This is a genomic window from Pseudomonas sp. COR18 (genome assembly GCF_048568395.1).
GTDB lineage: Bacteria > Pseudomonadota > Gammaproteobacteria > Pseudomonadales > Pseudomonadaceae > Aquipseudomonas > Aquipseudomonas fuscovaginae_B.
Window position 1 is genome coordinate 1,193,439 of record NZ_CP183808.1, and the last position, 115,343, is coordinate 1,308,781.

98 protein-coding genes and 4 pseudogenes (2 of these 102 cut by a window edge) are annotated in these 115,343 nt (G+C 63.6%); 40 read left to right on the plus strand and 62 right to left on the minus strand.

All coding sequences use genetic code 11. The features are described 5' to 3' along the window. The 20 genes from kdsA to rpsB all read right to left on the minus strand — a co-directional run. A protein-coding gene (gene kdsA, locus ACM62G_RS05625; protein WP_273819438.1) for a 3-deoxy-8-phosphooctulonate synthase crosses the window boundary here: on the minus strand, window positions 1-676 show its 5' portion. Its footprint begins 170 nt before the window's first position; 676 of the gene's 846 nt are visible here — the first part of the coding sequence; it begins with the start codon at window positions 674-676; its stop codon lies beyond the left edge, outside the window. Between the two features lie 5 nt (window positions 677-681). Then, window positions 682-2,313 carry a CTP synthase gene (locus tag ACM62G_RS05630; RefSeq protein WP_054058431.1) on the minus strand — a complete coding sequence of 544 codons (1,632 nt, stop codon included), beginning with the start codon at window positions 2,311-2,313 and terminating at the stop codon, window positions 682-684. A gap of 274 nt (window positions 2,314-2,587) precedes the next feature. Continuing rightward, window positions 2,588-3,916 carry a tRNA lysidine(34) synthetase TilS gene (tilS, locus tag ACM62G_RS05635; RefSeq protein ID WP_419736827.1) on the minus strand — a complete coding sequence of 443 codons (1,329 nt, stop codon included), beginning with the start codon at window positions 3,914-3,916 and terminating at the stop codon, window positions 2,588-2,590. Between the two features lie 164 nt (window positions 3,917-4,080). After that, a complete protein-coding gene (locus tag ACM62G_RS05640) occupies window positions 4,081-5,028 on the minus strand; it encodes an acetyl-CoA carboxylase carboxyltransferase subunit alpha (RefSeq protein ID WP_054058433.1) in 948 nt (315 codons plus the stop codon). Window positions 5,029-5,177: 149 nt separating this feature from the next. Continuing rightward, window positions 5,178-8,702, minus strand: coding sequence for a DNA polymerase III subunit alpha (gene dnaE, locus ACM62G_RS05645; protein WP_273819436.1), 3,525 nt, complete (start codon window positions 8,700-8,702; stop codon window positions 5,178-5,180). Window positions 8,703-8,774: 72 nt separating this feature from the next. Further along, the gene (gene rnhB, locus ACM62G_RS05650) at window positions 8,775-9,392 is read right to left on the minus strand and encodes a ribonuclease HII (RefSeq protein ID WP_054058481.1); all 618 of its coding nucleotides are present in this window, start codon (window positions 9,390-9,392) and stop codon (window positions 8,775-8,777) included. A gap of 11 nt (window positions 9,393-9,403) precedes the next feature. Then, window positions 9,404-10,534, minus strand: coding sequence for a lipid-A-disaccharide synthase (gene lpxB, locus ACM62G_RS05655; RefSeq protein ID WP_419736828.1), 1,131 nt, complete (start codon window positions 10,532-10,534; stop codon window positions 9,404-9,406). A 2-nt stretch (window positions 10,535-10,536) separates the two neighbouring features. Beyond that, complete coding sequence (lpxA, locus tag ACM62G_RS05660) at window positions 10,537-11,313, minus strand: acyl-ACP--UDP-N-acetylglucosamine O-acyltransferase (protein WP_273819434.1); 777 nt, start codon at window positions 11,311-11,313, stop codon at window positions 10,537-10,539. Then, a complete protein-coding gene (fabZ, locus tag ACM62G_RS05665) occupies window positions 11,310-11,750 on the minus strand; it encodes a 3-hydroxyacyl-ACP dehydratase FabZ (RefSeq protein WP_017906265.1) in 441 nt (146 codons plus the stop codon). The genes lpxA and fabZ overlap by 4 nt, the downstream gene beginning before the upstream one ends. Window positions 11,751-11,855: 105 nt before the next feature. Next, the gene (lpxD, locus tag ACM62G_RS05670) at window positions 11,856-12,911 is read right to left on the minus strand and encodes a UDP-3-O-(3-hydroxymyristoyl)glucosamine N-acyltransferase (protein WP_273819433.1); all 1,056 of its coding nucleotides are present in this window, start codon (window positions 12,909-12,911) and stop codon (window positions 11,856-11,858) included. A 3-nt stretch (window positions 12,912-12,914) separates the two neighbouring features. Beyond that, window positions 12,915-13,418, minus strand: a complete 504-nt coding sequence (locus ACM62G_RS05675) for an OmpH family outer membrane protein (RefSeq protein WP_017906267.1) — start codon at window positions 13,416-13,418, stop codon at window positions 12,915-12,917. Between the two features lie 45 nt (window positions 13,419-13,463). Beyond that, window positions 13,464-15,851: an outer membrane protein assembly factor BamA gene (gene bamA / locus ACM62G_RS05680; protein WP_054058438.1), complete on the minus strand. Its 2,388-nt coding sequence runs from the start codon at window positions 15,849-15,851 to the stop codon at window positions 13,464-13,466. Between the two features lie 75 nt (window positions 15,852-15,926). Beyond that, window positions 15,927-17,279, minus strand: coding sequence for a sigma E protease regulator RseP (rseP, locus tag ACM62G_RS05685; RefSeq protein WP_054058439.1), 1,353 nt, complete (start codon window positions 17,277-17,279; stop codon window positions 15,927-15,929). Window positions 17,280-17,333: 54 nt separating this feature from the next. Beyond that, a complete protein-coding gene (ispC, locus tag ACM62G_RS05690) occupies window positions 17,334-18,524 on the minus strand; it encodes a 1-deoxy-D-xylulose-5-phosphate reductoisomerase (protein WP_419736829.1) in 1,191 nt (396 codons plus the stop codon). After that, window positions 18,521-19,333, minus strand: a complete 813-nt coding sequence (locus ACM62G_RS05695) for a phosphatidate cytidylyltransferase (protein ID WP_054061833.1) — start codon at window positions 19,331-19,333, stop codon at window positions 18,521-18,523. The genes ispC and ACM62G_RS05695 overlap by 4 nt, the downstream gene beginning before the upstream one ends. Then, window positions 19,333-20,088: a polyprenyl diphosphate synthase gene (gene uppS, locus ACM62G_RS05700; protein ID WP_054058442.1), complete on the minus strand. Its 756-nt coding sequence runs from the start codon at window positions 20,086-20,088 to the stop codon at window positions 19,333-19,335. Before uppS ends, ACM62G_RS05695 begins: the two co-directional genes overlap by 1 nt. Before the next feature lie 17 nt (window positions 20,089-20,105). Continuing rightward, window positions 20,106-20,663, minus strand: coding sequence for a ribosome recycling factor (gene frr, locus ACM62G_RS05705; protein ID WP_054058443.1), 558 nt, complete (start codon window positions 20,661-20,663; stop codon window positions 20,106-20,108). Then, the gene (pyrH, locus tag ACM62G_RS05710) at window positions 20,660-21,403 is read right to left on the minus strand and encodes a UMP kinase (protein ID WP_017906274.1); all 744 of its coding nucleotides are present in this window, start codon (window positions 21,401-21,403) and stop codon (window positions 20,660-20,662) included. Before pyrH ends, frr begins: the two co-directional genes overlap by 4 nt. A gap of 202 nt (window positions 21,404-21,605) precedes the next feature. Continuing rightward, the gene (gene tsf, locus ACM62G_RS05715; protein ID WP_054058444.1) at window positions 21,606-22,469 is read right to left on the minus strand and encodes a translation elongation factor Ts; all 864 of its coding nucleotides are present in this window, start codon (window positions 22,467-22,469) and stop codon (window positions 21,606-21,608) included. Window positions 22,470-22,660: 191 nt separating this feature from the next. Next, window positions 22,661-23,395, minus strand: coding sequence for a 30S ribosomal protein S2 (gene rpsB, locus ACM62G_RS05720; RefSeq protein WP_017906276.1), 735 nt, complete (start codon window positions 23,393-23,395; stop codon window positions 22,661-22,663). A 396-nt stretch (window positions 23,396-23,791) separates the two neighbouring features. On the opposite strand from rpsB, the gene map reads away from it, so the two are divergent. The 3 genes from map to dapC are packed head-to-tail and all read left to right on the plus strand — an operon-like array spanning window position 23,792 to window position 28,549. Then, the gene (gene map, locus ACM62G_RS05725; protein WP_054058445.1) at window positions 23,792-24,574 is read left to right on the plus strand and encodes a type I methionyl aminopeptidase; all 783 of its coding nucleotides are present in this window, start codon (window positions 23,792-23,794) and stop codon (window positions 24,572-24,574) included. A 22-nt stretch (window positions 24,575-24,596) separates the two neighbouring features. Next, window positions 24,597-27,299: a [protein-PII] uridylyltransferase gene (locus ACM62G_RS05730; protein ID WP_054061834.1), complete on the plus strand. Its 2,703-nt coding sequence runs from the start codon at window positions 24,597-24,599 to the stop codon at window positions 27,297-27,299. A 41-nt stretch (window positions 27,300-27,340) separates the two neighbouring features. Continuing rightward, the gene (gene dapC / locus ACM62G_RS05735) at window positions 27,341-28,549 is read left to right on the plus strand and encodes a succinyldiaminopimelate transaminase (RefSeq protein WP_419736830.1); all 1,209 of its coding nucleotides are present in this window, start codon (window positions 27,341-27,343) and stop codon (window positions 28,547-28,549) included. Window positions 28,550-28,597: 48 nt separating this feature from the next. Here the strand turns inward: dapC and ACM62G_RS05740 are convergent, their stop codons facing one another. After that, window positions 28,598-29,548, minus strand: a complete 951-nt coding sequence (locus tag ACM62G_RS05740) for a PDR/VanB family oxidoreductase (protein ID WP_419736831.1) — start codon at window positions 29,546-29,548, stop codon at window positions 28,598-28,600. 143 nt (window positions 29,549-29,691) lie between these two features. On the opposite strand from ACM62G_RS05740, the gene ACM62G_RS05745 reads away from it, so the two are divergent. Then, window positions 29,692-30,372, plus strand: a complete 681-nt coding sequence (locus tag ACM62G_RS05745) for a helix-turn-helix transcriptional regulator (RefSeq protein ID WP_239687976.1) — start codon at window positions 29,692-29,694, stop codon at window positions 30,370-30,372. Here ACM62G_RS05745 and ACM62G_RS05750 read toward each other — a convergent pair. Continuing rightward, window positions 30,352-30,579: a hypothetical protein gene (locus tag ACM62G_RS05750; protein WP_239687977.1), complete on the minus strand. Its 228-nt coding sequence runs from the start codon at window positions 30,577-30,579 to the stop codon at window positions 30,352-30,354. The two genes, ACM62G_RS05745 and ACM62G_RS05750, sit on opposite strands and share 21 nt — an antisense overlap. A 145-nt stretch (window positions 30,580-30,724) precedes the next feature. On the opposite strand from ACM62G_RS05750, the gene ACM62G_RS05755 reads away from it, so the two are divergent. From ACM62G_RS05755 to ACM62G_RS05785, 7 genes are all read left to right on the plus strand, one after another. Continuing rightward, on the plus strand, window positions 30,725-31,324 hold the full coding sequence (locus ACM62G_RS05755) for an acyl-homoserine-lactone synthase (protein ID WP_054058451.1): 600 nt from the start codon (window positions 30,725-30,727) through the stop codon (window positions 31,322-31,324). Window positions 31,325-31,448: 124 nt separating this feature from the next. Further along, window positions 31,449-32,330: a sugar phosphate isomerase/epimerase family protein gene (locus ACM62G_RS05760; protein WP_419736832.1), complete on the plus strand. Its 882-nt coding sequence runs from the start codon at window positions 31,449-31,451 to the stop codon at window positions 32,328-32,330. Between the two features lie 52 nt (window positions 32,331-32,382). After that, window positions 32,383-33,117 carry an AzlC family ABC transporter permease gene (locus ACM62G_RS05765; protein WP_419736833.1) on the plus strand — a complete coding sequence of 245 codons (735 nt, stop codon included), beginning with the start codon at window positions 32,383-32,385 and terminating at the stop codon, window positions 33,115-33,117. Beyond that, a complete protein-coding gene (locus tag ACM62G_RS05770; RefSeq protein WP_054058454.1) occupies window positions 33,114-33,458 on the plus strand; it encodes an AzlD domain-containing protein in 345 nt (114 codons plus the stop codon). Before ACM62G_RS05765 ends, ACM62G_RS05770 begins: the two co-directional genes overlap by 4 nt. A gap of 4 nt (window positions 33,459-33,462) precedes the next feature. Next, a complete protein-coding gene (locus tag ACM62G_RS05775) occupies window positions 33,463-34,728 on the plus strand; it encodes an aminotransferase class I/II-fold pyridoxal phosphate-dependent enzyme (RefSeq protein WP_419736834.1) in 1,266 nt (421 codons plus the stop codon). 73 nt (window positions 34,729-34,801) lie between these two features. Further along, a complete protein-coding gene (locus ACM62G_RS05780) occupies window positions 34,802-35,791 on the plus strand; it encodes a threo-3-hydroxy-L-aspartate ammonia-lyase (RefSeq protein WP_419736835.1) in 990 nt (329 codons plus the stop codon). A gap of 27 nt (window positions 35,792-35,818) precedes the next feature. Further along, window positions 35,819-36,238: a hypothetical protein gene (locus tag ACM62G_RS05785; protein WP_273819423.1), complete on the plus strand. Its 420-nt coding sequence runs from the start codon at window positions 35,819-35,821 to the stop codon at window positions 36,236-36,238. 17 nt (window positions 36,239-36,255) lie between these two features. Here the strand turns inward: ACM62G_RS05785 and ACM62G_RS05790 are convergent, their stop codons facing one another. After that, a complete protein-coding gene (locus tag ACM62G_RS05790; protein WP_419736836.1) occupies window positions 36,256-37,902 on the minus strand; it encodes a Na+/H+ antiporter in 1,647 nt (548 codons plus the stop codon). Window positions 37,903-38,173: 271 nt separating this feature from the next. Between ACM62G_RS05790 and ACM62G_RS05795 the strand changes: the two genes are divergently transcribed. The 4 genes from ACM62G_RS05795 to ACM62G_RS05810 all read left to right on the plus strand — a co-directional run bounded on the left by ACM62G_RS05795 (window position 38,174) and on the right by ACM62G_RS05810 (window position 41,403). Further along, entirely contained in the window at window positions 38,174-38,482 is a 309-nt protein-coding gene (locus tag ACM62G_RS05795) for an arsenate reductase (protein WP_239687978.1), read from the plus strand. A 46-nt stretch (window positions 38,483-38,528) separates the two neighbouring features. Continuing rightward, entirely contained in the window at window positions 38,529-39,563 is a 1,035-nt protein-coding gene (gene dapD, locus ACM62G_RS05800) for a 2,3,4,5-tetrahydropyridine-2,6-dicarboxylate N-succinyltransferase (protein WP_054058460.1), read from the plus strand. Window positions 39,564-39,793: 230 nt separating this feature from the next. Next, window positions 39,794-40,999 (plus strand): aminotransferase class V-fold PLP-dependent enzyme, encoded by a 1,206-nt coding sequence (locus ACM62G_RS05805; protein WP_273819420.1) that lies wholly within the window; start codon window positions 39,794-39,796, stop codon window positions 40,997-40,999. Further along, the gene (locus ACM62G_RS05810; protein WP_273819419.1) at window positions 40,996-41,403 is read left to right on the plus strand and encodes a SufE family protein; all 408 of its coding nucleotides are present in this window, start codon (window positions 40,996-40,998) and stop codon (window positions 41,401-41,403) included. Before ACM62G_RS05805 ends, ACM62G_RS05810 begins: the two co-directional genes overlap by 4 nt. A gap of 34 nt (window positions 41,404-41,437) precedes the next feature. On the opposite strand, the gene tcdA is transcribed toward ACM62G_RS05810, so the two are convergent. Beyond that, the gene (gene tcdA, locus ACM62G_RS05815; RefSeq protein WP_419736837.1) at window positions 41,438-42,250 is read right to left on the minus strand and encodes a tRNA cyclic N6-threonylcarbamoyladenosine(37) synthase TcdA; all 813 of its coding nucleotides are present in this window, start codon (window positions 42,248-42,250) and stop codon (window positions 41,438-41,440) included. Window positions 42,251-42,494: 244 nt separating this feature from the next. On the opposite strand from tcdA, the gene ACM62G_RS05820 reads away from it, so the two are divergent. The 4 genes from ACM62G_RS05820 (at window position 42,495) to ACM62G_RS05835 (ending at window position 47,742) form a co-directional block, all read left to right on the plus strand. Beyond that, window positions 42,495-45,086 (plus strand): glycosyltransferase, encoded by a 2,592-nt coding sequence (locus ACM62G_RS05820; RefSeq protein WP_419736838.1) that lies wholly within the window; start codon window positions 42,495-42,497, stop codon window positions 45,084-45,086. 233 nt (window positions 45,087-45,319) lie between these two features. Further along, window positions 45,320-46,471 (plus strand): succinyl-diaminopimelate desuccinylase, encoded by a 1,152-nt coding sequence (gene dapE / locus ACM62G_RS05825; protein WP_054061844.1) that lies wholly within the window; start codon window positions 45,320-45,322, stop codon window positions 46,469-46,471. Next, the gene (locus tag ACM62G_RS05830) at window positions 46,471-47,280 is read left to right on the plus strand and encodes a putative RNA methyltransferase (RefSeq protein ID WP_054058466.1); all 810 of its coding nucleotides are present in this window, start codon (window positions 46,471-46,473) and stop codon (window positions 47,278-47,280) included. Before dapE ends, ACM62G_RS05830 begins: the two co-directional genes overlap by 1 nt. 84 nt (window positions 47,281-47,364) lie before the next feature. Next, a complete protein-coding gene (locus ACM62G_RS05835) occupies window positions 47,365-47,742 on the plus strand; it encodes a hypothetical protein (RefSeq protein ID WP_054058467.1) in 378 nt (125 codons plus the stop codon). A gap of 166 nt (window positions 47,743-47,908) precedes the next feature. On the opposite strand, the gene ACM62G_RS05840 is transcribed toward ACM62G_RS05835, so the two are convergent. Continuing rightward, entirely contained in the window at window positions 47,909-48,118 is a 210-nt protein-coding gene (locus tag ACM62G_RS05840; RefSeq protein WP_054058468.1) for a cold shock domain-containing protein, read from the minus strand. Window positions 48,119-48,362: 244 nt separating this feature from the next. Here ACM62G_RS05840 and plsB point away from each other — a divergent pair, with 244 nt between their 5' ends. Then, complete coding sequence (gene plsB, locus ACM62G_RS05845; protein ID WP_054058469.1) at window positions 48,363-50,864, plus strand: glycerol-3-phosphate 1-O-acyltransferase PlsB; 2,502 nt, start codon at window positions 48,363-48,365, stop codon at window positions 50,862-50,864. A 61-nt stretch (window positions 50,865-50,925) separates the two neighbouring features. Here the strand turns inward: plsB and ACM62G_RS05850 are convergent, their stop codons facing one another. The 3 genes and pseudogenes from ACM62G_RS05850 to ACM62G_RS05860 form a co-directional block, all read right to left on the minus strand. Continuing rightward, the gene (locus ACM62G_RS05850) at window positions 50,926-51,288 is read right to left on the minus strand and encodes a hypothetical protein (protein ID WP_419737595.1); all 363 of its coding nucleotides are present in this window, start codon (window positions 51,286-51,288) and stop codon (window positions 50,926-50,928) included. Window positions 51,289-51,369: 81 nt separating this feature from the next. Next, window positions 51,370-51,534, minus strand: a pseudogene (locus ACM62G_RS05855) (hypothetical protein); the annotation flags it as partial. 140 nt (window positions 51,535-51,674) lie between these two features. Further along, window positions 51,675-52,058: pseudogene (locus tag ACM62G_RS05860) on the minus strand (hypothetical protein); the annotation flags it as partial. A gap of 350 nt (window positions 52,059-52,408) precedes the next feature. Here ACM62G_RS05860 and ACM62G_RS05865 point away from each other — a divergent pair. After that, complete coding sequence (locus ACM62G_RS05865) at window positions 52,409-53,029, plus strand: hypothetical protein (protein WP_054058471.1); 621 nt, start codon at window positions 52,409-52,411, stop codon at window positions 53,027-53,029. 166 nt (window positions 53,030-53,195) lie between these two features. Further along, on the plus strand, window positions 53,196-53,885 hold the full coding sequence (locus ACM62G_RS05870; protein WP_054058472.1) for a DUF4197 domain-containing protein: 690 nt from the start codon (window positions 53,196-53,198) through the stop codon (window positions 53,883-53,885). A gap of 39 nt (window positions 53,886-53,924) precedes the next feature. On the opposite strand, the gene ACM62G_RS05875 is transcribed toward ACM62G_RS05870, so the two are convergent. Beyond that, a complete protein-coding gene (locus tag ACM62G_RS05875) occupies window positions 53,925-56,996 on the minus strand; it encodes an efflux RND transporter permease subunit (protein WP_419736839.1) in 3,072 nt (1,023 codons plus the stop codon). Between the two features lie 6 nt (window positions 56,997-57,002). Continuing rightward, the gene (locus ACM62G_RS05880) at window positions 57,003-58,103 is read right to left on the minus strand and encodes an efflux RND transporter periplasmic adaptor subunit (RefSeq protein ID WP_419736840.1); all 1,101 of its coding nucleotides are present in this window, start codon (window positions 58,101-58,103) and stop codon (window positions 57,003-57,005) included. 93 nt (window positions 58,104-58,196) lie between these two features. Here ACM62G_RS05880 and ACM62G_RS05885 point away from each other — a divergent pair, with 93 nt between their 5' ends. Further along, window positions 58,197-58,832, plus strand: a complete 636-nt coding sequence (locus tag ACM62G_RS05885; RefSeq protein ID WP_054058475.1) for a TetR/AcrR family transcriptional regulator — start codon at window positions 58,197-58,199, stop codon at window positions 58,830-58,832. Window positions 58,833-58,913: 81 nt separating this feature from the next. Here the strand turns inward: ACM62G_RS05885 and ACM62G_RS05890 are convergent, their stop codons facing one another. After that, window positions 58,914-59,696, minus strand: coding sequence for a class I SAM-dependent methyltransferase (locus tag ACM62G_RS05890; protein ID WP_054058476.1), 783 nt, complete (start codon window positions 59,694-59,696; stop codon window positions 58,914-58,916). A gap of 93 nt (window positions 59,697-59,789) precedes the next feature. Between ACM62G_RS05890 and ACM62G_RS05895 the strand changes: the two genes are divergently transcribed. Next, entirely contained in the window at window positions 59,790-60,404 is a 615-nt protein-coding gene (locus ACM62G_RS05895; protein ID WP_054058477.1) for a hypothetical protein, read from the plus strand. Between the two features lie 16 nt (window positions 60,405-60,420). Here the strand turns inward: ACM62G_RS05895 and ACM62G_RS05900 are convergent, their stop codons facing one another. The 6 genes from ACM62G_RS05900 to ppc form a co-directional block, all read right to left on the minus strand. Further along, on the minus strand, window positions 60,421-61,248 hold the full coding sequence (locus ACM62G_RS05900; protein WP_419736841.1) for an isocitrate lyase/PEP mutase family protein: 828 nt from the start codon (window positions 61,246-61,248) through the stop codon (window positions 60,421-60,423). Between the two features lie 33 nt (window positions 61,249-61,281). Continuing rightward, window positions 61,282-62,151 (minus strand): DUF72 domain-containing protein, encoded by an 870-nt coding sequence (locus ACM62G_RS05905; RefSeq protein WP_419736842.1) that lies wholly within the window; start codon window positions 62,149-62,151, stop codon window positions 61,282-61,284. Window positions 62,152-62,164: 13 nt separating this feature from the next. Next, the gene (locus ACM62G_RS05910; protein ID WP_054058480.1) at window positions 62,165-62,464 is read right to left on the minus strand and encodes a hypothetical protein; all 300 of its coding nucleotides are present in this window, start codon (window positions 62,462-62,464) and stop codon (window positions 62,165-62,167) included. 215 nt (window positions 62,465-62,679) lie between these two features. Beyond that, entirely contained in the window at window positions 62,680-63,354 is a 675-nt protein-coding gene (tsaB, locus tag ACM62G_RS05915) for a tRNA (adenosine(37)-N6)-threonylcarbamoyltransferase complex dimerization subunit type 1 TsaB (RefSeq protein ID WP_419736843.1), read from the minus strand. Window positions 63,355-63,445: 91 nt separating this feature from the next. After that, complete coding sequence (gene adk / locus ACM62G_RS05920; protein ID WP_017905009.1) at window positions 63,446-64,093, minus strand: adenylate kinase; 648 nt, start codon at window positions 64,091-64,093, stop codon at window positions 63,446-63,448. Between the two features lie 287 nt (window positions 64,094-64,380). Beyond that, window positions 64,381-67,011 (minus strand): phosphoenolpyruvate carboxylase, encoded by a 2,631-nt coding sequence (gene ppc / locus ACM62G_RS05925; protein WP_054061851.1) that lies wholly within the window; start codon window positions 67,009-67,011, stop codon window positions 64,381-64,383. 238 nt (window positions 67,012-67,249) lie between these two features. On the opposite strand from ppc, the gene ACM62G_RS05930 reads away from it, so the two are divergent. From ACM62G_RS05930 to ACM62G_RS05940, 3 genes are all read left to right on the plus strand, one after another. Then, entirely contained in the window at window positions 67,250-67,594 is a 345-nt protein-coding gene (locus tag ACM62G_RS05930; RefSeq protein WP_419736844.1) for a pilin assembly protein, read from the plus strand. Between the two features lie 299 nt (window positions 67,595-67,893). Continuing rightward, window positions 67,894-68,304: a DUF4398 domain-containing protein gene (locus ACM62G_RS05935; protein WP_192842721.1), complete on the plus strand. Its 411-nt coding sequence runs from the start codon at window positions 67,894-67,896 to the stop codon at window positions 68,302-68,304. 48 nt (window positions 68,305-68,352) lie between these two features. Next, a complete protein-coding gene (locus tag ACM62G_RS05940; protein ID WP_054058700.1) occupies window positions 68,353-69,144 on the plus strand; it encodes an OmpA family protein in 792 nt (263 codons plus the stop codon). A 73-nt stretch (window positions 69,145-69,217) separates the two neighbouring features. Here the strand turns inward: ACM62G_RS05940 and ACM62G_RS05945 are convergent, their stop codons facing one another. From ACM62G_RS05945 to ACM62G_RS06005, 13 genes and pseudogenes are all read right to left on the minus strand, one after another. Continuing rightward, window positions 69,218-69,544, minus strand: coding sequence for a hypothetical protein (locus ACM62G_RS05945; RefSeq protein ID WP_054058699.1), 327 nt, complete (start codon window positions 69,542-69,544; stop codon window positions 69,218-69,220). Then, a complete protein-coding gene (locus ACM62G_RS05950) occupies window positions 69,541-70,452 on the minus strand; it encodes an alpha/beta hydrolase (protein WP_419736845.1) in 912 nt (303 codons plus the stop codon). The genes ACM62G_RS05945 and ACM62G_RS05950 overlap by 4 nt, the downstream gene beginning before the upstream one ends. A 154-nt stretch (window positions 70,453-70,606) precedes the next feature. Beyond that, window positions 70,607-71,883 (minus strand): annotated as a pseudogene (locus ACM62G_RS05955) (flavohemoglobin expression-modulating QEGLA motif protein). Between the two features lie 46 nt (window positions 71,884-71,929). Then, window positions 71,930-72,646 (minus strand): TetR/AcrR family transcriptional regulator, encoded by a 717-nt coding sequence (locus ACM62G_RS05960; RefSeq protein WP_419736846.1) that lies wholly within the window; start codon window positions 72,644-72,646, stop codon window positions 71,930-71,932. A gap of 93 nt (window positions 72,647-72,739) precedes the next feature. Further along, the gene (gene lysS / locus ACM62G_RS05965) at window positions 72,740-74,242 is read right to left on the minus strand and encodes a lysine--tRNA ligase (RefSeq protein WP_273819407.1); all 1,503 of its coding nucleotides are present in this window, start codon (window positions 74,240-74,242) and stop codon (window positions 72,740-72,742) included. An 82-nt stretch (window positions 74,243-74,324) separates the two neighbouring features. Next, a protein-coding gene (gene prfB, locus ACM62G_RS05970) for a peptide chain release factor 2 (RefSeq protein ID WP_152972956.1) occupies window positions 74,325-75,420 on the minus strand; the annotation gives its coding sequence in 2 pieces (ribosomal slippage) (window positions 74,325-75,347 and window positions 75,349-75,420; 1,095 coding nt in all). Window positions 75,421-75,543: 123 nt separating this feature from the next. Continuing rightward, window positions 75,544-76,553: pseudogene (locus tag ACM62G_RS05975) on the minus strand (diguanylate cyclase). A gap of 55 nt (window positions 76,554-76,608) precedes the next feature. Then, entirely contained in the window at window positions 76,609-77,619 is a 1,011-nt protein-coding gene (locus ACM62G_RS05980; RefSeq protein ID WP_054058693.1) for a chemotaxis response regulator protein-glutamate methylesterase, read from the minus strand. Next, window positions 77,616-79,919, minus strand: a complete 2,304-nt coding sequence (locus ACM62G_RS05985; RefSeq protein ID WP_419736847.1) for a hybrid sensor histidine kinase/response regulator — start codon at window positions 79,917-79,919, stop codon at window positions 77,616-77,618. Before ACM62G_RS05985 ends, ACM62G_RS05980 begins: the two co-directional genes overlap by 4 nt. After that, window positions 79,916-80,599 (minus strand): chemotaxis protein CheW, encoded by a 684-nt coding sequence (locus ACM62G_RS05990; RefSeq protein ID WP_419736848.1) that lies wholly within the window; start codon window positions 80,597-80,599, stop codon window positions 79,916-79,918. Before ACM62G_RS05990 ends, ACM62G_RS05985 begins: the two co-directional genes overlap by 4 nt. Continuing rightward, on the minus strand, window positions 80,596-81,885 hold the full coding sequence (locus ACM62G_RS05995) for a CheR family methyltransferase (protein ID WP_419736849.1): 1,290 nt from the start codon (window positions 81,883-81,885) through the stop codon (window positions 80,596-80,598). Before ACM62G_RS05995 ends, ACM62G_RS05990 begins: the two co-directional genes overlap by 4 nt. Then, window positions 81,885-82,400 carry a chemotaxis protein CheW gene (locus ACM62G_RS06000; protein ID WP_419736850.1) on the minus strand — a complete coding sequence of 172 codons (516 nt, stop codon included), beginning with the start codon at window positions 82,398-82,400 and terminating at the stop codon, window positions 81,885-81,887. Before ACM62G_RS06000 ends, ACM62G_RS05995 begins: the two co-directional genes overlap by 1 nt. Continuing rightward, window positions 82,400-84,022 carry a methyl-accepting chemotaxis protein gene (locus ACM62G_RS06005; RefSeq protein ID WP_419736851.1) on the minus strand — a complete coding sequence of 541 codons (1,623 nt, stop codon included), beginning with the start codon at window positions 84,020-84,022 and terminating at the stop codon, window positions 82,400-82,402. The genes ACM62G_RS06000 and ACM62G_RS06005 overlap by 1 nt, the downstream gene beginning before the upstream one ends. Window positions 84,023-84,254: 232 nt before the next feature. Here ACM62G_RS06005 and ACM62G_RS06010 point away from each other — a divergent pair, with 232 nt between their 5' ends. Beyond that, window positions 84,255-85,916: a diguanylate cyclase domain-containing protein gene (locus ACM62G_RS06010; protein WP_419736852.1), complete on the plus strand. Its 1,662-nt coding sequence runs from the start codon at window positions 84,255-84,257 to the stop codon at window positions 85,914-85,916. Window positions 85,917-85,925: 9 nt separating this feature from the next. Here ACM62G_RS06010 and ACM62G_RS06015 read toward each other — a convergent pair whose 3' ends face one another. After that, window positions 85,926-86,657 carry a tellurite resistance TerB family protein gene (locus ACM62G_RS06015; RefSeq protein ID WP_054061090.1) on the minus strand — a complete coding sequence of 244 codons (732 nt, stop codon included), beginning with the start codon at window positions 86,655-86,657 and terminating at the stop codon, window positions 85,926-85,928. 198 nt (window positions 86,658-86,855) lie between these two features. On the opposite strand from ACM62G_RS06015, the gene ACM62G_RS06020 reads away from it, so the two are divergent. The 9 genes from ACM62G_RS06020 to ACM62G_RS06060 all read left to right on the plus strand — a co-directional run bounded on the left by ACM62G_RS06020 (window position 86,856) and on the right by ACM62G_RS06060 (window position 98,776). Next, window positions 86,856-87,770: a LysR family transcriptional regulator gene (locus tag ACM62G_RS06020; RefSeq protein ID WP_054061860.1), complete on the plus strand. Its 915-nt coding sequence runs from the start codon at window positions 86,856-86,858 to the stop codon at window positions 87,768-87,770. A gap of 106 nt (window positions 87,771-87,876) precedes the next feature. Beyond that, complete coding sequence (locus ACM62G_RS06025; RefSeq protein WP_273819399.1) at window positions 87,877-89,367, plus strand: gamma-aminobutyraldehyde dehydrogenase; 1,491 nt, start codon at window positions 87,877-87,879, stop codon at window positions 89,365-89,367. Window positions 89,368-89,452: 85 nt separating this feature from the next. Next, the gene (gene ydcS / locus ACM62G_RS06030; RefSeq protein WP_419736853.1) at window positions 89,453-90,604 is read left to right on the plus strand and encodes a putative ABC transporter substrate-binding protein YdcS; all 1,152 of its coding nucleotides are present in this window, start codon (window positions 89,453-89,455) and stop codon (window positions 90,602-90,604) included. A gap of 207 nt (window positions 90,605-90,811) precedes the next feature. Continuing rightward, window positions 90,812-91,837, plus strand: coding sequence for an ABC transporter ATP-binding protein (locus ACM62G_RS06035; protein ID WP_273819397.1), 1,026 nt, complete (start codon window positions 90,812-90,814; stop codon window positions 91,835-91,837). 1 nt (window position 91,838) lies between these two features. Further along, window positions 91,839-92,786 (plus strand): ABC transporter permease, encoded by a 948-nt coding sequence (locus ACM62G_RS06040; RefSeq protein ID WP_419736854.1) that lies wholly within the window; start codon window positions 91,839-91,841, stop codon window positions 92,784-92,786. After that, window positions 92,776-93,600 (plus strand): ABC transporter permease, encoded by an 825-nt coding sequence (locus ACM62G_RS06045; protein ID WP_054059762.1) that lies wholly within the window; start codon window positions 92,776-92,778, stop codon window positions 93,598-93,600. The genes ACM62G_RS06040 and ACM62G_RS06045 overlap by 11 nt, the downstream gene beginning before the upstream one ends. A gap of 164 nt (window positions 93,601-93,764) precedes the next feature. Beyond that, window positions 93,765-95,189, plus strand: coding sequence for a gamma-aminobutyraldehyde dehydrogenase (locus ACM62G_RS06050; RefSeq protein ID WP_419736855.1), 1,425 nt, complete (start codon window positions 93,765-93,767; stop codon window positions 95,187-95,189). A gap of 179 nt (window positions 95,190-95,368) precedes the next feature. Then, window positions 95,369-96,850: an APC family permease gene (locus ACM62G_RS06055; protein ID WP_419736856.1), complete on the plus strand. Its 1,482-nt coding sequence runs from the start codon at window positions 95,369-95,371 to the stop codon at window positions 96,848-96,850. A gap of 63 nt (window positions 96,851-96,913) precedes the next feature. Continuing rightward, entirely contained in the window at window positions 96,914-98,776 is a 1,863-nt protein-coding gene (locus tag ACM62G_RS06060; RefSeq protein ID WP_419736857.1) for an NAD(P)-binding protein, read from the plus strand. Between the two features lie 80 nt (window positions 98,777-98,856). On the opposite strand, the gene ACM62G_RS06065 is transcribed toward ACM62G_RS06060, so the two are convergent. The 5 genes from ACM62G_RS06065 to ACM62G_RS06085 form a co-directional block, all read right to left on the minus strand. After that, on the minus strand, window positions 98,857-99,048 hold the full coding sequence (locus ACM62G_RS06065) for a hypothetical protein (RefSeq protein WP_054061866.1): 192 nt from the start codon (window positions 99,046-99,048) through the stop codon (window positions 98,857-98,859). A 156-nt stretch (window positions 99,049-99,204) separates the two neighbouring features. Continuing rightward, window positions 99,205-99,738 carry a GNAT family N-acetyltransferase gene (locus tag ACM62G_RS06070; RefSeq protein ID WP_273819393.1) on the minus strand — a complete coding sequence of 178 codons (534 nt, stop codon included), beginning with the start codon at window positions 99,736-99,738 and terminating at the stop codon, window positions 99,205-99,207. A gap of 12 nt (window positions 99,739-99,750) precedes the next feature. Next, window positions 99,751-100,857, minus strand: coding sequence for an NADH:flavin oxidoreductase/NADH oxidase (locus tag ACM62G_RS06075; protein WP_054061868.1), 1,107 nt, complete (start codon window positions 100,855-100,857; stop codon window positions 99,751-99,753). A gap of 185 nt (window positions 100,858-101,042) precedes the next feature. Next, a complete protein-coding gene (gene recJ / locus ACM62G_RS06080; protein ID WP_054061869.1) occupies window positions 101,043-102,752 on the minus strand; it encodes a single-stranded-DNA-specific exonuclease RecJ in 1,710 nt (569 codons plus the stop codon). Between the two features lie 54 nt (window positions 102,753-102,806). Continuing rightward, a complete protein-coding gene (locus ACM62G_RS06085) occupies window positions 102,807-103,349 on the minus strand; it encodes a YaeQ family protein (protein ID WP_054059185.1) in 543 nt (180 codons plus the stop codon). A gap of 138 nt (window positions 103,350-103,487) precedes the next feature. Between ACM62G_RS06085 and ACM62G_RS06090 the strand changes: the two genes are divergently transcribed. Next, window positions 103,488-104,687, plus strand: coding sequence for a CaiB/BaiF CoA transferase family protein (locus ACM62G_RS06090; protein ID WP_419736858.1), 1,200 nt, complete (start codon window positions 103,488-103,490; stop codon window positions 104,685-104,687). A 51-nt stretch (window positions 104,688-104,738) separates the two neighbouring features. After that, window positions 104,739-105,623 carry a TIGR02285 family protein gene (locus ACM62G_RS06095; protein WP_419736859.1) on the plus strand — a complete coding sequence of 295 codons (885 nt, stop codon included), beginning with the start codon at window positions 104,739-104,741 and terminating at the stop codon, window positions 105,621-105,623. Between the two features lie 161 nt (window positions 105,624-105,784). Here ACM62G_RS06095 and ACM62G_RS06100 read toward each other — a convergent pair whose 3' ends face one another. After that, window positions 105,785-106,075, minus strand: coding sequence for a DUF3509 domain-containing protein (locus tag ACM62G_RS06100; protein ID WP_054059188.1), 291 nt, complete (start codon window positions 106,073-106,075; stop codon window positions 105,785-105,787). 327 nt (window positions 106,076-106,402) lie between these two features. Here ACM62G_RS06100 and ACM62G_RS06105 point away from each other — a divergent pair, with 327 nt between their 5' ends. Further along, entirely contained in the window at window positions 106,403-107,047 is a 645-nt protein-coding gene (locus ACM62G_RS06105; RefSeq protein WP_419737489.1) for a response regulator, read from the plus strand. A gap of 2 nt (window positions 107,048-107,049) precedes the next feature. Here ACM62G_RS06105 and ACM62G_RS06110 read toward each other — a convergent pair whose 3' ends face one another. The 5 genes from ACM62G_RS06110 to ACM62G_RS06130 form a co-directional block, all read right to left on the minus strand. Next, entirely contained in the window at window positions 107,050-108,288 is a 1,239-nt protein-coding gene (locus ACM62G_RS06110) for an EAL domain-containing protein (protein WP_419736860.1), read from the minus strand. 87 nt (window positions 108,289-108,375) lie between these two features. Beyond that, window positions 108,376-111,897 carry an ATP-binding protein gene (locus tag ACM62G_RS06115; protein ID WP_419737490.1) on the minus strand — a complete coding sequence of 1,174 codons (3,522 nt, stop codon included), beginning with the start codon at window positions 111,895-111,897 and terminating at the stop codon, window positions 108,376-108,378. A gap of 199 nt (window positions 111,898-112,096) precedes the next feature. Further along, entirely contained in the window at window positions 112,097-113,506 is a 1,410-nt protein-coding gene (gene thrC, locus ACM62G_RS06120; RefSeq protein ID WP_054059191.1) for a threonine synthase, read from the minus strand. Window positions 113,507-113,537: 31 nt separating this feature from the next. After that, window positions 113,538-114,842, minus strand: coding sequence for a homoserine dehydrogenase (locus ACM62G_RS06125; protein WP_054059192.1), 1,305 nt, complete (start codon window positions 114,840-114,842; stop codon window positions 113,538-113,540). Between the two features lie 140 nt (window positions 114,843-114,982). Next, window positions 114,983-115,343, minus strand: partial view of a DsbC family protein gene (locus ACM62G_RS06130; protein WP_419736861.1) — the final stretch only. Its footprint extends 371 nt past the window's final position; 361 of the gene's 732 nt are visible here — the last part of the coding sequence; its start codon lies off the right edge, out of view; it ends in the stop codon at window positions 114,983-114,985.

The following is a 115,343-nucleotide window of genomic DNA, read 5'->3' on the forward strand; positions in this document are numbered from 1 at the left end:
CAGCCTTGGCCAGGTCGGTAACCTGGGCGCGGCGACCACCGGCCGAATCCGCACGGCCGCCCGGCATCTGCAGGGCGTGGGTGACGTCGAAGAACACCGGGTACTCGAACTGCTTCATGATACCGAAGCCGAGCATGTCGACCACCAGGTTGTTGTAGCCGAAGCTCGAACCACGCTCGCAGAGGATCAACTGGTCGTTGCCGGCTTCCACGCACTTGTTCAGGATGTGCTTCATTTCCTGGGGGGCGAGGAACTGGGCTTTCTTGATGTTGATCACCGCACCGGTCCTGGCCATGGCGACCACCAGGTCGGTCTGGCGCGACAGGAAGGCCGGCAACTGGATGATGTCGCAGACCTCGGCGGCCACGGCGGCCTGGGCAGGCTCGTGGACGTCGGTGATGATCGGCACGCCGAAGGCCTGCTTGATGTCCTGGAAGATCCGCATGCCCTCTTCCAGGCCGGGGCCACGGAAGGAGGTCACGGAGGAACGGTTGGCCTTGTCGAAGCTGGCCTTGAACACGTAGGGGATACCGAGTTTCTCGGTGACCCGCACGTACTCTTCGCAGACCTGCATCGCCATGTCACGGCTTTCCAGCACGTTCATGCCACCGAACAGCACCATCGGCTTGTCGTTGGCGATCTCGATGTCGCCGACGCGAATGATCTTCTGGGCCATCAGTCTCACGCCTTCTTCTGGTGTTGGGCCAGTGCCGCCTTGACGAAACCGCTGAACAGCGGATGACCGTCACGCGGGGTCGAGGTGAACTCGGGGTGGAACTGGCAGGCGACGAACCATGGATGATCCGGAGCCTCGACCACTTCCACCAGCGCGCCATCACCGGAACGACCGGAAATCTTCAGACCGGCTTCCATGATCTGCGGCAGCAGCTTGTTGTTCACTTCGTAGCGGTGGCGATGACGCTCGACGATCACGTCCTTGCCGTAGCAACCATGGACCTGGGAACCGGCTTCGAGCAGGCATTCCTGGGCGCCCAGGCGCATGGTGCCACCCAGATCGGAGGCTTCGGTACGGGTCTCGACGGCACCGGAGGCGTCTTCCCATTCGGTGATCAGGCCGACCACGGGGTGGCCGCTGCTGCGGTCGAACTCGGTGGAGTTGGCGTCCTTCCAGCCCAGCACGTTACGGGCGAACTCGATGACCGCCACCTGCATACCCAGGCAGATACCGAGGTAGGGAACCTTGTTCTCGCGAGCGTACTGGACGGCAGTGATCTTGCCCTCCACGCCGCGCAGGCCGAAGCCGCCAGGAACCAGGATCGCATCGACGCCTTCGAGCAGGCCGGTACCCTGGTTCTCGATATCCTCGGAATCGATGTAGCGCAGGTTGACCTTGGTGCGGTTGGTGATGCCGGCGTGACTCATCGCCTCGATCAGCGACTTGTAGGCGTCCAGCAGTTCCATGTACTTGCCGACCATGGCGATGGTGACTTCGTGCTCGGGGTTGAGCTTGGCATCGACGACCTTTTCCCATTCGGACAGGTCGGCACCGTTGCACTGCAGGCCGAAACGCTCGACGACGAAATCGTCCAGGCCCTGGGCGTGCAGCACGGCCGGGATCTTGTAGATGGTGTCGACGTCTTCCAGGGAGATCACCGCACGCTCTTCAACGTTGGTGAACAGGGCGATCTTGCGACGCGAGGAGACATCCACCGGATGGTCGGAGCGGCAGATCAGCACGTCAGGCTGCAGCCCGATGGAGCGCAGCTCCTTCACCGAGTGTTGGGTCGGCTTGGTCTTGGTCTCGCCAGCGGTGGCGATGTACGGAACCAGGGTCAGGTGCATCAGCATCGCGCGCTTGGAGCCGACCTCGACCCGCAACTGGCGGATGGCTTCGAGGAACGGTTGCGACTCGATGTCGCCCACGGTACCGCCGATTTCCACCAGGGCCACGTCGGCATCGCCGGCACCCTTGATGATGCGACGCTTGATTTCGTCGGTGATGTGCGGGATCACCTGGATGGTCGCACCCAGGTAGTCACCACGGCGCTCCTTGCGCAGGACGTGCTCGTACACGCGGCCGGTGGTGAAGTTGTTGTTCTGGGTCATGGTGGTGCGGATGAACCGCTCGTAGTGACCCAGGTCCAGGTCGGTCTCGGCGCCATCATGGGTGACGAACACTTCACCGTGCTGGAACGGGCTCATGGTGCCCGGATCGACGTTGATGTACGGATCCAGCTTGAGCATGGTGACTTTCAGCCCCCGCGCCTCCAGGATGGCCGCCAATGAAGCCGAGGCAATGCCTTTCCCCAATGAAGAAACAACACCGCCCGTGACGAATATATAGCGCGTCATGAAAAACCCTAGAAGTCTGCGTTAAAGCGGTCCGAGCCGCCCGGGAAAGCGAAGGAAGGCCGAAGCCCCCGATCACCAGCATTAATCACAGTGCATCTTTCAAAAAAACCGCCGCGTTGGGACAGACCGGAAGTGACAACACCGGTACGTTGCTCGCTACACATTTTTTGGAATCGCCCAGCAAAGACTGCTTGGTAATCGGCAACTGCTGTCATTCAGGCGAATCAACAGAAGTTGTATCAAGAAGGGAGCGTAGTCTACCGGAAAGCGGCTTTCAGCTCAAACCTTGATCGCTCGAAGGTGGCTGCCACTGCAAATGCCAGTCGCCGAACGCCCGCCCGTCGAGCCCGGCCAGGTTGGCCACGGCCAGCAACTGGCCGTCCCGGTAGACCAGTGGCAAGCGGCCACGGACGAACCAGGGCACCCCGCTTTCATTGAGCAGCCGCTTGAGATCGCGATGCCCGCGATCCGGCAGGTGCAGCACCTCGCCTCCCTGGCGATAGCGCACCTGCAACGGACCGGAGGGTGCCTCGCCGACGATCAGCAACTCGCCATTGTCCGGCAATTCCAGGCCACGCCGCGGGTCGCGCCAGTCGATATCCGCCCGCGGCTGGCGCAACCAGGAACCACTCAGCCACCACAGGTGCTCGTCGGCCCGGTGCAACTCGCCCTCGGCCAGGCGCCACTTGGGCCGGGCATCATGCCCGGCATCGCGCAGGTCCTCCCAGCCGGCCCAATGGTCGCTGTCCGGCAATTGCGTCAGCGGTTCCAGCCAGTGGCGCAACAGGTTGCGCTGGCGTGCCTCGGACAAGTCGGCGAGCGCATCCAGGGCCAGTGACGGCATGCCCAGCCAGTCATAGCGGGAATGGGCCTGGGCGTTGTCCAGGTCGATTTCGGCCAGGTCATCCAGCAACTCCTGGGCCTCGCGCAGATGGGCCGCGCTGCGCACCATGCTGCCGACCGCCTGCGGCCAGCGCTCGGCCAGCCCAGGAAACACCCGGTGACGCAGGTAATTGCGGGAGAACTGCTGGTCGGCGTTGGACGGGTCCTCGATCCAGTTCAGACCATGCTCGCGGGCATATTGCGCGAGCTCTGCGCGGGAAACATCGAGCAATGGCCGAACCAGATAGCCGCCACCCACTTCCCGCTCGCTCGGCATCGCCGCCAGGCCACGGACCCCTGCCCCCCGCAACAGGCGAAACAGCAACGTTTCGGCCTGATCGTCACGGTGCTGGGCGGTGAGCAGGACATCATTCAACTGAGTCACCCCGGCGAACGCCAGGTAGCGGGCATCCCGCGCGGCGCGCTCGAGACTGGCGCCCAGCTGGACGCTCACCCGCACTACCTGCAACGGCACGCCCAGCGAATCGCAGATGGCCTGGCAATGCTCGGGCCAGCTGTCGGCAGCGATCTGCAGGCCATGGTGGATATGCAGGGCCCGAAGCTCGGGCAGGGATTCGGTCTTGCCCAGGCGGGCCAGCAGGTGCAGGAGGACGGTGGAGTCGAGGCCACCGGAGAAGGCCAGGCGCCAAGTGGAGGCATTGCGCCAGGGTGCCAGGGCTTGAAGCACCCTGGAGGGCAAATCGATATCTGACTGACGCATGAATTGAGACGCCCTAGATCCTGTAGGAGCAGAGCTTGCTCGCGAAGGCGACTTCACCCATGAGGCGAACCCACTGGATGGCCGCCTGCGGCGGTTCGCGAGCAAGCTCGGCTCCTACCGTCATGCGCAGGAGCGAAGCAAGCCCGCTACCAAGGTAGCTCTACTTAGAGACCATAGCTCATCAGACGCTCATAGCGACGAGCCAGCAGCGTTTCGTTGTCGAGCTTCTTCAGCATCGCCAGTTGCGAACTCAGTTCTGCACGGATCAGTGCCGAAGCGGCCGCCGGATCACGGTGCGCGCCGCCCAGTGGCTCGGCGATGACCTTGTCGACGATGCCCAGGCCTTTCAGGCGCTCGGCGGTGATGCCCATGGCCTCGGCGGCATCCGCAGCCTTCTCGGCGGTTTTCCAGAGAATCGAGGCGCAACCTTCCGGCGAGATCACCGCATAGGTCGAGTACTGCAGCATGTTCAACTGGTCGCATACGCCAATCGCCAGTGCGCCGCCGGAACCACCCTCACCGATCACGGTGGCGATGATCGGGGTCTTCAGGCGCGACATGACGCGCAGGTTCCAGGCGATCGCCTCGCTCTGGTTGCGCTCTTCGGCGTCGATCCCCGGGTAGGCACCCGGTGTATCGATAAAGGTCAGGATCGGCATCTTGAAGCGTTCGGCCATTTCCATCAGACGGCAGGCCTTGCGATAGCCTTCCGGACGCGGCATACCGAAGTTGCGACGCACCTTCTCACGCACTTCGCGGCCTTTCTGGTGGCCGATGACCATTACCGGCTGGTCGTCCAGGCGGGCGATACCACCGACGATCGCAGCGTCGTCGGCAAAGTGGCGATCGCCGTGCAACTCATCGAACTCGGTGAAGATGTGTTCGATGTAGTCCAGGGTGTAAGGGCGACGCGGGTGACGCGCCAGACGAGCAATCTGCCAGCTGGTCAGTTTGCCGAAAATATCTTCTGTCAGCGTGCTGCTCTTTTCCTGCAGTCGGGAGATCTCATCGCCGATGTTCAGCGAGTTGTCATTACCGACCAAGCGCAGTTCTTCGATCTTGGCTTGCAGGTCAGCGATCGGCTGTTCGAAATCAAGAAAATTCGGGTTCATAAGCGTCCGTCTTGGGTCGAGCACAGTAGTTTTTACACAGCCTGGCCGGCCGATTGATCTGTATCGCGCCCTACATTACGGGATATGGCGCGTTCAGGTCGAGATTAAAAGTAAGTTCAAGGTCGGGGCGCACCGATGGCGCCACCACCTCAACGGTATTGGAGAAAGACGTTGTCTCGCCCTAACTGGTCACGCAATGCCTGAATCAGGCCATCCGCCGGGTCGATCTTCCAGCTGTCGCCCAGTTGCAACAGGGCCTTGGCGTCGGGACCGGTGTACTCCATGGTGATCGGGCAGGCGCCCCGGTACTGCTTGAGCAGGTCGCCCAGCCAGCGTAGCTCATTGACCTTGAGCGCAGCGCCCTGGACCTTCAGGCGCAGGCTCTCGGCCAGGTTGGTGCGGGCATCCTCCATGCTCATCACCCGCTTGACCCGCAGGCGCAGGCCGCCGGAGAAGTCGTCGTTGCTGACTTCACCTTCGACCACCACCATCGCATCGGTCTGCAACAGCGACTGGGCCGACATGAAGGCATCGGCGAACAGCGAGGCCTCGATCCGCGCAGAGCGGTCGTCGAGGGTGATGAAGCCCATCTTGTCGCCCTTCTTGTTCTTCATCACCCGCAGGGCAATGATCATCCCGGCCACGGTCTGGGTATCACGTGCCGGCTTGAGATCGATGATGCGCTGACGGGCGAAACGGCGGATCTCGCCTTCGTACTCGTCGATCGGGTGACCGGTCAGGTACAGGCCCAGGGTGTCCTTCTCGCCACGCAGACGATCCTTCAGGGTCAGTTCACGGGCGTTGCGATGGCTGGCGTAGACATCGGCGTCCTCCTCGACGAACAGCCCGCCGAACAGATCGGCATGGCCACTGTCGGCGGTGCGGGCAGTCTGCTCGGCGGCCTTGATCGCTTCCTCCAGGGCCGACAACAGCACCGCACGGTTGCGGTCGATGTTGGCCTGGTAGGCCTTGAGTTCGTCATGGAAGTACGGCCCCAGGCGATCCAGCGCACCGCTGCGGATCAGCGCGTCCAGGGTGCGCTTGTTGATGCGTTTGAGGTCGACCCGTTCGCAGAAGTCGAACAGGTCCTTGAATGGCCCGCCTTCGGCGCGGGCCTCGACGATGGCCTCCACCGGCCCCTCGCCCACGCCCTTGATCGCCCCCAGGCCATAGACGATACGGCCATCGTCGTTGACCGTGAACTTGAAGTCGGAGTTGTTCACATCCGGCGAATCGAGGCGCAGCTTCATGCTGCGCACTTCCTCGATCAGGATCACCACCTTGTCGGTGTTGTGCATATCCGCCGAGAGCACCGCCGCCATGAACGGCGCCGGATAGTGGGTCTTGAGCCAGGCGGTCTGGTAGGAAACCAGGCCGTAGGCGGCCGAATGAGACTTGTTGAAGCCGTAGCCGGCGAATTTTTCCACCAGGTCGAAGATGTTGCCCGCCAGGTCGGCATCGATGCCGTTGTTGGCGCAACCTTCGATGAAGCCGCCGCGCTGCTTGGCCATCTCCTCGGGCTTTTTCTTACCCATCGCCCGGCGCAGCATGTCCGCACCACCGAGGGTGTAGCCGGCCATCACCTGGGCGATCTGCATCACCTGTTCCTGATACAGGATGATGCCGTAGGTCGGCGCCAATACCGGCTGCAGCCCCTCGTACTGATAGTCGGGGTGCGGATAGGCCAGCTCGGCACGGCCGTGCTTGCGGTTGATGAAGTCGTCCACCATGCCCGATTGCAAAGGGCCCGGACGGAACAGGGCCACCAGTGCGATAAGGTCTTCCAGGCAGTCGGGCTTGAGCTTCTTGATCAGCTCCTTCATGCCGCGGGATTCGAGCTGGAACACCGCCGTGGTTTCGGCTTTCTGCAGCAGCTCGTAGGTCTTCTTGTCATCCAGCGGGATGAAGTCGATATTGACGTCGGGCAGGTTGTGCTTGGCCTGCTCGCGATTGATCGTCTCCATCGCCCACTTGATGATGGTCAGGGTGCGCAGACCCAGGAAGTCGAACTTCACCAGGCCCGCGGCCTCGACGTCGTCCTTGTCGAACTGGGTCACCAGGCCGCCACCCTCTTCGTCACAGGCGATCGGCGAGAAGTCGGTGAGCTTGGTCGGCGCGATCACCACGCCACCGGCGTGCTTGCCGGTACCGCGGGTGACACCTTCGAGCTTGAGGGCCATCTCCCAGATTTCCCGGCCATCCTCGTCGGTCTTGAGGAAGTCACGCAGAATCTCTTCCTGCTCGTAGGCCTTTTCCAGGGTCATGCCGACTTCGAAGGGAATCATCTTCGACAGGCGGTCGGCCAAGCCGTAGGACTTGCCCTGGACCCGCGCCACGTCCCGTACCACCGCCTTCGCGGCCATGGTACCGAAGGTGATGATCTGGCTCACCGCGTTGCGGCCGTAGGCCTCGGCCACGTAGTCGATCACCCGGTCGCGGCCGTCCATGCAGAAGTCGACGTCGAAGTCGGGCATGGAAATACGCTCAGGGTTGAGGAAACGCTCGAACAGCAGGTCGTAGGCCAGCGGATCGAGGTCGGTAATCTTCAGCACGTAGGCGACCAGCGAACCGGCACCCGAGCCCCGGCCAGGGCCCACCGGCACGCCGTTGTTCTTGGCCCACTTGATGAAGTCCATCACGATCAGGAAGTAGCCGGGGAAACCCATCTGGATGATGATGTCCAGTTCGAATTTCAGGCGATCCAGATAGACCTGGCGCTTTTCCTCGTAGTTGGGCGTGGTCTCCCTGGGCCAGAGCACCGCCAGGCGCTCTTCCAGGCCTTCGTGGGACACGTGGCGCAGGTAGTCGTCGATGCCCATGCCGTTGGGTGTCGGGAAGTCGGGGAGGAAGTACTTGCCCAACTGCACTGTGATATTGCAGCGCTTGGCAATCTCCACGGTGTTTTCCAGCGCCTCGGGCAGGTCGCTGAACAGCTCGGCCATTTCCTCGGCGCTCTTGAGGTACTGCTGGTCGCTGTAGTTGCGCGAACGCCGAGGGTCATCCAGGGCGCGACCTTCGCCGATGCACACGCGGGTCTCGTGGGCATCGAAATCGTCCTGTTTGATGAAACGCACATCGTTGGTCGCCACCAGCGGCGCACCGATCCTGTCGGCCAGGGCCACGGCGGCATGCAGGTGTTCCTCGTCATTGACGCGGTTGGTGCGCTGCACTTCCAGATAGAAACGATCCGGGAAGATCGCCATCCATTCCAGCGCCAGGGCTTCGGCGATCTCCGGGTTGCCGGCGATCAGGGCCATGCCGATCTCGCCTTCCTTGGCCGCCGACAGCATGATCACGCCTTCGGCGGCCTGTGCCACCCACTCGCGCTCGATGATGATCAGGCCGTTGCGCTGGCCATCGGTGTAGCCACGGGAGATCAGCTCGGTGAGGTTACGGTAGCCCACGGCATTCATCGCCAGCAGGCTGAGGCGGCTCAGCGGCGCTTCGGGATCCTTGTTCGACAACCACAGGTCGACCCCGCAGATCGGCTTGATCCCGCCGCCCATGGCAGCCTTGTAGAACTTGACCAGGGAACACATGTTGCTCTGGTCGGTCACCGCCACCGCGGGCATGCCCATGCCGTTCAGGGCCTTGACCAGCGGCTTGATCCGGACCAGGCCGTCGACCAGGGAGAACTCGGTGTGCAGGCGCAGATGAACGAATGAAGCCGACATAGTGATCCTGTCCAAATCTTTGAAAACAACAAGGCCCGGATTGTACCGGGCCTTGGCTAAAACATCAGTAGGCTAGCGCCCTTCGCGGGCCTCCCAGGCCAGCCGCACGGGCGCGAACGAACGCCGGTGGATCGGCGTCGGGCCCAGGCGGATCAGGGCATCCAGGTGCACCGGCGTCGGGTAGCCCTTGTGCCCGCCGATACCGTAGCCGGGATAGATTTTTTCGAAAGCACTCATTTCACGGTCGCGGCTGACCTTGGCCAGGATCGACGCGGCAGCAATCGCCGGCACCTTGCTATCACCCTTGACCACCGCCTCCGCCGGCATCGCCAGCCTAGGGCAACGGTTGCCGTCGATCATTGCCAGGCGGGGCTGGATATGCAGCCCCTCGACCGCCCGCTGCATGGCGAGCATGGTCGCGTGGAGGATATTCAGTTCGTCGATTTCCTCGACCTCGGCCCGGGCGATGCACCAACTCAAGGCCTTTTCCTGAATCTCGTCGAAGAGTTTTTCACGCCGGGCCTCGGTCAGCTTCTTCGAGTCATTCAACCCAAGGATCGGGCGACCCGGATCAAGGATCACCGCAGCCGTCACCACCGCACCGCAAAGCGGACCACGACCGACCTCATCGACACCGGCTACCAGCTCTCCGGCATCGGCCACCAGGGAAAAATCCAGTCCCATCTGCATCTTGGCATTACTCATACGGGTTTCTCGATCAACGCCAGCACCGCCTCGGCGGCCTGGTTCGAAGCATCCAGACGCAAGGTCCGGTGAATCTCGTCGAAACTGCGGGTCTGCTCCTCGCCACCCTCGATCAGCGGCGACAGGGTTTTCGCCAACGCCTCGGGCGTGGCGTCATCCTGCAGCAACTCGGGCACCAACAGGCGCTGGGCCAGCAGGTTGGGCAAGGAAATATAGGGGCTTTTCACCAGACGCTTGAGAATCCAGAAGGTCAACGACGCCAGGCGATAGGCAACCACCATCGGCCGCTTGTACAGCAGCGCCTCCAGGGTCGCGGTACCGGACGCGATCAACACCGCGTTACAAGCCGCCAGGGCCTTGTGGGACTGGCCGTCGAGCAGGGTCAACGGCAAGTCGCGTCCGACCAGCAACGCCTCGACCTGGGCACGCCGTTGCGGGCTGGCACAGGGCATGACAAAGCGGATACCGGGATCAGTGGCGCGCAAACGCTCGGCCGCATCGAGGAACAAGGCGCCAAGCCGTCCGACCTCACCGCCACGGCTGCCGGGCATCAGCGCCACCAGCGGGCCATCCGGCAAACCGAGCTCGGCACGGGCAGCCGCGCGATCGGCCTCCAACGGAATCGTATCGGCCAGGGGGTGGCCGACGAATCGTACCGGCACACCCTTCTCTTCATAGAAGCGCGCTTCGAACGGCAGCAGCGTCAGCATCAGGTCGCAGCCTTCGCGGATCTTCAGCACCCGCTTCTGACGCCAGGCCCAGACGGATGGACTGACATAGTGCACGGTTCTGATCCCGGCACGGCGCAGCTTGAGTTCGATATTGAGGGTGAAGTCGGGGGCATCGATACCGATGAACACATCCGGCTGCTCGGCGATCAGCGTCCGGATCAGCAGCTTGCGCCGCTTCAGCAGCTCCGGCAGGCGTCCGAGCACTTCGACCAGCCCCATCACCGACAGACGTTCCATGGGGAAATAGGAAACCAGCCCTTCAGCCTCCATCAATGGCCCACCCACCCCGATGAATTCGGCATCGGGATGACGGGCCTTGAGTGCACGCATGAGGCCGGAGCCGAGAATGTCGCCGGACGCTTCGCCGGCGACCAGCGCAATACGCAGACCGGCCATGGTCAGCGGGTGATGCCGCGGGTCGAGGACTGGATCGATTCGAGAAACACCGCCACTTCAGGATACTGAGCGGCAGGCTCGACCAGCTCGGCAATCGCCTGCTCCACGGTCAGGCCCTGGCGATAGACCACCTTGTAGGCACGGCGCAGCGCATGGATCGCCTCCTCGCTGAAACCACGACGGCGCATGCCCTCGAAGTTCATGCTGCGGGCCTCGGCCGGGTTGCCGAACACTGTGACATAGGCGGGAACGTCCTTGCCGATGGCGGTGCCCATCCCGGAAAAGCTGTGGGCACCGATATGGCAGAACTGGTGCACGAGGGTGTAGCCGGAAAGGATCGCCCAGTCGTCGACGTGCACATGCCCGGCCAACGCGGTGTTGTTGACCAGGATGCAATGGTTGCCGATCACGCTGTCATGGCCGATATGGGCATAGGCCATGATCAGGTTGTGGTCGCCCAGGGTGGTTTCCGAACGGTCCTGGACGGTGCCCCGATGAATCGTCACGCCTTCGCGGATGACGTTGTGGTCACCAATGACCAGGCGAGTCGCCTCGCCCTTGTATTTCAGATCCGGGGTATCTTCGCCTACCGAGGAAAACTGGTAGATGCGGTTGTGCTTGCCGATCCGGGTCGGGCCCTTGACGATCACATGCGGCCCGATCACTGTCCCCTCGCCGATTTCCACACCTGCGCCGATGATCGACCAGGGGCCGACCTCGACACCTTCGGCCAGAACGGCCGTCGGATCGATGATTGCACGAGGGTCAATCAGACTCATACTGCCCGTTCCGCACAGGTAATCTCGGCCGAGCAGACTGGCTTGCCATCAACCAGCGCGCGGCATTCGAACTTCCAGATCGTGCTCTTGCGGCTGGAGAACTTGGCTTCGAGAACCAGTTTGTCTCCCGGCACCACAGGCTGGCGGAAGCGCAGCTTGTCGGAACCGACGAAGTAGTACAGGGTGCCGTCGGCAGGCTTCGCTCCCAGCATCTTGAAACCCAGGATACCGGCAGCCTGAGCCATGGCTTCGATGATCAGCACGCCCGGCATGATCGGATGCGCCGGGAAGTGACCATTGAAGAACGGCTCGTTGATGCTGACATTCTTGTAGGCACGAATGCTCTTGGCCTCGAAATCCAGTTCCTCCACCCGGTCCACCAGCAGGAACGGGTAACGGTGAGGCAGATATTCGCGAATCTCGTTGATGTCCATCATTTCGTGGGGAAGCCTGTAGTAAAGATGGGGAGCACACCCCGGCAGGGTGAGCTCCTCTAGCAAATCAAGGAGGCAGTCTAACGACTACTTGATATGGAAATGGTATCAGCCTTCAGATGAAGCATGCGCGTCCGGGGTCACGTTCCCGACACGTTTTTCCAACTGCCGCAGCCGCCGCGACATGTCGTCGAGCTGACGAATGCGGGCCGCACTCTTGCGCCATTCGGCCGCTGGCTGCATTGCCGTGCCGGAAGAATAGGCACCTGGCTCGGTAATCGAGTGGGTCACCATGGTCATCCCGGTCAGGAACACGTTGTCGCAAATCTCGATATGCCCCACCAGCCCGACACCGCCGGCGAGCATGCAGTGCTTGCCGATCTTGGTGCTGCCGGAAATGCCGCAGCAGGCGGCCATGGCGGTGTGATCCCCCACTTGAACGTTATGGGCGATCTGGATCTGGTTATCGAGCTTGACGCCGTTGCCCAGGATCGTATCGGCCAATGCGCCACGGTCGATGGCGGTATTCACGCCGATCTCCACATCGTCGCCGACCAGCACACCGCCGATCTGGGCGATCTTGTTCCAGACACCCTTTTCATTGGCGAAACCGAAACCTTCGCCACCGAGCACGGCGCCCGACTGAATGACCACGCGCTTGCCGATGCGCACATCGTGATACAGGGTCACCCGCGGAGCCAGCCAGCCACCCTCGCCGATCTCGCAACGCGCACCGATGAAGCAGTGGGCGCCGATGGTGACGCCCGCGCCGATGCGCGCACCGCTCTCGATCACCACGAAGGCGGCAACGCTCGCCGTCGGGTCGACCGTTGCATCCTCGGCCACCACGGCGCTCGGGTGAATACCGGCAGCCGCCTTGGGTTTCGGATCGAACAGGTGCGAAATTCGCGCATAGGCCAGGTAGGGATCAGCCACCACCAGAGCATCGCCGGCATAGCCTTCGGCATCAGCGGCCTTGAGCAGAACCGCGCCAGCCCGGCTGTCCAGGAGGTACTTGCGGTATTGGGGGTTTGCCAGGAAGCTCAATTGAGCTGGGCCGGCCTCCTGCAAGGTGGCCAGCCCAGTGATTTCCTTCTCCTCGGAACCACGCAGGGTGGCACCGAGGATCTCGGCCAGCTGGCCGAGCTTGATAGTCGCAGTCATGGGTTACTTCAGCTGGTTCATGCGCTCGATGACTTGGCGAGTGATGTCGTACTGAGGTTTGACATCGATCACCGCGCCACGCTCGAACACCAGGTCGTAGGCACCTTTCTTGATGACTTCTTCCACGGCGCTGTCCAGCTTCGGCTTCAGTTGCTTGAGCATGTCGCGATCGGCAACGGCCTTGGCTTCGTTCAGTTCCTTGGACTGGAACTGGAAGTCACGGGCCTTTTGCTTGAACTCGAGCTCCAGACGCTCACGCTCGCCTTGCTGCATCTTGTCGCCACCGCTGACCAGACGATCCTGGATACCCTTGGCGCTGCTTTCCAGAGCCTTGAGCTTGGTCAGTTGCGGGCCGAATTTCTTCTCGGCATCCACGGCGTACTTCTTGGCCGCATCGGATTCCAGCAGGGCCATCTGATAGTTCAGCACGGCGATTTTCATTTCGGCAAAGGCCGGGGTCGCTACCAGAACGCTTGCCAGCAGCACCAGTTGGGTCAACTTACGCACGATAAACTCCTACAAAATCCATTGTCATTAGCTGGGGGCAGAACCTTAGAAGGTCTGACCGAGGGAGAACTGGAACACCTGAGTTTCGGCGTTGTCCGGCTTCTTCACGGGCATCGCCAGGGCAAAACTCAACGGACCCAGCGCTGTGACCCAGGTCACCCCAACACCCACGGAGCTGGCCAGGTTGCTGAAACTGATGTCGTTGCACTGCGTCTGCGACAGCGTGCCGTTGGTGTTCTTGACCTGTTCGCACTTGGAGTCGAACACGTTACCCACGTCCCAGAACAGCGAGGTCCGCAGGGAACGCTGGTCCTTGACGAACGGCAGCGGGAACAGCAACTCGGCACCACCCTGGATCAGCACGTTGCCACCGAACGGCAGCGGGTCGTTGTCCGAGTCGGCGATGGTACCCACGTTGCCGGTCACGCCCACGCCACGGCTCGGCGTACCGCGCGGACCGAGGGTGCTGTCCTTGAAGCCACGGACCGAGTTGAAACCACCAGCATAGTAGTTCTCGTAGAACGGCAGGCCATGGGTGGAGCCATAACCGTCGCCATACCCCAGCTCGCTATGGAAGCGCATGGTGTAGGTGTCGGTCAGAGGCGTAAACACCTGGCCACGATAGTCGAGCTTGAAGAACGACAGGTCGCTACCCGGCGTGGTGGTTTCCAGGGTCAGGCTCTGGGAGTGACCACGGGTTGCCAGTACGCCCTTGTTCAAGGTCGACTCGGACCAACCGGCCGATGCCTTGAAGTTCAGGTAGTTGCTGCCGTTCTCGTTGACGAAGTTGAAGATCTCGTCGACGGTGTACAGACCGGTCTTGATCTTGTCCTGCTGTGCGGTCAGGCCGAAGGTCAGACGGGAAGTCTCGCTGATCGGGTAGCCCACGCTCACACCGGCACCCAGGCTGTCCACCGCATAGCTCGCTACGTCGACGTCGAGGTCCTTGTAGTCGGTGGTGCGGTAGAACACGTTGTAGCCCAGGCTGACGCCATCGGCGGTCCAGTAGGGGTCAACGTAGCCGAAGTTGTAGCGGCTCTGGTATTCGCTGCGGGTCAGGCCGATGCTGACCTTGTTACCGGTACCGAGGAAGTTGTTCTGGGTGATCGAACCACCGAGGATCAGACCGGCGCTCTGGGCGAAACCGACGCTGGCGGTGATCGAACCGGAGGCCTGCTCTTCCACGGCGTAGTTCACATCGACCTGGTCATCGACACCCGGCACGGCTGGCGTCTCGACGTTGACTTCCTTGAAGAAGCCCAGACGCTCCAGACGGGTCTTGGACTGGTCGATCAGGTAGGTCGAAGCCCAGCCGCCTTCCATCTGGCGCATTTCCCGGCGCAGCACTTCGTCCTCGGACTTGGTGTTGCCACGGAAGTTGATACGGTTCACGTAGGCACGCTTGCCCGGGTCGACCACGAAGGTGATGTCGACGGTGTGGTCATCGTCGTGCGGCGTCGGTACACCGTTGACGTTGGCGAAGGTATAGCCGTCGTTACCCAGGCGGCGGGTGATCAGTTCGGAGGTGGTGGTCATCAGCTTGCGCGAGAACACCTGGCCCGGCTCGACCAGCAGCAGGGACTTGACCTGGTCCTCAGGCACCTTCAGGTCACCGCTGAGCTTGACGTCGCGGACCTTGTACTTCTGGCCTTCGGTGATGTTGACGGTGATATAGACGCTCTTCTTGTCCGGCGTGATCGACACCTGGGTCGAGGCGATATCCATGTTGATATAGCCGCGGTCCAGGTAATAGGAACGCAGGCGCTCCAGGTCACCGGAAAGTTTTTCACGGGCGTACTTGTCGTCGTTCTTGAAGAACGACAGCCAGTTGGTGGTCTTGAGTTCAAACAGGTCGGTCAGGTCGTCGTCCGGGAATACCGTGTTACCCACCACGTTGATGTGCTGGATCGCGGCAACGGTACCTTCGTTGATCTTGATCTTCAGGCCGACGCGGTTACGGGGTTGTGGCACCACTTCGGTCTCGACCTCGGCCGAGTAGCGGCCCTGGGCGACGTACTGACGCTGCAGTTCGTTACGCACGCCTTCGAGGGTGGCGCGCTGGAAGATCTCGCCTTCGGCCAGGCCGGACTGCTTCAGCCCCTTCATCAGGTCGTCAGTCGAAATTGCCTTGTTGCCTTCGATATCGATGCTGGCCACGGAAGGTCGCTCGACCACCGTGATGACCAGGACGTTACCGTCGCGCCCCAGCTGGATATCCTGGAAGAAACCGGTTTTGAACAGCGCACGGGTGGACTCCACCAGGCGACGGTCATCCGCTTGATCCCCGACGTTCAACGGCAACGCACCGAACACGCTACCGGCGGATACCCGCTGGAGGCCGTTGACACGGATATCGGAGATAGTGAAGGACTCGGCGTGAACTTCGGCGATCATCAATACGGTGAGAACCGCAGTTAGCAGCAGACGTTTCATGAAGTCCTTTCTTATTCCAACTGGCAATAAACAAACTGCCGCAAGATGCGGCAGATTCGCAATTTTAGCGACGCGTTACAGTCGACCCAGATCGTTGACCAGGGCAAGCAGCATGACCCCGACCACCAAACTGATACCGATCTGTACCCCCCAACCTTGTACTCGCTCCGACAAGGGGCGACCACGTGCCCACTCGATCAGATAAAACAGCAAATGTCCCCCATCCAGTACCGGGATGGGCAACAGATTCAGAACCCCCAGGCTGATGCTCAGATAAGCAAGGAAATTCAGGAAATCAGCGACGCCCGACTGGGCTGAAGCGCCCGCCACTTTAGCAATGGTTATCGGTCCGCTCAAGTTTTTTACCGAGAGCTCGCCGAACAGCATTTTCTTCAGGGAATCCAGGGTCAGGACACTCATGGTCCAGGTACGCCTGGCACCCTCGCCTATCGCCGCAACGGGCCCGTAGCTGACTTCGCGAAGCATCTGCGGCGGCCAATCCGCGGCCTTGACGCCCGCCCCCAGGTAACCGGTGGCGGCCTTGCCTTCACCGCGGGACGCCAGGGTTACGGGGAGGTCGATTTGAGCACCATCGCGCTCGACATGCAGCACAATTTTGGTATCAGGGCGTATACGCACCCAGTCCACCACCTGCTGCCAGTCATTGACCGCCTCGCCATCCAGCGACAGCAGACGGTCACCGGTCTTCAGGCCGGCGGCCTGGGCCGGACCTTTCGGGTCGAGTTCTGCCAGCAGCGGCGGCAGGGCCGGACGCCACGGGCGGATCCCCAGGGACTTGATCGGATCCGGCTCATCGGCGCCCTGCAGCCAGCGATCCAGCGCCAGCTCACGCGTAGAGTCGACATCCGAGCCCGCCTCGCGGACCTGCAACCGCAACGTACCGCTCTCACCCAGGCGACGCACGAGTTGCAGGTTGACGGCAGACCAGCCGGCGGTTGGCTCACCGTCGATCGAGACGATTTCCTGGCCTGCGGCCAGACCGGCCTTCGCGGCGATACTGCCGGCCTCGACAGCGCCGATGACCGGACGGACCTGCTGGCTGCCGAGCATCGCCAGCACCCAGAAGAAGCTGATAGCCAGGAGGAAGTTGGCAATCGGACCGGCGGCAACGATAGCGATGCGCTGACGTACCGTCTTGCGATTGAACGCCTGGTCCAGCTCGTGCGGCGCGACAGGCGCCTCGCGCTCGTCGAGCATCTTCACGTAGCCGCCCAGCGGAATGGCCGCCACGACGAACTCGGTTCCCTGGCGATCATGCCAGCGCAACAGCGGCGTACCGAAGCCCACGGAAAAACGCAGCACCTTGACGCCGCAACGGCGTGCCACCCAGAAGTGACCGAATTCATGGAAAGTGACCAGCACCCCCAATGCCACCAGGGTGCCGACGATCATATAGAGTGCGCTCATCTACTTTCTCCGCAATCCTATCAAGTGCCGCATCGCTCGGACGCCCAGCCAGCCTCAGCGTCGGTTGCGACTCAGCCACTGCTCGGTCAATGCCCGTGCCTTGGCGTCCGCTGCGAATACCGCGTCGAGTTCATCGACCGCGACAACAGGTTCCAGATTCAACACTTCTTCGATGATACTCGCGATCTCGGGGTAGCGGATGCGCCGTTCGAGAAATGCCGCGACCGCCACCTCGTTGGCCGCATTGAGCATCGCCGGCGCACTGCCGCCCGCCTCGGCAGCCGCCCGTGCCAGACGCAGGCAGGGGAAGCGCTGTTCGTCCGGGGCCTGGAAGTCCAGGCGTGCCACGGCAAACAGATCCAGCAGCGCCACACCGGAATCAATACGCTCAGGCCAGGCCAGTGCATTGGCGATCGGCGTACGCATATCGGGATTGCCCAACTGGGCAAGCACCGAACCATCGATGTAATCGACCAGGGAATGAATCACACTCTGCGGATGAATCACCACCTCGACCTGATCCGGCCGCGCATCGAACAGCCAGCAGGCTTCGATCAACTCCAGGCCCTTGTTCATCATGCTGGCCGAGTCGACCGAAATCTTGCGCCCCATGGACCAGTTGGGGTGGGCACAGGCCTGATCGGGCGTGACATGCTCAAGATCGGCCAGAGGCGCCTGCCGAAACGGCCCGCCGGAGGCGGTCAGCAGAATCCGACGCACCCCTACCGCGCCAAGACCACGGGCGAAATCCCCTGGCAGGCACTGGAAGATCGCATTGTGCTCGCTGTCGATCGGCAACAGCACCGAACCGCTCTTGCGCACCGCCTGCATGAACAGCGCACCGGTCATCACCAGTGCTTCCTTGTTCGCCAGCAGGATCTTCTTGCCGACCTCGACCGCCGCCAGGGTCGGACGCAGGCCTGCGGCCCCCACGATCGCCGCCATCACGGTGTCGACCTCGGGATGCGAAGCGACCTCGCACAATCCCTGCTCGCCAACCAGAACCTCCGTCGACAGGCCGGCAGCGCGAAGCTCGTCCTGCAGGCGGCGGCCAGCGAGCGCATCAGGCACCACCGCAAAACGCGGACGATGGCGAACACACAGGGCCAGCAGCTCGGTGAGGCGAGTGAAACCGCTCAAGGCGAACGCCTGGTAACGCTCCGGATGCCGGGCAATCACATCCAGCGTGCTCAAGCCGATGGAGCCGGTGGCTCCCAGCACGGTAACCTGTTGTGGACGGCTCACGATGCAGCGATCCACAGCAGCACAGCGAACATCGGGATGGCGGCGGTCAGACTGTCGATACGGTCGAGCACACCACCGTGCCCTGGCAGCAGGTTGCTGCTGTCCTTGACTCCCGATTGACGCTTGAACATGCTTTCGGTCAGGTCACCGACCACCGATACGAAAACGATGATCGCCGCGCCCATCAGGCTCGCGATGATCTGACCCAGGCCCCAGCCGGAAACCAGGCCGAATACCGCGGTGATCGCCAGGCTCAGCGACAGGCCGCCATAGACGCCCTCCCAGCTCTTGCCGGGACTCACCGCCGGCGCCAACTTGCGCTTGCCGAAGGCCTTGCCGGAGAAATAGGCGCCGATATCGGCGCCCCAGACCAGAATCATCACCGCCATGATCAGCCAGTTGCCTCGGCCCGACGCATGCTGCTTGATCTCGATCAGCCCCTGCCAGGCCGGCAGCAGGATCAGGAAACCGATCACCAGCTTGCTCGCCGCGCTCGACCAGCGTGCACTGGACTGCGGGTAGGTCAGCACCAGATAGGTCGCCAGCCCCCACCACAACACTGAAGCACCCAGCACCCAGGGCGCCAGGTTCGGCAGGATGTACATGAAGAACAGCAGGACCGCGACCAGCGCGGCATACGCCACCCGGGCCGGCTGCGCGTCAAAACCTGCCAACCGCGCCCACTCCCAGGCCCCGAGCGTCACGACCACGCCGATGAACAGCGCGAAACCGGAGCCCGAAAGCAGGAAGAAACCGCACAGGGCGATAGGAAGCAGGACAAGTGCGGTGATGATGCGTTGCTTGAGCATTAAACCCGGGCTCCAGCTTCGACCTGCTCGCTCGTCTTACCGAAACGACGCTGGCGGGAAGCGAAATCAGCCAGCGCGTTGCGCATGGCATCGTGTTTGAAGTCCGGCCAGAACAGGTCGGAGAAATACAGCTCGGCATACGCCAACTGCCACAGCAGGAAGTTGCTGATCCGATGTTCGCCACCGGTGCGGATGCACAGGTCCGGCAACGGCAGGTCGCCGGTGGCCAGGCAGGTCTGCAGCAGATCCGGGGTGATATCGTCCGGGCGCAGATGCCCGGCCTGCACCTCACGGGCAAGACGCTGGGCAGCCTGGGCGATATCCCACTGCCCGCCGTAGTTGGCGGCAATCTGCAGAATGAAACGATTGCTGCCCGCCGTCGCAGCTTCCGCCTCGCGCATCGCCGCCTGGAGTTCAGGGTGGAAGCGCGAGCGGTCGCCGATGATCCGCAGGCTGATGTTGTTGTCATCAAGGCGCTTGGCTTCGCGCCGCAACGCCTTGAAGAACAGGTCCATCAAGGCGCTGACTTCGTCGGCGGGGCGCTGCCAGTTCTCACTGGAGAAGGCGAACAGGGTCAGCACCTCGACCTTGGCCTCGGCACACACCTCGATCACCGCCCGCACCGCATCGACACCGGCCTTGTGACCGGCGACGCCAGGCAAGAAACGTTTCTTGGCCCAGCGATTGTTGCCATCCATGATGATCGCCACGTGGCGCGGCACCGAGGACAGCACAGCCTGCTTGGTCTTTTCCATTGAAGGTGTCCTGACCCTTATACGGCCATCAGGTCCTTTTCTTTTTCTTCGGTGGCCTTGGCGATCTGGGCTTCGAATTCCTTGATCAGCTTGTCGATTTCAGCGCCGGCGCGGCGTTCTTCGTCTTCGCTGATTTCCTTGTCCTTGGCCAGCTTCTTCAGGTCACCCAGCACATCACGACGGATATTGCGCACCGCAACCCGTGCGTCTTCCGCGGCGGCACGCGCCTGCTTGGTGAAGCCCTTGCGGGTTTCCTCGGTCAGTGGCGCCATCTTGATCAGCAGCAACTCGCCCAGGTTGGTCGGGTTGAGGTTCAGGCCGGCACTGCCGATGGCCTTGTCGATGGCACCGAGCATGTTGCGCTCGAACGGCACGACCTGCAGGGTCTGGTTGTCTTTCACCGTTACGTTGGCAACACCGCTCAAAGGCGTGTCGGTACCGTAGTAGGGGACCATCACGCTACCCAGGATGCTTGGGTGGGCCTTGCCGGTACGGATTTGGCCAAATGCGTGGGCCAGAGACTCCAGGGACTTCTGCATGCGCACCTGAGCGTCTTTCTTGAGTTCGTTGATCATTGTACGCCTTCCTCGACCAGGGTTCCTTCAGCGCCGCCATGTACGATGTTCAGCAGGGCGCCGGGCTTGTTCATGTTAAATACGCGCAACGGCATCTTGTGATCGCGGCACAGGCAGATAGCGGTCAGATCCATGACACCCAGCTTGCGATCCAGCACCTCGTCATAGGTCAGATGATCGAACTTCTCGGCATGCGGGTCCTTGAACGGATCTGCGGTATAGACGCCATCGACCTTGGTTGCCTTGAGCACCACGTCGGCATCGATTTCGATCGCCCGCAGGCAGGCTGCCGAATCCGTAGTGAAGAACGGATTACCGGTACCGGCCGCGAAAATCACCACTTCCTTGGAGTTGAGGTGGCGCATGGCCTTGCGGCGATCGTAGTGATCGGTCACACCGACCATGGAAATGGCCGACATCACGATGGCTGAGATATTCGCACGTTCCAGCGCATCGCGCATCGCCAACGCGTTCATCACGGTCGCGAGCATGCCCATGTGGTCACCGGTGACGCGATCCATGCCGGCAGCGCTCAGTGCGGAACCGCGGAACAGGTTGCCACCGCCGATCACCAGACCGACCTGCACACCGATACCGACCAGTTGACCGACTTCCAGCGCCATGCGATCCAGGACCTTCGGATCGATCCCGAACTCTTCCGAGCCCATCAGGGCCTCGCCGCTAAGCTTGAGTAGAATGCGTTTATAGCGAGCTTGATAACCACTGCCCTGCTGAGCCATTGCGAATCTCTCCTGCGGCGTTATAAAAATTCTTGCGAGCTGTTTTGCAGCCTGCTAACTCTAGCTTGGCGCTGCTACAGCGCCATCAGAACACAGCTTTGTAAGCCGGTTCCGACGAGAGAAAGAGAAAACCTTCCTCCCATTTGAAAAGAGGCTGCGCGCGTAAGCGGGCAGCCTCTTTGGGGCGACAGACGGGTCTGTCTTACTGCTTGGCGGCAGCTACCTGGGCAGCAACTTCTTCAGCGAAGTTGTCAACCGGCTTCTCGATGCCTTCGCCGACCTTGAAGTAGGTGAAGGAAACGATTTCAGCACCGGCTTTCTTGGCCAGTTCGCCAACCTTGACTTCCGGGTTCATGACGAAAGCCTGCTCGACCAGCGAGGCCTCGGCCAGGAACTTCGAGATACGACCCTTGATCATGTTCTCGACGATGTTTTCCGGCTTGCCGGCGATCTTGTCGGCGTTCAGTTGCAGGAAGACACCCTTTTCGCGCTCGATGGCCTCGGCCGATACTTCCGACGGCAGCAGGAACTCAGGGTTCGAAGCGGCAACGTGCATGGCGATGTTCTTGGCCAGCTCGACGTCACCACCTTTCAGAACGACGGTTGCACCAATCTTGTTGCCGTGCAGGTAGGCACCGACAACGTCACCTTCAACGCGCGCCAGGCGACGGATGTTGACGTTCTCGCCACACTTGGCAACCAGGGCCTCACGAGCGGCTTCACGCGAAGCGATCAGCGGAGCGGCGTCGGTCAGCTTCTGGGCGAAGGCTTCTTCCAGGCTTTCGCTGACGAAAGTCTTGAAGTCGTCCTGCAGGGCCAGGAAGTCGGTCTGCGAGTTCACTTCCAGCAGGACGGCGGCCTTGCCGTCGGTCTTGACGGCGATAGCGCCTTCAGCAGCGACGTTGCCAGCCTTCTTGGCGGCCTTGATGGCGCCCGAGGCACGCATGTCGTCAATGGCTTTCTCGATGTCGCCGCCGGCCTTTTCCAGGGCCTTCTTGCAATCCATCATGCCTTCGCCGGTACGCTCGCGCAGTTCTTTGACCAGCGCCGCAGTAATTGCTGCCATTTCAAAATTCCTCTTGGATAGGTTATCAACCATTCCACCCGATCGAACGGGCGTTCAATTCTTCCCGAATCACCCTTGTTAGCAGCTGCACATTACAGACGCTGTAGCGGCGCGCAGACAAATGGTTTTCGAGGTGGCAAAAAGGGGGCCAAGCCCCCTTTTTGCTTACTGAGTCAACGCCAGGGCGTCAATTACTCAGCTGCAGCCTGAGTTTCTTCAACGAAGACTTCAGTGCCGCCAGCAACGTTGTTGCGGCCACGGATAACGGCGTCAGCCATCGAACCCATGTACAGCTGGATGGCGCGGATGGCGTCATCGTTGCCTGGGATGATGTAGTCAACGCCTTCCGGGCTGCTGTTGGTATCGACTACGCCGATGACCGGGATGCCCAGCTTGTTGGCTTCGGTGATCGCGATGCGCTCGTGATCAACGTCGATGACGAACAGTGCGTCAGGCAGACCGCCCATGTCCTTGATACCGCCCAGCGAACGATCCAGCTTTTCCAGATCGCGAGTGCGCATCAGCGCCTCTTTCTTGGTCAGCTTGGCGAAGGTACCGTCTTCGGCTTGCACTTCGAGGTCGCGCAGACGCTTGATGGAAGCACGGATGGTCTTGAAGTTGGTCAGCATGCCGCCCAACCAGCGGTGATCGACGTACGGCGAACCGCAACGTACTGCTTCTTCAGCGACGATCTTGCCAGCGGAACGCTTGGTGCCGACGAACAGAATCTTGTTTTTGCCCTGAGCCAGACGCTCTACGAACGCCAGAGCGTCGTTGAACATAGGCAGGGTTTTTTCAAGGTTGATGATGTGAATCTTGTTGCGCGCACCGAAAATGTACTTGCCCATTTTCGGGTTCCAGTAACGGGTTTGGTGACCGAAGTGCACACCGGCCTTCAGCATATCGCGCATGTTGACTTGGGACATGATAGTTCCTTGATAAGTCGGGTTTGGCCTCCACGTATCCCAATGACCAACCGATCGGCAGCAAGGCCGAAGGCACCCAGGTCATCGTGTCGACACGTGTGTGGATTTAGGCTTTTCGGGGCTATCCCCGGAAAGCGGCGCATTTTATATCACAAGGCCGCTGAAAACGGAACCCGGATTCGCATATCCCGCCTGCAGCTTTTGCGCCACCCTTGGATTCGCGCCAGAATGCCCCATCCTTGTGAAGAGAAGCGATGCCCGGACGTCATGATTTGCTCCGTCCGTCTGTTAGAATCGCATTTTTCAGGGTTCCGGAAGGCAATACTCCGTTAACGGATGTTGCCGCCGTCGACCTTTTTCCGTGTTTACCTGCGCCTGAGCGCATAGAGAGCCCGTATGACCGTCACCCTCAAGACTCCCGAGGACATCGCAAAAATGCGCATCGCCGGGAAACTGGCCGCCGATGTACTGGAAATGATCGGTGAGCACGTCAAGCCCGGCGTCACCACCGAGGAGCTGGACCGCATCTGCCACGACTATATCGTCAACGTGCAGCAGGCCATCCCCGCCCCCCTCAACTACAAGGGCTTCCCCAAGTCGATCTGCACCTCGATCAACCATGTGGTCTGCCACGGCATCCCCAGCGACAAGCCGCTCAAGGATGGCGACACCCTGAACATCGACGTCACGGTGATCAAGGACGGCTACCACGGCGACACCAGCAAGATGTTCCACGTCGGCACCGTGCCGGTCTGGGCCGAGCGCCTGTCCCAGGTGACCCAGGAGTGCATGTACAAGGCGATCGAGATCGTCAGGCCCGGCTGCCGCCTGGGCGATATCGGCGAGATCATCCAGAAGCATGCGGAAAAGAACGGTTTCTCGGTGGTTCGCGAGTTCTGCGGCCACGGCATCGGCAAGGTATTCCACGAAGAGCCCCAGATCCTGCACTACGGCCGTGCCGGCACCGGCATGGAACTGAAGGCCGGCATGACCTTCACCATCGAACCGATGATCAACCAGGGCAAGGCCGACACCAAGGTGCTGGGCGACGGCTGGACCGCGATCACCAAGGACCGCAAGCTCTCGGCACAATGGGAACACACCCTGCTGGTCACCGAAACCGGCTACGAGATCTTCACCCTGCGCAGCGACGATACCATCCCGCGCACCTCTGCCTGATCCATTAAAGGAAACCCGAACGATGCCGCAGGTGGACCCCGAACTCTTCGACCGTGGCCAGTTCCAGGCGGAACTGGCCCTCAAGGCCAGCCCCATAGCGGCATTCAAGAAAGTCATCCGTCGCGCCCATGAGGTTCTCGACGAACGCTTTCGCAGCGGGCGCGACATCCGTCGACTGATCGAGGATCGCGCCTGGTTCGTCGACCACATCCTGCAGCAGGCCTGGGAACAGTTCGACTGGAGCGAAGATGCCGATATCGCCCTGGTGGCGGTTGGCGGCTACGGTCGTGGCGAACTGCACCCCTACTCGGACATCGACCTGCTGATCCTGCTGGACAGCGCCGACCATGAGATCTTTCGGGATTCCATCGAGCGCTTTCTGACCCTACTGTGGGACATCGGCCTGGAAGTCGGCCAGAGCGTCCGCTCGGTGCAGGAATGCGCCGAAGAGGCCCGGGCCGACCTGACCGTCATCACCAACCTGATGGAAAGTCGCACCATCGCCGGCCCCGAGCGCCTGCGCGAGCGCATGCTCGAGGTCACCAGCACCGAGCACATGTGGCCGAGCAAGGACTTCTTCCTGGCCAAGCACGCCGAACAGAAGGCGCGCCACCACAAGTACAACGACACCGAATACAACCTGGAGCCCAACGTCAAGGGCTCTCCCGGCGGCCTGCGGGACATCCAGACGATTCTCTGGGTCGCCCGCCGCCAGTACGGCACCCTGAACCTGCGGGCGCTGGCCGGCGAAGGTTTCCTGGTGGAAAGCGAAAACATCCTGCTGGCCTCCTCCCAGGAATTTCTCTGGAGGGTCCGCTATGCATTGCACATGCTCGCCGGACGCGCCGAGGACCGCCTGCTTTTCGATCACCAGCGCAGCATCGCCGGACTGCTGGGGTTCCAGGGCGACGACGCCAAGCAGGCCGTCGAGAACTTCATGCAGCAGTACTACCGGGTGATCATGAGCATCGCCCAACTCAGCGAGCTGATCATCCAGCACTTTGCCGAAGTCATCCTCGCCCCGGAAGACGAAGCGCCGCCGCAACCGTTGAACTCGCGCTTCCAACTGCACGATGGCTACATCGAGGCGAGCAACCCGAACGTGTTCCGCCGCGCGCCATTCGCCATGCTGGAAATCTTCGTGCTGATGGCCCAGCAACCGGAAATCAAGGGGGTGCGCGCCGACACCATTCGCCTGCTGCGCGAACATCGCCACCTGATCGACGACGACTTCCGCAACGACATCCGCAACACCAGCCTGTTCATCGAGCTGTTCAAGTGCAGGATCGGCGTACACCGCAACCTGCGCCGGATGAACCGCTACGGCATTCTCGGCCGCTACCTGCCCGAGTTCGGCGATATCGTCGGGCAGATGCAGCACGACCTGTTCCACATCTATACCGTCGATGCGCACACGCTCAACCTGATCAAGCACCTGCGCAAACTGCAGTACACCCAGGTTTCTGAGAAATTCCCGCTGGCCGCCAAGCTCATGGCCAAACTGCCCAAGCCCGAGCTGATCTACATGGCAGGGCTCTACCACGACATCGGCAAGGGCCGGCATGGCGACCACTCGGAACTCGGCGCGATCGATGCCGAAGCCTTCTGCAAGCGCCACCAACTGCCCGCATGGGACAGTCGCCTGATCGTCTGGCTGGTACAGAACCACCTGGTGATGTCGACCACGGCCCAGCGCAAGGACCTGTCCGATCCGCAGGTGATCCACGACTTCGCGCAGATCGTCGGCGACCACGTCTACCTGGACTACCTCTACGTGCTGACCGTCGCCGATATCAACGCGACCAACCCGACGCTGTGGAACTCCTGGCGCGCCAGCCTGCTGCGCCAGCTCTACACCGAGACCAAGCGCGCCCTGCGTCGCGGCCTGGAAAACCCGGTGGACCGCGAGGAGCAGATCCGCCAGACCCAGAGTGCGGCCCTTGACATCCTGGTCCGCAACGGCACCGACCCGGACGACGTCGAACAGCTCTGGACACAACTGGGTGACGATTACTTCCTGCGTCACACCGCCGGCGATGTCGCCTGGCACAGTGACGCGATCCTCCAGCAGCCGGCCGATGGCGGGCCACTGGTGCTGATCAAGGAAACCACCCAGCGCGAATTCGAGGGCGGTACGCAGATCTTCATCTACGCCCCGGACCAGCACGACTTCTTCGCCGTGACCGTGGCAGCGATGGACCAGCTCAACCTGAACATCCACGACGCCCGGATCATCACCTCCAGCAGCCAGTTCACCCTCGATACCTACATCGTGCTGGACACCGATGGCGGCGCTATCGGCGACAACCCCAAGCGGGTCAAGCAGATCCGCGAAGGCCTGGCCGAAGCCCTGCGCAATCCCGACGACTATCCGACCATCATCCAGCGCCGGGTGCCGCGCCAGCTCAAGCACTTCGCCTTTGCCCCGCAGGTGACCATCCACAACGACGCCCAGCGCCCGGTGACCGTGCTCGAACTGAGCGCCCCGGATCGTCCCGGACTGTTGGCGCGGGTTGGAAAGATCTTCCTGGAGTTCGACCTGTCGCTGCAGAACGCGAAGATCGCCACCCTGGGCGAACGGGTGGAGGACGTGTTCTTCATCACCGACGCGCAGAACCAGCCGCTGTCCGACCCGCAACTGTGCAGCCGTTTGCAGGACGCCATCGTCGAGCAACTGAGCGTCACCTCCGAACCGACTGTCGAACTGACCCGCCTGAGTATCTGACGGCGGGCCATGAACCTGATTCCGATTGAGAGCCGTACCCGATGAACAACGCGTTGAACCAGTTGCAACCCTACCCGTTCGAGAAACTGCGCGCCCTGCTCGGCGGCGTCAAACCCGCCGAGGACAAGCGTCCGATCGCGCTGTCCATCGGCGAACCCAAGCACCGCTCGCCAAGCTTCGTCGCCGAGGCACTGGCGGCCAACCTGGAGCAGATGTCGGTGTACCCGACCACCCTGGGCATCCCGGCCCTGCGCGAGGCGATCGGCACCTGGTGCGAGCGTCGCTTCAACGTACCGAGCGGCTGGATCGACCCGGCGCGCAACGTGCTGCCGGTCAATGGTACCCGCGAAGCCCTGTTCGCCTTCACCCAGACCGTGGTCAATCGTGGCGAAGACGCGCTGGTGGTCAGCCCCAACCCCTTCTACCAGATCTATGAAGGTGCCGCCTTCCTGGCCGGGGCCAAGCCACACTATCTGCCATGCCTGACCGGGAACGGCTTCAACCCGGATTTCGACGCCGTGCCCGCGGACATCTGGCAGCGCTGCCAGATCCTCTTCCTCTGCTCGCCAGGCAACCCGACCGGCGCACTCATTCCCCAGGCGACCCTGGAAAAACTGATCGCCCTGGCCGACGAGCATGACTTCGTGATCGCGGCCGACGAGTGCTACAGCGAACTGTACTTCGACGAGCAGACGCCGCCACCCGGGCTGCTCAGCGCCTGCGTGGCCCTGGGCCGCAAGGACTTCAAGCGCTGCGTGGTGTTCCACAGCCTGTCCAAGCGCTCCAACCTGCCCGGCCTGCGCTCCGGTTTCGTCGCCGGTGACGCCGATATCCTCAAGGCCTTCCTGCTGTACCGTACCTACCACGGCTGCGCGATGCCGGTGCAGACCCAACTGGCCAGCGTCGCGGCCTGGAGCGATGAAGTCCACGTCCGCGCCAACCGTGCGCTGTACCGGGAGAAGTTCGACGCGGTGCTGGAGATTCTCGCGCCCGTACTGGATGTGCAACGGCCGGATGGCAGCTTCTACCTGTGGCCGAATGTGCAGGGCGACGATGCCGAATTCTGCCGTGACCTGTTCGCCGAGGAACACGTGACCGTGGTGCCGGGGTCCTACCTGTCCCGCGAGGTCGACGGCGTCAACCCGGGCGCCGGCCGGGTGCGCATGGCCCTGGTCGCGCCGCTGGCCGAGTGTGTCGAGGCGGCGCAGCGGATCCGCGCCTTTATCGAGCGTCGCCAGGGCCAGGCGTAACAGGCCAGGGTGCGGGCGGGCCTGCCCGCTCGTACCGCACCCGGCGAGCTAGATGTCCAGCACCAACCGGTCGGACTTGCAGCCCGACACGCAGAGCATCATGGTCCTGCCCGAGGCCCGCTCGGCAGGGCTGAGCACGAAATCGCGGTGATCAGGCGTCCCCTCCAGGACCACGGTTTCACAGGCCCCGCAAACGCCCTCCCGGCAACTGTAGGAAAGACTCTGCCCCGCAGCGATCAGCGTATCCAGCAGGCTGCCCTTTCCATCATGATAGAGCTGCTTCGCGGAACGCGAGAGCACCACTTCAAAGCCACCGGCCCCACCCGGCACCGGCAGTGCCGCGCCGCTGAAGCGCTCCGTATGGCCGTGCTCGATCCCCAGCACCGTGCAGGCACGCTCGAACGCCTCCAGCATCGGCCCGGGGCCACAGCAATAGAAATGCGTGTCGCGAGGGTAGCCGCTCATCAGGGCCTCAAGGTCCGGAGCCCCGCCCTGCTGGTCATCGAAGTGGTAGTTCACCGAGCCGGGCAGGCTCTCCAGCTCGCTCCGAAACGCCACGTCCGCCGCCGAGCGCACGCAATACAGCATGTCGACGGCAGCCCCCTTGCCGGCCAGGTGCCGGGCGATGCTCAGGAGCGGTGTGATACCGATGCCGCCAGCGATGAAAACGGCCCGGCTGGCACTGCCTGCCGGGAAATTGTTGCGCGGCGCCGAAGCCTTGAGCAGCCCACCCACCCGCAGGTGTTTATGAATGAACGCCGACCCTCCGCGGCTCTGACGATCATGGAGTACGCCGAGACGGTAGTGGCTCAGGTCCGTTGGGCAACTCACCAGCGAATAGCTGCGCACCAGCCCGTTGGGCAGATGCAGGTCGATATGGGCTCCGGCCTCGAATGCCGGCAGGTGCCCGGGGCCGACCGGCGCCAGGTCTATCGAGACGATGCTGGGGGTTTCCCGGGTGATGTTCCTGACGCGGACGGTCTGAAGGCTGGCGTTCATAACAACTTCCTTGTATATATCGAGGCATAGAGGCTATTGACCTCGTTTGGAGCAGGCCTCTATCTCTGACAAAAATAATGATTCACCGATACCGGATTTTTTCTATGCTACTTATGGATGAATGTATAGAGCTGTTAAGTGCAATGGATGCACGCACCTGGTTCCAGTCGCTTGTTCTATCCGTGCAGAAACTCGGATACAGTCAGGTCCTGTATGCCCTGAAACCCAACAAGGAGGCACAGAACAGTACGGCACAAATCATGAGCAACTTTCCAGAATCCTGGCGAAGCCTTTATGATAACGAGAATTACTCCAGTATCGATCCTGTCGTTTCCCATAGTTTCTCATCCTCGCTTCCCATTCTCTGGGAAGACAAACTCTACAAAACCAAAAGAGAAAGGGAGTTCGCCGAAGAAGCCCGGCGGGCCGGACTCAGCCAGGGTCTGACGCTGCCCATCCACGGGGCCCAGGGCCAGGTCGGCATGCTCAGCCTGAGCTGCGAATCGATGCCGCAAAACGAGTACTCACAAGTCCTGCAACACAGCATCCCCGCAGCCAGCATGCTGCGTGACTACGCGGTAACGAGCGGCAGCAACTTCTTTCTCCAGAACTCCAACTCGAATACACCTCACCTGACACCTCGGGAACTGGAAATCCTGCATTGGGCATGGGCCGAAAAAACCACCTGGGAAATTGGCAAGATTCTCAGCCTGGCGGAACCCACCGTCGAATTTCACTTCAAGAACATTCGCCGCAAACTCAATGTCAGCTCCAGACGGCTCGCCGTGGCCAGAGCCATACAACTAGACCTCATGACGCCCTAGGCCACCCTCACGGGCCGACACGGAGAGCAGATCGTTGTCATCGATCCGGCCAGCCACATACAGGCTGAGCAGCACCAGCAGGCTGGCCGAACCGTTGCCCCCACACTCCAGCCGGCTCGCGGCCGGCTGGCTCAAGCCGAACAGGCCCCAGAACGCCTCCTGGCTCTTGCCCAACTGCAACCGCAAGGCAACGGCCTGCCTGATCAAACTTCGCTCCACCCTCATTTCGGCGCCTTCGCAGGGAAACCCAGACGATATTCGACTCCCGTCCGGCCAGCCACCTATCAGATTGATAGGCTACTAATTATCCACACTGGATATATAAATACCTCGTCTTTTCGAGGTAACTTCCATGAATATAGCCATTGATAAAAGAAACAACTTCGACGATATATGCCTGGAAAAAATGCATATCCTGAGAGCCAAGATATTCCGCGACAAGAAAGATTGGGATGTCAGTGTCATCGGTGGCATGGAGATTGATGGCTACGATGCACTGAACCCCTATTACATGATCCTGCAGGATGCCGGCCTGGATGAAAGTGTCCGCGGCTGTTGGCGACTCTTGCCCACTACCGGCCCGAATATGCTGGCCGATACTTTCCCGGAACTTCTGGCGGGCGCCCCGGTTCCCTGCGCGGAGGACACCTGGGAACTCAGTCGCTTTGCCATCTGCCAGCAGGGCGGTCGCTCCTATGCATTTTCCGAGCAGTCGCTGATCGCTATACGGGCGGTCGTCCACTTTGGTGTCGAGCGCGGCCTGAAGCGATTCGTCACGGTGACCACGGTGGGCGTCGAGAAACTGCTCATTCGGCTCGGCCTGGATATTCGGCGACTGGGCCCGGCCAAGACCATCGGTGTGGAACGCGCCGTTGCGCTGTCCATCGCCCTGAACCGGAAAACGCTGGACGCCCTGGAGAAAACCGAGGCCGCGTCCAACCTGTCAAACTGATAGGTTGTCCCGCCCACGGATTGATAGATGATTTGCCCCCACACCGGGCCCGTCCCGGTTGCCACCACGAGAGGCAAACACCACCGCTCTCATCATAAATACAATTGGACTGTGGAGAAGACACATGGAAACCGTGACCGATTTGCCAAAAGGCGCCACCAACGCATTCGCCAGCCGCGAAACCTGGCCAGCATTCATTACCGCCACCGCCCAGCAAGACTATCTGGCAGCCGAGGCGGGCCTGCAGCGGGCCCTGGAACAGGGTTACAGCCATTGGTACATCGACGGCAGCCTTGAAGGCGAACGTCCCTCCGACTTCACAGCGCAACGCCTGGCGGCGCTGAATGAACTGATCGCCAACAGCGGCGTGAAACCGATTTTCCACGGCAACTTCAAGGCCCCGCTGGGCAGCGATGTCGAGGACCTGGCCGCCGCCGCCCTGGACTACGTGAAAAAAGAGGTCGATATCTGCGCCGCATTGGGCGGTGCGCCACTGATCGTCCACGGCGGTGGCGTGGTCGAGCCGCGTCTGGTCAAGGAAGCCCGCCAGAAGGGCCTGGAGGGTCTGGTTGGCAACCTCCGGGAACTGGTGGCCTATGGCAAGGCCCGGGGCGTCGAGATCTGGCTGGAGAACCTGTGCAACTACACCCGCTTCCACCCCTTCTATTACATCTGCACCACGGCAGACGAGGTCGAGCATGTGCTGGAGTCCGTTCCCGGCCTGCACATGTTCCTGGACGTGTCCCACGCCTACGTCAATGAGGGCGATCCCCTGTCGTTCTTCTGGAAATTCAGCGACCGGGTCGTTGGCATGTCTTTCAGTGACAACAATGGTGACCGGGATTCGCATTTCCCGCTGGGCCAGGGCAACCTCGATTTTCCGGGCCTGATCGATGCCATTCAGTACACCGGCTGGAAAGGCATGGTCGGTTTTGAAACCCGTGGCGGCACCCTGCGTGGCAGTGTCGATTTTCTCAACCAACTCGTAGCGTCCTGCGCTCGATAATCTGCAGCGCTGACGGCGGATTCGCTTCGCCGTCAGCGCCAGGAGCTGCCTCATGGCAAACCAAGCGTCGATCACCGATTCGCCCGGCGAACAACGCCGGGCCAGTCGTAACTCCTTCACCGAAGGTTGCATCGATTCACTCCCCGTCTGCCTGACCTTCATGTTCCTTTTTTTCTCCATCGGGGCCGCCAGTCGGGATGCCGGGTTCATGGGCCTGCAGGCCCTGATCATGACCTTCACCGTGCATGCGGCGCCGCTGCAGGTGTTCCTCGCCCAACACGGCGCGAACCTGACGGTGATGTCGATCCTGTTCACCACGCTGGTGGTCAACTTCCGCTTCCTGATCATGTCCTCGGTGTTGACCGAGCACTTCAAGGGCGTGCCGCTGTGGAAGTCGTTGCTGTCCGCCCAGTTGCTGTCGATCTCCACCTTCACCCTGTCCAACGCCAAGAAGGGCATGATCGCCAACGTCTACAACTATTACCTGGGCTGTGGCATCAGCACCCTGTCGATCGCCATCGTCGCCACCGGCCTGGGCTACTGGGTCAGCGGCGATCAGAACCCGCTGCTGCAATCGGTGATCGGCGTGATCCTGCCGATCCACTTCACCGTGCTCGCCTCACTCGCCTGGCCAAAACTCAAGCCGATGATCGCCACCGGTGCCGGCTTCGCCCTGACCCCGATCGTCGGTCGCTACCTGCACGACTACCAGATCTTCGTGGTGCCGTTCGCACTCGGAGCCGCCCTCCTGATCTGGGACGAACTGTTCGAACGGAAGAGCCAATGAACAACTGGACGCTTATCCTCGTCGCCTCGCTCGCCTCCTACGTGCTGCGCGCGCTGCCCATCCTGGTCTTTCACAAACTGCCGATCGCTTCCGATGGCTTGATCTATCGATTCCTCAACTATGCGGCCTTTGGCGTCATGGGCGGCATCATCTACTCCGCCCTGCTGGGCGAGCGTTACTACGACGACTGGCTGGGGCACTTCGAAAACCCCACGGCCCTGCTGAAGCTGGCCACCCTGTGCCTCGCCGTCTTTCTCGCCGCGCGTTTCCGGGGAGTATTCAAGACACTCTTCATCTGCCTCGGCTTTTTCATCGCCATGACCTTCTTCGTAGGAGCTTGATGCAATGCCCGACTCTCGCCCGACACAGCCGGACCTGGAGAAACTGCGTGCACGCCACGCCGAACTTCGCGACCGCCAACAGCCGATCAACATGACCCGCGGCCTGCCATCGCCCGAGCAGATCGCCCTGGCCCACGACTTTCTCAGCCTGCCCGGCAGCCACCCGTTCGCCTCCGCCGACGGCCAGGACTGGCTCAACTACGGTGGACTGCAGGGCGTCAAGGAGGTCCGTGAGCTGTTCGGCCCGGCGCTGCTGGGGCTTCCCGCCGACCAGGTGGCCATCGGCGAGAACTCCAGCCTGGCGCTGATGCATGAAGCCATCGGCCATGCCTGGATCCGGGGCTTCGCCGGCATGCAGCCGTGGGGCAAGGCCGACAAGGTGCGCTTCATCTGCCCTGAACCTGGCTACGACCGGCACTTCTCGATCTGCGAGTATTACGGCATCGAGATGGTCCCCGTGGTGTTGAACGAAGACGGGCCGGACATGGACGAGGTCGAACGGTTGGTCGCCAGCGACCCGAGCATTCGAGGCATGTGGTGTGTCCCCCGGCACGCCAACCCCAACGGCGCAATCTACAGCCAGCAGGTGGTCAACCGACTGGCCAGCATGTTGACCGCAGCCCGGGATTTCCGGTTGTTCTGGGACAATGCCTATGCGGTCCACGACTTCCACGAGCACACCGAGCCGGCCCCCGACGTCTATGCGGCCTGCGTCCGCACAAACAACCCGGAGCGGGCGATCCTGTTCGCCTCGACCTCGAAAATGGTCATTCCCAGTTCCGGCATCGCGATGATCGGCGGCAGTCCCGAAACCCTGCGCTGGTGGCTGCAGTGCCGCCAGTACAAGACGATCGGCCCGGACAAGGTCAACCAGGTCAGACACCTGATGTTCTTCCAGACGGCGGACAACCTCAGGGCCCACATGAAGCGCCATGGCCAATCCCTGGGGGCGAAGTTCCAGCGGGTCCGGCAGATCTTCAGCCAGCACCTGACAGGCCTGCCGGAGGTCAGTTGGTCACATCCCAGCGGCGGCTATTTCATCACCCTGCTGGTTCCCGACGGGCTGGCCGGACGGGTTGTGGATATCGCCCAGGAGGCGGGCGTGAAAATGACCCCCGCCGGGGCCACCCACTGCCACGGTCACGATGCCCGGCAACGCCACCTGCGCATTGCGCCGTCCTACCTCAACCTCGCGCAGATCGAGCAGGCAGCCGAGGTCATCGCCAACTCGGTAAGACTGGCCTGCGCCGAGCGCGAGTCCGGCCGCTGACGACCTGCCCGGCACCCTGGCATGACGGGCAGCCCCCGTCATGTCGTTTCATAGCACCACTCCAGGAGTCGCCATGAGCGAACTGTCATTGCCCACTGCACAGGATGTGCAGGCTGCCGCCCTACGCCTTGCGGGGCACGTACGGCGCACCCCGGTGTTCACCTCCTCCACCCTCGATACCTGGCTGGGAAACCGGGTCCATTTCAAATGCGAGCAGTTCCAGCGCATGGGGGCGTTCAAGATACGCGGCGCGCTCAACGCCCTGATGCAACTCGATGCCACCGCCCGGCAGCGGGGCGTGGTGGCCTACTCCTCGGGCAACCACGCCCAGGGGATAGCCCTGGCCGCGCGGGAGCTCGGGATTCCCGCCGTGATCGTCATGCCCTCGGACGCGCCAGCCGCGAAGAAGGCCGCGACACTGGGCTACGGCGCGTCCGTGGTCGAATATGACCGCCACGCCGAAGATCGCCTGGCGATCGCCCGACAACTGCAACAGGACCACGACTACACGTTTATCCCGCCATTCGATCACCCCGATATCATTGCCGGGCAAGGCACCGCCGCCCTGGAACTGTTCGAAGAGGTGGGGCAACTGGACGCGCTCCTGGTACCGGTGGGCGGCGGCGGACTGATTGCCGGCACGGCGCTGATCGCCAGCTCTATGTCTCCGGCCTGCGAAATCTTCGGAGTGGAGCCGGAGGCCGGCAACGATGCGCAGCGTTCTCTGCACTCGGGCTCACTGGTCACCATCGCCACACCCATTACCATCGCCGACGGAGCCCAGAGCCAGTCACTGGGCAAACTGACCTTTCCGATCATCCGGGAACGGGTCACCGACATCGTGACCGTCACCGATGAGGAGTTGCTGCGGGCCATGCATTTCCTCGCCGAAAGAATGAATCTCGTCGTCGAACCCACCGGCTGCCTGGCGGCGGCCGCAGCGTTCAAGATGCGCGAACAGCTTCGGGGCAAACGGATTGGCGTGATATTGTCAGGTGGAAATGTGGACCTCGCACACTACGCCCGCCTGCTGCTCGAGCTGCCCGGGCCCTCGGGGCACTAGTGCACAGAACATGGAGAGAAACTCGTTATGAAGGACCGGCTCATAGACGCCCAGACCCTGCTCGGCCTCGCCGTGGAATCATCGGGCATAACGGTGGACTGTGCCTGCCTTCGGCGCAATCTGCAGGGTTGGAGCAGTTGGCCGGTGGGCTATCAGGAAGAAGCCTTTACAGCGATCGGCACACTGTCGAAGTACCCTCCGGAAGAGGCGGTCATCGACGAGTACCACCCCGAGGGCACGACCTACTGGTCACCCGAGGCCCCCATCGCACCGCTCTATTACCCCTACAACCAGTCCACCGTGTGGTGCTGTTCCCATTGCAGGCGCCTGTACCTTCGCCACAACGATGACGGTGCCTACCATGTGGAACGGCGTATCCGCCGCGTTCAGCCAGAACGGGTGGTCGACGCTCCCCACGCCAACGACGGCCGCGAACCGGGTTGGTGAGCCCGCCAGCCCCGGCGCTATTTCACCTGCCCCAGGTTGGCCTCGCTCAGGTCCAGTTCACCCAGCACCTCACGCAACGCATCATCCCCGATCTGGTGATGGCGCCGCAGGCTGTAAAGCTCCAGGCGCTGTGCCCGCAGCGCCTTCAAGCGCAGGCGCCGCTCCAGCAGGTCCATCTGGAAGGCCAGGGCCTGGGCCTCGGCGGAATCGTTGAACACCTCCAACTGATGCCGATACTCGGACATGATCCGCGCCTTCAGCTCGGTGGCCAGCGCCGCCTGGGCGGCATCCGCGACAGCATTGGGCTCGGCCGCTTCCTCGATCTCCAGGGCACGGATCGCCGCCTCGGCGGTGCGCCGCCAGGCCTCGCGCACCTCACGGCGACGGGCATCGTCCGGGCTCGGCGCGACATCGCGCAACAACAACGGCAAGGCGACACAGGCCGCCACCAGCGACAACAGGATCACCCCCGCGGCAATGAAGATCAGCAGGTCACGCTCGGGGAAATCGGTGCCCGGAGCGATCAGCAGTGGCACCGACATCACACCGGCCAGGGTCACCGCCCCGCGCACGCCACCAAACGTCAACAGCCAGCAGGAACGCGCCTTGGGCATCGACGTCAGTTCACTCTTGCCGCGCCAGCGACGCAGCAGCACCGACAGCCGCCAGATGCTCTGTACCCAGACATAACGCAATACCAGCAGCACCAGGAAGATCGCCAGCACATCCAGGCAACGATAGAGAAGCGTCGGCCACAGCGAGGTTTCATGGCTGGCCACCGCCTTGACGATATCCGGCAACTGCAGGCCCAGCAGCAGGAAGATCAGGCCGTTGAAGGCAAACTCCAGCAGTGACCAGACGCTGCGATTGAGCAGCCGGGTGCTGGTCTGCCGGGGTAGCAGATCGAGCCAGCTCTGCATCATCCCCGCCGCCACCGCCGACAGGATACCCGAGACACCCAGACGCTCGGCCAGGACATAGGCGGCAAACGGCAACAGCAACATGAACACCACATGGGTCGCCGGATCGTCCCAGCCGCGGGCAATCATCCAGGCCCTGAGCCGCCCGACCAGCCAGCTCAACACGACACCGGTGGCCAGCCCGCCGATGGCGACCAGCAGGAACGTGAGGCTGGCGCTGGCCAGGGAAAACACCCCGGTGATGGCCGCCGCCAGGGCGAACTTGAAGGTCACCAGGCCCGAGGCGTCGTTCATCAGCGCCTCGCCCTGCAACATGTGCATCAACGGCGTGGGCAGGCGGTTCTGGGCAATCGCCGAAACCGCCACGGCATCGGTGGGCGACAGTACCGCGGCCAGGGCAAAGGCCACCGGCAGGGGAATGCCCGGCAATAACCAGTGGATGAAGCAACCGGCACCGACCACGGTGAACAGCACCAGCCCCACCGCCAAGGTCAGCACCGGACCGCGCAAACGCCAGAACTCGCGCTTGGGCATGCGCCAACCATCGGAGAACAGCAGCGGTGGCAGGAACATGAAGAGAAACAGCTCGGGGTCCAGGGCAACGTGCAGGCCGAGGGTCGGCCACGCCAGCGCCGCGCCCGCGGCGATCTGCACCAGGGGCAAGGGCAATGGAATCACCCGCGCCAGCAACCGCGAGACGCCGACCAGCATCAGCAGAATGAGGACGGTGTAGGCGGTTTGCATAAGGCGACTTCCCAATCGTTCAACAAGCTATCCGGCAACAATCAGCCGCCAAAGTGCCATATTAACCGCTTAATCTGCCGCGCGGACGTTGCACCAAGGTCGCAAGGGCGATTCCTGCCAGCCGAACGGACAGGTACGGGGTTGGCCCCGAACCGACTCGGCCATGGCATAATTACCGACTGTTCATCTCGCATATCTGCAAAAGGGGGCAATTCCCGTGACCGATACGAGCAACACATTGCGCCTTTTCGGAATCAAGGCCTGCGACACCATGAAAAAGGCTCGCACCTGGCTGGAAGAACACGCGATAGCCTACGATTTCCATGACTACAAGACCGCCGGCATCGACCGCGAGAACCTGACCCGCTGGTGCAACGAGCATGGCTGGGAAGTGCTGCTCAACCGCGCCGGCACCACCTTTCGCAAGCTCGACGATGCCAGCAAGGCCGATCTCGACCAGGCGAAGGCGATCGAGCTGATGCTCGCCCAACCCTCGATGATCAAGCGCCCGGTGCTCGATCTCGGCAACCGAACCCTGATTGGCTTCAAGCCAGATAGCTACGCGGCGGCCCTCAACTGAGCCAGAGTGCTCAGGGCCCCCACTCAATTTCGCAAGAGGTAACTGCATGTCCACTACTCTGTTCAGCCTGGGCTTCGGTGTCGGTACCCAGAATCGTCAAGGTGCCTGGCTGGAAGTGTTCTACGCACAGCCACTGATCCAGCCATCGGCCGACCTGATCGCGGCAGTCGCCCCGGTACTGGGCTACACCGGCGGCAACCAGGCCATCAGCTTCACCCCCGCGCAGGCCTCGCAACTGGCCGAAGCCGTCAAGGGCATCGACGCCGCACAGGCCGCCCTGCTGACCCGCCTGGCCGAAAGCCACAAGCCGCTGGTCGCCACCCTGCTGGCCGAAGACGCCCAACTGAGCTCCACCCCCGAGGCCTACCTCAAGCTGCACCTGCTGTCCCACCGCCTGGTCAAGCCGCACGGCCTGAGCCTGGCTGGCGTGTTCCCGCTGCTGCCGAACGTGGCCTGGACCAGCCAGGGCGCGATCGACCTGGCCGAACTGGCCGAACACCAGCTCGAAGCGCGCCTGCGTGGTGAACTGCTGGAAGTGTTCTCGGTGGACAAGTTCCCGAAAATGACCGACTACGTGGTGCCGAGCGGCGTGCGTATCGCTGACAGCGCACGTATCCGCCTGGGTGCCTACATCGGCGAAGGCACCACCGTGATGCACGAAGGCTTCGTCAACTTCAACGCCGGCACCGAAGGCCCGGGCATGATCGAAGGCCGTGTCTCGGCTGGCGTGTTCGTCGGCAAGGGTTCCGACCTGGGTGGCGGCTGCTCGACCATGGGCACCCTGTCGGGCGGCGGCAACATCGTGATCAAGGTCGGCGAAGGCTGCCTGATCGGCGCCAACGCCGGTATCGGTATCCCGCTGGGTGACCGCAACACCGTCGAGTCGGGCCTGTACGTGACCGCCGGTACCAAGGTCGCGCTGCTCGATGAAAACAACCAACTGGTCAAGGTGGTCAAGGCCCGTGACCTGGCCGGCCAACCGGACCTGCTGTTCCGTCGCAACTCGGAAACCGGCGCCGTGGAATGCAAGACCCACAAGTCGGCCATCGAGCTGAACGAAGCGCTGCACGCGCACAACTGATGGCGCCCTCCCCTGTGGGAGCCGGCTGGCTGGCAATCGCGGTGTTCCAGTAATCGCTTTCGCGGGCAAGCCCTGCTCCTACAGGGAGTCGCCAGGCTATGTACGAAATTGTTTGAAGCGCCGGATTTTAACGCACCGTACCTGTAGGAGCAGGGCTTGCCCGCGAAAGGGCCCTCAAGATCGCCTCAACCTGCGCCGGCAAACCGCCCACCACCACCAGGGCCCACACCATGCTGATAGCCTCCCCCTGGCGCGCCGACTTCCCGGCCATCGCCGCCCTGCAACGGCAGGACCAGACCTACCTGGACAGCGCCGCCACCACGCAGAAGCCACAAGCGCTGCTCGACGCCCTGACGCATTACTACGCCAACGGCGCAGCCAACGTGCACCGTGCCCAGCACCTGCCCGGCGCCCACGCGACCCAGGCCTTCGAAGACAGCCGGCTGAAGGTCGGCCAATGGCTGGGGGCTGGCGACAGCGGGCAGGTCATCTTCACCCACGGTGCCACTGCGGCACTGAACCTCCTGGCCTACGGTCTGGAGCCACTATTGCAACAGGGCGATGAACTGGTCGTCAGCGCCCTGGAACACCACGCCAACCTGTTGCCCTGGCAACAACTGGCACAACGCCGCGGGCTCAAGCTGGTGGTCCTGCCGATCAACGCCGCCGGCCTGATCGACCTCGACGCCGCGCTCGGCCTGATCGGTGAGCGAACCCGCCTGCTGGCCGTCAGCCAACTGTCCAACGTGCTCGGTGCCTGGCAGCCGCTGCCGCAGCTGTTGGCCCGGGCGAAAGCCTGCGGCGCCCTGACGGTCGTCGACGGCGCACAGGGCGTCGTGCACGGTCGTCATGACGTGCAGGCGCTGGGTTGCGACTTCTACGTGTTTTCCAGCCACAAGCTCTACGGCCCCGACGGACTGGGCGTGCTCTATGGTCGCAACGAAGCGCTGCGGCAACTGCGCCACTGGCAGTTCGGCGGCGAGATGGTCCAGGACGCCGACTACCAGCACGCCAGCTTCCGCCCCGCCCCCCTCGGGTTCGAAGCCGGAACGCCGCCGATTGCCAGTGTGATCGGCCTGGGCGCGACCCTCGATTATCTCGCCGGGCTGGACCAGGCCGCGGTGCTCGCCCACGAAGCGGCGCTGCACGCCCATCTGCTGCAGGGCCTCAGGGTACGCAACGGTATCCAGTTGCTGGGCGAGCCGCAGTTGGCATTGGCCAGTTTCACCGTCGAAGGCGTGCACAGTGCCGACCTCGCCCACCTGCTGACCGAGCAGGGCATTGCCGTCCGCGCCGGCCATCACTGCGCGATGCCGTTGATGAAGCGACTCGGGCTGAGCGGGGCGATCCGCGTGTCGCTGGGGCTGTACAACGACTCCGATGACCTGGAGCGCTTCTTCGAGGCACTGGACCAGGCCCTGGAGCTGTTGCGATGAACTTGCCGGGCGAAGCACAGGCTGCCCTGGACAGCTTTCGGGCGGCGGCCGGCTGGGAACAGCGGGCCCGCCTGTTGATGCAATGGGGCGAGCGCCTGCCCGCCTTGGACGAGGCCGAGAAAAACCAGGCCAACCGGGTGCACGGCTGCGAGAGCCAGGTCTGGTTGACCGGCAGCCTGCGGGACGGTCAGTGGCATTTCGTCGCCAGCAGCGATGCACGAATGATCCGTGGGCTGGTGGCGCTGCTACTGGTACGGGTCAACGGCCTGGGCGCCGAAGAACTGCAAGGGATCGACCTGGCGGACTGGTTCAACCAGCTCGGGCTGTCACGGCAACTGTCGCCATCGCGCAGCAATGGCCTGAATGCCGTACTGCAGCGCATGCGCGAACTCACTGGAGCCTAGGGCACCGTGGCTGTGGGTCCGGCCCATGCCCGCGTCACTGGGCGGGCATGGCACGCTCCGACGGCCGCCGCACGCCGGCGACCAGCTTGTCCACCGCCTTGGTCGCCGCAACCATGCCGAAGGTCGCCGTGACCATCATCACCGCACCGAAGCCACCGGCACAGTCCAGCTTCACGCCGTCGCCGACAAAACTCTTCTGCAGACAGATGCCACCATCGGGTTTCGGATAACGCAACTGCTCGGAAGAAAACACGCAGGGCACGCTGTAATGGCGATTGACCGTGCGGGAGAAGCCGTAGTCGCGACGCAGGGTCGACCGCACCTTGGAGGCCAGCGGATCGTTGAAGGTACGGTTCAGGTCGCAGACCTGGATCTGTGTCGGGTCGATCTGCCCACCCGCGCCGCCGGTGGTGATGATCTGGATCTTGCGCCGCTTGCACCAGGCGATCAGCGCCGCCTTGGCGTTGACGCTGTCGATGCAGTCGATCACGCAGTCGATCTGCCCGGTGATGTATTCGGCCATGGTGTCGCGGGTGACGAAGTCCGTTACCGCATGCACGCGACAATCCGGGTTGATGCCCTTGAGCCGCTCGGCCATGACGTCGACCTTGGCCCGCCCCACCGTGCTGTCCAGGGCATGCAACTGGCGGTTGCTGTTGCTGACGCAGACATCGTCGAGATCGAACAGGGAAATCTCCCCGACGCCGCAACGAGCGATCGCCTCGGCCGCCCAGGAACCGACCCCGCCCACACCGACGATGGCCACATGAGCCGCCTTCAGCCGCTCCAGACCTTCAATGCCATACAACCGGGCAACGCCGGCAAACCGCGGATCTTCTGCACTCATGACCAATCACCGGAAAAATCGGCGCGCATTATAGGCCCATCGCAGGCAGCAGGCACCTTCAGCCTACGAATGGCGGCCACATGAGCGAAAATGACAACATCTTCACAAGAAACCAGCTACAAAGACTCAGGAAAGAACTTAAACCAAAGGCCATTGCCTAAGCTCGGCGGTGTTCCAGCACGAATCCCACGTGTAGGATGCGCGCCGCGCAGTTCAACGTTCTACTTCGGAACCCGAAATCTCTATGTCATCGCGTAAATTTGGACTCAACCTGGTGGTGGTGCTGGCAATCGCCGCGCTGTTCAGCGGTTTCTGGGCGTTGATCAACCGTCCGGTCTCGGCCCCCAACTGGCCGGAACACATCTCCGGCTTCTCCTACTCTCCGTTCCAGCAGGGTCAGTTCCCCCAGAAGGACCAGTACCCGACCGACGATGAAATGCGTCGTGACCTGGAGATCATCAGCAAGCTGACCGACAACATCCGGATCTACTCGGTCGACGGCACGCTGCAGGACATCCCCAAGCTGGCCGAGGAATTCGGCCTGCGGGTGACCCTGGGCATCTGGATCAGCCCGGACCAGGAGCGCAACGAGCGGGAAATCGCCCGGGCCATCGAGCTGGCCAACACCTCGCGCAGCGTGGTTCGCGTGGTGGTGGGTAACGAGGCGATCTTCCGCAAGGAAATCACCGCCAAGGAACTCGGTGTGCTGCTCGATCGCGTACGCGCTGCGGTGAAGGTGCCGGTGACCACTTCCGAACAGTGGCACATCTGGGAACACAACCCGGAACTGGCCAGGCACGTCGACCTGATCGCCGCGCACATCCTGCCGTACTGGGAATTCATCCCGATGGAGAAATCCGGCCAGTACGTGCTCGACCGCGCCCGCGAACTCAAACGCATGTTCCCGAAAAAGCCGCTGCTGCTGTCGGAAGTCGGCTGGCCGAGCAACGGCCGCATGCGCGGTGGCGCCGATGCGACCCAGGCCGACCAGGCGATCTACCTGCGTACGCTGGTGAACAAGCTCAACCGCCAGGGCTTCAACTACTTCGTCATCGAAGCCTTTGACCAGCCCTGGAAAGCCAGTGACGAAGGCTCGGTAGGCGCCTACTGGGGCGTGTACAACGCCGCGCGCCAGCAGAAATTCAACTTCGAAGGGCCGGTGGTGGCCATTCCGCAGTGGCGGGTCCTGGCCATCGGCTCGGTGGTGCTGGCGATGCTCTCCCTGGCGGTCCTGCTGATCGACGGCTCGGCACTGCGCCAGCGCGGCCGCACTTTCCTGACCTTTATCGCCTTCCTCTGCGGTTCGGTGCTGGTGTGGATCGGCTACGACTACAGCCAGCAATACAGCACCTGGTTCAGCCTGACCGTGGGCTTCCTGCTCGCCCTCGGTGCGCTGGGGGTGTTCATCGTGCTGCTGACCGAGGCCCACGAACTGGCCGAAGCGGTGTGGACCCACAAGCGCCGCCGGGAATTCCTGCCGGTCGAGGGTGAGTCGGACTACCGCCCGAAAGTCTCGATCCACGTGCCGTGCTACAACGAGCCGCCGGAGATGGTCAAACAGACCCTCGACGCCCTGGCCGCCCTCGACTATCCGGACTACGAAGTCCTGATCATCGACAACAACACCAAGGACCCGGCGGTCTGGGAGCCGGTGCAGGCCTACTGCGAGACCCTCGGCCCGCGCTTCCGTTTCTTCCACGTCGCGCCCCTGGCCGGCTTCAAGGGCGGTGCGCTGAACTACCTGATTCCGCATACCGCCAAGGATGCCGAGGTCATCGCGGTGATCGACTCGGACTACTGCGTCGACCGCAACTGGCTCAAGCACATGGTGCCGCACTTCGCCGATCCGAAGATCGCCATCGTGCAGTCGCCGCAGGACTACCGCGACCAGAACGAGAGCACCTTCAAGAAACTCTGCTACTCCGAGTACAAGGGTTTCTTCCACATCGGCATGGTCACTCGCAACGACCGTGACGCGATCATCCAGCACGGCACCATGACCATGACCCGTCGTTCGGTCCTGGAAGAACTGGGCTGGGCCGACTGGTGTATCTGCGAAGACGCCGAACTGGGCCTGCGGGTGTTCGAAAAAGGCCTGTCGGCTGCCTATCACCACCACAGCTACGGCAAGGGGTTGATGCCCGATACCTTCATCGACTTCAAGAAGCAGCGTTTCCGCTGGGCCTATGGCGCGATCCAGATCATCAAGCGGCACACCGCGAGCCTGCTGCGCGGCCGCGACACCGAACTGACCCGCGGCCAGCGCTACCACTTCCTCGCCGGCTGGCTGCCGTGGATCGCCGACGGCATGAACATCTTCTTCACCGTGGGCGCGCTGCTCTGGTCGTCGGCGATGATCATCGTGCCGCAACGGGTCGACCCGCCGCTGATGATCTTCGCGATCCCGCCCCTGGCGCTGTTCGCCTTCAAGGTGGGCAAGATCCTGTTCCTGTACCGGCGCGCGGTCGGCGTCAACATGAAGGACGCCTTCGCCGCCGCGCTGGCCGGCCTGGCGTTGTCGCACACCATCGCCAAGGCGGTGCTGTACGGTTTCTTCACCAGCAGCATTCCGTTTTTCCGCACGCCGAAGAACGCCGACAAGCACGGTTTATGGGTGGCGATCTCGGAAGCCCGTGAAGAGCTGTTCATCATGCTGCTGTTGTGGGGCGCAGCCCTGGGGATCTACCTGGTGCAGGGCATGCCGAGCAACGACATGCGCTTCTGGGTCGCCATGCTGCTGGTGCAGTCGCTGCCGTACGTGGCCGCGCTATTCATGGCCTTCGTTTCCTCGCTACCGAAACCGGCCGAAGAGCCTGAGCAGGTGCCGGCGGCATAAAGTCGATGCGATCCTCTAAACGGCGGCCTATGGTCGCCGTTTTGCTTTAAGATATCCGCCATTTTCTGCGCCCTGGTCGAGCACGACTCCACGGCCAAACCCAAATACTGTGGCAGCGGACTTGTGTGGGAGCGGGCTTGCCCGCGAAGCTTGCGGCGCGCTTGTGCCCCCTTCGCGGTCAAGCCCGCTCCCACAGCAGACCGAGCCCGTCTTTCATGTTTTCGGAGTTTCCCATGACGGCCCACGCCGAGCTTTCGCCGACCCTGCAACTTGCCTGTGACCTGATCCGCCGCCCATCGGTGACACCGGTCGACGCCGACTGCCAGAAACTGATGATGCAGCGCCTGGGCGATGCCGGTTTCCAGCTGGAACCGATGCGCATCGAGGACGTGGACAACTTCTGGGCCACCCACGGTCGCCACGACGGTCCGGTGCTGTGCTTCGCCGGCCACACCGACGTGGTCCCGACCGGCCCGGTCCAGGCCTGGCAGAACGATCCGTTCGATGCGCTGATCGACGAGCACGGCATGCTCTGCGGGCGTGGCGCCGCCGACATGAAGGGCAGCCTGGCGGCGATGGTCGTCGCGGCCGAGCGTTTTGTCGCGGACTACCCGGACCACAAGGGCTCGGTGGCCTTCCTGATCACCAGCGATGAAGAGGGCCCGGCCCATCATGGCACCAAGGCCGTGGTCGAGCGCCTGGCCGCGCGCAACGAGCGCCTGGACTGGTGCATCGTCGGCGAACCGTCGAGCACCTCGCTGGTCGGCGACGTGGTGAAGAACGGCCGTCGCGGCTCCCTCGGCGCCAAGCTGACCATCCGCGGCGTGCAGGGCCACGTGGCCTATCCGCACCTGGCGCAGAACCCGATCCACCTGGCCGCGCCCGCTCTCGCCGAACTGGCGGCCGAGCACTGGGACGACGGCAATGCCTTCTTCCCGCCGACCAGCTTCCAGATCTCCAACGTCAATTCCGGCACCGGCGCGACCAACGTGATCCCCGGCGAACTGGTGGCGCTGTTCAACTTCCGCTTCTCCACCGAGTCGACCGTCGAGGGCCTGCAGCAACGGGTCGCGGCGATCCTCGACAAACACCAGCTGGACTGGCACGTGGACTGGGCATTGTCCGGCCTGCCGTTCCTGACCGAGCCGGGCGCGCTGCTCGACGCGGTCTCCTCCAGCATCCGCGAGATCACCGGGCGCGAAACCAAGGCCTCGACCAGCGGCGGCACCTCCGACGGACGCTTCATCGCTACTCTCGGCAGCCAGGTGGTGGAACTCGGCCCGGTCAACGCGACCATTCACCAGGTCAACGAGCGGGTCTTGGCCAGCGACCTCGATGTGCTGACCGAAATCTACTACCAGACCCTGATCAAGTTGCTCGCCTGATGCTCACCTGCCCTCTCTGCAGTGCACCGCTGGGCGCGGTCGACAATGGCGTGGCCTGCCCGGCCGGGCATCGTTTCGACCGGGCCCGCCAGGGTTACCTGAACCTGCTGCCGGTGCAGCACAAGAACAGCCGCGATCCCGGCGACAACCAGGCCATGGTCGAGGCCCGGCGTGATTTCCTCAACGCCGGCCACTACGCGCCGGTGGCCCGCCGCCTGGCCGAACTGGCCGCCGAACGGGCCCCGCAACGCTGGGTCGATATCGGCTGTGGCGAAGGCTACTACACCGCGCAGATCGCCGAGGCACTGCCGACGGCCGACGGCTATGCCCTGGACATCTCCCGCGAAGCGGTGAAGCGGGCCTGCCGGCGCAATCCGCAACTGACGTGGTTGATCGCCAGCATGGCACGCATTCCACTGCCGGACGCCAGTTGCCAGTTTCTCGCCAGTGTCTTCAGCCCGCTGGACTGGCAGGAAGCCAAACGCCTGCTCAGCCCCGGTGGCGGCCTGATGAAGGTCGGCCCGACCAGCGGCCACCTGATGGAACTGCGCGAGCAGCTCTATGACGAAGTCCGCGAGTACACCGACGACAAGCACCTGGCCCTGGTGCCGGAAGGCATGGCGCTGCAGCACAGCGAAGTCCTCGACTTCAAGCTGCGCCTGGAACGGCCCGCCGACCGTGCCAACCTGCTGGCCATGACCCCGCACGGCTGGCGCGCCAGCGCCGAGCGCCGCGCCCGGGTGATCGAGCAGGCCGAACCGTTCGAGGTCAGCGTGTCGATGCGCTACGATTACTTCGTTCTGCAATGATCCCCATGACCCACCTCGCCAACCCCGGTTGGCGAGCGCCAGAATCCGCGAATGGATTTTTCAGCAGCCGCAGCGAGGACATCCATGCGCCAGCCTGATATCGAGATTTACCTGAAAGACGCCGACGTCGACCACAAGGCGATTACCGCCTGGCTGGGCGAAGCGCTCGGTCCGTGCAGCGAGTGGACGCAGAAGGGCCAGACCTGGAAATGCAAGGCCGGCGGCGTGCCGGTGACCTGGCTGCCCAAAGCCGTGGGCAAGTGGAACAGCCTGTACCTGGAAAGCGACCAGACGCCGTGGGACGACGACATCGCCTGTGCCCGCGCCGCTTTTGCCGCGCTGCAGGTGGAGGTGCGTTGCGCGCCGGGCAGTTGGGTCGAGGAGGAAGGCGAGGAAAGTGCCGACCGCTGGATTCGTGTCAGCGCCGACGGCGAAGAAGAGATCACCTGGCGCACGGCCTGAACCCCGTCTGTGGGAACGATCATCAAACTGTAGGAGCAGGGCTTGCCCGCGAAGGCGCTCTCCCCCAGCGACGCAAGGCTCAAGGGCCTATTCGCGGGCAAGCCCTGCTCCTACAGAGATGGGGGCCTGGTTCGCGGATAAGTCCGCGCCCCCACAGGCAGGCAGGTTACAAGCCCACCACATCCTCGGCCTGCAGGCCCTTCTGGCCTTCCACCACCGCGTACTCGACCTGCTGTCCCTCGGTCAGCGAGCGGTGGCCCTGGCCACGAATCGCGCGATAGTGCACGAACACATCCGCCCCACCTTCACGCTGGATGAAGCCATAGCCCTTGGCATCGTTGAACCACTTCACACTGCCTGTCTCGCGAGTTGCCATGAATCCGTACTCCTTTTTTATTATCGAGTGAACCCCGCTCGCAGGGTTCTCCAAGCCTGATCGCCAGAACTTCGGATGACGCTCGGGGGTCATACCGCTGAGGGCGAATACCGGAGTATAAGACAGCACGAAAAACTCTCAATCAATATTACTTCGTTGCGTTTTTGCCGATTTTCGCCAGATACGGCACACTACTCCCCGCCCGAGCAAACGCTCGGTTCATTCCATCTGAAGCAGAAATCGTATGACCCGTTCGCCGTTCCGCCGTCTAGTGTTTGGCACCCTGCGCCGCCTCCTGTACCTGTGGGTGCGCTCGGAGACGATCAACCAGTCGTCCCTGACCCTCAACCTCGACCGCAGCCGCCCGGTGTTCTACGTTCTGCAATCGCCGTCGCTGAGCGACCTGGCGGTGGTCGACCACGAATGCACCCGGGCCGGTCTGCCACGCCCGGTGCTGCCGGTGTCGGTCGGCCCGCTGCTGGAGCCGGCGGCGTTTTTCTACCTGACTCCGGAGCCCGACTGGCTCGGCCGTCATGACAAGCGCGGGGCGCCGCCAACCCTGACCCGCCTGGTCGATGCCCTGAGCCGGAATCCTGTCGAGGACGCCCAGGTCATCCCGGTCAGCGTGTTCTGGGGCCAATCGCCGGACAGCGAATCGAGCCCGTGGAAACTGCTGTTCGCCGACAGTTGGGCGGTCACAGGTCGCCTGCGCCGCCTGCTGAGCATCCTGATTCTCGGCCGCAAGACCCGCGTGCAGTTCTCCGCGCCGATCCACCTGCGCGAACTGGTGGAACACAACAAGGGCCACGAGCGCACCGTGCGCATGGCCCAGCGCATTCTGCGGGTACACTTGCGCAACCTGAAAACTGCGGTCATCGGTCCCGACCTGTCGCACCGGCGCAACCTGGTCAAGGGCCTGGTCAACGAGCCGCAGGTACGCCAGGCGATCCTCGAACACGCCCAGCGCGAAAACATCCCGGCGGAAAAGGCCAAGGCCCAGGCACTGCGCTACGGCAACGAAATCGCCTCGGACTACACCTACACGGCGATCCGCTTCCTCGAAGTGGTGCTGAGCTGGTTCTGGAACAAGATCTACGACGGTATCCGCGTCAACCATATCGAAAACGTGCAATCCGTGGCGCAGGGGCACGAGGTGATCTACGTGCCCTGCCATCGCAGCCATATCGACTACCTGCTGCTGTCCTACCTGCTGTTCCGCAACGGCCTGACCCCGCCGCACATCGCCGCCGGGATCAACCTCAACATGCCGCTGATCGGCGGCCTGCTGCGCCGTGGCGGGGCGTTCTTCATGCGTCGCACCTTCAAGGGCAACCCGCTCTACACCTCGGTCTTCAACGAATACCTGCATACGCTGTTCACCAAGGGTTTTCCGGTGGAGTACTTCGTCGAGGGCGGCCGCTCGCGTACCGGACGCATGCTGCGGCCCAAGACCGGCATGCTGGCCATTACCCTGCGCAGTTTCCTGCGCTCCTCGCGGATGCCGATCGTCTTCGTCCCGGTCTATATCGGCTATGAACGGGTGCTGGAAGGCCGGACCTACCTCGGCGAACTGCGCGGCGCCAGCAAGAAGAAGGAGTCGATCTTCGACATCTTCAAGGTCATCGGTGCGCTCAAGCAGCGCTTCGGCCAGGTCGCGGTCAACTTCGGCGAGCCGATCAAGCTGGCCGACTTCCTCGACCAGGAACAGCCGGGCTGGCGCGCCGAGGAACTCGGCCCGCAATTCAAGCCGGACTGGCTGAGCGCGACCACCAACCGCCTGGGCGAGCGCGTGGCGCGCAACCTCAACGAAGCGGCGGCGATCAACCCGGTGAACCTGGTGGCCCTGGCCCTGCTCTCCACCAGCCGCCTGGCCCTGGACGACCGTGCCCTGGCCCGGGTGCTCGACCTCTACCTGGCGCTGCTGCGCCGCGTCCCCTACTCGCCGCACACCACCCTGCCCGAGGGAGATGGCCGGGCGCTGATCCAGCACGTCAAGGACATGGACCTGCTCGCCGAACAGAACGATGCGCTGGGCAAGATCCTTTACCTGGACGAACAGAACGCGGTACTGATGACCTACTACCGCAACAACGTCCTGCACATCTTCGCCCTGCCGGCATTGCTGGCGAGCTTCTTCCAGAGCTCATCACGCATGAGCCGCGAGCAGTTGCTGCGCTACACCCGGGCGCTGTACCCGTACCTGCAGTCGGAGCTGTTCATCCGCTGGTCGCTGGACGAACTCGACGCGGTGGTCGATCAATGGCTTGAGGCCTTCGTCGAGCAGGGCCTGCTGCGTTTCGAGAATGCGGTCTACCTGCGCCCGGCGCCGAGTTCACGGCATTTCGTGCTGCTGACCCTGTTGTCGAGAAGCATCGCCCAGACCCTGCAACGCTTCTACATGGCAATCTCGCTGCTGCTCAACAGCGGCCAGCACAGTATCAGCGCCGAGGAACTGGAGGACCTGTGCACGATCATGGCCCAGCGCCTGTCGATCCTGCACGGTCTCAATGCCCCGGAGTTCTTCGACAAGAGCCTGTTCCGCCACTTCATCCAGACTCTGCTCGACCTCGACGTTCTGCGCCGCGACGAAGCCGGCAAGCTCAGTTACCACGAACTGCTCGGCGAGCTGGCCGAGGGTGCGGCCAAGCGGGTACTGCCGGCGGAAATACGCCTTTCGATCCGCCAGGTGACATTGCACGACACCGGCCCGGAGCAGAAGAGCGACATCAGTCCCGACGCCGCCTGATCCTCACCGGCAACCCCAGGCCAGCCAAACTGGGGTTCATCGCGCAAAGGCTGTGCGCAACTCAGCCGTTGCGATATCCACCCCCCGCCTTTCCCTCGTGCATGGCATGCTGGATATCGTTATAGAGTTCATTGGCCTCCTGGGCCGTAATGGATCTGGCGCAGTCTCTCAGGACGATTCTCAAGAGCACGTTTTCCTGCCCTTCGAGCATGCCCAGGCGATCCAGTGCCTGCGGTGGCAATTGCCCAGGGCTCCAGCGCCCCAGCAGGCGCATCTCTTCAATCCAGCCACTACGCACACCGGCGGCCTGCAACATCGACTCGGTCAGTTCCTCCTCGCTCTGTCCCGGCGTCACGGCCAGCGAGATATCGCGAGTGATCGAAGGCAGACGAGAGACCGGCACCCAGGGATCGAGGCTATTCATTTGTGCCTGGATACGGGGCAGAGGGTCCCTGAGCAGGCGGATATCGGGAATTCCCTTGCGCAACATCGCCAGACGATCCAACCCCATGCCCATGGCCAGGCCTCCATGCTGAAGCGGATCGAGCCCGAGTCTTTCGAGCAGGGAGCGGGCGATACAACCACACTCAAGCACCTCCACCGACTGCTGCGCCGAGACGACATTGATCTCGATCCCCCCTCGGTGTAGTGGTGAGGGCTGTCCTGACACGTCCAGGCATGATCGGGCAGCGCGGCCTTCAGAACATCGCCAACCAGCTTCAGCAGCGACTCCCGGCAGGACAGCGGTGGATCACCCATGACCCAAATGTCCATCTGGTGCGGTTGCGCACAATGGAGACGGTCGCGCGTGTCGCGCCTGAACGTAATACCGGGGGCAGCGAGCAGCATGGTTTCCCCCGGCTTTCGCGCCCTTGCCGCCTCGACCAGTGCGGGAGGAATCAGACTGGTCGTCTGGGTTCGCAACAATTGTGATTCGCTGATCCAGCGGGTGTGGTCGCTGCCGAGAGTGACTTCATCAGGCGCATAGCCAAGCAGGACGTAGTTCTGCTCGGCGGTGACGATCCGCGGTCCGCGGATAACCCGGGGAGCCGGCCAACCCTGTGCCTCAAGCCCGCCGAGCACACACTGGGCAATCAGCCCCACCGCATGCACAGGCGCCTCGAACTCGGAAAGATCGGCAATCTGCATGGCCTGGCTGATTTGCGCGTCGCACAGGTATCGTCTGGATGACATGGGTTCACTCCACGGTTCTCAAGCGCAATACATGTATCGCACCCGCCGCAACGCCAGCGATAACCCCATGTCCTTTTCTGTCGTAGCAACAAGGATCAGTAAATGTCGGGCTATTCCGACAAGAACTGTAAAAACACGCTCTTGCCCACAGCTGGCAACACTCGGCTGCAGGCAGCCCTGCAAGGCGACAGGCACAGGGCCAATCAGCCGATCTACATCAGATAACCGGCAACCCAACGACAGACAATTCGGCAAAGCAACAACGATATTTCCTCGCCGAATTTCCTCGGCAAACACTCGTATAGACTGGACCCTGCGTTGCCTTTGACGCGTTCGATAAGGATATCGAGATGACTGCGAAAAACCTCGTCACAGCTGTTTTCCACTTTCCGCCGGACTATGCCATTCCGGCCCGGGCGCAAACCCGGATCACCCTGCGCAACCGCGATACCCATGCCATCCTCGGCACCTGGAGCAGCGCCGACCTGCCATCACGCAGCCCCTGGCGCTTCGTGTTCGAACTGCCCCAGGACCTGCGCTACAACAGCAGGATAGAGATCGAGTTCGACATGAGCGTCGATGGCGCCTCGCTGCTGGCCGACATCCGCTACAACTTCAGATGGCGCAAGGACAACCAGGAGGCGAGCTTTCACCTGAGCCCACCTGGCTACCTGTACCTGAGCGCGGCGCTGGTGCCGCTGATCGGCACGGACGAGAACACCCTGGCCAACCTGAAACTGGTCGCCCTCAACGACTCCGGCCTGCCGCCCTACATCCTCTGCGAGGAGATCACCCTGCTCAAGGGCGCGATCCCCCGCTACCTGCGTTATGACCCCAGCCGGGTCAAGCCCGGCCAGCTCTACGAAACCCAGGGCAGTTTCGGCAGCCGGCGCAAGTTCACCATGAAACCCATTCCCCGGACCGTCGTATTGCAGAAGGAAAAGCCACAGAACCTGACCCTCAGGGCCTGAAGCCCGGCAATGTCTTCGATCAGCGCTCGCATCGAACTCGCCGGCCAGCTACTGTTATCACCAGCGGACAGCCCGGCGCCCGTTCGAGCGGCCTGTTTCCACAGCCTTCGCCGAAGCGTGCCGACTCCGCCCGGTCATTTTCTCTTTTCGCATAAGGAAGCTTTCCATGCTCCGTCCTTCCCTACGTCTGGCCAGCCTCTGCGCCGGCCTGCTGATCTCCGCCAACGCGCTGGCCCTGTCCCTGGGCAGCCTGTCCCAGGGCGAAGCCTCGGGCGGGCTCAAGGACGCCCTGGCCCAGGGGGCCGTCGCCGCCGTCACGACGCTCGGTAAGCCGGGTGGCTTCAGCAACAACCCTGAAGTGAAGATCGAACTGCCGGGCAAGCTGGGCAAGGTCGCCAGCAAGATGAAGCAGTTCGGCATGGGCGCCCAGGTCGACCAGCTGGAAACCAGCATGAACAAGGCGGCCGAGGCAGCCATGCCCCAGGCCCAGGCGCTGCTGGTGGATGCGGTGAAGAAGATGACCGTGAATGACGCCAAGAGCATTCTCAGCGGCGGCAAGGACTCGGCCACCCAGTACCTGGACAAGACCAGCCGCGAGCAGATCCGCGCCAAGTTCCTGCCGATCGTCAAGCAGGCCACCGACCAGGTCGGCCTGGCCCAGCAGTACAACTCGTTCGCCGGGCAGGCGGCGACCCTCGGCGTGATCGACGCCAAGAGTGCCAACATTGAAAGCTACGTGACCGAAAAGGCGCTGGACGGTCTGTTCAAGCTGATCGCCCAGAAAGAGGAAGGTATCCGGGCCAACCCGGCTGAAGCGGCTACCAGCCTGGCGAAGAAGGTGTTTGGCGCGCTGTGATGCAGCAGCGGGAGCCAGCGCGCTGGCTCCCGGCTGACCTCAGCCCCCGGCCGCGGTCTTCTTCACCCGGAACCAGCCGGCATACAGCGCCGGCAGGAACAGCAGGGTCAGGGCCGTCGCCACGATCAACCCACCCATGATCGCCACCGCCATCGGTCCGTAGAACACGCTGCGCGACAGTGGAATCATCGCCAGCACCGCCGCCAGCGCGGTCAGCACGATCGGCCGGAAGCGCCGTACCGTCGCCTCGATGATCGCCTGCCACTGCGACATGCCGGCCCGGATATCCTGTTCGATCTGGTCCACCAGAATCACCGAGTTGCGCATGATCATCCCGGACAGGGCAATGGTGCCGAGCATCGCCACGAAACCGAACGGCTGGCGGAACACCAGCAGGAACAGCGTCACGCCGATCAGTCCCAACGGCGCGGTGAGGAACACCATCGCCACCCGCGAGAAGCTGCGCAATTGCAACATCAACAGGGTCAGCACCACCACGATGAACAAGGGGACGCCGGCGTTCACCGACGCCTGGCCGCGCTCGGAGTCCTCCACGGTACCGCCCACGTCCAGCAGATAACCGTCCGGCAGCTCGGCCCGGATCGAATCCAGGGTCGGCATGATCTGCTTGACCAGGGTCACCGGTTGCTCCTGGCCATAGATATCGGCGCGGACCGTCACGTTCGGCAGGCGGTTGCGGTGCCAGATGACGCCTTCCTCGAAACCGTACTCCAGCGTCGCGATCTGCGACAGCGCCACACTGGTGCCGTTGTCGGTGGGCACCGCCAGGCTCGACAGTGCCGACAGCTCGCTGCGCTCGTGCACGGTGCCACGCAGCAGGATCTCGATCAGCTCGTTGTCCTCGCGGTACTGGCTGACGGTCGAACCGGTCAGTGAGCTGCGCAGGAAGCGCGACAGGTTCGCCGTACTCACCCCCAGGGCCCGGGCACGGTCCTGATCGACATTCAGGTAGACCACCTTGCTCGGTTCTTCCCAATCCAGGTGCACGTTGACCACATGGGGGTTCTCGCGCACCTTGGCCGCCACCTTGCGGGCCAGGGCCCGAACCACCTCGATATGCTCGCCGGTGACACGGAACTGGACCGGGTAGCCCACGGGCGGACCGTTCTCCAGGCGCGTGACCCGCGCACGCAGGTCGGGGAACTGCTCGTTGAGCGTATCGATCAGCCAGGTCCGCAGTTTCTCCCGGTCCTCGATGGTCTTGGCCAGCACCACGAACTGGGCAAAGCTGGCCGCCGGCAGTTGCTGGTCGAGCGGCAGGTAGAAGCGCGGCGAACCGGTACCGACATAGGCCACGTAGTTGTCGATGCCGTCATGCCCCTTGAGCAGACTCTCCAGACGCTTGACCTGCTCGGCGGTGTTGCTCAGCGACGCGCCCTCGGCCAGCTTGAGGTCGACCATCAGCTCCAGTCGCCCGGAAGCCGGGAAGAATTGCTGCGGCACGAAGCGGAACAGTGCCACCGAAGCCACAAAGGCCAGAACGGTCAATACGATCACCGTCTTGCGCCGCCGCACGCACCACTCCACCAGGCGCCGCACCCGCTGGTAGAACGGCGTGGCATAAGGGTCCGGCTGATCGGCGCCATGCTTGGCAGCGTGGATCTTCGCCAGGTCCGGCAGCAGCTTCTCTCCCAGATAGGGCACGAACATCACGGCGGCGATCCACGACGCCAGCAGGGCGATGGTCACCACCTGGAAGATCGAGCGGGTGTACTCGCCAGTCCCCGACTGCGCGGTGGCGATCGGCAGGAAACCGGCGGCGGTGATCAGCGTACCGGTCAGCATCGGGAACGCCGTGCTGGTCCAGGCGTAGCTCGCCGCCTTGAGCCGGTCGAAGCCCTGCTCCATCTTGATTGCCATCATTTCCACGGCAATGATCGCGTCGTCGACCAAAAGGCCGAGCGCCAGCACCAGGGCGCCGAGGGAAATCTTGTGCAGGCCGATGCCCAGGTAGTACATGGTGGCGAAGGTCATCGCCAGCACCAGCGGAATCGCCAGCGCCACCACCATGCCGGTACGCACGCCGAGGGAGAAGAAACTCACCAGCAGCACGATCGCCAGGGCTTCCACCAGCACCTGGACGAACTCGCCGACGCCGGTCTTGACCGCCGCCGGCTGGTCGGAAACCTTGCTCAGGTGCATGCCCGCCGGCAGGCTTTTCTGGAGACGGGCGAATTCGGCTTGCAGCGCCTTGCCCAGCACCAGAATGTCGCCACCGTCGTTCATCGCCACGGCCAGGCCAATGGCATCTTCACCCATGAAACGCATGCGCGGGGCGGGCGGATCGCTGAAGCCGCGGCGGACCTCGGCGAAATCGCCGATACGCAGGGTCCGGTCGCCGACCCGGATCGGCAGGTTGCGAATCTCGTCGACGCTCTTGAAGTTGCCACTGACGCGCAGTTGCACCCGCTCCGTCGGTGTTTCGAAGAAACCCGAGGTGGAAACCGTGTTCTGCTCCTGCAGCGCCTGCTGGACTGCCGCCATCGGTACCCCGAGAGTGGCCAGCTTGACGTTCGACAGTTCGATCCAGACCTTTTCGTCCTGCAGCCCCAACAGGTCGACCTTGCCCACATCCTTGACCCGCTGCAGCTGGATCTGGATGCGGTCGGCGTAGTCCTTGAGCACCGCGTAGTCGAAACCGTCGCCGGTCAGCGCATAGATATTGCCGAAGGTGGTACCGAACTCGTCGTTGAAGAACGGCCCCTGGATATCCGGCGGCAGGGTCTGGCGGATGTCGCCGATCTTCTTGCGCACCTGGTACCAGAGCTCGGGAATCTGCGCCGAGTGCAGCGAGTCGCGGGCCATGAAGGTCACCTGGGACTCGCCTGGCCGGGAGAACGACATGATCCGCTCGTATTCGCCGGTCTCCATCAGTTTCTTTTCAATGCGTTCGGTGACCTGCCGCGAAACTTCCTGGGCCGTGGCGCCTGGCCAGTTGGTCTGGATCACCATGGCCTTGAAAGTGAACGGCGGATCTTCGCTCTGGCCAAGCCTGGTGTAAGACATGGCCCCGACCATCGCCAGCAGCAGCATCAGGAACAGGACGATCTGGCGGTTGCGCAATGCCCATTCGGAAAGATTGAAACCCATCGGGGACTACTCCTTGGCCGCCAGGTTGACGACGCGGTTGGAGCGGTCCACCGGACGCACCTGTTCCCCTTCGTGCAGCACGTGCACCCCGGCCGCCACCACCCAGTCGCTGGCACTGAGGCCTTCGAGCACCGGCACGTTCTTCTCGCCGAAGGCGCCAACCCGCACCGGGGTGCGCTTGAGGGTGTTGTCCGGCTGGACTTTCCAGACATAGGCGGCGCCGTTTTCGGCCGTGAGTGCCGATAACGGCACCGAAAGCGGCACGGCACCGGCATTCTGGACGAAGACCCGGGCACTCTGCCCCAGCTCGGCAGGGATCTTTCCGGAACTGAAGGCGATGCGCGCGGCGAAGGTCCGGGATTTCGGATCAGCCGCCGGCGACAGCTCGCGGATATGCCCGTTGAAGCGCTGGTCCGGCTGGGACCAGAGTTCGACGGCCACCTCCTGACCGACCTTGAAGCGGCCAAAGGCCTGTTCCGGGAAACTGATCAGCACCTCGCGCTCGCCGTCGGCGGCCAGGGTGAAGACCGTCTGGCCGGCGGCCACCACCTGGCCGACCTCAACCTGACGCCTGGCGATCACGCCATCCTGAGGAGCCCGCAGCACCGCATAGCCGGCCTGGTTGCTGGAGACATCGAATTCCGCCCGGATCTGCTTCAGCCGGGCCTCACCGGCACGGTAGGCATTTTCCGCATTGTCGTATTGCGAGCGGCTGACCATCTGCCGCTCCAGCAGGGTCTTGTAGCGGTCGCGCTCGGAGCGCACCAGGTTCAGGTTCGCCTCGGCAGCCGCCACCTGGGCCCGGGTGGCCTCCAGTTGCAGGCGCACATCCTGCGGATCGAGCTCCGCCAATGGCTGGTTGGCCTTGACCCGCTGTCCCTCCTCGACCAGACGCCGGGCCACCTTGCCAGCGATACGAAACGCCAGTTCGGGTTCGAAGCGGGCGCGCACCTCACCGGGATAACTGTCCATGGCCTGAGCCGACAACTGCGGCTGAACCACCATGGCGGGACGCACGGTAACCTGAACCGCCTCTTCGCGATCACAGCCCACGAGGAAAAACGCTAGACTGGCGGGTAACACAAGGGGCAGGACATAGCGGAACATGGTGTAGACCCTTCGCTAAAGAGTGCTTGAAATAATTATACTGGCCAGTATGGTATTTATACCAAACTGACCAGTCCAGTATTAAAGTGAAAAATGTCCGACAATCTTTCTGTGCCCAGCGGCCCGGGTCGCCCCAAGGACCTGGCAAAACGCCAGGCCATTCTTGAAGCCGCGAAAGATCTGTTCCTGAGCAATGGATACGCCAGCACCAGCATGGATGCGGTGGCAGCAGCGGCAGGTGTTTCGAAGCTGACGGTCTACAGCCACTTCACCGACAAGGAGACCCTGTTCTCCGCCGCGGTGGTGGCCAAGTGCGAGGCGCAGCTACCCGAACTGCTGTTCGCCCTGCCCGAGGGCGTCCCGGTCGAATCGGTGCTGCTCAATATCGCCCGTGGCTTCAATCAGCTGATCAACAGCGACGAGTCGGTGAACCTGCATCGCCTGATCATCGCGCTGGGCAGCCAGGATCCCAGGCTGTCGCAGATTTTCTTCGAGGCCGGCCCACAGCGGATGCTGAGCGAAATGGAGCGACTGCTCAGCAGAATCCATCAGAGCGGGGTCCTGGTCATCGACAAGCCGCACCGCGCCGCCGAACACTTTTTCTGCCTGCTCAAGGGCGCGGCGAACTTCCGCCTGCTGTATGGCTGCGGGGAGCCATTGAATGCCGAGGACAGCGAAGCCCATGTGCGCGAGGTGGTGGGCTTGTTCATGCGGGCCTATCGGCCCTGAGCCGGTTCCTTTCGCGGGCGAGCCCGCCCCACGGCAATGACATGATCCACTGTGGGAACGGGCTTGCCCGCGAAGAGGCCTTCAGGGCTTGAGCGCTTTCTTCGGGTAGATATCGTAGCGGCTCGACTTGCCCTCCAGGCCGTGACTGGGCTTGGGCCCGTCGATGCACGGTGCCTTGCGCGGGCGCTTGACCACCACCCGGTGGGTCGCCAGGGCCAGGGCGGCCTCCAGCAGCGCGGGGGCGTCCGGGTCATCGCCCACCAACGGCCGGAACAGACGCATTTCCTTCTTCACCAGGGCGGTTTTCTCACGGTGGGGAAACATCGGGTCCAGATAGATGACCTGCGGCGGCTCGCCCTCCCAGTGGCGCATCACGTCGATCGAGTTTCCCTTGAGCAGACGCATGCGGGACACGATCGGCGCCACCTCCGGATCCTCCAGGGCACGGGCCAGGCCATCCTCCAGCAGGGCACCGATCAGCGGCTGGCGCTCGACCAGGCTCATGTCGCAGCCCAGGCTCGCCAGTACGAACGCGTCCTTGCCCAGCCCGGCCGTGGCGTCCAGCACCCGTGGGCGCACGCCCTGCTGGATACCGACCGCCTTGGCGATCATCTGCCCGCTACCGCCACCGTACAGCCGCCGGTGTGCCGCCCCGCCCTCCACGAAATCCACCCGAACCGGCCCCGGTGCATCCGGCCCCAGTTGCTGCAACTGCAAACCCTGCCCGCCGACCTGCAGGGCGAACTCCGCCTCGGGTTCCTGCAATGGCAGTTCCAGACGCTGGGCCCAGGCCTGGGCCTGGTGTTCAAGCCCTGCGGTCAAGGCTTCGACTCGGATCCGTACGGCCGTCTGCTGCTCACTCATGAAAAACACGCTCAAAAATTTAATGATCGGCGAAAACGGCCGATAACAGAATTATCCGGCATTTTGCCAGAGCTTGGGCCACGACCGAGAACCATGTCAGACATTCAGCGCACATCCATAGGTTATCTATCGCCCGTCGGCGATTACGGCCTGCGAAACTCCCAGGCACTGAGTGGCGTCAGCCACCTGTGGCAGGATTTCTTCGCCCGTGCGCTGGCTGAACAGGTAGGGGATGCACCAAGGCAGGCGGTGGCCGAACTGCCGGCCGATGGCCCGGTCGAACCGACCGCCGGCGCCGAGACCCTGGCGCAGATCGTCGAGCAACTGCACTGCAATGTCACCGACAATCCGGTCCGGCCACCAGAGCCGCTGTTCCTGCCGATCGCCGAGTTCGAGCTCGATCTGCTGAAGAAACCGGCACCGCCCTATCCGGATGACGAAATCATCGCCCAGCAGCGGCAACAGGATTTCGAGAGCGAGTGGGTTCGCCCGCTCGTCCTCACCGCCGGCCAACCACAGCCCGAGCCGGGCCCGGCACCACAGAAGCGTCCGCTGCACCTGCCGATCGCCGAGTTCGAGCTGGACCTGCTGGAGAAACCGGCGCTGCCGTACGACGAGCAAACCCTGGTCAAGCAGCAGCAGGACCTGGACTACGACCTGAACTGGGCACGCCCGCTGGTGGCGCACAACCTGCGTCTGGCGGCCTGAGCCGCCAGCACCGGCCTCAGCCCTTGAACATCTGATTGATCCTGCCGAACGGGATCGCCTGCTCGGCGAAACCGAAGCTGCCCTGCTCAAGGATCTCCTGTGCAGCCTGGTAAAACGCCCCGTACGCCGCACGCGCCAGCGCCGAACCGACGCTAATGCGCTTGACCCCCAGCGCACTCAAATCAGCCACCGACAACGACACGCCACCGGACATCAAGACGTTCACCGGCTTGGGCGCCACCGCCTTGACGATCGCGCGAATCTCCTCGGCCGTGCTCAAGGCCGGGGCATACAGGACATCGGCGCCGGCCTCGGCAAAGGCCTGCAGACGGCGGATGGTGTCACCCAGGTCCCGACGTCCGACCAGAAAGTTTTCCGCCCGGGCCGTCAGGGTGAAGTCAAATGGCAGGCTGCGCGCCGCCGCTACCGCCGCCTCGATCCGCTCGACCGCCTGATTGAAGGGGTAGATCGGTTCTTCGGGATTGCCCGTGGCGTCCTCGATCGAACCACCGACCAGGCCCACTTCAGCGGCCATCAGGATCGTCTGGGCGCACCCTTCGGGACTGTCGGCGTAACCGTTTTCCAGGTCCGCTGCCACCGGCAGCGGCGTGGCCTTGGCAATCACATGGGCATTGTCCAGGGCATCGGCGCGGCTGACCGCACCTTCCGCATCCGGACGCCCCAGGGAAAAAGCCAGCCCGGCGCTGGTGGTGGCCAGGGCTTCGAAACCCAGGGCGGCGAGCATCTTCGCCGAACCGGCGTCCCAGGGATTGGGGATCACAAAGGCTCCGGCACGCTCGTGCAGGGTCCTGAAGGCTTGGGCTCGACGGTTTTGCGCATCCATATGACCAGCTCCTGGCAGAAGAGACGAGTGCCGTCAGAGCAGGCCGAGTTGCTCCGCGGCGGGCTCTCTGTATAGCGCAGTCAGGGCTGGCAGGCCAGGCAAACGTTCCTTCAGGCGCTCGTGAAAACGCTGCGCCAGTTTCGGTGCCAGCAGATTGTCAGCCGTGTGCAGGAAGATATACGGCGTTCGCCCCTCCTCGATCCAGACAGCGACCTTTTCGACCCAGGGGGTCATGAAGGGCTCGTTCGCCGCCAACTCCGGATGGCCGATGAAGCGTACCTGCGGGAACGGGGTGAAGGCCGCCGGCCGCGGCGGCACCCTGGGCTTCTTGGACTGGGCATGCAGCACTGCGGGCTCGGTCGAGGTGCAACTGAACAGTGCCCGCGGATCGAGGCAGATGCGCTCCACTGCGCGGTCCAGCAGCAACCGGTTGAGCATCCGCTCGGCATCGCCCTTGGCGAAGAACTCGGGATGGCGGACCTCGACGGCCAGCGGCTGCTGCAGGCTGTCGATGAAGCCGGCCAGTTCGCTCAACCGATGAGGGGCGAAACTCGCCGGCAATTGCAGCCACAACGGCGACACCCGCGCCCCCAGCGGCTTGAGCAGTTGCAGGAACTCCTCGGCCGCCGGCACCTGGGCCCGCAGGTCGCCGCCATGACTGATATCGCGGGGAAACTTGGCAGTGAAGCGAAAGTGCTCCGGCATGGTCTGCGCCCAGCGCTCCACCGTGCCCGGCGAAGGCCGGGCATAGAACGTGGTGTTGCCTTCGACGGCGTTGAAGACCTGGGAATATAGATCGAGAAAGTCCGTCGGACGGGCGTTTTCCGGATACAGGAACTCGCGCCAGGCGTTTTCACTCCAGGACGGACAACCAAGGTAGTAGGGAAGAACTGAATCGGTCATGCCACCGATTAGATCAGATATGCAGGTCCAGTCCCAACACTTCCATGTCCCACTCGACGAAACCGGCGGTGGTCAGATAGCTGGCCAGAGCCGTGGCGACGCTCCGGCTCATGGAACGGGGAAAGATCATGTCCTGCGGACGCGCTGGCAGGTTGGCCAGACGTTCACCGGCAGCCTCGGCGCGGGCAGCGACTTCGGACAGATCGTCACTGTCGCCGCCCAGCAGTTCCTCATCGGCATCCACCACCACGCCGCCCTTGCGGGGCTTGCGCTTGATGGAATAGGACTGTGATGAAACGCCGTCTATACGCATTGTGGCATGCTCGGAGTCGATGATGGCAATTTAGCAGTACTTGCCGTACGTGGCTATTGTCCAATTGATAACCAGACCACATAACCAATAAAAGGTTTTCACACAACGCCGCCTGCGTGTGCAAAACATGACGTACGGCACATCTTTGACTACTGCGCACGACCTCCCGAGCGCCCGGATTAACCTTCAGTGTAGCTTGGGAATTTGCTCCGGCCTTAGCGCGCCTTGGGCGTGGCGACCTTGTCACGCAGGTAGACCGGCTGTGCCTGGTCGGCAACGATGGCCTCGCCGCGCGCCCAGGAGAAACGCGCCAGGCTCAGCAGGTCCTGGGCGTCAGGCAGCATGCCAGCATCCTGGCCGCTGACCGCGACCTTGATCCGCTCGCCATAGCCCCAGCCCGTGCCCGCACCGAACCAGGCGCCAACAGCCCCCTCCGGCAGCGCCGCGACTTCCGGCGGCAGCACCGCTTCGACGCCGGCCAGGCGCATCTCCCCGGCCTCCTCGCGATAGCAGCCCCAATACACTTCATCCATCCGCGCATCGATGGCCGCGGCGACCTGGCTGGCGCCCTGCTCGCGCAGTGCCCGCTGGGCCAGCACCGCCAGGTTGGAGACCGGCAACACCGGCCGGTCCAGGGCGAAGGCCAGGCCCTGAACCACACCGATGGCGATCCGCACTCCGGTAAAGGCGCCCGGGCCACGGCCAAAGGCGATCGCATCCACCGCCGACAGGCCGATCCCGGCATCCGCCAGCAGTTGCCGGATCATCGGCAGCAGCTTCTGCGCATGCAGGCGCGGGATCACCTCATAGTGGCTCGTCACCTTGCCATCATGCAGCAAGGCGACGGAGCAGGCTTCAGTCGCGGTGTCCAGGGCCAGCAAGGTGCTCATCGGTGTTTCCGTCAGGTCAGAATGAAAAAGTGCAACAGTATAAACAACAACAGCCCGCAAGCGGGCTGTTGTAGAGAGGCAGAGGCGACGATCAGTTCAGCGCTTCGAGCACCTTGCCGGTGATCGCCTCGACCGAGCCGACGCCAGCGATGTGGCTGTACTTCGGCTTGCCCTGGGCCGCCGACAGCTTCTGGTAGAAGTCCACCAGCGGCTTGGTCTGGGAGTGATAGACCGACAGGCGATGGCGAACGGTTTCCTCGGTGTCGTCCTTGCGCTGCACCAGCTCTTCGCCGGTCACATCGTCCTTGCCTTCGACTTTCGGCGGGTTGTAGACGACGTGGTAGACACGCCCGGAAGCCTCGTGAACGCGACGGCCGGCAATACGCTGGACGATCTCTTCGTCGTCGACGGCGATCTCGACCACGTGGTCCAGCTCGACACCGGCCTGCACCAGGGCTTCAGCCTGGGGAATGGTGCGCGGGAAACCGTCGAACAGGAAACCCTTGGCGCAATCGGCCTGGGCAATACGGTCCTTGACCAGCGCGATGATCAGGTCATCGGAAACCAGGCCGCCGGCATCCATGATGCCCTTGGCCTTGACGCCCAGCTCGGTGCCGGCCTTGACCGCGGCACGCAGCATGTCGCCGGTGGAGATTTGCGGGATGCCGAATTTCTCGGTGATGAACTTAGCCTGAGTACCTTTACCGGCCCCGGGAGCTCCCAGCAGAATGACGCGCATCGATGTGCTCCTCAATTTTTTATTTAGAAACGCTCGGATTCGCCGCGTGGGGCCAATCTCAACAATAGGGTGACAGCCGCCCAAACGGCCAAGGGCTGATCAAGATACACAGCCGACCGACCCCACACAAGCCGCCCAAAGTCGCAACGACTCGGGCCCCCGCAACCGTGCAAACCTGCTACCGCGGGTCGCAAGGTGACAATAAAGTGTCGCACGCAAGGCCACGACCGCACCCGACCAGGCGGTCGTGGCCTTGCCCAAGCCTGCAAGCCAGGCCTCGGCTCCCCTCAACCGGTATTGCGCAGGCCGGCGGCGATACCCGCCACGGACACCAGCAAAGCCTGTTCCAGAGGGCTGTCCTGGGCACTTTCCTGGCGCCGCGTGCGGGCCAGCAACTCGGCCTGCAACAGATGCAGCGGGTCCAGGTAGGTGTTACGCAGGCGAATGAACTCCAGGGTCTCGGGGCTGTGGGCCAGCAGTTGCGACTGGCCGGTCAGACCCAGTACCACCGCGCATGCCTGCGACAATAGGTCGCGTAAGTGCGCACCCAGCGGCAGCAGTTCCGCTTCCACCAGACGCTCGTCATAGGAGCGGGCGATATCGCTGTCGGCCTTGGCCAGCACCATCTCCAGCATGTCGATACGGGTGCGGAAGAATGGCCATTGCTCACGCATCTGTTCCAGCAGCTTGCCTTGCCCACGCTCCAGCGCATGGCGCAGGGCCGTCTCCCAACCGAGCCAGGCCGGCAGCATCAGCCGGGTCTGGGTCCAGCCGAAAATCCAGGGAATCGCCCGCAGGCTTTCTATGCCGCCTGCCCGGCGCTTGGCCGGACGGCTGCCCAATGGCAGGCGCCCGAGCTCCTGTTCCGGAGTCGACTGGCGGAAGTACTCGACGAACTGCGGGTTGTCGCGGACTTCGGCCCGATAGGCCCGCACCCCATCCGCGGCCAGTTCGTCCATCAGCTTGCGCCAGGCCGGTTGTGGCGGTGGCGGCGGCAGCAAGGTGGCCTCGAGCACGGCGGCCAGGTACAGGTTGAGGTTCTGTTCGGCAATGTCCGGCAGGCCGAACTTGAAGCGGATCATCTCGCCCTGTTCGGTGGTGCGGAAACGCCCCGCCACCGAACCCGGCGGCTGCGACAGGATCGCCGCATGGGCCGGGCCGCCACCACGGCCGACGGTGCCGCCACGGCCATGAAACAGCAGCAGTTCGACCTGCTGTTCCCGGCAGATGTCCACCAGCCGCTCCTGGGCGCGATACTGGGCCCAGGCCGCCGCCGTGGTGCCGGCATCCTTGGCCGAGTCGGAATAGCCGATCATGACTTCCTGCGGCCCCTGCAGGCGTGCACGGTAGCCGGGCAGCAGCAACAGGCGCTCCATCACCGGCCCGGCGTTGTCCAGGTCGGCCAGGGTCTCGAACAGCGGCACCACGCGCATCGGCCGCAACACCCCGCACTCCTTGAGCAACAGTTGCACCAGGAGCACGTCGGAAGCCGCACCGGCCATGGAAATCACATAGGAACCGAGGGAGGCCGCCGGTGCCGCGGCGATTTCCCGGCAGGTTGCCAGCACCTCGGCGGTGTCCGCCGAGGGCTTGAAGTACGCGGGCAGCAACGGCCGGCGGTTGCCCTGCTCGCGGATCAGGAAGGTCAGCCGGGCATCCTCATCCCAGTCCTCGTAGCGCCCCAGGCCCAGGTAGTCGGTGATCTCGCTCATCGCCGCGGCATGCCGCGACGAATCCTGGCGCACGTCCAGACGCACCAGGAACAGCCCGAAGGTCACCGCACGGCGCAGGCAGTCGAGCAGCGGCCCGTCGGCGATCACCCCCATGCCGCATTCGTGCAGGGACCGATAGCACAGTTGCAACGGTTCCAGCAGCTCGTGGTTGTCACGCAGCACCTGGTCCGGGGCCGGCTGGGTGGACTCCAGCGAATCATGGGCCCATTGCCGGGTCGCGCGCAGCCGCTCGCGCAACTGCTTGAGCACCGCCCGATAGGGCTCCGCGCTGTTGCCGGCCCTGGCCCGCAAGGCTTCGCTGGCATGCTGCATCGACAGCTCGGCAGCCAGGTGATCGACATCACGCAGGTACAGGTCGGCCGCCATCCAGCGCGCCAGCAGCAGGACTTCGCGGGTCACCCTGGCCGTGACGTTGGGGTTGCCGTCGCGGTCGCCCCCCATCCAGGAAGCGAAGCGGATCGGCGCCGCCTCCAGCGGCAGGTGCAGGCCCGTCGCGGCATGCAGGGCCTCATCGGCCTTGCGCAGATAATTCGGAATGGCCTGCCAGAGCGAATGCTCGATCACCGCAAAGCCCCACTTGGCCTCGTCCACCGGGGTCGGCCGGGTGCGGCGGATCTCTTCGGTGTGCCAGGCCTCGGCGATCAGTCGCTGCAACCGCTGGCGGATCTGCTCGCGCTCGGCACCGGTGAGATCACGGTGATCCTGCAGCGCCAGTTGCGCGGCAATCGCATCGTACTTCTGGATCAGCGTGCGCCGCGTCACTTCGGTCGGGTGCGCAGTCAGCACCAGTTCGATGTCCAGACGCGCCAGTTGCCGCGCGAGGGCCTCGGGGCCATGGCCCTCGGCCTGCAGGCGGGCCAGCAGTTCCGGCAGCGCCCGCGCCTCGAACGGCGCCGGCTGGGATTCGTCGCGGCGGTGAATCAGCTGGTACTGCTCGGCGATGTTCGCCAGGTTGAGAAACTGGTTGAAGGCCCGGGCGACCGGCAGCAACTCGTCGTCCCCGAGATCATCGAGGCTGGCACTCAGTTCGGTACTGGCCGCATCGCTGCGATCGGCCTTGGCGCTCTTGCGGATACGCTCGATCTTGTCGAGGAATTCCTCGCCATGCTGGTCGCGGATGGTATTGCCCAACAGTTCACCCAGCAGGTGAACGTCTTCACGCAAACGCACATCGATATCTGACATCGGCAGGCTCTCCGGCGGACTGTGGGACGCTTCCCTGGGCCCAAGAGTGCACCACTGCGACAAGTGCTTACAAGCCGGCGGGTCGATCGCCGTTGGCTGAAAATTCCCCGTCGAACCTCACCGCCAGAAGCTAGTCTGATGATTGGGCAGCCCCTCGGGGCTGATGGCCGGCCCGGCGTCGCTGCCGGCCCGGTCACTCATCAATCCCCGTCATCGGCGGGTATGAATTGAGGTCACCATGAAAATCCGTGAGCTAGCCCAGCACTGGGAAGAGAATGCCAAGGGTCGCCTGACCGATACCGGTTACGCCGTTCATCTGGACGTTGAAGCGGCCGCCCGCCTCGCCGCGATCACCGAAATGTACCCCAAGCGCAGCCCGGAGGAGCTGCTCGGCGAACTCATCGGCGCCGCCCTGGAGGAACTCGAGGCGAGTTTCCCCTATGTCCAGGGCCCGCATGTGGTCGCCACCGACGAGGAAGGTGACCCCCTGTACGAAGATGTCGGGGCCACCCCACGCTTCCTGACCCTGTCCCGTCGCCATCTGCATAACCTGTCTTCCGGGACCGACGGGGCCAAGCACTGAAGAACCCCCGCCACTTTCCCGCAAGCCCCGGTATTCCTGGCTCCCGACCGAGCCGGGATACCGCTGCGCCGCGCAAAAGTTCAGATTTTCTGCATTGACCGATCAGTCAGTATTTTTTTCGGGCGATTGGCCATCTCCGCTGAACTATTCAAAAAAGCCTCAGGTCACAGCCAGTAGCCATCACTGGCACAGCTGCTGCGAAAAATACCCGGCCGACACGGCGGGGTCTGCGCTGAAGGCCCTCGGGCCCGTGATGGGGATTGATGTTTTTCAGGAGCTATCCAATGGAGTTGAAGACCATGAAAACCAGCACAGTCACATCCTCGTTCAACCACCTGCGCGGGCTGAAACTGGCCGCTCTGGCACTGGGTACCAGCTTCATCCTGGCCGGCTGTGCCGGGAACCCGCCGAGCGAGCAATATGCGGTGACCCAATCCGCCGTCAACAGCGCCGTCAGCGCCGGCGGTACCGAATACGCCGCGGTGGAAATGAAATCGGCCCAGGACAAGCTCAAGCAGGCCGAACTGGCCATGCATGACAAGAAATACGACGACGCCCGCCGCCTGGCCGAGCAGGCCGAATGGGATGCCCGCGTCGCCGAACGCAAGGCCCAGGCCGCCAAGGCCGAACTGGCCGTGAAGGATGCCCAGAAAGGTGTTCAGGAACTGCGCCAGGAAAGCCAGCGCCCCGTGGTGCAGCCGGCGCAATAAGCGCTCACGCAGCCTGAAGTTTCAACGGACAGATAAAGGACGAACATTATGCGCAATCAACTGATGATCCCCGCCCTGCTGGCTCTGAGCGTCGGCCTCGCAGCCTGCTCCACACCGCCCAACCCCAACCTGGAACAGGCGCGCACCAACTTCTCCGGCCTGCAGGCCGACCCGCAGGCGAGCAAGGTGGCGGCCCTCGAAACCAAGGACGCCAGCGACTACCTGGACAAGGCGGACAAGGCCTACCAGAACCGCGAGGATGAAAAGGTCGTCGACCAATTGGCCTACCTGACCAACCAGCGTGTCGAAGTCGCCAAGCAGACCATCGCTCTGCGCACTGCCGAGGCCAACCTGAAGAACGCCGCGGCGCAACGGGCCCAGGCCCGCCTGGACGCCCGCGATGCGCAGATCCGCCAGTTGCAGGAAAGCCTCAACGCCAAGCAGACCGATCGCGGCACCCTGGTGACTTTCGGTGACGTGCTGTTCGCCACCAACAAGGCCGAGCTCAAGCCCAATGGCCTGGCCAACATCAGCAAGCTGGCGCAGTTCCTCCAGCAGAACCCGGACCGCAAGGTGATCGTCGAGGGCTACACCGACAGCACCGGCACCGCGGCCTACAACCAGAGCCTGTCCGAGCGCCGCGCGACTTCGGTCCAGGTGGCCCTGATCAAGCTGGGCGTGGACCCGAGCCGCATCGTCACCCAGGGTTATGGCAAGGAGTACCCGGTCGCGGATAACGGCAGCGTCTCCGGCCGGGCGATGAACCGTCGCGTGGAAGTGACCATTTCCAACGACAACCAGCCAGTGGCACCACGCTCCTCGGTCAGCAGCAACTACTGATCATTCGAAGCGCCAATGAAAAGCCCCGCCTGATCGGATCAGGCGGGGCTTTTTCATGCGGCCAGCCAGCCGCTCACTGCTCCAGCTTGGGCGTCTCCTGGCCCATGCAGCGCACAGCCTGCTTCTTGTCGTTGACCAGCACGCCGGTCAGGCCTTTCTGTTCGGTGTCGAACAGCACCAGCACGCCATCGATGCACTGCGCGACCTGGTTGGCCGGCGTCAGCGAAACCTTGTAGTCCTCGCCCGCAATGGTCTTGAGCATGGTGAACTGGTTGAGTTCCAACGCATCCTCCGGCTTGGCGAAATGCAGGTAGCCGTAGTACCACAGGCAACCCACGGTGCCGATGATGCTGCAGATACCGGTGATGATCAGGGGAATGGCGTTGCGTTCTTCGGTCATTGCGGACTCTCTGGTTCGACTTTCGAATTCGGGGCAGCGGGATAATTGGGGATCTCGCCCAGCCGGCGCAAGCCGTTGAAATGCTGGGGATCCTCCAGGTAGCGCAGCATCACCTGGCGCCAGGTGGGGTCGGCGAAGGTCTGCACGTGTCCGCCGCGGGTCAGTTGTAGCACCCTTGGCGGGGGCGCGGCCTGATACAGGACAATGCCGTTGTTCAGGGGTACCAGCGGGTCGTCGATACTCTGGAAGATCAACTTGGGTACCCCCTTGAGTGCCGGCATGGCATGAATCGCGCTGTCGCCATCCGGCACCAGCCACGACAGCGGTATCTGGAACGGCCAGGTCAGCCAGGACCCGCCGAGGGCGAATCGGCCCACGTCGCGATAGCTGGCCGGCACGCCATCGAGCACCAGCGCCTTGATGCGTGACTGATAGCCGGGGTGTTCGCCCAGGTAATGCACCGCCATCGCGCCCCCCAGGCTCTGGCCCAGGACCACCAAGGGCTTGTCCCGGACTTCGGGGGCCTGCTCCAGCCAGTGGAACGCGGCCTCGATATCCTGGTAGACCGCCGGCAGGCTCGGTTCCCCCGCGGACAGGCCATAACCACGGTAATCGACCAGCAGCACCTGGTAACCCTGCTCCGGCAACCACCAACTGCCGCCCAGGTGCATGGACAGGTTGCCACCGTTGCCGTGCAGGTGCAGCACCGTACCCTTGACCGGCACCCCAGCCTTGGCCGGCAGCCACCAGGCCCGCAGGCGGGTGCCATCGGCGGCGGTGAGGGTGACGTCGCGGTAGGCGAGATGCGCCTGGTCCGGAGTGAACGGCAGGCCGGGCTCGGGGTAGAACAGCAGCGAGCTGCAGCCATTGAGGGCCAGGAGCAGGCAGAGGATGCCGAGGAGTCTCATCCGGTTGAAACCTCGCAAGAATCAGTGGCAACGACACCGTCCCCTGCAGGAGCCGGGCTTGCCCGCGAAGAGGCACGACCTGAAGCAATGCGTCAACTTGAAGGGTGCCTTCGCGGGCAAGCCCGCTCCTACAGGGGCGAGGTCAGATTCTGGATCAGAGGATATTGGAATAATCCGCCTCGATCCGATCCAGGCTCAGGTGATTGAGAAAGTTGCTGAAGCACATCCAGGCCGACAGCGCGTTCATGTCGCGGAACTGCTCCGGCAGGTATTTGGGTGGCGTCACCAGCCCTCGTCCACCAATTGGCGCAGGGTACGCATGTCCTCCAGCGTGGTCTTGCCGCAGAACAGCAACGGTACCTGTTCGAGCTTGCCCTTGCGCACGGCCAACTGGATGTAGTTGTAGACCATGATGAAGCCCTTGAGGTACGACAGGTCCTTGGTGAACGGCAACCCCGTCGGCACCGAACCGCGGAATATCCGGCTGGCATTGCCGTAGCTCTCCGCCATTTCGAAGCCCTGCTCGCGGAAGAACTCGAACACCTGGAGGAAGTCCGCGCCCTGCTCGACCATGTCGATGGCCCGGGTGCGGTTGGTCAGCTTGCGCAGGCGACTCGGATAGGAAGCGAAGGTGATGATTTCCATCAGGATCGCCAGGCCTTCCTGGGTCACCGTCGACGAGGGCGGGCCCTTGGACAGGAAGGTGCAGATCGGCTGGTTCAGGCCGTTGAGCGTGGTGCCGACATGCACCAGACCTTCATGCACCTCCAGCGCCCGCACATCCCGCGTATTGAACAGCGCATCGGTGCGGATCTTGATGTAGTCGGCACCCGCCGCCGCATCGGCGACGATCCCATCGGACTCGAACACCCGGATGGTCTCCTCGGCCTCGCCGAACACCTTGTTCAGCCGCCGTTGCAGCATGTCGACGGCGTCCTTGGCGGTCAGGGTCTTGGGCTCGTCCTTGAGGTCGCCGCGGCCGTCGATGTTGTTCAGGTAGTCCGACAGCATCAGCCCGAGGTCGGCCAGGGTCGGGTCGCCGGCATGGAACGCATCGGAAGCGGCGCCGTACAGTTCCTGGGAGATCAGCCCGAAATCCGGGGTGCCGCGGGCCTCGAGCATCCGCACGACCATGCGGTACTCCCGGCACATGCGCCGCATGATCTGCCCGACGGGGCTGAACTGGCCGAGCTGGCGGGTGATGTCGCGCTCGATGTTCTGCAACTCGAGCTTGACCGCCCCGGAGTCGAACGACAGTGGCCGCGACGTGTAGTAGTCACGATCCACCGCCGGCATTTCCTTGCCCTTGGCCTTGAGAAAGCCCTTGCGGATGTTCTCGTCCCACTTCACCGCATCGAGCACGCGAATCGGTGTCTGCGCCAGCACAATGCGGTCGGACAGGCTGCGTATCGTCTGCTGGTATTCGTCCAAGGAAAACTCCTGATCGTCGCTGCGGTGTCTGGCCGTGCCCTCTAGCTTAGACGGAGGCCAGCACCAGATGCATGTAACGGGTGAGAATGCCGAGCCGGTCCTGCTCGGTCTCGGGCTCCGCATCGTCGAGAAGGCCCTGATATTCCATCCGTCCGATAATCGCCGTCAACACTTTGGCATCCTGCTCCGGTTGCCTTGACCCCAGTACCTGGAAGAACTGGCAGGAGCCACGCAGCAGGATCTGCTGGTGCGAGCGCACCAACATCGCCAGGCGCGGGTTGAGCAGCGCCTCCTGGCGAAACGCCTGCTCGGCCATCAGGTATTCGCGCCGGTTGTGCAACTGGCGCTGGACGTAATCGGCGGTCATCCGGGCGATTTCATCGGCCAGTTGCGCCCGCGAGGCCGGGCTGCCATCGCCGTAGGCGACCATTTCGCGCAGCAGCCCCTCGTTGTTCTCCCACAGTTTGGCCATGTAGGCCGCACTGCGTTCGACGTACTGGGCAAAGGTATCGGTCAGCAGGTCGTCGATATCCTTGAAGTAGTAGGTGGTGGCCGACAACGGCACGCCCGCCTCGGCGGCCACTGCGCGATGACGCACGCCACGTACGCCGTCACGCACGACGATACGCATGGCCGCGTTGAGAATGTCCTGTCGCCGTTGCTCGCTGCCCTGTCGGCTGGCCTTGCGTCCCTGGTACTGAACGCTTTCAGCCAACGCGCTGGCCACACCAGCAGCCCCTTCTTGAGCCATTGCACGGTCCACTACAGGTATTCCTCTCTTGTAATAATCTGAAACTTCAGTACCAACACGCAATAAAAAAGCCGCCTTGCGAGGGCGGCTTTTTCAACGACGGTCTTATGCTTGCGGCCGCATGTGCGGGAACAGGATGACATCGCGGATCGACGGTGCGTTGGTCAGCAGCATCACCAGACGGTCGATACCGATACCCTCACCGGCGGTCGGCGGCATGCCGTACTCCAGGGCGCGAACGAAGTCGGCATCGTAGTGCATGGCTTCGTCGTCACCGGCATCCTTCTCCGCCACCTGGGCCTTGAAGCGCTCGGCCTGGTCCTCGGCGTCGTTGAGCTCCGAGTAGGCGTTGGCAATTTCACGGCCGCCGATGAACAGCTCGAAGCGGTCGGTGACGTTCGGGTTCTTGTCGTTGCGACGCGCCAGCGGCGAGACTTCGAACGGGTACTCGGTGATGAAGTGCGGCTGCTCCAGCTTGTGCTCGACCAGTTCTTCGAAAATCATCACCTGCAGTTTGCCCAGGCCTTCGTGGCCGAGCACCTTGGCGCCGGCCTTCTTCGCGATTTCGCGAGCCTTGTCGACATCCAGCAGGTCGGCTTCGGTCAGTTCCGGGTTGTACTTGAGAATCGAGTCGAATACCGACATGCGGGCGAACGGTTCGCCGAAGTGGAACACCTTGTCGCCGTAAGGCACGTCGGTGCTGCCCAGAACGGCCTGGGCCAGTTCACGGAACAGTTCTTCGGTCAGGTCCATGTTGTCTTCGTAGTCGGCGTAGGCCTGGTAGAACTCGAGCATGGTGAACTCGGGGTTGTGCCGGGTCGAAACGCCTTCGTTACGGAAGTTGCGGTTGATCTCGAACACCCGCTCGAAGCCACCGACCACCAGACGCTTGAGGTACAGCTCCGGCGCGATACGCAGGTACATGCCCATGTCCAGCGCGTTGTGGTGGGTTTCGAACGGCTTGGCCGCGGCACCGCCGGGAATGGTCTGCAGCATCGGCGTTTCCACTTCCATGAAGTCGCGCTTCATCATGAAGCTGCGGATGTGGGCGATGACTTGCGAGCGCACGCGGAAGGTCTGCCGGGTGTCCTCGTTGACGATCAGGTCGACGTAGCGCTGACGGTAGCGCTGTTCGGTGTCGGTCAGGCCGTGGTGCTTGTCCGGCAGCGGGCGCAGCGACTTGGTCAGCAGGCGCACGTCGGTCATTTCGACGTACAGGTCGCCCTTGCCGGAACGGGCCAGGGTACCCTCGGCGCTGATGATGTCACCCAGGTCCCAGGTCTTCACGGCCGCCAGGGTCTCTTCCGGGAGGGTCTTGCGGTTGACGTAGACCTGGATGCGCCCGGACATGTCCTGGATCACCATGAACGAGCCACGGTTGAGCATGATGCGACCGGCAACCTTGACCGGGATCGCCGCCTCTGCCAGCTCTTCCTTGGTCTTGTCGGCGTACTGTTTCTGCAGGTCTTCACAGTAGGCGTCACGGCGGAAGTCGTTGGGGAAGGCATTGCCCTTGCTGCGCTCGGCGGCAAGCTTTTCCTTGCGCAGGGCGATCAGGGCGTTTTCTTCCTGTTGCAGGGCTTGCGTGTCGAGTTGTTGGTCGCTCATGTCTTTAAATTTTCCATCACAGGTTCGTTGCCCCCGGCCTGCGGCCGGGGATCGCCAGCAAGCCGGCTACCACAGTAGTGTCCTACAGCCCTTGCTTGAGGCTGGCCACCAGGTATTCATCGATGTCGCCGTCCAGCACCTTGTCGCAGTCGCTGCGTTCGATGTTGGTGCGCAGGTCCTTGATCCGCGAGGCATCGAGCACATAGGAGCGGATCTGGTGCCCCCAGCCGATGTCCGACTTGGAGTCTTCCAGGGCCTGGGAAGCGGCGTTGCGCTTCTGCATTTCCTGCTCGTACAGGCGCGCCCGCAACATCTTCATCGCGGTGTCCTTGTTCGCGTGCTGGGAACGCTCGTTCTGGCAGCTGACCACGGTGTTGGTCGGCACGTGGGTGATACGGACCGCCGAGTCGGTGGTGTTGACGTGCTGACCACCGGCACCGGAGGAACGATAGGTATCGATCCGCAGGTCCGCCGGGTTGATGTCGATTTCGATGTTGTCATCGATTTCCGGCGAGACGAACACCGCGCTGAACGAGGTGTGGCGACGGTTGCCGGAGTCGAACGGGCTCTTGCGCACCAGGCGGTGCACGCCGATTTCGGTGCGCAGCCAGCCAAAGGCGTACTCGCCCTTGATATGCACGGTCGCGCCCTTGATCCCGGCGACTTCGCCGGCGGACAGTTCCATGATGGTGGCGTCGAAACCGCGCTTGTCGGCCCAGCGCAGGTACATGCGCAGCAGGATGTTGGCCCAGTCCTGGGCTTCGGTGCCGCCGGAACCGGCCTGGATGTCCAGGTAGGCGTGGTTCTGGTCCATTTCGCCGCTGAACATCCGGCGGAATTCCAGCTTCTCGAGGATTTCGCGCAGGCGCTCGACCTCGGCGGCGACATCGTCGACAGCGCCCTGGTCTTCTTCGGCTGCGGCCATTTCCAGCAGGTCGCTGGCATCGCTCAGGCCGCTGGACATTTCATCCAGGGTCTCGACGATCTGGGCCAGGGTGGCACGCTCGCGGCCCAGGTTCTGGGCGTATTCGGGGTTGCTCCAGACACTCGGGTCTTCGAGCTCGCGGTTGACTTCGATCAGGCGCTCATGCTTTTGATCGTAGTCAAAGATACCCCCGAATAGTTTCGGAGCGCTCGGACAGGTCCTTGATACTGTTAAGGATCGGGTTGATTTCCATGGCGGGCAGCACTCGTCGGTGAACTTTTGAAAGCCGGCGAGTATAACGCAATTGTAACCATCCCGGCAGCCCGCTTGGCGGGGCAGCGGCCGCCAGCGTGGCAATTTTCCGGCCACCTCCCTGTCACGGCTGGCCGATGCCCACCTGGTTACGCCCATTGTGCTTGGCCAGGTAGAGCCCCTTGTCGGCCGTCAGGATCAGTTCCCGGCAGTTGTCACCCTGCTGCGGGACCAGGGTCGCCAGGCCGATGCTGATGGTCAGCACCGAGCCCTCGCTGGGCGTGTTGTGGGCAATTTTCAGCGCCGCCACGTTCTGGCGCAGCTTCTCCGCCACCAGGCGCGCCCCCCTAGGGAGGTGTTGGGCAGCACCAGGGAGAATTCCTCGCCACCATAGCGGGCCGGCAGGTCCGAAGGGCGGCTGCTGGCTTCGCGAATGGCTCCGGCGACCCGGCGCAGCGCCTCGTCGCCCTCCAGGTGGCCAAAGCTGTCGTTATAGGCCTTGAAGTAGTCGACGTCGATCATCAGCAACGACAGTTGCGTCTGCTCGCGCTGGGCCCGGCGCCACTCCAGCTCCAGGTACTCGTCGAAATGTCGGCGGTTGGACAGCCCGGTCAGGCCGTCCGAGTTCATCAGCCGCTGCAGCACCAGGTTGGTGTCGAGCAACTGCTGCTGGCTCAGGCGCAAGGCGCGATAGGCGGCGTCACGCTGCAGCAGCATCATGTAGGAGCGCGAATGGTAGCGGATCCGCGCCACCAGTTCGATGGTATCCGGCAGCTTGACCAGATAATCGTTGGCCCCGGCGGAAAACGCCGCGCTCTTGATCAGCGGGTCCTCCTTGGTCGACAGCACGATGATCGGAATGTCCTTGGTGGCCGGGTGATTGCGGTACTCGCGCACCAGGCTCAGGCCGTCGAGTCCCGGCATCACCAGATCCTGCAGGATCACCGTGGGCTTGATCCGGATCGCATGGGCGATGGCCTGGTGGGGATCGGCACAGAAGTGAAAATCGATGTTCGCCTCTGTGGCCAGCCCCCGACGCACCGCCTCGCCGATCATGGCCTGGTCGTCGACCAGCAGCACCATCGCGGCGTTTTCATCGGTGGGTTTGAATTCCTCCAGCTCTAAATCATTCATGCGCGTTCACCTGATTTACTGCATGCAAGCCATGAGTGCTGATTGCCTGTAGGGCTCATGTTGGAAATATCTCCAGCAAACGTGGCGCGATCCTGTTCAGCGAGCGAATTTCCACCGCGGCGTCGATAGCGGCTGCCGCCTTGGGCATGCCGTACACCGCGCTGCTTTCCTGATCCTGGGCGATCGTCAGATAGCCTCGCTCACGCATCAACTTCAAGCCCTGGGCACCATCGCGGCCCATGCCGGTGAGCAGCACGCCCACCGCGTCACCCTTCCAGTAATTGGCAACGCTTTCAAAGAACACATCGATGGACGGGCGATAAATCTCGTTTACCGGTTCGGCGGTATAGGCCAGCGTACCGTTCTGCAACAAGCGGATATGATGGTTGGTGCCGGCCAGCAGCACCGTACCGTTCTGCGGCGGCTCGCCATCGCGGGCCAGCCTGACCGGCAACCCGCAGGCACTGCCCAGCCATTCGGCCATGCCGGCGGCGAATACCTGGTCGACATGCTGTACCAGCACGATCGCCGCGGGGAAATCGCTCGGCAGGCCCTTGAGCAGGTTTTCCAGGGCAGCCGGGCCGCCAGCCGAGGAGCCGATGGCCACCAGTTTCTGCCGGTCCCCACCATTCTCACCGGGAGTCGGGACGCTGCGCACCCGACTGCCGCGCTGGCCGATCAGCCAACTGATATTGAGGATCTTGCGCAGCAGCGGCGCCGCGGCATCCCGCGGGTTGGCGCCGCCAATGGCCGGCGTATCGACCACATCGAGCGCCCCATGGCCCATGGCTTCGAACACCCGGTGCACATTCTGCTGGCGGTCGACGGTGACGATGACGATCGCGCAGGGCGACTCGGCCATGATCCGGCGCGTGGCCTCCACGCCATCCATCACCGGCATGATCAGGTCCATCAGGATCAGGTCCGGGGTGTCCTCGGCGCACAGCCTCACCGCATCGGCGCCATTGTTCGCCACCCAGATCACCTGGTGTGCCGGCTCGAACGCCAGGGCACGGCGCAAGGCCTCGACGGCCATGGGCATGTCGTTGACGATCGCGATCCTCATCCCTGGGCGCCTCCTATCAGTTCCACCACCGCATCGAGCAAGGCATCGTCATGGAAACTGGCCTTGGCCAGATAATAGTCGGCTCCGGCGTCCAGTCCACGTCGACGGTCCTCTTCGCGGTCCTTGTAGGACACCACCATCACCGGCAACGACTGCAGGCGACTGTCGCGACGCAACAGCGTGACCAGTTCGATGCCGTCCATGCGCGGCATGTCGATGTCGGTGATCAGCAGGTCGAAATCCTCCGCGCGCAGGACGTTCCAGCCGTCCATGCCATCCACCGCCACCGCCACCTCGTAACCGCGGTTGATCAACAGCTTGCGTTGCAGTTCGCGCACGGTCAGGGAGTCGTCGACCACCAGGATGCGCTTGCGCGCCACTTCGCTGGACTGGCGATTGCGCCGGTCGATACGTTCCAGCCGACCGGTGTTGAGCAGCTTGTCCACCGAACGCAGCATGTCCTCGACATCGACGATCAGCGCCACCGAGCCATCATCGAGCAAGGCCCCGGCGGAAATGTCCTGGACCTTGCCCAGGCGCGGATCGAGCGGCAGCACCACCAGGGTGCGCTCGCCGATGAAACGTTCGACCGCCAGCCCGTAGACCGTATCACGCTCGCGGATCACCACGACCTTGAGGGTATCGCCGACATGCTCGCTGGCCGGCCGCTGCAGCAACTGGCTGGCGGCGACCAGGCCGGCATGGCGGCCTTCGTGCCAGAAATGCTGGCGCCCCTCCAGTTGCACGATCTCTTCGGTCGGCAGGTCGAGCATCCGCTCGATATGCGCCAGCGGGAAGGCATAGGCCTCACCGCCCACCTCGACCACCAGGCTGCGCACCACCGACAGGGTCAGTGGCACTTCCAGATGGAAGCGGCTGCCCTGCCCGGTCGTCTGCTCCAGCACCACCGCACCGTGCAGTTGCCGAACCATGTGCTGCACGGCGTCCAGCCCGACACCACGCCCGGAGACCTCGGTGACCTTGTCGCGCAGGCTGAAACCGGGCAGGAACAGAAAGGTCAGCAATTCCTCCTCGCTCAGCTGCGCGGCGGTTTCGGCAGGCGACAACTTGCGCTCGACGATACTGCGGCGCAGCCGTTCGAGGTCGACGCCACCGCCGTCGTCCTGCAGTTGCAGCACCAGCAGGCCGGCCTGGTGCGAGGCACGCAGGCGAATCAGGCCCTCGGCGGGCTTGCCGGCCAGCACACGCCGCTCCGGGCTCTCGATACCGTGGTCGACGGCATTGCGCAGCAGGTGGGTCAGCGGTGCCTCGAGTTTTTCCAGGACATCGCGATCGACCTGGGTCTTCTCCCCTTCGATCTCCAGTCGCACCTGCTTGCCCAGGCTGCGGCCGAGATCGCGGACCATCCGCGCCTGCCCGCCCAGGACATCGGCAAAGGGCCGCATGCGGCAGGCCAGGGCCGTGTCATAGAGCACCTGGGCCCGCTGGCCGGCCTGCCAGCCGAATTCGTCGAGTTCGGCAATCTGGGTGATCAGCATCTGCTGCGCCTCGGCCAACTGGCGCCGGGCGTCCGCCAGCGCTTGCTCGGCCTCCAGGCCCAGACCGACGCCTTTCAACTGATCGCCGAGACTGTCCAGCGCCCGCTGGCTGTTGCCCTGCATGCGCCGCAGGCGCTGCAGGCTGGCCAGGTAGGGCTTGAGCCGCTGGGTTTCGACCAGGGATTTGCTCGACAGGTCGAGCAGGCTGTTCAGCCGCTCGGCCGTGACCCGCAACACCCGCTCGCCACCCTCGGTGACGGCGCGCCTGTTCGGCGGCACGACGGGTTCCGCCTCGACCGGGGCGGGAGCAGGCAACGGCTCGGGCTCGGCAACCACCACCGGCTCGGCGACCGCCGGCGCTGTAGGCACTGTCGGCGCCACGGCAGGCGCGACCCGGGCGCCCGGGGCCGAAGGATCGAGCAGCGTCTTCATCAGCAGCAGGTAGGCCTCGACGTCGACCGGCCCGACGTTGGCGCTGCCCGGCGTGGCGATACGCATGAGCATGTCGGTGCCCTGCAGCAAGGCATCGATGTGTTCGGGCAGCAGATACAGCCGCCCCTCCTGGGCGCTGACAAGGCAGTCCTCCATCACATGGGCCACGCTCACTCCGGCATCGACGCCGACAATCCGCGCCGCGCCCTTGAGAGAGTGGGCGGCACGCATGCAGGCTTCGAGCTGATCGGCCTGGGTCGGGTTGCGCTCCAGCGCCAGCAGGCCGGCGCTGAGCACCTGGGTTTGGGCCTCGGCCTCCAGGCTGAACAGCTCGAGCAACGACGAGTCGCGCATTTGATCTGGGGTCATGTCAGGCTCCGGGCCACGGCCGACAGCAATTGCTCTTCATCCAGCCAGCGCAGACTGCGGCCCCTGAACGGCAATACGCCCCGGGTATATTTGGAGCTGGCCTGGGGGCCGGCAGCGCAGGCGCCATCGAGCAGGCGCTGGTCGATGGCGTGGATCCCGTCCACTTCATCCACCGGTACCACCACCGGGCCGCCCTGGGCGGCAATGATCAGCATGCGCGGCATGACCCGGCCAGCAGGTGCGGCCGCGACCGTCGCGTCCAGCCCCAGCAGTTCCACCAACGACAGGCAGGCCACCAGCGCCCCCCGCACATTGGCGACGCCCAGCAGCGCCCGCGAGCGCTGGTGCGGCAGCGAATGAATCGAACACAACGGCGCGATCTCCACCAGGCAGCGGGTGGCCAGGCCCAGCCACTCCTCGCCGAGACGGAACATCAGCAGGGAGCGGGTGGCAACCGCCTCGCCCTCCTGCACCGCAACCTGCTCGCGGCTTTCCTGCCTCAGGGCATAGCGGTCCAGCAGACGGGTGGCGGCGGCGGAATACACCGCGCAGTTGCGACAATGGATATGGTCCGCCAACAGCGGGCAGGACTTGTCGCCGTGAATACCGATACGGTTCCAGCAATCGTCGATGGCCTCGGCGTCTTCATGGGTAAGGTTCAAGGCTGTCAAACCGCTCATCGTTTACGCTCACTGTCAGCGGCCCGCCCGCTACGGGCGGCGCGGTCCTGCAATCGTCGGGCTCCGGCCGCGTCGCCCTGGGCGGCCAGCAGCGCGGCCAGTTGCGCCAGGGTCTCAGGGTGTTGCGGGTCGAGGTACAGCGCCTTGCGGTAGAAGCCCTGGGCCTGTTGCGCATTACCCGCCACCTCGCTCAGCAAGCCCTGCCAGTAGAACACCTGGGGCACCGGCTCGTGTTGCCGCAGAAAGCTGTCGCAGGCCTGGCGGGCCTCATCGCTGCGCCCCTCGTTGGCCAGCTCGGCAATTCGCGCCAGCAGGCTCGCGGCGTCGCCCGCCGGCGCAGGCGGCCTCGCGGGCGGGGCCGGCGGCGGTACGCCAGCCAGCGCCGGACGCGGGGGCAGCCGCGGGGGCACAACGTTTTTGGGTGGGGTACGGACGGGCAGCGGTGGCGGCATGACCGGTGCCACAAAAGCCAACACCGGTTCCGCTTCGGTCGGCAAATGGCGACGAAACGCGAACGACTGCGGTACGCCGATGGAGCGCATACCCAGCCGCCCCAGCAGGTTGCCCTCGGCCGGGCCGATGAACAGCACGCCGTCGACATGGGTCAGGCGCTTGAGAATCTCGAAGACCTGCTGCTGGGTCGGCAGGTCGAAATAGATCAGCAGGTTGCGGCAGAACACGAAGTCATAGACCTCGCCGGCCAGCAGCCCGGGTTCCAGCAGGTTGCCCGCGCGCAGCCGGACCTGCTCGCGAACCCGCTCACTAACCTGGTAGCCCTCCTCGAGCGCGGTGAAATGCCGCTCGCGAAAGCCGATGTCCTCGCCGCGAAACGAGTTTCTGCCATAAATGGCGCGCCTGGCGCGCTCGATCGACGCCGGGCTGACGTCGATCCCGTCGACCTTGAACTGGTGGGGTGCCAGCCCGGCATCGAGCAGTGCCATGGCGATCGAATAGGGCTCCTCGCCGGTGGAACACGGCAGGCTGAGGATCTTCAGCGCGCGCATGCCACGCAGTTGCTCCTGGCGCTCGGTGGCCAGGCGGGCCAGCGTCGCGAAGGATTCGGGATAGCGGAAAAACCAGGTTTCCGGGACGATCACCGCCTCGATCAGCGCCTGCTGTTCGTCGGCGCAGCCTTGCAGCCGGGCCCAGTACTGCTCGGGCGTGTCCATCTGCAACTGGGTGCAGCGCTGGCGTACGGCACGCTGAATGATCAGCGGTCCGACCGAAGCAACGTCCAGGCCGATCCGCTCCTTGAGAAAATCGAAGAATCGCTGGTCGGTGCTCATCACAGGCCCTCGGCGGATTCGGGAAACAGCAGGGCATGCACCTCTGGCCTGAGCAGTTCGTTGACGCGGATACGTTGCACCAGCCCCTGCCCGTCCTCCCGTACCGGTCCCAGGTAAGGCGCCTGGCGGTTGTCCAGGCCGTAGGGCTGGAAGTCGTTCGGGTTGCAACGCAGGGTATCAGTGGCCTGTTCGAGAATCAGCCCGAGCAGAGCACTGGCGGCATCCGGCTCAGGCCGGTAATGCACCAGCACCAGGCGCGTGCTGGTGCGGGCCACGGCGGGCTGGCCGAAGGTCATGGCACTGACATCGATCACCGGGACCATCGAGCCACGATGGGCGAATACGCCCGCGACCCAGTCCGGCGCATGGGCGATAGCCTTGAGCTGCAGGCGCGGCAGCACCTCTGCGATCTCCACAGCTTGCAGGGCATAGCGCTCGCTGCCGATGCGAAAGACCAGGAACAGGGTGTCCCGGGACTGCGCGCTGGCGACGCGCTTGGCCAGCAGTTCGCTCATCAGACTTTGAAACGCGAGACGCCGCTGCGCAGGCCGACCGCGACCTGGCTCAGCTCGTCGATGGCAAAACTGGCCTGGCGCAGGGACTCGACGGTCTGGCTGCTGGCATCACCCAACTGCACCAGCGCAAGGTTGATCTGCTCGGCGCCGGTGGCCTGCGCCTGCATGCCCTCGTTGACCATCAGCACCCGCGGCGCCAGGGCCTGTACCTGGTGAATGATCTGCGAGAGCTGCTCGCCGACCTGCTGCACTTCGAACATGCCGCGACGCACCTCCTCGGAGAACTTGTCCATGCCCATGACCCCGGCGGACACCGCCGACTGGATCTCGCGCACCATCTGTTCGATGTCGTAGGTGGCCACGGCGGTCTGGTCGGCCAGGCGACGCACCTCGGTGGCGACCACGGCGAAACCGCGGCCGTACTCCCCGGCCTTCTCCGCCTCGATGGCGGCGTTGAGCGAGAGCAGGTTGGTCTGGTCGGCGACCTTGACGATGGTCACCACCACCTGGTTGATGTTGCCGGCCTTTTCGTTGAGGATCGCCAGCTTGGAGTTCACAAGTTCGGCGGCCCCCATCACCGAATGCATGGTGTCCTCCATCCGGGCCAGGCCCTGCTGGCCGGAACCGGCGAGCACCGAGGCCTGGTCGGCGGCGGACGACACTTCGGTCATGGTGCGCACCAGATCACGGGAGGTCGCCGCAATTTCCCGCGAGGTCGCACCGATTTCAGTGGTGGTGGCGGCCGTCTCGGTGGCGGTGGCCTGCTGCTGCTTGGAAGTGGCGGCAATCTCGGTGACCGAAGTGGTCACCTGCACCGCCGAGCGCTGTGCCTGGGACACCAGGGCCGTCAGCTCGGTCATCATGTCGTTGAAACCGGTCTCCACCGAGCCGAACTCGTCCTTGCGCTCCAGGTTCAGGCGCTTGCTCATGTCGCCGGTACGCATGATCTCGAGAATTTCGACGATACGCTGCATCGGCGAGGTGATCGCGCGCATCAGCAACCAGCCGCACAGGCCTGCGGCGAACACCGCGAGCAACAGGGAAATGACCATGCTGATCTTCGCGGATGACACCGCGGAACTGATGGCATCGGTGGCCCGGTCGGCAACGTCCTTGTTCTGCAGGATGATGTCGTTGAGTTCCTTGCGCCCGTTCATCCAGGCCGGGGTCAGTTGCAGCTTGAACTGGCGGATCGCCTCATCGTTCTGCTTGCGCTGGTAGAGGTCGAGCACATTGGCCAGGGCCTTGGTGTAGTTCTCGTGCTCGCGCTTGAAGAGTTCGAAACGCGCCCGGTCGTCGCCGTCGAAGATGGTCTTCTGGTAATTCTCGATCTGCTCGAGCAGGCGACTGGTGAAGGCCTTGTACTGTTCCTGGTCGGCGGCGCTGATCACCCCGTCGCCGTTGAAGCCGAGCAACTGCTGGGTGAGCACGTAGCTCTCGACCCAGGAGCTGCGAATCATGGTGCTGTAGTAGACGCCGGGAATGGCATCGCTGCGCACACTCTCCTCACTGGACTCGATCGACAGCAACCGGGAATAAGCGGCAACGACCATCAACAACATGATCGCGATGATGACGGCAAAACTCGCGAGTATTCGTTGGCGCAGAGTCCAGTTCTTCACAATCAGTCCTCGGAAAGCATTCAAATGGAGGGCAGTATAGCCGAGCGTGTGCCATCATTTATGCACAGGCTATAACTGGGACTACAAATGTAGGGAATATAACTTACAGGAGATTTCTAATCCTTACCGGCTACTTGCCGACATCCCTACAAATCCCCCTGTGTGGTTGAAAGCGCAGTGTTGCCGTTCATGCGTTCCGTCAATTGGCCGTATCGATCATGAGAACTGCTTGATGCCCGTACTGCCCAGCCTGCGTAGCCGCCTTGCACTTGCCATCGCCCTGTTGGTGAGCATGCTGAGCTGGTTGCTGGGTTCGCTCATCGGGCACGATTCCAGTGTGCGGATGCGCGGTGAGATCGGCCAGGACCTGGCGGAAGCCGCCTACCAGATGTCCGACCGCCTGGACCGGGCCATGGCCAACCGCTTGCATCTGTTGAGTGTGATCAGCCACCTGAAGGTGCTGCAGCAGGCTTCCGACCTGGGAGAGATCCGCCAGTTGCTCGATCAGTTGCAGGGCGAATTCCCCGACATCGCCTGGCTCGGCCTGACCGATACCGCGGGTCGGGTGCGGGCCTCGACCGGGGGCATCCTGCAAGGCACCAGCATCAGCCAGCGCCCGGTGTTCCGCCGAGGCCTGGAGGGGGTGTTCATCGGGGATGTCCACGAGGCCGTGTTGCTCTCCAGACTCTTGCCCAACCCCAGCGGCGAACCCCTGAAGTTCGTCGACATCAGCCTGCCGGTGTTCAACGGCGCCAGCGGCGAAGCCCGGGAAAAGGTCGGGGTACTGGCCGCGCACCTCTCCTGGAACTGGGCCGAAAACCTGCGCCAGTCGTTGAAGGGGCCATTACAGGCACGGCGCAAGATCGAGTTCTTTGTCGTCGCCGCCGATCAGCGGATACTGCTCGGCCCCCGCGATGACATCGGCCAGCCGTTGCGCCTGCCGCTGCTCGACGGCTCGAACAAGCCACCGCGCTGGGCGGTCCAGCGCTGGCCGGATGGCCAGGAATACCTGACCGGCCTGGCGTCCAGTATCGGCCATGAAGCCTATGCCGGCCTGGGCTGGACCGTGGTCACCCGCCAGACCCTCGACGAGGCGTACGCCCCGGCCAAGGAGCTGCAGCGCGATATCCTGGTCTGGGGCGTTGCCCTGGCGGCGATCGTCGCCCTGATCGGCTGGTTGCTGGCCACCTGGTTCACCCGGCCGCTGAAAGCCATCGCCAATGCCGCCGATCGCCTGAGCATCGGTGAGACGATGGAGATTCCCGAGCTCAAGGGCACGCGGGAAATCGCCCAGTTGAGCCAGTCGATCCGTCACCTGGTGGACAGCCTGAGCAATCACCAGACGGCCCTCGGAGTCATGGAAAGCCTGGCGCACCATGATGCACTGACCGGCCTGCCCAACCGGGCGGCGCTGGAGAAATACCTGCCACGGGCGCAGCAGCGCAGCCAGTCGCAGAACAATTGCCTGGCACTGCTGTATCTGGACCTGGATGGATTCAAGCCGATCAACGACCAGTTCGGCCATGCCGGCGGCGATGAACTGCTGAGGGAGGTGGCCAGGCGGCTGCGCACCTGCCTGCGCGAGGGCGACATGGTCGCCCGACTCGGCGGCGATGAATTCCTGATGGTGCTGCAGGTGCCGCGCAACGATGCCTTGAACCAGGCCAGGGCGATCGCCAATCGGGTGCTCGCCAGCCTCGCGCACTCCATCATGCTGCACCAGGTGGCGGCGCAAATCGGTTGCAGCATCGGCGGCGCAATCTGGCCGCTCGATGACCCGGACCTCAGCGACGTCCTGGGGCTGGCGGACAAGGCCCTTTACCGGGCCAAGCATGCGGGCAAAGGGCAGGCCTGCTTCCATCAGGCCGAGGAACCGCTGCCCGGCCTCCAGTGACGCCTGCGATCACGCCGGGACGGCCTGGCGGACCTGCCGTTCCAGTTCCTGGCGTAGCCCCGGATCCAGCCGCAACTGGCGCGCCAGTTCGTCCAAGTAGGCCTTCTCCATGAAGTTCTCTTCGTCCACCATCAGCACACTGGCGATGTACATTTCCGCGGCCATCTCCGGCGTGCTCGCCGCCCGGGCGACCTGCGCCGGGTCCAGCGGCTTGTTCAGTTCGGCATGCAGCCATTGCTGCAACTCCCGGTCGCTGCCCAGCTTGACGAACTCACCTTCGATCAGTTCCCGCTCACGGGCATCGACATGCCCATCGGCCTTGGCAGCCGCCACCAGCGCCTGGAGAATGGCCTGGCTGTGCTGCTCGACCTGCACCGCCGGCAGGCGATCGAGGGTCTGCGGCTCTGCCGGCGATGCATTGGCCTGCTGGGCCTGCCAGTTGCCATAGGCCTTGTAGGCCAGGACGCCCAGCGCTGCCAGCCCGCCGTAGGTCAGGACCGTGCCACCGACCTTGCGCGCCTTCTTGCTGCCCAGCAGCAGGCCCATGGCCCCAGCCGCCAATGCGCCACCACCCGCCCCGGAAAGCAGGCTGCCCAGCCCCGCCGAACCGCCTTTGCCACTGCCGAGCAGGCTGCCCAGCGCGCCCTTGTCCGAGGCGCCGTCCGGCTTGCCTCGCCCCTGGTTCTGCAACAGTTCCTGACCGGACTTGAGCAACTGATCGAGCAATCCGCGAGTGTTCATCGACACGCTCCGCAAACGACGAATAGACCCACAGGGTAAAACGAGCTTTCAGACAGCGGTTGATCAGTGTGCTTCCAGATGTTGCACGTCCTTTTGCGCAAATCCTGACTCGGTGATCAGGCATTCGATTAAAAAGATATACACTGGCCCATCTCCATAAAAACAACTCACCGAAAAACCGGCAAGGGTAACGCCCCCATGATGACCCTGCGTCAGATCCGCCACTTCATCGCCGTGGCCGAAACCGGCTCGATCTCGGCCGCCGCCCAGGCCGTGTTCATTTCGCAGTCGACCCTGACCCTGGCGATCCAGCAACTGGAACAGGAAATCGGCGTCAGCCTGTTCAACCGCCACGCCAAGGGCATGACCCTGACCCACCAGGGCCACCAGTTCCTGCGCCAGGCGCACCTGATCCTGGCTACCGTCGACAACGCCAAGCGCAGCCTGCAACAGAGCACCGACCAGGTCAGCGGGCAATTGACGGTCGGCGTGACCAGCCTGGTGGCCGGCTACTACCTGGCCGACCTGCTCACCCGCTTCCAGCGCGCCTATCCCAACGTGGAGATCCGCGTGACCGAGGACGAGCGGCCGTACATCGAGCATCTGCTGGTCAGTGGCGAGATCGATGTCGGCGTGCTGATCCTCTCCAACCTCGAAGACCGCCACGCCCTGCAGACCGAAGTCCTGACCCACTCGCCGCATCGCCTGTGGCTGCCGGCCCAGCATCCGTTGCTGGAGCACGACAGCATCAACCTCGCCGACGTGGCCCGCGAGCCGCTGATCCAGCTCAACGTCGACGAAATGGACCGCAACGCCCAGCGCATGTGGCGGGGCGCCGGCCTGCAGCCGCGGATCAGTCTGCGCACGGCCTCCACGGAAGCAGTGCGCAGCCTGGTGGCGGCCGGGCTCGGCCTGTCGATCCAGCCGGACATGACCTACCGGCCCTGGTCCCTGGAAGGCGACATCATCGAGGCCCGGCCGATCGCCGACCTGAGCCACACCCTCGACGTCGGCCTGGCCTGGCGCCGTGGCACGGCCAGGCCGACGCTGGTCGACCCGTTCCTCACCGTGGCTCGCGAACAACCCCATGGTGGACGCAAGCCATCGATATAATCGAACGCTGCTTTCAATATTTAGTATTTGTCGACCTCTCGTTCGGCCACTAGTCTCTTTCCATCCATATAGAGAAAGGCCGGACTCCAGCTGCAAGGGAAGCTCCATGGCCACAAAAGAAAAGAGAACTCGCAAAATGGCTGGCGCGCACCCGACCCCGCTGTTCACCTCATTGCTGATCGATGGTGAGCTCGTCGCAGGCCAAGGTTTCGTCGAACCGATCCTCAACCCGGCCACGGGCGAGGTCATCACGCAGATCGCCGAAGCCAGCAGCGAACAGGTCGAAAGCGCGATCCTCGCCGCCCACCGGGCGTTCGCCGGCTGGTCGCGGACCACCCCGCAGCAACGCTCGAACATCCTCCTGGCGATCGCCGACGCGGTGGAGAAAAACGCCGAGCTGCTGGCCCGCCTCGAATCGCTGAACTGCGGCAAGCCGCTGCACCTGGCGCGCCAGGACGACCTCAGCGCGACCGTCGACGTGTTCCGTTTCTTCGCCGGCGCGGTGCGCTGCCAGACCGGGCAACTGTCCGGCGAATACCTGCCGGGCTATACCAGCATGGTTCGCCGCGACCCGATCGGCGTGGTCGCCTCCATCGCGCCGTGGAACTACCCGATCATGATGGCCGCGTGGAAGATCGCCCCGGCACTGGCCGCCGGCAACACCCTGGTGTTCAAGCCGTCCGAGCACACGCCGCTGTCGATCCTGGCCCTGGCCCCGACCCTGGCCGAGCTGCTGCCGGCCGGCGTGATCAACATCGTCTGCGGCGGCGGCGAAGGCGTCGGCAGCCACCTGGTCAGCCACCCGAAGGTGCGCATGGTGTCGCTGACCGGCGATATCGTCACCGGGCAGAAAATCCTCCAGGCCGCGGCGAAAAGCGTGAAACGCACCCACCTGGAACTCGGCGGCAAGGCGCCGGTGATCGTCTGCAATGATGCCGACCTCCAGGCGGTGGTCGAGGGCGTGCGCAGCTACGGCTACTACAACGCCGGCCAGGATTGCACCGCCGCCTGCCGGATCTACGCCCAGGCCGGGATTCACGACCGCCTGGTGGCCGAACTCGGCGCGGCGGTGGCCAGCCTGCGCTTTGCCGGCAAACGCGATACCGACAACGAGATCGGCCCGCTGATCAGCACCCGCCAGCGCGACCGCGTCGCCAGCTTCGTCGAACGCGCCCTCGGCCAGCCGCATATCGAACGGGTGACCGGTGCGGCGGTGCATTCCGGCCCCGGCTTCTACTATCAGCCGACGCTGCTGGCCGGCTGCCGGCAGAGCGACGAGATCGTCCAGCGCGAAGTCTTCGGCCCGGTGGTCACGGTGACCCGCTTCGATGAACTGAGCCAGGCGGTGGACTGGGCCAACGATTCGGAATACGCCCTGGCGTCATCGGTATGGACTCAGAACCTGGACAAGGCGCTGCAGGTCGCCTCGCGCCTGCAATACGGCTGCACCTGGATCAACAGCCACTTCCTGCTGGTCAGCGAGATGCCCCACGGCGGCCTCAAGCGCTCGGGCTACGGCAAGGACCTGTCCAGCGATTCGTTGCAGGACTACAGCGTGGTGCGCCACATCATGGCGCGTCACGGCCAGCCTCTGTAATACGCACTACCTTAATAACAAGCCGCCAGCGGCATGCATCACTCGTTCGACTGCCCCGACCATAATTAAAGAAGAGGGAAAACCGATGTTCGCGCACAAGACCGCACTGCTCAGTGCACTGACCACCGCAATGCTGGCCAGCGCCAGCCTCCAGGCCGCCGAACCCCTGAAAGCCGTCGGCGCCGGTGAAGGGCAACTCGATATCGTCGCCTGGCCGGGCTACATCGAACGGGGCGAAAGCGACAAGGCCTACGACTGGGTCACCGGTTTCGAGAAGGAAACCGGCTGCAAGGTCAGTGTGAAGACCGCCGCCACCTCCGACGAAATGGTCAGCCTGATGGCCAAGGGCGGCTACGACCTGGTCACCGCCTCGGGCGATGCCTCGCTGCGCCTGATCGTCGGCAAGCGCGTGCAGCCGATCAACCCGGAACTGATCCCGAACTGGAAGAACCTCGACCCGCGCCTGAAGGATGCCCCGTGGTACGTGGTCAACAAGCAGACCTACGGCACTCCCTACCAGTGGGGCCCGAACGTGCTGATGTACAACACCAACGTGTTCAAGCAGGCCCCGACCAGCTGGGGCGTGGTCTTCGAAGCGCAGAACCTGCCGGACGGCAAGCCGAACAAGGGGCGCGTGCAGGCCTATGACGGCCCGATCTACATCGCCGATGCGGCGCTGTACCTCAAGTCGGCCAAGCCGGAGCTGGGCATCCAGAACCCCTACGAACTGACAGAAGCCCAGTACAAGGCCGTGCTCGACCTGCTGCGCGCCCAGCAGCCACTGATTCACCGCTACTGGCACGACGCGACCGTGCAGATGAGTGACTTCAAGAACGAGGGCGTCGCCGCTTCCAGCTCCTGGGGCTACATGGTCAACGGCCTGCAGGCCGACAAGCAGCCAGTGGCCTCGACCATTCCGAAGGAGGGCGTGACCGGCTGGGCCGATACCACCATGCTGCACGCCGAGGCCAAGCACCCCAACTGCGCCTACAAGTGGATGAACTGGTCGCTGCAACCGAAGGTCCAGGGTGACGTGGCCGCCTGGTTCGGCTCCCTGCCGGCCGTGCCCGCGGCGTGCAAGGAAAGCGAACTGCTCGGCGCCGAAGGCTGCAAGACCAACGGTTTCGAGACCTTCGACAAGATCGCCTTCTGGAAGACCCCGCAGGCCGAGGGCGGCAAGTTCGTGCCGTACAGCCGCTGGACCCAGGACTACATCGCGATCATGGGCGGCCGCTGACCGACCAGCCCCAAGTGCCCCGCGCTCCTGTAGGAGCCGGGCTTGCCCGCGAAGCTTTTAGCGTTCTTGAGGGCCCATTCGCGGGCAAGCCCTGCTCCTACAAGGGACGGGGCCAGACTCTCCTGTCGCATTCGTATTCGATTGAGCTTTTTCAGAAGTCCAGGCCGGGCCGCTGCGGCGTCCCGTGCCTTCTTGGAGCACCGCATCATGACGCTTGCAGTCCAGTTCACCCACGTTTCCCGTCAATTTGGCGAAGTGAAGGCCGTTGACCGGGTTTCCATCGATATCCAGGACGGCGAGTTCTTCTCCATGCTCGGCCCTTCCGGCTCGGGCAAGACCACCTGCCTGCGCCTGATCGCCGGCTTCGAACAACCCAGCGCCGGTTCGATCCGCATCCACGGCGAGGAAGCCGCCGGGCTGCCACCGTACCAGCGCGACGTGAACACCGTGTTCCAGGACTACGCGCTGTTCCCCCACATGAATGTGCGCGACAACGTCGCCTACGGCCTCAAGGTCAAGGGCATCGGCAAGAGTGAACGCCTGGCGCGCGCCGAAGAGGCCCTGGCCATGGTTGCCCTGGGCGGCTACGGCGAGCGCAAGCCGGTGCAACTGTCCGGCGGCCAGCGCCAGCGCGTGGCCCTGGCCCGGGCCCTGGTCAATCGCCCACGGGTGCTGCTGCTCGACGAGCCCCTCGGCGCACTGGACCTCAAGCTGCGCGAACAGATGCAGAGCGAATTGAAGAAACTGCAGCGCCAGCTGGGCATCACCTTCATCTTCGTCACCCACGACCAGACCGAGGCGCTGTCGATGTCCGACCGCGTGGCAGTGTTCAACAAGGGCCGCATCGAGCAGGTCGACACCCCGCGCAACCTCTACATGAAACCGGCCACCGCCTTCGTCGCCGAGTTCGTCGGCACCTCCAACGTGATCCGGGGCGAGCTGGCGCGGCAGTTGGGTGGCAGCGACCTGCCCTTCTCGATCCGTCCCGAGCACGTGCGTTTCGCCGAAGGGCCGGCCCAGGGCAACGAGGTCGAGGTCAGCGGCGTGCTCCACGACATCCAGTACCAGGGCAGCGCCACGCGCTTCGAACTGAAACTGGACAACGGCCAGAGCCTCAATATCAGCCAGCCCAACACCCAGTGGCTGGACACCAGTGCCCGTCACCAGACCGGCCAGCGCATCACCGCCCGCTGGGCGCGCGAAGCCATGATCCAGCTGGCGAGCGAGGTGTGACATGAGCAGCCTGGCCCTGAACCCGACGACGGCCGGTCCGTCCCCCCTGCGCAGGTTTTCCAACCTGCTCTACCGCCGCCCCAACGTCTACCTGGCCCTGTTGCTGGTGCCGCCGCTGATCTGGTTCGGCGCGATCTACCTCGGCTCGCTGTTGACCCTGCTCTGGCAGGGCTTCTACACCTTCGACGACTTCACCATGGCGGTGACCCCGGACCTGACCCTGGCGAACTTCGCCGCGCTGTTCAATCCGGCGAACTTCGACATCATCGTGCGCACCCTGTGCATGGCGGTGGTGGTGTCGATCGCCGCCGGCATCGTCGCCTTCCCGATCGCCTACTACATGGCGCGCTACACCAGCGGCAAGACCAAGGCGTTCTTCTACATCGCGGTGATGATGCCGATGTGGGCCAGCTACATCGTCAAGGCCTACGCCTGGACCCTGCTGCTGGCCAAGGGCGGCGTCGCCCAGTGGTTCGTCCAGCACCTGGGCCTGGAGCCGCTGCTGCAGTTCGTGCTGGGCATTCCCGGGGTGGGCGGCAGCACCCTGTCGACCTCGCACCTGGGCCGGTTCCTGGTGTTCGTCTACATCTGGCTGCCGTTCATGATCCTGCCGATCCAGGCCTCGCTGGAACGTCTGCCGCCCTCGCTGCTGCAGGCTTCCGCCGACCTCGGGGCGAAGCCGCGCCAGACCTTCATGCAGGTGATCCTGCCGCTGTCGATTCCCGGCATCGCCGCCGGCTCGATCTTCACCTTCTCGCTGACCCTGGGCGACTTCATCGTGCCGCAACTGGTGGGCCCGCCCGGCTACTTCGTCGGCAGCATGGTCTACGCCCAGCAGGGGGCCATCGGCAACATGCCCATGGCGGCCGCCTTCACCCTGGTGCCGATCGTGCTGATCGCCGTCTACCTGTCCATCGTCAAACGCCTGGGGGCCTTCGATGCACTCTAAGTCAGAAAAGCACGGGGAGCGGGCTTCCCTGGGCCTGCGCCTCGCGGCCTGGGGCGGGCTGGTGTTCCTGCACTTCCCGATCCTGATCATCTTCCTGTACGCCTTCAACACCGAAGACGCGGCGTTCAGTTTCCCGCCCCAGGGCTTGACCCTGAAGTGGTTCAGCGTGGCCTTCTCGCGGCCGGACGTGCTGGAGGCGATCAAGCTGTCGCTGCAGGTTGCGGCGATCGCCACGCTGATCGCCATGGTCCTCGGCACCCTGGCCTCGGCCGCCCTGTATCGCCGCGAGTTCTTCGGCAAGCAGGGTATCTCGCTGATGCTGATCCTGCCGATCGCCCTGCCGGGGATCATCACCGGCATCGCCCTGCTGGCGACCTTCAAGTCGCTGGGGATCGAGCCGGGGATGTTCACCATCGTCGTCGGTCACGCGACCTTCTGCGTGGTGATCGTCTACAACAACGTCATCGCCCGGCTGCGGCGCACCTCCCACAGCCTGATCGAGGCGTCGATGGATCTCGGTGCCGACGGCTGGCAGACCTTCCGCTACATCATCCTGCCCAACCTAGGCTCGGCGCTGTTGGCCGGCGGCATGCTGGCCTTCGCCCTGTCGTTCGACGAGATCATCGTCACCACCTTCACCGCCGGGCACGAACGCACCCTGCCGATCTGGCTGCTCAACCAGCTCAGCCGGCCACGGGACGTACCGGTCACCAACGTGGTGGCGATGCTGGTGATGCTGGTCACCATGCTGCCGATCCTCGGGGCCTATTACCTGACCCGGGGCGGTGAAAGCGTGGCCGGCAGCGGCAAATAACCCCTTTACCAGGATGAACACCCAACCTGTAGGAGCAGGGCTTGCCCGCGAATGCGTCCGCAAGATCGCTAAAAGCTTCGCGGGCAAGCCCCGCTCCTACAGGGAACCCGCGTCAACAACACGGTGTTTATCGGAACCTGTGAATGCGTCATGAGGACATCGATATGCAAACCAAACTGCTGATCAACGGCAAACTCGTCACCGGCGAAGGCCCGGCCCAACCCGTGTTCAACCCGGCCCTGGGCCGTGTGCTGGTGGAGATCCAGGAGGCCAGCGAGGCCCAGGTGGATGCCGCCGTACGCGCCGCCGATGCCGCCTTCGACAGCTGGTCGCAAACCGCGCCGAAAGACCGCTCGCTGCTGCTGCTCAAGCTTGCCGACGCCATCGAGGCCCACGGCGCGGAACTGGCGAAGCTGGAGTCGGACAACTGCGGCAAGCCACTGAACGCGGCGCTCAACGACGAGATCCCGGCGATTGCCGATGTGTTCCGCTTCTTCGCCGGCGCCAGCCGCTGCCTGAACGGTTCGGCCGCCGGTGAATACCTGCCGGGTCACACCTCGATGATCCGTCGCGACCCGGTGGGCGTGATCGCCTCCATCGCGCCGTGGAACTACCCGCTGATGATGGTCGCCTGGAAAATCGCCCCGGCCCTGGCCGCCGGCAACACCGTGGTGCTCAAGCCGTCGGAGCAGACCCCGCTGACCGCCCTGCGCCTGGCCGAACTGGCCGCCGGGATTTTCCCGGCGGGCGTGCTGAACCTGGTATTCGGCCGCGGCCCGAGCGTCGGCAGCCCGCTGGTGACCCATCCGAAAGTGCGCATGGTGTCGCTGACCGGCTCGATCGCCACCGGTTCGAACATCATTTCCAGCACCGCCGACAGCGTCAAGCGCATGCACATGGAACTGGGTGGCAAGGCACCGGTGATCATTTTCGATGACGCCGATATCGATGCCGCCGTCGAGGGCATCCGCACCTTCGGCTTCTACAACGCCGGGCAGGACTGCACCGCCGCCTGCCGGGTGTATGCCCAGGCCGGCATCTACGAGAAGTTCGTCGAAAAGCTCGGCGCGGCCGTGAGCACCATCCAGTACGGCCTGCAGGACGATCCGTCGACCGAACTCGGCCCGCTGATCACCGCCCAGCACCGCGACCGCGTCGCCGGTTTCGTCGAGCGCGCGATCGCCCAGCCGCACATCCGCCTGGTGACCGGTGGCAAGGCGGTGGAAGGCAATGGCTTCTTCTTCGAACCAACCGTGCTGGCGGACGCCCAGCAGGACGACGAGATCGTGCGCCGCGAGGTGTTCGGCCCGGTGGTCTCGGTGACCCGCTTCACCGACGAGGCGCAGGTGCTGCAATGGGCCAACGATTCGGACTACGGCCTGGCGTCATCGGTATGGACCGCCGATGTCGGCCGCGCCCATCGCCTGTCGGCACGCCTGCAGTACGGCTGCACCTGGGTCAACACCCACTTCATGCTGGTCAGCGAAATGCCCCATGGCGGGCAGAAACTGTCCGGCTACGGCAAGGATATGTCGATGTACGGCCTGGAGGACTACACCACCGTACGCCATGTGATGTTCAAGCACTGAAGGATTCGCCGACAGGCCGGTTTCCTGCCGGCCTGTCGGCGGCGGACCGCCCAGCGGTCCCATGGATGCTCCACCCGAAAACCAGAACCGACACGACAACATCGAACCGGGACGGGCCCCATGGCCCGGCCACGGTTTCGGACGGCCAGAATTTGCCGTTTTTCCGGAGCGATACCGCCATGAGTGCACAACCCCATCTCGGCGCCAGCGCCGACAGCGATGCCGAGCAACTGCGGCAACTGGGCTACACCTCGAACTTCAATCGCAGCATGAGCCTGTGGGAAAACTTCGCCCTGGGCTTCACCTACCTGTCGCCGGTGGTCGGCGTCTACACCCTGTTCGGCCTGTGCCTGGCCGCCGGTGGCCCGCCGATGTTCTGGGCCTACCTGCTGGTGGGCTGCGGACAACTGCTGGTGTGCCTGATCTTCGGCGAGGTGGTCTCGCAGTTCCCGATCTCCGGCGGCGTCTATCCGTGGGCCCGGCGCCTGGTCGGCAAGCGCTGGGCGTGGATGGTCGGCTGGATCTACTCCATCGCCCTGTGCGTAACCATCGCCGCCGTCGCCGTCGGTGCCGGCCCTTACCTGGCGGCCATGCTCGGTTTCGAGCCGAGCAATAACACCAACATCGTCATCGCCCTGGTGCTGACGCTGTTCGCCACCCTGATCAACCTCAGCGGCACCAAGACCCTGGCGCGCATCGCCCTGTTCGGCTTTCTCTGCGAACTGGTCGGCGCGGTGGTCGTCGGCGTCTACCTGCTGGTCTTCGAACGCCACCAGCCCCTGAGCGTGCTGTTCAACACCTTCGACATCCGCGTCGATGGCTCCTACCTGCCGGCGTTCCTCACCGCGTCCCTGGCCGGCATGTTCCTCTATTACGGCTTCGAAGCCTGCGGCGACGTGGCCGAGGAAACCCCGAACCCGAGCAAACGCATTCCGGTGGCCATGCGCATGACCATCTACATCGGCGGTGTCGCGGCGATGTTCGCCTGCCTGGCGCTGATCCTCGCCGTACCGGACATGCAAGCGGTGATCAACGGCACCGACAAGGACCCGGTAACGACCGTCCTCAACAACGCCTTCGGCAGCGTCGGATCGAAAGTGGTGATGGGCGTGGTGATGATCTCGTTCATCTCCTGTGTGATCAGCCTGCAGGCCGCCGCCAGCCGCCTGTTATACGCCTACGCCCGCGACGAGATGGTGATCGGCAGCCCGTTGCTCAAGCGCCTCTCGCCGACCACCCAGGTGCCGGTCCCGGCGCTGTTCGTCTCCGGCGTGCTGCCGGCACTGATCATCGCCCTGGGCTTCTTCCTGCAGGATGCGGTGGCGACCATCGTCAGCTTCGCCGCCATCGGTATCTACCTGGCCTTCCAGATGATCGTGCTCGCCGCCCTGTTCGCCCGGGCACGCGGCTGGAAACCCAGTGGCCAGTTCAACCTGGGGGCCTGGGGCCTGCCGGTGAACATCGGCGCCCTGCTCTATGGTGTCAGTGCCATCGTCAACATGGCCTGGCCGCGGACCCCGGATGCGCCCTGGTACACCAACTACGCCATGGTCCTGACCACCGCGATCGTCATCGGCCTCGGCCTGCTCTACCTGTGGCTGGGCAAGCCCCATGACCGCGGCACCGCGCCGGCAGGCGACGCCTGGAAAATCAGCCGGTAACGGCAACTGCCCGGGCAGGCGACCGCTGCCCGGGCCATGACAACAACAAGACAAGGATTCAACATGGACATCACCCGCCGCGACTTCCTCAATGGCGTCGCCATCACCCTCGCCGCCGGCATGACCCCGCTGCAACTGCTCCAGGCCGCACCGGACGGGCGCTACTACCCGCCGGCGCTGACCGGCCTGCGCGGCAGCCATGTCGGCGCGTTCGAAGTGGCCCACCAGATGGGCTGGGAGAAGAAGGTCTTCGACACCGACCACCTGCCAATGACCGGCGAGTACGACCTGGTGGTAGTGGGCGGCGGCCTCAGCGGTCTGGCGGCGGCGTGGTTCTATCGGGAGAAACACCCGAAGGCGCGCATCCTGATCCTCGACAACCACGACGACTTCGGCGGCCACGCCAAGCGCAACGAATTCTCCGCCGGCGGCCGCATGATCCTCGGCTACGGCGGCAGCGAAGCCTTCCAGTCGCCGAACCACCTGTACAGCCAGCAGGTCAACGGCCTGCTGAAAAAACTCGGGGTCGATATCAGGCGTTTCGAAACCGCCTTCGACCGTTCGTTCTATCCGGGCCTGGGGCTGTCACGCGGGGTGTTCTTCGACCGGGAGAACTTCGGCGAGGACAAACTGGTGAGCGGCGACCCGACACCGATGGTCGCCGACGACATCGCCCCGCAGCAGTTGAACGCCCGCCCCATCGACGCGTTCATCAACGATTTCCCACTGCCGCCCGCCGACCGCCAGGCACTGATCGAGCTGCACCAGGCGCCCCGCGACTACCTGGCGGGCAAGAGTGCCAAGGAGAAGGCCGCGCACCTGGCCGCCACCAGCTACCGCGATTTCCTGCTCAAGGATGTCGGCCTGTCGGGAACCGCAGTGAAGTACTTCCAGAGCCGCACCAACGACTTCTCGGCCCTGAGCATCGACGCCGTGGCGGCGCTCGACGCCTACAACGTCGGTTTCCCCGGCTTCGGCGCCATGAACCTGGAGCCCATCAGCGAGGAAGCCAAGGCGGAGATGGAAGAGCCGTACATCTACCACTTCCCGGACGGCAACGCCTCCCTCGCCCGCCTGCTGGTGCGCAGCCTGATTCCGGCCGTCGCCCCCGGCCACGGCATGGAGGACATCGTCCTGGCGTCCTTCGACTACACCAGGCTCGACCAGCCCCGCTCGCCGGTCCAACTGCGCCTGAACAGCACCGTGATCAGCGTGCGCAACGTCGGCAAGGGCGTGAATGTCGGCTACAGCCGGGGCGGCCAGTTGAGCCAGGTACGTGGCAGGCACTGCATCCTCGCCTGCTACAACATGATGATCCCCTACCTGCTGCGCGACCTGCCCCAGCCCCAGGCCCATGCCCTGAGCCAGAACGTGAAGTTCCCGCTGGTTTACACCAAGGTGGTGATCCGCAACTGGCAGGCGTTCCAGAAACTCGGCGTGCACGAGATCTACGCCGCCACCCAGCCCTACAGCCGGATCAAGCTCGACTATCCGGTGAGCCTGGGCGGCTATGAGCACCCGAGGGACCCGAGCCAACCGATCGGCCTGCACATGGTCTATGTGCCCACCAGCCCCAACAGCGGCATGAACGCCCGCGACCAGGCCCGCGCCGGCCGCGGCAAGCTCTACGGGCAGACCTTCGAGCAACTGGAAACGCAACTGCGCGACCAGTTGCAGCGTATGCTCGGCCCCGGTGGTTTCAACCATGAAACCGACATCCTGGCGATCACCGTCAACCGCTGGTCCCACGGCTACGCCTACTTCTCCAACAGCCTGTTCGACGACGCCGCCGAAAGCGAAAAGCTGATGAACCTGGCGCGTCAGCCGGTCGGCCGGGTGAGCATCGCCAACTCCGATGCGGCGTGGAGTGCGTATGCCCATGCGGCGATCGACGAGGCCTGGCGGGCGGTGGGGGAAATAGGCTGAAGCCGGTGTCCGCTCTTGTGACGCAGAGCGTCACCGGCTGCGTGCCCACGCCGAGCGTGGGTACGATCATTCATCGGCGATCAGAACCGCGACACGCTGCCCATCTGGTTCAACAGGCAGAACAGCGCGTCGCGGTCTGATTCAGAAAGCGTCCGATAACGTTCCACCAGCTCCCGCTCCTGCGGGCTGAGCCGGTGCACCCTGGGCGCGGGCGGTGCCCTGAAACGCCAGAGAAACAGCATGAAACCGAAGATGCTCCGCTCCTTTGCCATGGACGCCTTCCTTCTGTGAGGGGACAGGAACCGCCTGGGCCGAGCGCCTCAGACTTAGCCTAAGGGTAGGAAGTATCGGCCTTTGGCTAAGATCTTTTCGGAATTTGAAGTAGGAAAATCACGCAAATTGCTTGCGCCATCACGTGGAGCGCGGCGTCAACGCACGTCGAAATACAGGTGGATATCGTCGGGTTCCAATGCGTATAGGCCAGGATCGGGCCGCTCCAGCAGCCGGCAGCCACGCCGCAGGTAAAACTCCACGGTATTGCGCGAAGGGGTGGCCGAGACATACAGGCCATCGCCGCCCTGGCTGCGGGCCTGGGCGGCGGCCTTGGCGAACAGCCGGGTCGCCAGGCCGGTGCCACGATAGTCGTGGCTGACGTGCAGGAACTTGAGTTGCAGCAGGCGCCGTCCGTCGTTGCCAATGAGCTTGCCGTCCAGCACCGCCGCCGCCACCAGCGTCGGGCCGGCGAACACGCCGTGGAACCAGGCGCCCTGGTCGAAGCAGCGGCGCAGGATCACGGCATCCTGCTCCGCCTCGCCCTCCGGCCATCCGGTCATGGCGCAATACTCATCGTACAGTTCAAGGCTCCCGGCCTGGACGCGGTAGAACTGTTCGATCAGTTCCTTGCGATCGATCAGTGCCAACTGGCCCAGGTCGCTCAACTGCAGGTCTCGCTCAATCAACACCGTATTGCCTTTCTATTCACGCAGATCCGATTCGTGGATGGGTTGGTCGCGATGGGTCGCACGCTGGTACTGCGCCGGCCAGACCGCCTTGCGTCCGCCCAGGTCGTCGTCGGCGTGCAGCGGCCAGTAGGGGTCGCGCAGCAGTTCGCGGGCCAATAGGATGATATCAGCCTGGCAGGTCCGCAGGATGTGTTCGGCCTGGGCCGGTTCGGTGATCAGGCCGACCGTGCCGGTGGCGATACCGGATTCCTTGCGTACACGTTCCGCGAAGCGGGTCTGGTAGCCGGGCCCGGTGGGAATCTCGGCATTGGCGGCGGTGCCTCCCGAGGACACGTCGATCAGGTCGACACCCAGCGCCTTCAGGCGTCGTGCCAGCTCCACGGTTTCATCCGGGTTCCAGCCATCCTCCACCCAGTCGGTGGCCGATACGCGGACGAACAGCGGCAGTTCCTCGGGCCAGACCGCCCGCACCGCTTCGCTCACCTGCAGGACCAGGCGGATGCGGTTGTCGAACGAACCGCCATACTGGTCACGACGCTGATTGCTCAGTGGCGAAAGAAACTGATGCAGCAGGTAGCCATGGGCCGCATGCACCTCGACCACCTTGAAACCGGCGACCAGGGCACGCCGGGCCGCCGCGACGAACGCCTGGATCACTTCGGCGATCTGCCCCTCGTCGAGTTGCACGGGCTGGGTGTGCTGCGGGTCGAAGGCGATCGGCGACGGCCCGACCGGTGTCCAGCCGCCCTCTTCCGGCTTGACGCTGCCATGCTTGCCCAGCCATGGCCGGTGGGTGCTGGCCTTGCGTCCGGCATGGGCCAGCTGGATACCGGCGACAGAACCCTGGGCGGCGATGAAGCGGGTGATGCGCTGCAACGGTTCGATCTGTTCGTCGTTCCACAGGCCCAGGTCCTGGGCGGTGATACGGCCATCGGCGGTCACCGCCGTGGCTTCGGTGAAAACCAGCCCGGCACCGCCTACCGCACGGCTGCCGAGGTGAACCAGATGCCAGTCGTTGGCCAGGCCATCGACGCTGGAGTATTGGCACATCGGCGAGACCGCGATGCGGTTCGCCAGGGTCAGTTGACGAAGGGTATAGGGTTCAAGCAGCAGACTCATGGGGCACCTCTCAAATCAAGTGGGCTGGCTCCAGGGTTCTGTGAGAACGTCGGCGAGTGACATGAACGAAGTAGATGACCGCCCCCCGGCGGGTAGAAAGGAAGACAACGTCACAAGACCATTCAGACAGTGCTTAGAGCCTAGTCGACAATGACGGACACCGGAGGGTTCAGCCGCGGCAAATCTCAGCGCGGCTCGATATGGGCGATCATCAGCTGCACGCTTTCCTTGCCGCGGAATTCGTTGAGATCGAGCTTGTAGGCCAGTTCGACCCAGTCGACCCGGGCATTGGCCCAGACTTCCGGGTCGATACCGAAGGCGATGCCATCGAGCTTCAGCGAACCGCATTCGCTTCTCAGCACCACCTTCAGATGCCGCTCGCCGACGATGCGTTTTTCCACCAGTTGGAAGACGCCATGGAACAGCGGCTCGGGAAAGTGCTGGCCCCACGGGCCGGCATTGCGCAGCGCCCGGGCCAGTTCCAGGTTGAATTCCTCCAGGGCCAGCGTACCGTCGGTCTGCAGGCGTCCGGTGAGGTCATCCTCGCTGAGCTGACGACGCACCTCGGCATCGAAGGCCTCGGCGAACAGCGGGAAATTCTCCTGCGGCAGGCTCAGGCCGGCGGCCATGGCGTGACCGCCGTACTTGCTCATCAGCTCCGGATGCTGCGCCGCCACCACGCTCAGCGCATCGCGGATATGAAAGCCCGCCACCGAACGACCGGAGCCCTTGAGCATGCCATCACCGGCATCGGCGAAAGCGATGGTCGGGCGGTGATAACGCTCCTTCATCCGCGAGGCGAGAATGCCGATCACCCCCTGGTGCCAGTCCGGGTCGAACAGGCACAGGCCGAATGGCATCGAGTCTTCCGGCAGTTCCTTGAGCTGGGCCAGGGCCTCGCGCTGCATGCCCTGCTCGATGGACTTGCGGTCCTTGTTCATCTCGTCGAGTTGCGTCGCCATTTCCAGGGCCAGGGCCGGATCTTCACAGAGCAGACACTCGATCCCCAGGCTCATGTCGTCCAGGCGCCCGGCCGCGTTCAGGCGCGGGCCGAGGATGAACCCCAGGTCGGTGGAGGTCAGCCGCGCCGGGTCGCGCTTGGCCACCTGCAGGATCGCCTTGAGCCCCGGCCGGGCGCGGCCGGCACGAATCCGCTCGAGGCCCTGATGCACCAGGATGCGGTTGTTGGCGTCCAGCGGTACCACGTCGGCGACGCTGCCCAGGGCCACCAGGTCGAGCAGTTCGCCGATGTTCGGCTGCGGCCGGCTGTCGTACCAGCCCAGGCTGCGCAGGCGCGCGCGCAGGGCCATCAGCACGTAGAAGATCACCCCGACCCCGGCCAGGGCCTTGCTCGGGAACTCGCAGCCGGGCTGGTTCGGGTTGACGATAGCATCGGCCGCCGGCAGTTCGCTCCCCGGCAGGTGGTGGTCGGTGACCAGCACGCTCAGCCCGGCGGCCTTGGCCGCCTGCACGCCATCGATGCTGGAGATGCCGTTGTCGACGGTAATCAGCAATTGCGGCTCGCGTTGCAGGGCCACAGCGACGATTTCCGGGGTCAGGCCATAGCCATAGTCGAAGCGGTTCGGCACCAGATAGTCGACATGGGCCGCGCCCAGCAGGCGCAGGCCGAGCACCCCGACGGTGCTGGCGGTGGCGCCATCGGCATCGAAGTCGCCGACGATGAGGATCCGCTGGCGCTGCTCCAACGCCACCACCAGCAGGTCCACCGCCGCCTCGATGCCCTTGAGCTGCTGGAAGGGAATCAGCCGTGCCAGGCTCTTGTCCAGTTCGGCCTGGGAAGCGACGCCCCGCGCGGCGTACAGGCGGGTCAGCAGGGGCGGCAGGTCACCGAGAAACGGCAGGGTGGCGGGCAGGGGGCGGGGTTCGATACGCATAACGCTGGCGGAATTTCTCTTTTCAGTACGCGGGAGTTGAAACGGCGGCCGGACTCAGCCGCGCTCGCCCAGCAGCCACTGGAGCTGGACTTCGTGCTGGCCACGGTCGTCGGTGACGAAGACGGTGCCGTCGCTGATCATCACGTCCCACTTGATCACCCGCGGCATGTCCTGGGCCAGGGTTTCCAGCACATCCTGGGGGATCGCGGCGATATTGACGTTCTTCAGGTTCTTCACCGCCGGCACCACCTTGCCTTCCCAGACCCGCAGGCTGCCATAGGCCAGCAGGCTGGTGCGCTCGGTGCGACGCGAGCACCAGGTCAGGCGTTCGGCGTCCGGCTGGCCGACTTCGATCCAGTGCAATACCCGATCATCCAGGCTTTTTTCCCACAGCGCTGGTTCGTCTACCTCTGACAGACCGCGACCAAATGCCAGCAGTTCGTTGTACCACAGGGCGTAGGCCAGCAGCCGTACCGCCATGCGTTCCTCGGTTTCCGAAGGGTGGCGGGCGATGGTCTGCTTGACGCTCTCGTAGACGTTGCGATCCAGGTCGGTGAGGTTGAGTTCGAACTTGTAGGTCGTGGACGGCTGGGCCATGAACAGGGCTTCTAAAGACGGGAAAGGTGGCCAGTCTAACCGATACCCGGGTCAATCAACGACTGTCGATGGTTAGGAAGATGACGCGCGCCATGTTAAAAGGCTCTACAACCCCTATCTTGTCCCACAGGATCGTCCATGTCAGTCGCCGCCAAACCTCTCTCGGGCCTGAAAGTCATCGAACTCGGAACCCTGATCGCCGGCCCTTTCGCCTCGCGGATCTGCGCCGAATTCGGCGCGCAGGTGATCAAGGTCGAGTCGCCGGACGGCGGCGATCCGTTGCGCAAGTGGCGCAAGCTGTACGAAGGCACGTCGCTGTGGTGGTTCGTCCAGGCGCGCAACAAGAAATCCCTGACACTGAACCTGAAAAATCCCGACGCACTGGCGATTCTCAAGCAACTGCTGAGCGAAGCCGACATCCTGATCGAAAACTTCCGTCCCGGCGTCCTGGAAAAACTCGGCCTGGGCTGGGAGACCCTGCATGCGCTGAACCCCAGGCTGGTCATGGTGCGCCTGTCCGGGTTCGGCCAGACCGGGCCGATGAAGGACCAGCCGGGCTTTGGGGCGGTCGGCGAATCCATGGGCGGGCTGCGCTACATCACCGGTTTCGAGGACCGCCCGCCGGTACGCACCGGCATTTCCATCGGCGACTCGATCGCCGCGCTGTGGGGCGTGATCGGGGCGCTGATGGCCCTGCGTCATCGCGAAGTGAACGGCGGCCAGGGACAGATGGTGGATGTCGCCCTGTACGAAGCCATCTTCGCGATGATGGAAAGCATGGTGCCGGAATTCGACGTATTCGGTTTCATCCGCGAACGCACCGGCAACATCATGCCCGGTATTACCCCGTCGTCGATCCACACCACCGCCGATGGCCGGCATGTGCAGATCGGCGCCAACGGCGACGCGATCTTCAGGCGCTTCATGCTGGCCATCGGCCGCGAGGACCTGGCGAACGACCCGCAACTGGCCAGCAACGACGGGCGCGACAGCCGGCGTGACGAACTCTATGGCGTGATCGACCGCTGGGCCAACACCCAGCCGCTGGACGCGGTGCTCGCCGTACTGGCCGCGGCCGAAGTCCCCGCCAGCCGCATCTACAGTGCCGAGGACATGTTCGGCGATCCGCAATTCCTCGCCCGGGAAATGTTCCTGCAGGCCAAACTGCCGGACGGCAGGGACTTCAAGATGCCCGGCATCGTGCCGAAACTCTCGGAAACACCTGGCTCCAGCGAATGGGTCGGGCCGCGGTTGGGCGAACACAACGCCGAGGTGCTGGGCAGCCTTGGCTACGATGCGACAGGCATTGCCCGACTGCGTGAAAGTGGCGCCATTTGACGTGCCGCGGTAACCAACGACTGGTTTCAAGCCGAGGAAGGTATTCACCTCATGACTCCCAGTGCCTTGTGGCGACGCCTCGTTCCCACGCTGTTGGCGATATTGATCGGAGTGCCGTCACCTGGCGCGCAGGCCAGGGAGACCCTGATCTGGCTGCTGCGGGACCTGCCGCCCCTGAGCATTTTCGATGGGCCGCAACAGGGCCAGGGGGCCGTGGACCAGATGCTGCCGCTGCTGATGGAGCGGTTGCCGGAGTACGACCACACCATCCTGCGGGTCAACCGGGCACGGGGCATGCAAATGCTCGACAGCCCAGCCTTCACCTGCGACCCGGCGCTGCTGTGGACGCCGGCACGGGCGCAGAAAATGCTGTTTTCCATTCGCAGCATGGGTACCACCAGCAACGGGCTGGTGGTTCGACAGAAGGACCGCGGGCTGATCGAACCCTTTCTGGTCGAGGGCCAGGTCGATCTCGCCGCACTGTTGAACAGCCACAGCCTGCAACTGGGGATCATCGCCGAACGCAGCTACGGCCATCCGATCGATGATGTACTGTCCCACACCAACGAACAGTACCTGGTGCGTCACTACGGCAACGACGCCCTTGGCAGCCTGCTGCAGATGCAACGCATGGGGCGCCTGAAGGCGCTGCTCGGCTACGGTGTGGAGGTTCGCTATCAGGCCCGCCAGCAACAGATCGCCGAAGACGACCTGGCGTTCTATCCGATCTGGGATACAGCCACTTATCAGTTCATCCGGATCGCCTGCTCCAACACGCCGCAAGGTCGCGCGGCGATTCCCCATATCAACGAGATCCTGCGCGAACTGCGCCAGGACAGGCTGGTGGAACTCTATGCACGCTGGCTGGCGCCGGCCGAGCGGGAAAAATACCGGGAAGATGCCAGGGGATTTTTCCTGGCTCCCTATGACCAGTGACGAATTTCGGGCAAAAGAAACCCCGAGAAGTGGGGAGACGACTCGGGGCTAAACGTGGCCTACAAAGACCAGTACGACAAGCCACAAACACCGGAGCACAATGCCTGCCCTTGCCGTTATAAATTCTGACAGCGCCTACGGAAGGAAGGTTCCAAAAAAATCTACCGGCTGGCGCTGCGCGCGCCCCGATGCTCGGCGGCATGGCGCAGGGCCGCAATCACGCAGGGCTCCAGGCGCCCTTCGGCAATGCGCAAATCACGATGCAGGCCATCGACCACGTCCGTCAGCAGGCGTTTGTCGGTCAATTGCGCCTGATTGACCTCACGCTCCACCAGAACCGGTCCGGCAACGCCCCTCACGCTCAGCACGCACTCGCCGTGCCCGCCCGAAGGCGTCAGGGTTACGGCATACGGACTCAGCGCTTCATTGAGCAACAGGCTGATACTTTCCATCTCGATCACCACTCAATAGTCAAAAGCCTAAAGGTCGAAAACAAAGGTGCCTGGAGTCAGTGACCGCCAGTCGGAGAAGAAAGTTCGCCGGGACCTCCCAGGTCCTGCGAACTGATCGACGTCTACCGAACATGAACCAGAAAGATGACAAGGAAAAAACAGCGGGGAAAGCGCGGCTAAAATCAGATCAATGGTTTTTAGACTTTTACTACAAGCCGCGTCGGCTTTACTCACAGACACAGGCCAGAACATCTGTTCTTTTTTGCTTAGTTTTCAGCCACATCGCCACTGCGCCACCGGAGAGTTGTCTTGAGCTCGTCGTCACAGATGCCACTACGGATCGTCCTGGCGGATGATCATCCGATATTCCTGATCGGCCTGCGGGCCGTCCTCGAACGAACACCCGCACTACGTGTCGTTGGCGAAGCGAGTACGCCGGGGGAACTCTTCGACCGGCTCGACAGCACCCCCTGCGATGCGCTCGTCACCGACTTCATGATGCCGACGGCGGACCAGAACGACGGCCTGCGGATGATCGAGGCCCTGCTGCGCAACTACCCGGCCCTGCCGCTCGTGGTCGTCACCATGCTCAACAATGCCGGACTGTTCCGCTACATCCTCGATCAGGGGGTCATGGGGCTGCTGAGCAAGGCCAGCCTGGCGAATGAATTGCCCATGGCCATCCAGCATGTGCGCCAGGGCAAGGTGTTCGTGGCCGACTCCGTGCGCCAGACCCTGGCCCTGGCCGGGGAGGTCGGTACGCACCGGTTGGGTGACCCGGAACTGCTTTCACCGCGGGAACTGGAAGTCACCCGTCTGCTGGCGGCGGGCCGCACGGTGGGTGAGATCGCCACACGCCTGTGCCGCAGCAAGCAGACCGTCAGTGCCCAGAAAATCAGCGCGATGCGCAAGCTGGGCCTACCCAACGATGCCGCGCTGTTTCTGTATCTGCAGGAACAGGGGTTGTCCTAGCTCTAGCCAGGTTGTCGCTCTCGCTCGGGGACGTTGGCGAGCCCTGCCCATTGCAACCAGGGCAGCAGTTCGGCACGACTCATCGGCGCGGCAATGAATCGCCCCTGAACCAACACGTCGCCCAGTTCCCGGGTCAGCCGATATTCCTCGTCGGTTCCGACCCCGGTGATGACCGCACGCAACCCCATGCCCTTGGCCATGCTCAACACCCCGGCGACGATCGAGCGCCTGCGTGAATCCTCGGCCATGCCGCTGACGAAACGCGGGGCGATCTTCAACTCCGAGAAAGGCAACTCGAGCAACCTCTGCAGCCCGGCACCGGCGACCCCAAAGTCACCGATCGACAACTGGCAGCCGAGCATCCGCAAACGCAACATGCCTTCGGCCTGGGCCGCCTCGCTGGTGCAGTCGGTGCCGTCGATCACCTCCAGGGTCAAGCACTCGGCGGGCAGTTCGAAACGGGCCAGCAGCTCGCCAAGCTGGCCGGCGAAATCCGCCTGTTCCAGCATCAACCCCGGGATATTCACCGTCACCGGCAGATACTGGTCGGTTCCCAGATACACCTCCATCGACAGCCCGATGGCCTGCTCGAGCATGTGCCAGGTCAGGGCCTGGGAAAGCCCGGCATACTCGAGCACCGGGATGAAGGTATCGGGCAGCAGCGTGCCCTGCTCCGGGTGTTGCCAGCGGGCCAGCGCCTCGACTCCCTGCACCCGGCCATCGCCACTGACCTTCGGTTGAAAGAAGGCCTCGCAGTACTTGCGGATCGCGCCAGGCCCGGCCCCCGCCTGCAACTCGTCCAGCGACAGCAGTTCACAGACCTGGGCCAACGGCAGCCCGGGCCGCTGGCGGCCGAAACGGCGTTGATAGGTTGCCAGCAGTTCACCGAGTATCGCTGCCGTGGCAGGCTTGAGCAGGCAGCCCAACACATGCAACCCCTGCTGCCGGGCCATGTGGGCAGCGCCCTCGCGCAGTTCCGTGTCAAGGCTGCTGAGAATGATCAGGGCCTGGGCCTCGCGGGTTTCCGCCAGATGCCGGATCAGTTCCAGACCATCCCCCTCCTCCAACTGCAGATCGCAGATGGCAATGTCCACCGGCCCCCGATTGGTCAGCGACTGTCGCGCACTCTCGACATTTTCGGCAGTGAGCACATCAAAGACGCCATTGGCATTGAGCATCTGATGCAAGGCCATCAGTTGAAAGGGATTGTCTTCAAGAATCAGGATCCTGAGCGAACGCATCGATGATCTCCGCAGGTGGAAGCGGTGGTTATCCGCATCGGCCTTTCACCTTAGCCAGGCTGCCCGGGGTTCCCCATAGGACAAGTCCTAAAGTGCCGGTTTTTCCTGCAGGTTCGGCTCGATGTCGGCGATCATCCGGTCGATCACGGCCTTGAGCACCTGCCCGGTCGCGGGCAACTGCTCGGGCTGCCTCAGGCGTACGCAGTGATCCATGTCGACGCAGGCCTGCGCCAGGGCAATCGCATCGACGAGACAGGCGATCCCCTTGAGGCGATGCACGCAGGCCGCCACGCCGTCCCAGTCGTCCAGGCCAAGCCGCGATTGCAGTTCGGCACGCTCGTCGCGCAGGTTTCGCCACAATTCCAGCAGCATGTGCTGGAGCACGCCGGCGTCGGCGTGGGTCATGTCGATGAGCGTCTGGATGTCGAAGGAGCTTTCCCGGGGCACGATCTGCGTCAACAGCCGGGTCAGGTCGTCAAGAAGAACCGGCTTGACCAGCAGGTCGTTCATGCCCGCCTGCTGGCAGCGTTGGCGCTCGTCGCTCATGGCATTGGCCGTACAACCGACGATCATGCAGGGTGGCCGTTGCGCCTCGGCCTCCAGCTGGCGCAGGGCCCGTGCCAGTTGATAGCCGCTCATGCCGGGCATGTTGCAATCGCTGATGACCAGGTCGAAATGCCGGCCTTGCCAGGCTTGCAACGCCGCCTGCGCCGTCTGGCAGGCCTCGACGTTCTGCCCGAGAAAGCCGAGCTGCTGTTGCAGCACCAGGCGGTTGGCGGACAGGTCATCAATGATCAGCACGTTCAGGCACGGCAGGCGACACCTTGCGCCGTTCGACGGTGCGGGTAGCACAGGTTGCGTTTCGCGCCTGAACGCCAGCTCGATGTGCACGCGGGTGCCCAGCCCCGGCTGGCTCTCAAGTTCGATGGAGCCGTCCATCAACTCCACCAGTTGCTTGCAGATGCTCAGCCCCAGGCCGGTGCCCTCATGCCCCGCATCGGCATCGCCGTGGGCCTGGACGAAGGGCGAAAACAGCATCGCCTGCTGCTCGGGGCCGATGCCCCGGCCGGAATCCTCGATATCGATACGCAGGCGGTCGGTGCCCGCCACCTGTGCACAGCGCAAGACTCGCACGCGGACGAATCCCCGGCTGGTGAACTTCAGCGCATTGCCGATCAGATTGTGCAGGATCTGCCGCAAACGCAGCGGATCGAGCCAATACAGGTTCGCCAGCAGCGGATCGATACCCAGGCTCAGGACGACGCCCTTGTCCCGGGCCAACGCCTCGAACAGTTGCACGACACCCTCAAGCAGGTTTCTCAAGTCGGTCGGCTGCGGCACCAGGCGCATGCCACCGGCCTCGATCTTGGCCAGGTCAAGGCTGTCGCCGATCAGCGCGGTCAATTCCCGGGCCGACTGGTAGGCTACCTGCAACCCCTGCGAGAACACTTGCCCACGGGCCAGTGCCTGCTCCCGCTCGACCTCGAGCAGGCCGATGATCGCCGCCATGGGCGTGCGTATCTCATGGCTCATGGTGGCCAGGAACGCACTCTTGGCCTGGCTGGCACGCTCGGCCTGGCGGCGGGCCTCGGTCAGTTGCACCTCGAGCTGCTTTCGCTCGGTGATGTCGATCCAGCCTCCCAACAGCCCCTGCAATTGCGCCCCCGCCGAGTGGAACGGCACCATCCACAGATAGACATCGATGCTGCAATTGAGGAACTCCAGCGTCCGGTCACTGAACACCGGCTGCTGGTTCTCCAGCAACGACAGGAAGTCGTCATGCAGCGCCTGCGCGACCGCCGGCAGCAGCAGGCCTTCCTCGGTGATTCGACGCCCGCGCACATGCTCCAGCGTCGTCGCCAGGCGTTGCTCATAGCTACGATTGCAACTGATCAGGCGCCCCTGCAGGTCCCGTACGAAGATCGGATCGGGAATGCCGTCGAGCAATGCGCGCTGGAACGCCAGCCGGTCACTGAGCTGCCGTTCGGCCTGACGGCGCTGGCGAATCTGGACATTCAGGCGACGGTTCCAGATGAGCGAGACCCCGCCCACCACCAGCAGGGCAACAGCCAGCCCATAGGCCCAACGCGGCACCCGCTTCCAGACCGAGGGCGGCGCAGCCACCGGGACGGCACCCAGCCACTTGATGCGCAAGGCCCGCAGCTCTGCGACCGGAAAGGCCTCCAGGGACTTGTTGAGGATGCCGAGCAACTCCGGAGAGCTCTTGGCAACGGAGAAGCTGTCCGCCGACCAGAGCCCTTCCACGCTACGCCCGACCTTCAGCCTGCCGGGAGGGTGCAGATAGGCCAGGGTGTCGCTCTGGATGGTTGCCGCCGCCGCACCGCTTTCGACCAGCGCCCTGGCCTCCTCCTGGGTCCGGACTCCACGCAGCACCACATCGGGATACTCGCGGCGGATCATGGCCTGCAGTGCATGTTCCTCGGGCAGTGCCAGCACGCGACCGGCCAGTTGGCTGAGCGAGCTCAGCGGGGGCGCATCGACCGGTACGACAAATACCCAGGAACTGCCGCCAAACGCATAGGTGAAATTCAGGAAGGCCTTGCGCTCGGGGCTTTCAGCCAGCGAGCCGTTCATCAGGGCCCGACCATCCTTGAGCATCTCCAGGGTCTGGACCGTGGAGAAACTCTCGTCGAAGACGAACTGCAGGCCGGTCATCCGCGAGATCCGCGCCAGCAGATCGGCATTGAGACCGACCCAACGGTTGTGGACATCCTTGTAGATATAAGGCGGGTACTGCTGGGAAGCCACGCTCACCCGTGGATGGCTGTCGATCCAGGCCTGCTCCGCCGCAGTCAGCTCGACCCGCGGCTGGGCGATGTCCGAGCCGAAACCGGTGGTCCAGCGCGCGAGGATCTCCCGCCGTACCGCTTCGTCCAGGCTATCCAGCACACGCTGGATCAGGGCGCCGAGCAGAGGCTCCGACTTGCGCGTGGCGAATGCGAAACCGATCGGTGGCAAAGCGCTTTGCCCGCGGATCTGCAAACCCATGTAGGGGCGCAGGGTCTTGTAGGCCCTGACGATGACCTCATTGCCGATGAAGGCGTCGACCTCGCCCTGGAGCAGTGCCTCCAGGGCACTGTAGAGGGTCGGGGCGAGGATGATCCGGCTCTGGGGATAAGTGGCATGCACCACCGCGGCATCGGCGTAGCCTTCGAGCAGGAGTACCTTGCGTCCTCGCAGATCGTCGGGGTTCGGGGTTTCACTGCGACTGACGATCACCGAGCGATCCGGCATGTATTCACTGGAAAAAGCCAGTTCGGGAAAGCCCCGTTCGAAGCCGTTGGCGCTGGTCAGCACATCGATCTGCCCCTCGAGCAGCGCCTCGACGGCCTGGTCCCGCTCGACGAACCCCAGCACTTCCACCTGCACCCCGAGCCGATCGCGGATCAGGGCCACATAGTCGGCACTGATGCCCTGGTAGCGATTGCGGTCGCTGGTGATATCGATGGGTTCATAATCGGCCACCGAGATGCCCACCCGCAGCCTCCGGTCATTGCCCAGCCAGCGCCGTTCATCAGCGCCGAGGGGCAGTCGGGGCAGTTCGACGAACGACGCGGGCAAATTGAAGGGCAAGCCCTGGGCGGCCATCAGCTCGCCCGGCAGACTCGCCAGCATCACCCATGACAGCCACGCCAGAATGGAATAGATCGATCTCCCAGGAAACGCCATGGCGAAGTACCCGCCCCCTTTGATTCGATGGAAATGAAAAACAGGGGGCAAAGTTTGGCATGCAAAAACGATAAAGCCCGCCAAGGGGCGGGCTCTAAAGTGTGACCTTTCTAGTCGGTCAAAGCGGCTTGCCGCGGTTGCCATGCTGGCTGACAAAGGCCTGCATGACTTTAAGGTCATTGGCCAGAACCGTGCAGCGCTCTTCCCTTTCAAACAAATCCGAAAGGTGTGCAGGTAGTTCAAGCGCTTTTCCTACACCCGCTTTCTCAACTGCCTCAGGGAACTTGACCGGATGCGCAGTCCCCAGGATCACCATCGGAGTGTCCAGGCTGCGGCGGCATTCGCGGGCCGCCTTGACGCCGATGGCCGTGTGCGGGTCGAGCACTTCGCCAGTCTGGGCAAAGACTTCGGCAATGGTCTCGCAGGTTTGCGCATCGTCCACCGCCAGGGAGTCGAACAGCTTGCGCGCCTCGGTCCAGCGATCCTGCTCGACACTGAAACCGCCACCCTGCTTGAAGGTGTCCATCAGGCCGGCGATGGCCGCACCATTGCGACCGTGCAGGTCGAACAGCAGGCGCTCGAAGTTCGACGACACCATGATGTCCATGGACGGCGACAGCGTGGCATGCAGGGTTTCCTTGACGTACTGGTTGCCGCTCATGAAGCGGTGCAGGATGTCATTGCGGTTGGTCGCCACGATCAGTTGGTTGATCGGCAGCCCCATGTTGCGCGCCAGGTAGCCGGCGAAGATATCGCCGAAGTTGCCGGTCGGCACCGAGAACGAGACCGAACGCGCCGGGCCGCCCAGTTGCAGCGCCGCGTGGAAGTAGTAGACGATCTGGGCCATGATCCGCGCCCAGTTGATCGAGTTCACCGCCACCAGCCGCGTGCCCTTGAGGAAGCTCTGGTCGGCGAAGCTGTTCTTGACCATCTCCTGGCAGTCGTCGAAGTTGCCTTCGATGGCGATGTTGTGGATGTTCTCACCGAAGATGGTGGTCATCTGCCGGCGCTGCACTTCCGATACCCGGTTGTGCGGGTGCAGGATGAAGATGTCGACGTTTTCGCAGTGCTTGCAGCCTTCGATCGCCGCCGAGCCGGTATCGCCGGACGTCGCGCCGATGATCACCACGCGCTCGCCGCGTTTTGCCAACACGTAGTCCAGCAGGCGCCCCAGCAATTGCAGGGCGAAGTCCTTGAAGGCCAGCGTCGGGCCGTGGAACAGTTCGAGCACCCACTCGTTGCCGTTCAGTTGGCGCAGCGGCGCCACGGCGTTATGGGCGAACACCCCGTAGGTGTCCTCGAGGATCTTCTTGAAGTCCGCATCCGGAATGCTGCCAGTGACGAACGGGCGCATCACCCGGAAGGCCAGTTCGTGGTAGGGCAGGCCAGCCCAGGAAGCGATTTCCTCCTGGGTGAAGCGTGGCAGGTTCTCCGGCACGTACAGGCCGCCATCGCTGGCCAGACCGGCCAGCAGCACGTCTTCGAAGTTCAGCGCGGGTGCCTGGCCGCGGGTACTGATGTAACGCATGAAAAATTCCTCTCCAGTCGGCGATGCCAACTCAGTTCAAATGCTCGACGCGGATCCGCACGACAGGGCCGACCACGCCCTGCAGGGCCTCCAGCGCTGCGATGGCGTCGTTGATGCGTTGTTCCACCACGCGATGGGTCAGCAGGATCATCGGCACCAGGCCGTCCTGCTCCTCGACTTCCTTCTGCATGATCGACTCGATGTTGATCCCGCGTTCCGACAGGATGCTCGCCACCTGGGCCAGTACGCCTGGATGGTCCTTGGCCTGGATACGCAGGTAGTAGGCACTCTCGCAAGCGTCAATGGGCAGGATCGGGTGAGCCGACAGCGAGTCCGGCTGGAAGGCCAGGTGCGGTACGCGATTCTCCGGATCCGAGGTCATGGCTCGCACCACGTCGACCAGGTCGGCGATCACCGACGAAGCCGTCGGTTCCATGCCGGCGCCAGCGCCGTAGAACAGGGTGGAACCGGCGGCATCGCCATTGACCATGACCGCGTTCATCACGCCGTTGACGTTGGCGATCAGGCGATCGGCCGGGATCAGCGTCGGGTGAACCCGCAGCTCGATACCCGCGGCGGTGCTGCGCGCCACACCCAGGTGCTTGATGCGATAGCCCAGCGCTTCGGCGTAGTTCACGTCGGCGGTGGTCAGCTTGGTGATGCCCTCGGTATAGGCCTTGTCGAATTGCAGCGGGATACCGAAGGCGATGGAGGCCAGGATGGTCAGCTTGTGCGCGGCATCGATACCCTCGACGTCGAAGGTCGGATCGGCCTCGGCGTAGCCCAGGGCCTGGGCCTCGGCCAGCACATCCTCGAAGGTACGCCCCTTCTCGCGCATTTCGGTGAGGATGAAGTTGCCCGTACCGTTGATAATACCGGCCACCCAGTTGATCCGGTTGGCCGACAGGCCTTCGCGGATCGCCTTGATCACCGGGATGCCGCCCGCCACCGCGGCCTCGAAGGCCACGATCACGCCGTTCTCACGGGCCTTGGCGAAAATTTCGTTACCGTGCACGGCGATCAGCGCCTTGTTCGCGGTAACCACGTGCTTGCCGTTCTCGATCGCTTTGAGTACCAGCTCACGGGCAACGGTATAGCCGCCCATCAGCTCTACGACGACGTCGATCTCAGGGTTCGTGGCCACTTCGAAGACATCGTTGGTAATCGCAATACCGGTCGTTTGGAACTGAGGCTTTGGCGTGCGAATGGCAATTTGTGCCACTTCGATCCCACGCCCGGCACGACGAGCAATTTCCTCGGCGTTACGCTGAAGTACGTTGAAGGTGCCGCCACCGACGGTACCTAACCCACAGATGCCTACTTTGACCGGTTTCACTCTTGACTCCCCATGAAACGGCCGACACGAGGTCGGCCGTGAAAAACAGCCGCTGATCCACCAGCGGCCTGCTGTTTGAGACCGGCGGGCCAGAGGCTCGCGGTCGTGCTCGTCTGAAGACAGACTGCGACGAGACCGAATTACTTGGCTGCCAGCGCCAGTTTGGCGACTTGTGCGGCCGGCTGATAGCCTGGAATTACCTGACCGTCGGCCAAAACGATGGCCGGTGTACCATTGACACCGATCGACTGGCCCAGGGCGAACTGCCGGGAAACCGGGTTGGTGCATTTGGCCGCCTTGATTTCCTCGCCTTCGACCATCTTGTCCATCGCCGCGCGCTTGTCGGTCGAGCACCAGACCGCCTGCAACTGCTGGTCACCCGGCGAACCCAGCCCTTGGCGCGGGAACGCCACGTAGCGGACCTCGATGCCCATCTTGTTCAACGCCGGCACTTCGGCGTGCAGCTTGTGGCAATAAGGGCAGGTGGTGTCGGTGAACACG

Excerpts from the sequence above, each read along its gene's own strand:
- ACM62G_RS05730 (WP_054061834.1), top strand. The coding sequence starts at position 24,597 with ATGCCGCAGGTGGACCCCGAACTCTTCGACCGTGGCCAGTTCCAGGCG.
- ACM62G_RS06050 (WP_419736855.1), top strand. The coding sequence starts at position 93,765 with ATGCAAACCAAACTGCTGATCAACGGCAAACTCGTCACCGGCGAAGGC.
- ACM62G_RS05830 (WP_054058466.1), top strand. The coding sequence starts at position 46,471 with ATGCTCACCTGCCCTCTCTGCAGTGCACCGCTGGGCGCGGTCGACAAT.
- frr (WP_054058443.1), bottom strand. The coding sequence starts at position 20,663 with ATGATCAACGAACTCAAGAAAGACGCTCAGGTGCGCATGCAGAAGTCC.
- ACM62G_RS05865 (WP_054058471.1), top strand. The coding sequence starts at position 52,409 with ATGACTGCGAAAAACCTCGTCACAGCTGTTTTCCACTTTCCGCCGGAC.
- ACM62G_RS06040 (WP_419736854.1), top strand. The coding sequence starts at position 91,839 with ATGAGCAGCCTGGCCCTGAACCCGACGACGGCCGGTCCGTCCCCCCTG.
- lpxA (WP_273819434.1), bottom strand. The coding sequence starts at position 11,313 with ATGAGTCTGATTGACCCTCGTGCAATCATCGATCCGACGGCCGTTCTG.
- ACM62G_RS05765 (WP_419736833.1), top strand. The coding sequence starts at position 32,383 with ATGGCAAACCAAGCGTCGATCACCGATTCGCCCGGCGAACAACGCCGG.
- ACM62G_RS06085 (WP_054059185.1), bottom strand. The coding sequence starts at position 103,349 with ATGGCCCAGCCGTCCACGACCTACAAGTTCGAACTCAACCTCACCGAC.
- tilS (WP_419736827.1), bottom strand. The coding sequence starts at position 3,916 with ATGCGTCAGTCAGATATCGATTTGCCCTCCAGGGTGCTTCAAGCCCTG.
- dapE (WP_054061844.1), top strand. The coding sequence starts at position 45,320 with ATGACGGCCCACGCCGAGCTTTCGCCGACCCTGCAACTTGCCTGTGAC.
- ACM62G_RS06110 (WP_419736860.1), bottom strand. The coding sequence starts at position 108,288 with ATGCGTTCGCTCAGGATCCTGATTCTTGAAGACAATCCCTTTCAACTG.
- ACM62G_RS06095 (WP_419736859.1), top strand. The coding sequence starts at position 104,739 with ATGACTCCCAGTGCCTTGTGGCGACGCCTCGTTCCCACGCTGTTGGCG.
- ACM62G_RS06025 (WP_273819399.1), top strand. The coding sequence starts at position 87,877 with ATGGCCACAAAAGAAAAGAGAACTCGCAAAATGGCTGGCGCGCACCCG.
- ACM62G_RS06000 (WP_419736850.1), bottom strand. The coding sequence starts at position 82,400 with ATGAGCGAACTGCTGGCCAAGCGCGTCGCCAGCGCGCAGTCCCGGGAC.
- ACM62G_RS05935 (WP_192842721.1), top strand. The coding sequence starts at position 67,894 with ATGAAAACCAGCACAGTCACATCCTCGTTCAACCACCTGCGCGGGCTG.
- ppc (WP_054061851.1), bottom strand. The coding sequence starts at position 67,011 with ATGTCAGATATCGATGTGCGTTTGCGTGAAGACGTTCACCTGCTGGGT.
- ACM62G_RS05945 (WP_054058699.1), bottom strand. The coding sequence starts at position 69,544 with ATGACCGAAGAACGCAACGCCATTCCCCTGATCATCACCGGTATCTGC.
- ACM62G_RS06115 (WP_419737490.1), bottom strand. The coding sequence starts at position 111,897 with ATGGCCGCCCAGGGCTTGCCCTTCAATTTGCCCGCGTCGTTCGTCGAA.
- rpsB (WP_017906276.1), bottom strand. The coding sequence starts at position 23,395 with ATGTCCCAAGTCAACATGCGCGATATGCTGAAGGCCGGTGTGCACTTC.
- ACM62G_RS05775 (WP_419736834.1), top strand. The coding sequence starts at position 33,463 with ATGCCCGACTCTCGCCCGACACAGCCGGACCTGGAGAAACTGCGTGCA.
- ACM62G_RS06015 (WP_054061090.1), bottom strand. The coding sequence starts at position 86,657 with ATGAACACTCGCGGATTGCTCGATCAGTTGCTCAAGTCCGGTCAGGAA.
- ACM62G_RS06060 (WP_419736857.1), top strand. The coding sequence starts at position 96,914 with ATGGACATCACCCGCCGCGACTTCCTCAATGGCGTCGCCATCACCCTC.
- ACM62G_RS05850 (WP_419737595.1), bottom strand. The coding sequence starts at position 51,288 with ATGAATAGCCTCGATCCCTGGGTGCCGGTCTCTCGTCTGCCTTCGATC.
- ACM62G_RS06100 (WP_054059188.1), bottom strand. The coding sequence starts at position 106,075 with ATGGAAAGTATCAGCCTGTTGCTCAATGAAGCGCTGAGTCCGTATGCC.
- ACM62G_RS05820 (WP_419736838.1), top strand. The coding sequence starts at position 42,495 with ATGTCATCGCGTAAATTTGGACTCAACCTGGTGGTGGTGCTGGCAATC.
- ACM62G_RS05880 (WP_419736840.1), bottom strand. The coding sequence starts at position 58,103 with ATGTTCCGCTATGTCCTGCCCCTTGTGTTACCCGCCAGTCTAGCGTTT.
- ACM62G_RS06055 (WP_419736856.1), top strand. The coding sequence starts at position 95,369 with ATGAGTGCACAACCCCATCTCGGCGCCAGCGCCGACAGCGATGCCGAG.
- ACM62G_RS05630 (WP_054058431.1), bottom strand. The coding sequence starts at position 2,313 with ATGACGCGCTATATATTCGTCACGGGCGGTGTTGTTTCTTCATTGGGG.
- ACM62G_RS05985 (WP_419736847.1), bottom strand. The coding sequence starts at position 79,919 with ATGACCCCAGATCAAATGCGCGACTCGTCGTTGCTCGAGCTGTTCAGC.
- ACM62G_RS05795 (WP_239687978.1), top strand. The coding sequence starts at position 38,174 with ATGAAAAAGGCTCGCACCTGGCTGGAAGAACACGCGATAGCCTACGAT.
- recJ (WP_054061869.1), bottom strand. The coding sequence starts at position 102,752 with ATGCGTATCGAACCCCGCCCCCTGCCCGCCACCCTGCCGTTTCTCGGT.
- ACM62G_RS05910 (WP_054058480.1), bottom strand. The coding sequence starts at position 62,464 with ATGCGTATAGACGGCGTTTCATCACAGTCCTATTCCATCAAGCGCAAG.
- ACM62G_RS05980 (WP_054058693.1), bottom strand. The coding sequence starts at position 77,619 with ATGAGGATCGCGATCGTCAACGACATGCCCATGGCCGTCGAGGCCTTG.
- ACM62G_RS05745 (WP_239687976.1), top strand. The coding sequence starts at position 29,692 with ATGGATGCACGCACCTGGTTCCAGTCGCTTGTTCTATCCGTGCAGAAA.
- ACM62G_RS06035 (WP_273819397.1), top strand. The coding sequence starts at position 90,812 with ATGACGCTTGCAGTCCAGTTCACCCACGTTTCCCGTCAATTTGGCGAA.
- map (WP_054058445.1), top strand. The coding sequence starts at position 23,792 with ATGACCGTCACCCTCAAGACTCCCGAGGACATCGCAAAAATGCGCATC.
- ACM62G_RS05950 (WP_419736845.1), bottom strand. The coding sequence starts at position 70,452 with ATGAGACTCCTCGGCATCCTCTGCCTGCTCCTGGCCCTCAATGGCTGC.
- ACM62G_RS05835 (WP_054058467.1), top strand. The coding sequence starts at position 47,365 with ATGCGCCAGCCTGATATCGAGATTTACCTGAAAGACGCCGACGTCGAC.
- tcdA (WP_419736837.1), bottom strand. The coding sequence starts at position 42,250 with ATGAGTGCAGAAGATCCGCGGTTTGCCGGCGTTGCCCGGTTGTATGGC.
- ACM62G_RS06045 (WP_054059762.1), top strand. The coding sequence starts at position 92,776 with ATGCACTCTAAGTCAGAAAAGCACGGGGAGCGGGCTTCCCTGGGCCTG.
- thrC (WP_054059191.1), bottom strand. The coding sequence starts at position 113,506 with ATGCGTTACATCAGTACCCGCGGCCAGGCACCCGCGCTGAACTTCGAA.
- lysS (WP_273819407.1), bottom strand. The coding sequence starts at position 74,242 with ATGAGCGACCAACAACTCGACACGCAAGCCCTGCAACAGGAAGAAAAC.
- ydcS (WP_419736853.1), top strand. The coding sequence starts at position 89,453 with ATGTTCGCGCACAAGACCGCACTGCTCAGTGCACTGACCACCGCAATG.
- lpxB (WP_419736828.1), bottom strand. The coding sequence starts at position 10,534 with ATGGCCGGTCTGCGTATTGCGCTGGTCGCCGGCGAAGCGTCCGGCGAC.
- uppS (WP_054058442.1), bottom strand. The coding sequence starts at position 20,088 with ATGGAAAAGACCAAGCAGGCTGTGCTGTCCTCGGTGCCGCGCCACGTG.
- ACM62G_RS05885 (WP_054058475.1), top strand. The coding sequence starts at position 58,197 with ATGTCCGACAATCTTTCTGTGCCCAGCGGCCCGGGTCGCCCCAAGGAC.
- ACM62G_RS05640 (WP_054058433.1), bottom strand. The coding sequence starts at position 5,028 with ATGAACCCGAATTTTCTTGATTTCGAACAGCCGATCGCTGACCTGCAA.
- ACM62G_RS05840 (WP_054058468.1), bottom strand. The coding sequence starts at position 48,118 with ATGGCAACTCGCGAGACAGGCAGTGTGAAGTGGTTCAACGATGCCAAG.
- ACM62G_RS05810 (WP_273819419.1), top strand. The coding sequence starts at position 40,996 with ATGAACTTGCCGGGCGAAGCACAGGCTGCCCTGGACAGCTTTCGGGCG.
- fabZ (WP_017906265.1), bottom strand. The coding sequence starts at position 11,750 with ATGATGGACATCAACGAGATTCGCGAATATCTGCCTCACCGTTACCCG.
- rnhB (WP_054058481.1), bottom strand. The coding sequence starts at position 9,392 with ATGCAGATGGGACTGGATTTTTCCCTGGTGGCCGATGCCGGAGAGCTG.
- ACM62G_RS05995 (WP_419736849.1), bottom strand. The coding sequence starts at position 81,885 with ATGAGCACCGACCAGCGATTCTTCGATTTTCTCAAGGAGCGGATCGGC.
- ACM62G_RS05990 (WP_419736848.1), bottom strand. The coding sequence starts at position 80,599 with ATGAGCGGTTTGACAGCCTTGAACCTTACCCATGAAGACGCCGAGGCC.
- ACM62G_RS06105 (WP_419737489.1), top strand. The coding sequence starts at position 106,403 with ATGCCACTACGGATCGTCCTGGCGGATGATCATCCGATATTCCTGATC.
- dnaE (WP_273819436.1), bottom strand. The coding sequence starts at position 8,702 with ATGTCGGCTTCATTCGTTCATCTGCGCCTGCACACCGAGTTCTCCCTG.
- ACM62G_RS05755 (WP_054058451.1), top strand. The coding sequence starts at position 30,725 with ATGAATATAGCCATTGATAAAAGAAACAACTTCGACGATATATGCCTG.
- ACM62G_RS05870 (WP_054058472.1), top strand. The coding sequence starts at position 53,196 with ATGCTCCGTCCTTCCCTACGTCTGGCCAGCCTCTGCGCCGGCCTGCTG.
- adk (WP_017905009.1), bottom strand. The coding sequence starts at position 64,093 with ATGCGCGTCATTCTGCTGGGAGCTCCCGGGGCCGGTAAAGGTACTCAG.
- ACM62G_RS05785 (WP_273819423.1), top strand. The coding sequence starts at position 35,819 with ATGAAGGACCGGCTCATAGACGCCCAGACCCTGCTCGGCCTCGCCGTG.
- ACM62G_RS05905 (WP_419736842.1), bottom strand. The coding sequence starts at position 62,151 with ATGACCGATTCAGTTCTTCCCTACTACCTTGGTTGTCCGTCCTGGAGT.
- ACM62G_RS06065 (WP_054061866.1), bottom strand. The coding sequence starts at position 99,048 with ATGGCAAAGGAGCGGAGCATCTTCGGTTTCATGCTGTTTCTCTGGCGT.
- tsaB (WP_419736843.1), bottom strand. The coding sequence starts at position 63,354 with ATGAGCACCTTGCTGGCCCTGGACACCGCGACTGAAGCCTGCTCCGTC.
- ACM62G_RS06020 (WP_054061860.1), top strand. The coding sequence starts at position 86,856 with ATGATGACCCTGCGTCAGATCCGCCACTTCATCGCCGTGGCCGAAACC.
- ACM62G_RS05780 (WP_419736835.1), top strand. The coding sequence starts at position 34,802 with ATGAGCGAACTGTCATTGCCCACTGCACAGGATGTGCAGGCTGCCGCC.
- dapD (WP_054058460.1), top strand. The coding sequence starts at position 38,529 with ATGTCCACTACTCTGTTCAGCCTGGGCTTCGGTGTCGGTACCCAGAAT.
- pyrH (WP_017906274.1), bottom strand. The coding sequence starts at position 21,403 with ATGGCTCAGCAGGGCAGTGGTTATCAAGCTCGCTATAAACGCATTCTA.
- ACM62G_RS05875 (WP_419736839.1), bottom strand. The coding sequence starts at position 56,996 with ATGGGTTTCAATCTTTCCGAATGGGCATTGCGCAACCGCCAGATCGTC.
- ACM62G_RS05900 (WP_419736841.1), bottom strand. The coding sequence starts at position 61,248 with ATGGATGCGCAAAACCGTCGAGCCCAAGCCTTCAGGACCCTGCACGAG.
- ACM62G_RS05695 (WP_054061833.1), bottom strand. The coding sequence starts at position 19,333 with ATGCTCAAGCAACGCATCATCACCGCACTTGTCCTGCTTCCTATCGCC.
- ACM62G_RS05740 (WP_419736831.1), bottom strand. The coding sequence starts at position 29,548 with ATGAACGCCAGCCTTCAGACCGTCCGCGTCAGGAACATCACCCGGGAA.
- dapC (WP_419736830.1), top strand. The coding sequence starts at position 27,341 with ATGAACAACGCGTTGAACCAGTTGCAACCCTACCCGTTCGAGAAACTG.
- ACM62G_RS05895 (WP_054058477.1), top strand. The coding sequence starts at position 59,790 with ATGTCAGACATTCAGCGCACATCCATAGGTTATCTATCGCCCGTCGGC.
- ACM62G_RS05890 (WP_054058476.1), bottom strand. The coding sequence starts at position 59,696 with ATGAGTGAGCAGCAGACGGCCGTACGGATCCGAGTCGAAGCCTTGACC.
- ACM62G_RS05940 (WP_054058700.1), top strand. The coding sequence starts at position 68,353 with ATGCGCAATCAACTGATGATCCCCGCCCTGCTGGCTCTGAGCGTCGGC.
- ACM62G_RS05760 (WP_419736832.1), top strand. The coding sequence starts at position 31,449 with ATGGAAACCGTGACCGATTTGCCAAAAGGCGCCACCAACGCATTCGCC.
- lpxD (WP_273819433.1), bottom strand. The coding sequence starts at position 12,911 with ATGACTGCGACTATCAAGCTCGGCCAGCTGGCCGAGATCCTCGGTGCC.
- ACM62G_RS05930 (WP_419736844.1), top strand. The coding sequence starts at position 67,250 with ATGAAAATCCGTGAGCTAGCCCAGCACTGGGAAGAGAATGCCAAGGGT.
- ACM62G_RS05805 (WP_273819420.1), top strand. The coding sequence starts at position 39,794 with ATGCTGATAGCCTCCCCCTGGCGCGCCGACTTCCCGGCCATCGCCGCC.
- plsB (WP_054058469.1), top strand. The coding sequence starts at position 48,363 with ATGACCCGTTCGCCGTTCCGCCGTCTAGTGTTTGGCACCCTGCGCCGC.
- ACM62G_RS06010 (WP_419736852.1), top strand. The coding sequence starts at position 84,255 with ATGCCCGTACTGCCCAGCCTGCGTAGCCGCCTTGCACTTGCCATCGCC.
- ACM62G_RS06075 (WP_054061868.1), bottom strand. The coding sequence starts at position 100,857 with ATGAGTCTGCTGCTTGAACCCTATACCCTTCGTCAACTGACCCTGGCG.
- ACM62G_RS05790 (WP_419736836.1), bottom strand. The coding sequence starts at position 37,902 with ATGCAAACCGCCTACACCGTCCTCATTCTGCTGATGCTGGTCGGCGTC.
- tsf (WP_054058444.1), bottom strand. The coding sequence starts at position 22,469 with ATGGCAGCAATTACTGCGGCGCTGGTCAAAGAACTGCGCGAGCGTACC.
- ACM62G_RS06090 (WP_419736858.1), top strand. The coding sequence starts at position 103,488 with ATGTCAGTCGCCGCCAAACCTCTCTCGGGCCTGAAAGTCATCGAACTC.
- rseP (WP_054058439.1), bottom strand. The coding sequence starts at position 17,279 with ATGAGCGCACTCTATATGATCGTCGGCACCCTGGTGGCATTGGGGGTG.
- bamA (WP_054058438.1), bottom strand. The coding sequence starts at position 15,851 with ATGAAACGTCTGCTGCTAACTGCGGTTCTCACCGTATTGATGATCGCC.
- ACM62G_RS05770 (WP_054058454.1), top strand. The coding sequence starts at position 33,114 with ATGAACAACTGGACGCTTATCCTCGTCGCCTCGCTCGCCTCCTACGTG.